The following is a 113,782-nucleotide window of genomic DNA, read 5'->3' as shown; positions in this document are numbered from 1 at the left end:
GCGCATCGCCGCGAGCCCGGGCCCGTCGCCGGCCAGGACGAGATGCGCATTCGCCGCCCTCCTGTGCGCGAGGTCCCAGGCCGTGAGCAGGGTGTCATGGTCCTTTTCGGCGGTGAAGGCGGCGACGCAGAGGATGAGCGTGGTGTCTTCGCCAAAGCCCAGACGCTCGGGCAGGGCGGCGGCAAGCGCTGCCTCGTCCACCGCATCGTGAATGATCTCGATCCGGTTGCCGGCGACGCCACCGTCGCGAAGGGCCTGGTAACCGGCCTTCGAGATGGTGATGAACTGATCCGCCGCGCGGTAGACCAGGCCGCCCCGGCATCTGAACGCGTTGCGCCGCGAGACGATCAGGCGCTGCCGTCCGCCAAGCGTTGCCGCAACGGCCGTCTTGTGCGCCCGGTTGGAGTGGGCGTGCACGAGATCGATGTTCTCCGCGCCCAGCAGGTTCCTGATCCGCATGATCGAAGCCACATCAAGCATCCCGCGGCACTTGACCGGCAGTTTCTTCGCCTCCGCGGGGAGGCTCCTGAACAACCCGGATTTGCCCGGCACGCCATACCATTCGGCGATCCCCGGTTTTGTCTGTCCTGCCAGCAGCATCAGCTGCTGCTCACCGCCGCGAAGTCCCTTTTCGCTCGACAGGTGCAGCAGGTTCATCGGCGGTCACTGCCCAGAAGGTCTTTCAGCCGGTCGCCAAAGCCGGATCGTATCGCGTCGAAGCCGGCGCGTGCGCGGGCGCCGATTTGTGCCTTCTGGTCCGCCGGCATTGCCATCGTCTTGACGATGGCGGCCTCGAATGCCGACTGGTCCACCTGGAAACAGGTACCGAGATGGCGCGGGGTGCTTGACGCGGCCTCGACCAGCAGGCCCGACTGTGCATCCACCAGTTCGTTCATCGGCGGGGCGTCGGTGGTGATCACCACGGCGCCGGTCGACATCGCCTCGACGATGTAATGGCCCCAACCTTCCGCCTGCGAGGGACAGAGATGGATGCCGCAGGCATTTTGCAGGGCGCGCATCTCCTCGTCGCCGAGATATTCGCTGATCAGCCTGACATTGGACGGCACCGAGGACGGTGCCAGCTTGGCGTTCATCACCAGCGTCAACTCCGGCCACTCCGGGTGAGCCCGCCATGCCGCCAGCACGGCTTCCGTGCCCTTGAGCGTGCTGGCGCCGGCAATGTGGACAAACCTGTCTCGGTCCTTGGGTGTCGTGGCAGACGCCCTGTCTTCCGAGGTGAAGCCGAGGAAAAACGTTTCAGCGCCTTCTTTGGAAAACACATCGGCGGCGTGCCGGCTCTTGCACAGCACCAGGTCGATATGCCGGAGGCGGCCGAGGTGGCGGCGCGGAAAGCGCTCCTGGTTGGGCAGCAGGTAATGGATGTCGGCGGCGGAGTACCAGGCCGGGTAAACCCGCTCGATATGGATGGCGATGCGCGCGCGCCGGGTTCTGAGCAGACGCTCCCTGAACGGCCGGCCCTTGTGGTCGGCGTGGCCGATCGAATGGGGCAGGCCGGCGGCGCGGATCGCCTCCTCGAGCAGCAGGCTGTCCTTGGTCAGGCCGTACTTCGAGTCCTTGCCGATGATCAGGATGTCAAGCATGGGCCTTGCGCCAAACCTCTTCATAGGTTTTGGAAAGCCGCTCGGCCTCGCCCTCAATGGTGAAATTGGCCAGCACATGCGGCCGGGCCCTGCGCGTGGCGGCATCGCGCCGGGCATCGTCATCCATGAAAGCGGCGGCCGCTGCGGCGAGCGCGTCGAGATCGTCCTTGGCAACCACCACCCCGGTTTCATCAGTTCCTTGCGCGATGATTTCCTCGAAGGCGCCGACATCGGTGGCGACCACCGGCACGCCGCTCGCCTGCGCCTCAAGCGGGGTCAGGCCAAAGCCCTCCCAGCGCTGTGGTGCGACGAACAGGTCGAGCGCGCGGTACCAGTCGTTGATATTCGTGTGCTCGCCGACGAACAGGATGCGGTCCTTGAGGCCGGCCGCTGCAACACGTTCCTTGAGCTCCGTGAGAAAGGATGCGTGGCTGGCGGTGGCGCGGCCGGCGACGATGGCGCTCCAGCCCGGCCGCGACGGCAGCAGCCGGATCATCGAATCGACGAAGAGATCGGTGCCTTTCTGGCGGCGGATGCGGCCGAAGCAGCCGGCCAGCTTCTGGCCCTCGGGCAATGACAGCGCGCGCCGCACCCCGGCCCGGTCAGACGGCGGCGAAAACCGTTCGGCATTGATGCCGTGCAGGCTGACCCGGTTCGGAACCTTCAGGTAGGAGGCGGTCTTGTGGCTGGTGGCGATGACGCTGTCCATGCGCGAGATCAGGAACCGGGTCCAGTTCGAATGCACCCGCTGCGAAGCGGAGGTGAACACCAGCCTCAGCGGCATGCGCAGGATGTCGCGCATGACCACGCCCATCAGCATCTCGACATTGCGCCGCGCGTGCCAGATCCGAAAGGGCCGGCCTTGCGGCGCGCGCCACAGCCGCGGCAGGTCGCGGTAGCGCAGCCGCGGCAGATGGTCGGGCAGGCCGGGGCCGAAAACGGCAATCTGCTGCCCAAGCCGGTTCTGCACCGGGATCAGCTGGATGATCGACGTCGTCACCCCGGACAGGCGCCGCTTCAGATTGGGGGCGATGACAAGGGTCCGCGATGGATCGGAAAGCATGGGATCTCACCCTGACCCTGGTTTGGACGTGACGGGCTCAGCCCCACTTCACCTCAAGGATTTCGTAGGCCTTGGAGCCGCCCGGAGCGACAACCTCGATGGAATCGCCCACCGACTTGCCGATCAGCGCGCGCGAGATCGGCGAGGAAATCGAAATCCGGCCCGCCTTCACGTCGGCCTCCTGGTCGCCGACGATCTGGTAGGTGCGCTCTTCCTCGGTGTCCTCGTCAACCAGCCTGACGGTGGCGCCGAACTTGATGGTGTCGCCGGACATCTTCGATACATCGATGATCTCGGCGCGCGAGGTGAAGTCCTCAAGCTCGCCGATGCGGCCTTCATTGTGGCTCTGTGCTTCCTTGGCGGCGTGATATTCGGCATTTTCCGAAAGGTCGCCATGGGCGCGGGCTTCGGAGATCGCCTCGATGATCCGCGGCCGTTCGGATTGCTGACGCCAGCGCAGTTCTTCCTGCAGCTTGGCATAGCCTCCTTGCGTCATCGGAACCTTCTCAACCATCAGTCTATTCCTTGTTCATATCGTCCTGGCGCTATGATCATCGGCGGCAGGACACAAAAAGAAAACGCGCCCCGAAGCAGATACTTCGGAGCCGTCCCAGAGTCTCTTTTTCAGGCTTATCAAATTCGATCAAAAAATTCACCTGAAAAAAGAGATGGCAAATCGCCGTTCGTGACGGCTGGCGAAAAGCGGCAATTGGTCTGGCATTACTTCGGTGTCATGATGCCGCGTTACAAGTGCTAAGCAAGCGGGGATGCGCCATGGCGGTTGTGAAGGTCGCAACATTCAATCTCTATCACTTCGCGGCGCCGGGGATTTTCTGGCACGAGCGCAAGCTTTCGGCGACCTATTCGGAAAACCAGTGGGCGGAGAAGAAAGCCTGGATCGCCAGCCTCGTGGCGCGCATGGATGCCGATGTGATCGGCTTTCAGGAGGTGGTTTCGCACGAGGAGCTGGCAGCGCTGATGGCGGCCTGCGGCTATCCCCATTTCTTCTCAACCGGGCACCCGATGTTCGACCCGGACGATCCGGCGATCTATGTCAACGCCACGGTGGCGATCGCCTCGCGCCACCCCTTTGTCAGCGCCCATCCGCTGTCGGGTGTCGCCGGCCTGCCCGACGACACCGTGATCGACGCCGATTTCAATTTCTCCCGCACCCCGGTTGACGCGGTGATCGATCTGCCGGGGATCGGCCGGACGCGGATCTTCGTCTGCCATTTCAAGTCGCAGGGCGCCTTCGTCGATGACGACGAGATCGACGCGATTGCCGGCTGGGACGCCAAGATCCGCACCACCTACATGGAGCGCGCCATGGCCGGGGTGAACCAGGTGGCCAAGCGCGCCGCCGAAGCCGGCGCCATCTACCGGCTGTTCCGGCAGGTGATCGATACCGATCCGGATGCGCCGGTGATCCTGCTGGGCGATCTCAACGAGGCGCCGGGCTCGCACACGATCTCGATCCTGACCCAGGCCGACCGGGTCTGGTCCTGGGGCAGCGTTGCTGCAGACGCGGTTCCCGAGGAATTCGCCTATCTCAAGCATGTCTACAAGCTCTACGACGCGTTCAACCTGGTGGTGATGCAGGGGCTGACGCGGCCCAACACCCATGGCGGCATCGTCTCTGGATCGGTGCTCGATTACTGCGTTGTCTCCAACGGGCTCAATCCGAAGAACCCCCGGCGGCGCGGCGCGGTGATCAAGACCGAGGTGTTCGACGAGCATTTCGAGATCGGCCCGCCGAAAGACCGTGCGTCGGATCATGCCCCGGTGGTGATGACGATCGAGGCCATGGACGAGGGCTGAGATGCGACATGGGGTTGCGCCTGGCCGGCCTTGATTTTGGGCGGGAGCGGCCGCAAGATCGCCGTCAGATAACAGCCTTTCTCGCCCTGACCTTCCCGGAGCCCTTATGTCCGCACGTCCTGCCGCCCCGATCACCGCGGCGTCTCCCGTAACATTTTCCGACCCGCTGCCCGCTGAGGTCGATGTCGTCATCGTCGGCGGTGGCGTCATCGGCATCATGAGCGCGCTCTATCTCAACCGGATGGGCTTGAGTGCCTTCGTGGTCGAGAAGGGCAGGGTGGCGGGCGAGCAGTCCTCGCGCAACTGGGGCTGGATCCGCCAGCTTGGCCGCGACGAGGCGGAACTGCCGGTGATGATGGAAGCGTCCCGGCTGTGGGAAGAGATCGACAATCAGACCGGCAACCGCACCGGCTTCCGCCGCTCGGGCATCATGTATCTGGCCAGCACCGACAGCGAGATGGAGGCGCAGGCCCGCTGGCTCGATGTGGCGCGGCGGCATCAGCTCGATGTGCGCGCGATCGATGGCGACGCGGTCGCCGGGCTGATCGATACCGGACCCGGTGGCAAGCGCTGGGCCGGCGCCGTCTGGTCGCCCACCGATGCGCGGGCCGAGCCCTGGGCCGCAGTGCCGGCGGTGGCGGAACTGGCGCGCAGCGAAGGTGTGGGCATTCGCGAGAATTGCGCCGCGCGTACCTTCGAGCGGGCGGCCGGAAAGATCGCGGGTGTGCACACCGAGCACGGGTACATCAAGGCGGCGCAGGTGGTGGTCGCGGGCGGGGCGTGGACGTCGCTGCTGCTCAGGCGGCACGGCGTGTCGATCCCGCAACTGATCGTGCGCTCGTCGGTGGCACGCACGGCTGAAATGCCGGAGGTGTTCGCGGGCAACGCGCTCGACGAGGAGCTCGCCTTCCGCCGCCGCGAGGATGGCGGTTACAGCGTCTCGGCGCTTGGCAGCCATGACCTGATGATCGGGCCGGACGCGTTCCGGCATTTCTTCACCTGGCTGCCGGTCGCGGTGAAGTCGCTGGGTCACACCCGCTTCCTGCCGTTTTCGCCGCGGCACTATCCAGACGCCTGGGGGACGCCGCGGAACTGGAGCAAGGACGAGGAAACGCCGTTCGAACGTTGCCGCGTTCTCGATCCGGAGCCCGAGCACCGCCGGACGGAACCGACGCGCAAGCGTTTTGCCGCCCGCTTTCCCTCGCTGGGCGAGCCGGAGCTTCTCAATGTCTGGGCGGGGATGATCGACGCGATGCCGGACGTGGTGCCGGTGGTCGACCGGGTGCCGGGCCACGACGGACTGATCGTCGCCACAGGCATGAGCGGCCACGGCTTCGGCATCGGCCCTGGCTTCGGCAAGGCCATCGCCAACATCGCCGCCGGCCGGCCCACCGGGCATGACCTCACGCGTTTCCGCTTCTCGCGCTTTACCGACGGCAGCCGGCTGGTTCCGGGTCCGTCGCTGTAGGTGGCAGCTCGGTAGCTGTCAGCGAGGCTCAGTCGCCCGCTGGTCGTAGGCCTGCCTTGCCTTGAGAACACGGGCGTGGTTGGCGACCGCCCATTGGCCGAGTGCCGCGACCGGCTCCAGCAGTTCCGCGCCGAGTGCGGTAAGCTCGTAGTCGACGCGCGGCGGAACGGTGGGGTAGACGGTGCGGGTGACGTATCCGTCGCGCTCGAGCCCGCGCAGGGTAATGGTGAGCATTTTCTGCGAAATCCCCTCGACCGCGCGCTTGATCTCGGAAAAGCGCATCCGGCCGTGCCCGAGCTTGCTGACGACCAGCACGCTCCACTTGTCGCCGACCAGTGAAATCACGTCATTTGCGACCTGGCACTGGCCGGGTTCGTGAAGGTCAGGTGGTTTCATCGAGGTGCCTCAGGTTCAAAAAAGTGCCGTCTTGTGGCCGGTGATACGGTTTCATAAGTAGCGTCAGTCACTTTTTTATACAAGGAAATCCCGATGACAAAAGTTGCTGTCCTGGTTGGCTCGCTGCGCAAGGATTCGATCAATCGCAAGTTCGCCCAGGGCCTGGAAAAACTGGCCGCCGGCAAGCTGGAGTTCGTCTATGCCGATCTTGCCAGCCTGCCGCACTACAATGACGACCTGTGGGAGAACCCGCCGGAAGCGGTCACGGAGCTCAAGGCCACCATCGACGCGGCTGATGCTGTGCTGATCGTCACGCCCGAATATTCCCGCACCTATCCCGGCGTGCTCAAGGACGCCATCGACTGGGCGGCGCGCCCCTGGGGCAAGAACTCCTGGGGCGGAAAGCCGCTGGCGATCACCGGTGCCTCGCCCGGCGCCATCGGCACTGCCATCGCCCAGCATCAGCTGCGCACCACCATGGTCGCCGTCGGCACCGCGGTGATGGGGCAGCCGGAACTCTACTACGCCTTCAAGCCCGAGCATTACGATGCCGGTGGTGCGATTACCGACGAGGCGACGAAGAGCTTCCTCGAAGGCTGGCTCGGCAGCTTTGCCGACTGGATCGCCAAGACCGGGAAGTAGACTTTCCAGACGGCAGGGTTCGTGGTGGGGCAGTTCCTGCCGGGTCCCAATCTCCCCCCTTGCGGGGGAGATGTCACGAAGTGACAGAGGGGGGGTGATCTCACTCCGGTCGCTGGCTCAATGGTAACTCGAAATGCCCACCCCCCTCTGTCTGCTACGCAGACATCTCCCCCGCAAGGGGGGAGATAGGTGGGCTCAGTGACTGTCTTCTCAATGCTCACGCCCCCGGCGCCGGCCGCGTTTTCACCACTTCATATTTCACGGGCAGGTTCGGCGGCTTGTAATCGGCGCGTTTCTCAAGCCGCTCGATCACCGCTTCGTGCAGCTTGGGGCCCCCTCGGGCACGCGGCGGCAATCGAACACCGGTCAGTAGACCCTGCCGATCTGCAGTTGCCGGTAGAACGAGGTCTTCGGCAGCTTGCGCGGCAGGAACTCGACGAAGCCCCAGGCGAAGTTCATCGAATTTTTGATGTCGGCCAGCGGATCAGGCGCGCCAGGCATAGTGCACCAGCTGCAACTGCTCTTCCCTGACCAGCCGAAATTGCGGATGAAGCGGGCGTGCAGCCGGGCGGTGCAGGCGCCGCGGGAGAAGCCGAAAATATAGATCCGGCCACCATATCCATGGTGCCTGACCAGGAATTCGTAGGCCTGCATCACGTTGTCGGCAATGCCGGCGCCGGTGGCAAGCCCGAGCACGATGCGGGTCTTCGATTTCAGCTGCTGCCACCAGCCGCTGAGCACGAAGGTGCCGACGCCGGGCTGGTAGAACACCAGCTGGCTCCTCGACCGCTTGAGCGAGCCATAGAGTCTCAACACATTGGTGCGGTCGCCGGAAATCTGGTTCGACGTGCCGTCCAGCAGTATGACGATGTTTTTGGCCATGGGACGGCCCTCCACCGCCGGAAGGATACGCGAAGGCGGGGAGGCGGCAATCTGAGGTGGCATGCCGGATAATCTCGTGGTGGGCCTGCCGTGTGATCCGGGACCTTCAATCTGGCGCCGAGCACGAAAAAATGGTTCCATGCGGGCAGCGGAACGAGGTGGCGCCGGCTCATGCAAGGCCAGTTTTGATCAGTGTGCCGACCGTTCACCGCCGTGGAAATGCAACAGCAGTTTGAGGGATGGTTTCGTGGATGCGCTCGACAAATTCCTGCCAAAGGCACTGCTTGCAGTTTCGACCGGTCTGCTCTGCTGGCGAGTCCTGGGGATGATCGAGTATGTGTTCCCGAATCTGAACCTGGGACTGCAAAACAGCGGTTTTCCCGCGGGCCTGCAGTTTCAGCATTTCTTCGCCCTCGTGCTCACCGGGGCCATTTTCGTTTTCGGCTACCTTGGCCGATGGCCGCACACGCCTCATGCGAGCATCACGATGTATGCCGTGCTCGCTACGCTCTGTTTCGTCGAAACCATCGACTTCGGAGCCTTTGGCGGCGGGGTGACGGGCGTGACGATCATGCTCGCGGAATTTGCCCTCTATGTCGGGCTTGCGACCTACCTGATCCGCTCGCCTGCGATCCACCGCCGTTTCCGCCAGCCTCTGCCTGCGGGCAAGGCGTGAAATGCCGGCGAATGCAGTTCGGGCATGCCGCGGCAAAGTTCCGGAAAAAAGTGCTTTACCTCAAGTGGACTTGAGGGAGTATCACTCGATCTCCTTGTGTGGAGACGCTGTGCATGACCGAACTTGAGAGCGACCTGAAAGAGGTCTCGGACCGACGCGATCCGGATCTGCCCGGCGGCTGGGGGGAATTGTTGCAGCCCCGGAACCTGGCGGCGACCACGACCCTGTGCCTGGGGGTGGGACTGTTCGCCTTCAACGAGTTCTTCATTTCAACCGCGCTGCCCACGGCCGTGAGCGAACTTGGCGGTGCGACGCTTTTGTCCTGGGCTTTGACCCTCTACCTGGTGTTTGCGATCGTCGGCGGGATGATGGCGGCAGACATGAAGCGGCGGTTTGGCGCCCGCGCTACGCTTCTCGCTTCTGCCGCCGTGTTCGTGGCCGGAACCCTGCTCGCCACCACCGCCGGCAGCATGACGGAGGTGCTGGCCGGGAGGCTCTTGCAGGGGGCGGGCGAGGGGGTCGTCGCGGCTTTGTGCTATGCGCTCATTCCCGAACTGTTCCCGTCGCGCCTGGTGCCCAAGGTGTTCGGCGCGGAAGCCATCGTCTGGGCGGTCGCCGCCTTCGCCGGTCCGGTTCTTGCCGGAGCGCTCACCGAATACTGGTCGTGGCGTGCGGCCTTCTTCATCAGCGTACCGGCGGCGGCGATCTTTGCCGTGCTTGTCGTCATGATCGTTCCCCGGCGTGGTCCGGTGATCCACACGCGCAGCGCCATCCCGTTTGCGCGGCTCGTGGCGGCGGGAACGGCGATCCTCATGATTTCCGTGTCCGGCACGATCGACCGGCTGTCGTACATGTCAGCGCTGCTTCTGGCCGCGGGTGTGACCCTGGTGCTGGCCGTGCGCAGCGATCTCCGGTCGCGCAACCCGGTGCTGCCGCGGCAGGCCTTCGGGTTCGACACTCCGCTCGGTACGGGGTTCTGGGTCGTGATTCTGATGCCGCTTGCGCATGCGGCGGGCTCTGTGTTCCTTGTCTATGCGCTGCAACACCTGTGGGATCTTCGCCCGACCGCTGCCGGTGCGCTCAGCGCGGTGCTGGCTATCAGCTGGAGCTTCACCGCGATCGCCGTGGCGAGCCTTCGGTCCCGGTCCGCGCGCCATCGTCTGCTGCTTGGCGGACCTGTGCTGTTAGCCGTAGGGCTTGCAGGGCTGACGGTTGCGAGTGCGAGCGGGGCGCTCTGGCTGGTGCTTCCGGCCCAAATCGTCTCCGGTGCCGGTTTCGGCGTCAGTTGGGGAACCTTGAGCCAGCTGATGATGGAGCTGTCGGACGACGCCGAGCGCGACCGCACGTCGGCGATGCTGCCGACGCTGCAATCGGCCGGCTATGCCATCGGAGCGGCGTTCTTCGGTCTCGTCGCCAATAGCATGGGCTTTGCCGAAAGCGTGCCTGACGCAGTGTTGCGGGCGGCGATGCTGGCGGTGTTCGGCGGAGCAAGTCTGATTGCGGTCGTGTCCATCTTCTTCGGCTTGCGCATGGCTTCACTCGCCCGGGCGCAGGGCCGGTTCTGAACCGGCCCTCATTTCATCCTCAAGCCGCCGAAAAATAGCTCTGCAGCGGGTGCACTTCGAGGTTTCCGGCCTTCAGTGCGGCGATAGCCTGGGCGGCGGACAGGCTGCCGGCCATGGTGGTGAAGTAGGGGACCTTCTGCATCAGTGCTGCGCGGCGGAGCGATTTCGAATCCGAGATGGTCTTGGCGCCTTCGGTGGTGTTGATCACCAGCTGCACTTGCCTGTTCCTGATCGCGTCCTCGATGTGCGGGCGGCCCTCGAGCACCTTGTTGACGTGCTCGACCTCGAAACCCTCGGAACGCAGATAATCGGCGGTGCCCGAAGTCGCCATCACCCTGAAGCCATTGTCGACCAGAATGCGGATGGCCTGGATCACGCGCGGCTTGTCCTCGTCGCGGACCGAGACGAACACCGCGCCCGAGCGCGGCAGGTCGACGCCGGCGCCGAGCTGCGCCTTGGCGAAGGCCAGCGCATAATCGCGATCGAGGCCCATGACCTCACCGGTCGAGCGCATTTCCGGTCCGAGCAACGTGTCGACGCCGGGGAACTTGGCAAACGGGAAGACGGCTTCCTTGACCGCGATATGGGTGAGCTTGCGGTGGTCGGGGACCGCGCCGTAGGCGGCGAAGGCGTCGGCGAGTTTCTCGCCGGTCATCACCCGGGCCGCGACCTTGGCGATCGGGGAGCCGACGGTCTTGGCGACGAAGGGCACCGTGCGCGAGGCGCGCGGGTTGACTTCGAGCACGTAGATCACGTCGTCCTTGATCGCGTATTGCACGTTCATCAGGCCGCCGACATTGAGCGCTTTCGCCAGCGCGATGGTCTGGGTCTCGAGCCGGTCGACCATCTCGGGCGACAGCGTGTGAACCGGCAGCGAGCAGGCCGAGTCGCCCGAGTGGATGCCGGCTTCCTCGATGTGCTCCATAATGCCGGTGACGTTCACCGACGTGCCGTCGCACAGACAGTCGACATCGACTTCGATGGCGTTGGTCAGGTAGCTGTCGAACAGCAGCGGGTTGGTGCCGAGCAAGGTGTTGATCTGGCCGGTCTTGTCGTTCGGGTAGCGCGCCTTGATGTCCTCGGGCACCAGTTCGGGCACGGTGCCGAGCAGGTAGTTCGACAGGTTGGCCTCGTCGCGGATGATCTGCATGGCGCGGCCGCCAAGCACGTAGGACGGGCGGACGACCAGCGGGAAGCCGATGTCGGTGGCGACCAGCCGGGCCTGCTCGACCGAATAGGCGATGCCGTTGTTGGGCTGGACCAGGTCGAGCTTGTGCAGCAGCTTCTGGAAGCGGTCGCGGTCCTCGGCAAGGTCGATCATGTCGGGTGCGGTGCCGAGGATCGGGATGCCGGCCTTTTCCAGCGCGTCGGCGAGCTTGAGCGGGGTCTGGCCGCCGAACTGGACGATGACGCCGAGCAGCGTGCCCGCTTCCTGTTCCTTGGTCAGGATCTCGAGCACGTCCTCGTCGGTCAGCGGATCGAAATAGAGCCGGTCGGAGGTGTCGTAGTCGGTCGACACGGTTTCCGGGTTGCAGTTGACCATGATCGCCTCGTAGCCGGCATCCTTCAGTGCGAAGGCGGCGTGGCAGCAGCAATAGTCGAACTCGATGCCCTGGCCGATGCGGTTGGGGCCGCCGCCGAGGATGACCACCTTGGTGCGGTCGGAGACGCGCGCCTCGCAGGCGAGGTTACCGGCAAACGGCACTTCATAGGTCGAGTACATGTAGGCGGTGGGCGAGGCGAATTCGGCGGCGCAGGTGTCGATGCGCTTGTAGACCGGCCGCACGCCCAGGGCGCGGCGGGCCTTGGCCACTTCATGGCCGCGCTTGCCGGTGAGCGAGCCGAGCCGCGCATCGGAAAAGCCCATCGACTTGATCAGCCGCAGGTTTTCGGCGTCGGTCGGCAGGCCGTGCTCGCGGATGCGGGCCTCCATGGCGAGGATCTCCTCGATCTGGGCCAGGAACCACGGATCGATCTTGCAGATCGCATGCACTTCCTCGGCGCTCATGCCGAGCCTGAGCGCCTGCGCCACCATCCTGAGCCGGTCCGGCGTCGGCGTGCCGATGGCGGCCTTGATGGCGTTGTCGTCGTCGCCTTCGCCCAGGCCGGGGATCTCGATCTCGTCGAGGCCGGTGAGGCCGGTCTCGAGCCCGCGCAGCGCTTTCTGCAGGCTCTCGGCAAAGGTGCGGCCGATGGCCATGACTTCGCCCACCGACTTCATCGCGGTGGTCAGAAGCGGCTCTGCGCCGGGGAACTTCTCGAAGGCAAAGCGCGGGATCTTGGTGACGACATAGTCGATCGAGGGTTCGAACGAGGCCGGCGTCGCGCCCTGCGTGATGTCGTTTTCCAGTTCATCCAGCGTATAGCCGACGGCGAGCTTGGCCGCGACCTTGGCGATGGGGAAGCCGGTGGCCTTCGAGGCGAGCGCCGAGGAGCGCGAGACGCGGGGGTTCATCTCGATCACCACCAGGCGGCCGTCGGCCGGGTTGACGGCGAACTGCACGTTGGAGCCACCGGTCTCGACCCCGATCTCGCGCAGCACCGCGATCGAGGCGTTGCGCATGATCTGGTATTCCTTGTCCGTCAGCGTCAGCGCCGGCGCCACGGTGATCGAATCGCCGGTGTGCACGCCCATCGGGTCGAGATTCTCGATCGAGCAGATGATGATGCAGTTGTCGGCGGTGTCGCGCACCACCTCCATCTCGTATTCCTTCCAGCCGAGCACCGATTCCTCGATCAGCACCTCGGTGGTCGGCGAGGCATCAAGCCCGCGCTCGATGATGTCGAAGAATTCCGAGCGGTTGTAGGCAATGCCGCCGCCGGTGCCGCCCATGGTGAAGGAGGGGCGGATGATGGCCGGCAGGCCGATCAGGTCGAGCGCCTGGGCGGCCTGGGCCATGGCGTGGCTCATGTAGCGCTGCTTGCGATCGGATTCGCCCAAGTTCCAGGTGTTTTCCAGCGCGTCGAGCGCGGTGTCGAGCTCGTCGCCGCTGAGCCTGGCGCGAAGTGCTGCCCGCTCGGCCTCGTGCAGCTTGCGGTCGGTGTCCTTGATCTCGGTGGCGTTGGCGAGGAACGAGCGCGGGGTCTCGAGTCCGATGCGGGCCATCGCCTCGCGGAACAGGGCCCGGTCCTCGGCCATGTCGATGGCCGCGGGCTTGGCGCCGATCATCTCGACATTGTAGCGCTCGAGCACGCCCATGCGCTTCAAGGACAGCGCGGTGTTGAGCGCGGTCTGGCCGCCCATGGTCGGCAGCAGCGCGTCGGGGCGTTCCCGCGCGATGATCTTGGCGACCACTTCAGGCGTGATCGGCTCGATATAGGTGGCGTCGGCGAGGCCCGGATCGGTCATGATCGTCGCCGGGTTCGAGTTGACCAGGATGACCCGGTAGCCCTCTTCCTTCAGCGCCTTGACGGCCTGGGTGCCCGAATAGTCGAACTCGCAGGCCTGACCGATGACAATCGGCCCTGCACCGATGATGAGGATCGACTTGATATCGGTACGTTTTGGCATGGTCCGGGTCCCTGTTGAGCAGGCTTCGCGCAAAAAGCCCCCGTCGGAGATCGATCATCCGGGAGACGCCATGCGCAATATCTGAGGCTAGACGCGGCTTATAGGGAAATGCCGGGACGGATGGAACCCCAAAACGGTGTTGTTCAAGGGAAAGTGGGTGGGCGCGGTGGAGCTTCGTGAACCGGCGTAACGCAGTGGCCAATGAAGCGAGGCTCGAACGCGGGCCGTTTGGCAGATTTCAAGTTGCTGATCGGTGCGGACCGGGAGATCCTGTCCGATTTAGTGGGCAAGTTCTCGTCCCGGCGGGCTTTTGCCTTGCTCTCCGGGTGGCTAGGCTTGTGTGTAGGTGCGGGATGATTCGAGGATGAGGCGACATTGGGCAGGGATCCGGTCAAACCAGCGCGTGGGCGCGGCTCTCCGCTGCTGCTGGCCGGGGCAGGTGGCGTCCTGGTCCTGCTTGCCGCGCTGCTGTTTGATTGGCTCGGCTCGTTTGAGCCCGGCTGGATCATCTCGACGGACCGGGACTTTGCCAATTACTGGCTGGCTTCCCGGCTGGTCTTCAGCGGCGATGCGCTCGAGATGTTCCGTGGGCACGAGGTGTATTTTGCCCAGATGCAGGCCGTCTTCGGCCCGGATGCTCCCTGGCGCAGCTGGAGTTATCCGCCGAGCTATCTGCTGCTGACATGGCCGCTCGGCCTGATGTCCTACAGTGTTTCGCTGGTCGTTTTTCTGTCTGTCACGCTCGTGCTCTACCTGCACGCGGTCTCGATCACCGCCCGGCGGGTCGAGGCAAGTGCGGCGCTGCTTCTGGTGCCCTTCATCGCGGCCAACATCATCTACGCCCAGAACGGGTTCCTGATCGGTGCGCTGATGCTCTACGGGCTCGGCCTCAGGGACACCCGGCCCTGGCTGGCGGGGCTGGCGATCGGGCTCTTGACGGTCAAGCCGCAGCTTGGGCTTCTGTTGCCGCTGCTGCTTCTTTACGAGCGGCGCTGGACCGTTATCCTCAGCGCGAGCGTGGCGACCGTGGCGCTGGTGCTGCTCTCGTCGCTCTTGTTCGGGATCGAGAGCTGGACGGGATACATTACCGAAACCGTGCCGCACCAGGCCTTTGTCATGCGCGAACTTGGCGGCAGCTTCCTGCATCTGCTGGTTTCGGTCTACGGATTGCTGCGGCTTGAAGGGATGGATGCGGCCACGGCGCTGCCGCTACATCTCGGTTTTGCAGTGGTGGCGCTCGGGGCCTATGGCCTCAGTCTGTGGCTGACGCCGGACAAGGACGCCCGGTCGCTCTGCCTTGTCATCGCCAGCCTGCTGATCACGCCCTATGCGCTGTCGTATGATCTCGGGGCGCTGTCGGCGCTGGCCGCCCTGTGGGCCTTCAGGCAGCGCTCGCCGGATTCGGCCATGGGGCCGCGGCAACTGCTGTTCTACCTGATCGCCATGCTGCCGCTGCTGCAATGGTCGGTGGCCGCGAACCTGGGCCTGTCGCTGGCGCCCATTCTGCTGAGCGCGGGCCTCGGCCTGCTGCTGTATCAGTTCCGGAACAAGCGCCCGGAAGCCGGTCCGGTCTGAGCCGGACGGCGATGGGCCAGGCTTGAGACACGATGCTGTCGCCGCAAAACCGGCCGACTGTCGTCGGGCCTACTTGCCCTGCTGCCGTTTCTGCAGATCCAGCAGCCACTCCACCACGTCGGCCTTCTCGTTGTCGAACAGGCGGAACGTGGTCATCGGGAAGTGGTCGGCCTCGAGGAACGCCTCGAACCAGGCGCGGTCGCGGCTTGGAATTGCGACCAGATCCGAATAGGGCGGGGCCATGTCGGGGGTGAGTTTTTCGCCCTCGCGGACGTGGCAGTCGCGGCACCATTCGTCGACCACCTTCTGCCCGCGCTTGACGGCGGCCTTGTCGGCCATGGCCGGGGCCGTGGCCAGCGGCAGGACCAGCGCCGCTAGCATGAGCGCGCGCATGGCGGAAACCGCCGTTGCAGCCGGGCTGCGTGATGTGTGGCTAATGCTCATCGGTCCTGTCCGTTGGTCTCGTCTTTTGCTCAGGATGGGCCAGACCGCTCGCTGCCGCAATGATCGGGATCAAGCCCCGCTGATCCGGTCGCCCCAGCGGGCGCGGACGTCCGGCATCTGGCTGCGGCTCACCGGCAGGACCTGACCGTCGGTGGTTTGCACCGTCAGCCGCGGGTTCCTGCCGCCGTCCCGGATCACCGATTTGACGCTCGTATCGGATACCCAGTGCGAGCGGTGGATCTGCTGGCCGGTGTTGCCGCCGGTCTCGGCGATGGCGTCGCCAAGCCGCATCAGCAGGAGTTCCGTGCCCCTGGTCGTCACCACCAGCACGTAGTGGTCCTGCACCTCGAGCCGGATCAGCGGGCCGCGCTTGTCCGCGGGCAGACGGTCCAGAAGTGGAGGGCGGTCCGGCAAGCCGCCAGAGACATCAGTGACAGAAGGTCGATCTGTGTTCGGTGCGGATGTTGGGGTGGAAGCGGGCTCCTGGTTCCGGTTGTCGCCGCCTTGCTTTTCCGCGGCCAGTTCGCCGGTGCTGAGGCTGAGCCAGGAAAGCAGGCAGAATCCGATGGCAATCGGCAGCGCCACCAGCACGTTCTCGGCAATCTGATCGAGGTTGAGCGGCGACTTGATCACTGCGGTGTTGATCACCGTGATCACCAGCCCAACCGGCAGGGCCGAAACAGCCCCGCCAATGAACAGGCGGGTGATCTGGTGCGGTACGCGGGCGATCAGCGCGGCCTTGACAAAAGAAATGCAGATCAGGGCTGTGGCCCAGGTAGCCGTGTTCATGGTCAGCCAGTAGCCGAGCCGTGAAACGAACGGCAGCCGTTCATAGCTGCCGAAGGGCCCGGTTACGGAGAACAGCCCGGTCACCAGCGCGAACACCAGCCAGAGCCGCGGCCGGATCAGCAGTGCGCGCAGTTCACGAAGCGTGGATTGCAGCAACGTGTCGCTCACGAAGTTCTCCGGGTCACAGGCGCATCAGGCGTTGAGGATCGGGCGGGACCATGGCCGATGGGGGCAGATTTGGCAATCGGACCGCAGGCCTTTCGGACTTTCAGCGCCTGCGGTCCACAACAACGGACCCTTGAAATGACCCTCGACCCTCTTCTCAACGCCAGCCCCGCCATCCAGTTGCATGTCGCAGCCGTCGTTCCGGCGGCGCTGATCGGCGGTGCCATTCTGATCATGCGCAAAGGCACCTACCTGCACCGGATGGCCGGACGGCTCTGGATCGCGCTGATGGTGCTGACCGCGCTGTCGAGCTTCTTCATCCACGAGATCAACCTGTTTTTCGGCTTCTCGCCGATCCACATCCTGTCGGTCGTCGTGCTGGTCAGCGCCGTCGAAGTGGTTCGCTCGGCGCGGCGGCGCAATTTCGTCCGTCACCAGCGGTTGGTCAAATCGCTCTATTTCGGCGCCATCGGCATTGCCGGGCTGTTCACGCTTCTGCCCGGACGGATCATGCACGAGGTGGTGTTCGGCACTGCGCTGGCCGAACCGGCTCAAGCCTCCGCTCCGATCGTGGCTCAGGCCGCTACCGGCGCGCCGGTCTGGGTGTGGCCGCTGCTCATGGCGCTGATCGCGCTCGGGGTCAGCCGCCTGCGCGACCGGGAGATGCCGGTCTGGCGGTTGCTGCTGCTGCCGGCGATTCTGATCGGCATTTCGATGATCACCGTGCTTATCGGCGGCTTGAACGCAGCCAGTCTCGTTGCGATGGCAACTGGCCTCGGGTTGGGAGCGATCGCCGGCTGGGCAACGATGCGCAATGTGGCGGCGATCTGCGCCGGAGACGGTCGTGTTCTGGTTAAGGGCGAATTCGTCTCGCTGATCGCCATCCTGGGAATCTTCGCCAGCCGTTTTGCCGCCGGGATCCTTTCGGCCACCGCGCCGCACATCCTGGAAACGACCGGCGTGCCGGAACTTTTCACCCTGCTGCCGGTTTTCTTCGCGGCGCTGATGGCTGCCCGTGCGCTGGCGCAGGCGGGCTACAATCCTCTCGGCGCAGTGCGTGAGCAGTCGATCCGGCAAGCAGAGTGTTGAAACTGCCGCTGGCGGCGCTTACAAGCAAGATCTAAACCCGCCGGGAGAGTTGAGATCATGGACTGGAAAGGCCGTCGCCAGAGCGACAATATCGAGGACCGGCGCGGAACGTCGTCGCGTGGCGGCAACCCCTTCGGCCGGGGTGGAATGCGGCTGCCGTCCGGCGGCATGCGCCGCTCGGGACTGAGCTTCAAGACCATCCTGATCATCGGCGTCATCTATCTTGTGCTCAAGTTCATGGGCATCGATCCGCTGCAGATGCTTGGGGGCGATCCAGGCACGGTGCTGACCGGGCAGCCATCCGGGGCGGGTAGCCAGATATCCGAGACCCGCAAGGACGAGATGACGCAATTCGTCGCCACCGTTCTGGCCGAGACGGAGGACGTGTGGAACGGGGTGATGAAATCGCAGGGCTTCGACTATCCCGAGCCCAAGCTGGTGCTGTTTTCCGGCGCGGTGGCGTCGGCCTGCGGCAACGCCAGTTCCGCGTCCGGCCCGTTCTACTGCCCCGGCGACCAGAAGGTCTATATCGACCTTACGTTCTTTGACGAACTGGCACAGCGCTTCAAGGCGTCCGGCGATTTCGCCCAGGCCTATGTGCTCGCCCACGAGGTCGGCCATCACGTGCAGAACCTGATCGGCGTGCTGCCGGAGTTCAACCGGATGCGCCAGTCCATGAGCCAGACCGAGCAGAACCAGATGTCGGTCCGGGTCGAGCTGCAGGCCGACTGCTTCGCCGGCATCTGGGGCCATTACACGGCGCAGAAGGGCATATTGGAGCGCGGCGATCTGGAAGAGGCGCTCAACGCCGCCAAACAGATCGGCGACGACACGCTGCAGCGCCGGACGCAAGGCTATGTGGTGCCCGAAAGCTTCAACCACGGCACTTCGGCGCAGCGCAAGGAGTGGTTCGCCCGCGGCTTCGAGTCGGGCCGGCTTGAAGCTTGCGACACTTTCAACAACCCGGTGTGAAATCACGAGTGCGAATTATAATCGATAATTGTTTTAGGTCCTGCTTAACTAAACGTTGGGAAGCCCCGTGAGATTCGATTGAATGATCGGCGGGTTCCAGACCTGCCCACGTCCGGCAATGGCATGAAGCCTGTTTTCGGGGTCGATGAACGGTCCCCAAACTCCAGATCCCAGGCAGGGTGCTCATGACACTTCGAACCCGCATTTTCCTTCTGGCCCCGCTTGCCATTCTCGGCATGCTGCTGGTTGGCTCGATTTTCTATTTTGGCGACAAGGTCGAGCAGGACTACCGCACTGACCTCGAGAAGATCCAGGAACTGTATATCCTCGATCAGGATCTCGAGATGTCGCTGCTGCAGGCGCGGCGGGCCGAGAAGGATTTCCTTCTGCGCAAGCGCGAGACCGATGTCAGCCGGCATGGCGAAGTCTCCTCGGCGGCCAAGGCGCAGATCCAGCGGTTGCAAAGCCTCGCTTCCCAGGGATTTTCCTCCGAGCTCGACCAGAAGGTGGCGGCGCTGGATACCGGTTTCAAGCGTTACGCCGTCACGTTCAACGAATTGGCCGAGAAGGTCCGGATCCTCGGTCTTGACGAGGAAAGCGGACTGCAGGGATCGCTGCGCGATGCCGTCAAGGAAGCCGAAACCGTGCTGGAGACGCTGGAACAGCCGGACCTCAATGTGAAAATGCTGATGATGCGGCGTCATGAAAAAGATTTCATCATGCGCGTCGAGGAGAAGTATGTCGAACGCCTCAACGATCGGGTGGCAGAATTCAAGCAGTTTCCGGCGTCGATGTTCGGTTCCGCCGGCAAACGCGATGAGGTGTTTTCGCTGATCGACAGCTACCGGGCCGATTTCCTGCAATTTGCATCCTCGACGATTGAAGAGCGCGAATTGCGGTCGCAGCTTTCTGCGGACTATGCGGAAATCGAGCCGGTGCTCTCCGAAATCCGTTCCTTCCTCTCCGAGCGTCGCGATGCCACCGCCGCGGAACTCGCTACCGCCAAGGCCAGTATCGGCAAGCTGGTGGTTCTTGTGACCGGCATCGCCATGCTGATCATCGGCGTCGTCGCCATCCTGGTTGCCCGGTCCGTCGGCAAGCCGCTGGCAGCAACCGTCTCGGCGCTGCAGGCGCTGGCGCGCGGCGAAACCGGTGTCGTCATCGAAGGCCGTGAGCGTAAGGACGAGATCGGCGGTATCGCCGTCGCCTTCGATGCCTGCCAGGCGCTTGCGGTCGAGAAGGCCCGCCGGGAACAGGAAGAAGCCAATGCACGTGACGCCGCAGAGCGCCAGCGCCACGAAGAGCAGGCGCGCCAGGACGCGGAGCGCAAGCGCAATCTGGAAACCGCCATCGGCGCGCTCGACGATGCGCTCGGCAAGCTGGCCGACGGCGACCTGACGGCGCATATCTCGCAGCCTTTCGTCGGCGAGCTCGACAGCCTTCGAACATCGTTCAACAGTTCCGTCGAAAAGCTCAGCGAGACGCTCAGCGAAATCAAAAGCAACACCGACAGCATCCTGGCCCATTCGCAGGAAATGCGCAGCGCGGTCGACGACCTGTCAAAGCGGACCGAACGGCAGGCTGCCTCGCTCGAGGAAAGTTCGGCGGCGCTCGAGGAAATCAACTCCACGGTTGCCAGTTCCGCGAGCCGTTCGCAGGACGCAAATCAGAAGGTGGTGGAAGCCAAAAGCGCGAGCGACACGTCCACCCGTGTTGTCGCGGACGCGGTGATAGCGATGGGCAACATCAAGGGCGCGTCGGAAGAAATCTCCAAGATCATCGGCGTGATCGACGAGATCGCCTTCCAGACAAACCTGCTGGCGCTCAACGCCGGGGTGGAAGCGGCCCGTGCCGGTGAAGCCGGAAAGGGCTTTGCCGTCGTCGCCCAGGAAGTCAGGGAACTGGCACAGCGCTCCGCCACCGCGGCCAAGGAGATCAAGACGCTGATCGGCAAATCCTCGGAGGCTGTCGACAGCGGTGTCGATCTGGTCAAGGCGACCGGCACTTCGCTGGCTACCATCGCGGGTCTCGTCACCGAGATCAACGAGCACATCCATTCGATCGCGACGGCGGCGAAGGAACAGTCAAGCGGTCTGCAGGAAGTCAGCACGGCGGTTAGCCAGATGGATCAGGTGACGCAGCAGAATGCCGCCATGGTGGAGGAAACCACTGCCGTCACACACCGGCTTTCCGATGAATCCGACAGGTTGACATCGCTGGTCGAGAGGTTCCGGCTTGCCGGCACAGGAGCCGCGTATGCGCGCGCGCCAGCCTCTGCTGACCGTAGGGCCACCGGTCCGGTGGCTGCGGCCAATGCTTCGGTCGCCCGGCCTTCCCCTGCGCACAAGATGGTCGCCAGGGTCAGGCAGGCGTTCTCATCCGGCGGCTCAGTGGCAGCCGAACAGGAATGGTCGGAATTCTGACCTTCCGCGCATCATCGTGTTTTCACCGCCTTGCCGGGGACCTCTGTGTCCCCGGCTTTTTTGTGCCGGAGACAATGGACGGTCGGTTGCCATGTTGCCCGTTTTCGGGGCGGCGCGGAACCGCTGTCGCCTTCACTCCGCCGCGGGCGCATCGCGGCGCACCACTTCCACCGGCGTTCGCATGATGATCTCGCGGTGCGGGAAGGGAATGTTGCACATCTGCGTCATTCCCGCCCGGCCATGGCGGGTCGCAGGGTTCGCGTGTCATCGCTTCGATGCTTGCCAAAACAGCATCCGCCGACCATAAGCGGTTCTTTGATTTTGGAGTTTTTCATGACCGAATCATCGGTGGACATTGGCAAGGATCAGCGTTGGGGTGCCCATGTCTGGGCGACGCTGGCGCTCGGCCTGCCGCTGGTCGGCACCCAGATCGCCCAGATCGCGATCGCCACCACCGATGTGGTCATGCTCGGCTGGTACGGCACCGAGGAACTGGCGGCCACGGTGCTCGGCTCGCAGGCCTTCTTCATCGTCTATATCTTCGGCGTGGGCTTTGCGAGCGCGATCCTGCCGCTGGCGGCGCAGGCCGAGGGCCGCAACGACCCCACCCATGTGCGCCGCTCGGTCAGGATGGGGATGTGGATCCTGCTGATCTACGCGGTGGTGGTGATGCCGTTGCTGTGGCTGCTGGAACCGGCGCTCATCGCGCTCGGGCAGAAGCCCGAGCTTGCGGCGCTGGCCAGCGACTACATCCGCATCGCGCAATGGGGCATGTTCCCGGCGCTGATGATGATGGCGCTGCGCTCATTCTTTGCCGCCCGCTCGCGGGCAAGCATCGTGCTGTGGTCGGCGCTGATCGGCACCCTGGTCAACGGCGTTCTCAACTACGCGCTGATCTTCGGCCATTTCGGCGCGCCGGAGATGGGCGTGCGCGGCGCGGCGGTGGCCTCGGTGATCAGTTCCACGGTGATCTTCCTGATCATGGCCGGCTGGGCGCTGCTGCATCCGGCGCACCGCGATTACCGGCTGTTCCAGCGGTTCTGGCGGCCGGAATGGCCGGCCTTCTTCGAGGTCTTCCGGCTCGGACTGCCGATCGGCTTCACCATCCTGGCCGAAGTCGGCCTGTTCATGGCCGCGTCGGTGATGATGGGCTGGCTCGGCACGGTGGAGCTCGCCGCCCACGGCATCGCCATCCAGCTCGCCTCGATCAGCTTCATGGTGCCGCTCGGCCTGTCGCACGCCGCAACCGTGCGCGTGGGCCAGGCCTATGGCCGTGGCGACATGGAGGGACTGGCGCGCGCGGCGCACACGGTGATGGGGCTCTCGGTGCTGATCGCGCTCGGCTCGGCAGCCCTGTTCTGGATCCTGCCGGAGCAGCTTATCAGCCTGTTCCTCGACGAAGCCAATGTCGATGCGGCGGACCTTCTGAAAGTGGCGGTGCCGCTGGTGCTGGTGGCTGCAGCCTTCCAGCTGGTCGATGCGGTGCAGGCGATTGCCGCGGGCCTGCTGCGCGGCATCAAGGACACCCGGGTTCCGATGATCATGGCGGTGATCAGCTACTGGCCGGTCGGCCTGTCGGCGGCCTACGGGCTGGGCTTCGGCCTGGGCTTCGGCGGCCCCGGCATCTGGGCCGGCCTCGCCATCGGGCTCGGCGTGGCGGCGGTGCTGCTCAATTTGAGGTTCGCCAACCGGCATCTGTTTCTGGATGTGAAGGGCTGAAAACCTGCACGGTGGCTGCGGGCCGGGCAGGCTGGCCTCTATTGCGTTTGCCACATCAGCTAGTTTCGCGCTTCCAGTCCGCTCTGCAAGCATGCCTTTGTCCTTGGCAAACCCGCATTTTGATGCAGTGGCGCCTGCTAGACCAGGCCATATGCGTTAAACATTAATTAGCCAAAAATAAATAAATTGTGTCGAAACTGAAGGGATAACCAAATGCCCATTTCGTTCTTGAAGTCCGGCGACCGCAAAAACATTCTCGACGCAATTGATCGCTCCCAGGCGGTGATCGAATTCAGCCTTGACGGCACAATCTTGTCCGCCAATGAGAACTTCTGCAGAGCTCTTGGCTACAGTGCCAAGGAGATCGTAGGCAAGCATCACAGAATTTTTGTGGATCCCAGAGAAGCAAACTCACCCGAATATGCAGACTTCTGGAAGAGCCTTGCTTCAGGTAAATTTGATCGTCGCCAGTACAAGCGCTTTACAAAGTCGGGTGAGGCAATCTGGATCGAGGCTTCCTACAATCCGGTGATGCGTGGTGGCAAGCCCTACAAGGTGATCAAATTCGCCACCGATATATCAGCCACGAAGCGCCGAGAGCTTGACAGCAATGGCAAACTTGAAGCGCTTTCACGGGTCCAGGCGATTATCGAGTTTACACCGGACGGCAAGATCCTGACCGCAAATGACAACTTTCTGAATACCCTTGGCTACAAACTGGAAGAAATCGTCGGCAAGCACCATTCGATCTTCTGCGATCCGTCCTACTCCGGAACGGCGGACTATGTGGATTTCTGGAAAAGCCTTTCCAGTGGCAAGTTCTTCAGCGACGAGTTCAAACGTATTGGCAAAGGCGGCAATGCGGTTCACATCCAGGCGACCTATAACCCCATTCTCGATGACACCGGGGCGGTGATGAAAGTCGTGAAATTCGCCACCAATGTGACGGGACGCGTGACAGCGATTGATGAACTGGGAAGCGGATTGGGACGGCTCGCCGACTGCAACATCCGCATGACCATTGATAAGCCATTCACGCCGGAATTCGAACATCTTCGTGACGATTTCAACATGGCGATCGGCAAATTTCAGGAAACCCTGGTCGAGGTTCTCAGGGAAACCAGCGAGCTGTCTTCCAAGAGTACGGAAATGAAGGAAAGCGCCAACAACCTCGCGCACCGGTCAGAGCAGCAGGCAGCGTCACTTGAAGAGACCTCGGCGGCGCTCGAGGAAATCACGCTTACCGTGACGGAATCGAACACGCGCACGAAAGACACGCGCAGCCTGGTTCAGGAAACGCGTACAGCAGCGTCGGAATCGGTCGAGGTGGTCAAGGCGACCGTTTCGGCGATGGGGCGCATCGAAGGGGCATCAAGCGAAATTGGCAACATCATCAGCGTCATCGATGAAATTGCCTTCCAGACCAACCTGCTTGCCTTGAATGCCGGTGTCGAGGCCGCCCGGGCCGGCGAAAGCGGAAAGGGATTTGCAGTCGTTGCGCAAGAGGTGCGCGAACTTGCCCAGCGTTCGGCGACCGCTGCAAAGGAGATTTCCGAGCTGATCGCCAAGTCCACGGTCGAGGTCAAGGAAGGCGTTCGGCTGGTCGGGGAAACGGGAACCGCGCTACATCGTATCGAGAGCTTTGTGGAATCCATCAACGGCAATGTGGAAGCTATCGCCACCACTGCCGCGAAACAGGCGACAAGCCTGACGGAGATCAATTCGGCTGTAAACTTGCTGGATCAGATGACACAGCAAAACTCTTCAATGGTCTCAGGTGTGAGTTCGGTCAGTGATGCGCTGGCGCGCGGTGCAGACCGCCTCGAGGAGTTGGTCAGCAGGTTCCAGCTGAACCGCCGTGCCGCCATTCGTGAACCGGGTTCTGCCGCATCCCGCCTGGGTGCGGAAAATCGCAATCGCTCTGCCGCAACCACATCGGGTGCCTCCGAAAGCGCAAACCCGGGGCGCGGCGCTCTACGGGCGGTCTCTCAGCCCAGGGCCATCTCAAACGGTAATACCGCTCTCAAGGACGATGCCTGGGAAGAATTCTGAGATTATCCGGTCTGTCGGGATGGCGTGATTGATCTTGTTCCCACGCCTGCGGCGGATGGAATGGCCAGACCTCTTTGAAGTGAACCGGCTCGGCCTGCCTTGGGCCGGTCCGTTGCCGTTGCCTGGGGCAGGGTCTTCGGTTTACTCGGTCTTTGCCTCGTAAACCGGCTTCCTGTAGGCGTAATTCGAGAGATAGGTGTCGGGTGGCGCCCATCCTTCGCCCATGAAGGTGGCGGCTGTTCCAGCATCGGTTGCCGGGCCGGCGATCACCGGAAAAAACGGATTTCCCGGCCTGCGGCAGCCGACATAGATTTCAGTATCTCCTGACCTGCGCGCATAAGCGTCGGCCAGAGCCTTCGCGCGGTCGAAATCCTGCTCCGAGCCAACGACCACCGAATAGTCGGTGTTCTGGGTTTGATTGGAAAAATAGTCGCACGCTGCCTTGCTGAATTGTTCGGTGAAACTGCCTTCGTCGCAGACAAGTTGACTGTCAGTTGTCTGGGCTTGTGCAGCGGATACGATTCCAAGACCAAGCGAGGCCGCGTTTACGGGGGCGGACCCAACCGCGGGCGCGGTCGCTGGATTTGCACCGGAGGGGATTCGCTCAGGCGCTGTGTAGGTAGAAACAAGGGCGGGAAATGCCGCAGCAAAAGCCAAAATGCGCAATGGCTCGGTTTCCTTGCTGAACAATCCCGAAATGCCGTCGAGAAAAACCGTGATGGCGGAAATCAGTACGTAGTAAGCAATCTCCGCTCCATTGCTCAAAAAGAATAGAGATTTAACAACTGAAATGTCATGTCTGATTTTCTTTACGCAGATGGCAGAAATTACGCCAAGTAAACCTTAAAGAAAGAGATCACGATTTTTCATATATTACTCCATTTCTCTCAGGAAGCAATAGTACACATTTTACCTTGTTTATTGATGCGATGGGGCGGCCCGTGGATCAGAACAAATGACTAGATATCGTCAAGGGCCGAGCAGTTCATGCCCTAATTGAGCGGTCTCAGCTCGCGTCGGCGGCCAGCCGAACCAGCAACTGCCGCGTCTGTTCATCCGCCGGGAACAGGTGTTCGATCCTCCAGTCGGCTAGCGCGATGTCCTCGGCGGTGGAGAACTGGCTCATCGTTGAGAAGAAGGACAGGGTCATGTCGCCAAGGCGGTAGCGTGTCGGGATCACGGCCTCGCTGCCGGCGCCCGGCGCATTCGCGGAACCATCAACGCGTCCGGCAAGCTTCGTTGCCTTCTCCTCGAGCCATTCATCGCCGCCGAGATGGGCGGATTCGGCGCGCAGGCGGTGGATCAGGTGCTGCGCCACCTCCTGCCAGTTTTCGATCAGCGCCGGCAGCCCGGTCTCGTCGAGCAGCGCTTCCACCAGGTTCGCGTCGGCTGACAGTCCGAGGTGGCCGAGCATCAGCCTGGCCATGGGATTGGTCCGGACGATGGTCCAGCGGCGGTCGAGAACCATGGCCGGGTAGGGCATGTGCCTTTCCAGCATCCAGTCGAGCGCCGAGGCGATCGGGCCCATCTCGGCCTCGTCCATCGCCCGTGTGCGGTAGCTCGGTGCGAAGCCCGCCGCGTGGAGCATCGTGTTGCGCGAGCCGCGCGGCACGTCGAGAACGCCGCCGAGATTGAGCACCATGGCGCGGCTGGGGCGGGCGCGGCCGGTTTCGAGAAACGAGATGTGCCGCGCCGAGACATTGGCGCTGAGCCCAAGGTCGAGTTGGCTGAGCTTGCGCGCCTCGCGCCAGTGCCTGAGCAGGTCTCCGAATTGCGTGGTCATCGCCGCCTCCTTTGCCGCCGGTTGCAGTGCTCGTTGCAGCAGCCCGCTGTGGCCCATCATAGAGCGGCGGCAAGGCCTGTCACTTACCTTCAAGGTAATTGCGCAGCGTCGGGCAGGGCGCTCTCATGGCACGGTCAACAAGGGAGTTTTCGACATGGACATCGCACATACCCAAACCTGGCTCAAGGCCGCCGCGGCCGTCGTCATCGGCTTCGGGCTGCTTCTGGTCGCCGGCGCCTGGCCGCCGCTCTCCGCGCCGGTGGCGATGCTCGCGGATCTGTTGATCTGGCCGCTGGATGGGCTGCAAACGCTGGCAGCGCCCGAAACCCGCGTCTTCATGGCGATTTCCGGCGGCGTCATGGTCGGCTGGGGCGTGACGCTGTGGAAACTGGCGGAGCATCTGCTGCCCGCGCACCTGGCGAGCGTCCGCTCGATCACCATGACCGGGCTCTACAGCTGGTTTGCGGTGGATTCGATCGGGTCGATCGCAGCCGGCGTGCCGCTCAACGCTCTCGCCAATGTCAGCTTCGTGGTGCTGTTCGTGCTGGTGTTCCGGCAGCCGCGCCAGGCCCACGCCTGAGCGTTCCCCCGGTCTTGCCAACAGCCGCGGCGGGCATCCCCTGCCGCGGTCAGTCCGGCCGCGCGCGCCCGGGCGGTGTCGATGCGGCCACAGTCTGGCCGAATTCGCGTGGTTAGTGACGGTCTCGCAGGAAGGGGTTCGACAGCCATTCCTTAACCATACGCAGCTATTCTGGTCAGTGACCTGGATCAAGGCCTGCATGGCCCGAATCTGCGAAGGTTGGTGGCAGATGGCTGGTTGGCGCGGGCCACCCGAAGGCGCGGTCGCCGGCGTGGATGGAGCGCTTTTCTCGCGCCGTGGCCGGTCGCTGACAACGGCGCGCTGACAACGGCATAGACACGTGGGGACGATATTCTTGACCGATGGCGTTTGTGGTTCGCGAATCCGCTTGACCGGACTTCCCTTTGTCGCGCCTGCCGCGGCGATGCTCGGCATCGTGGCGTGGCTTGCGGCGACATCGCTGCTGGCCGAGGGATCTTCCCAATTGACCGCCGCCTTCGTCGCCTTGCCCGCCTCGCTGCACACCTCGACGCCGGCGACCGTCCATACCGGCGCGTTTGATCCGGGCCGTGCCCACAAGCAACCGCGTGTCGCGCTGGCTTCGCGCTCCCTGGCAGATCGCGACGCCTTAAAGCCGGGTGCCATGCCGCTTCTCGCCGACATTGATCCGCAGCGTCTTTCCGGAACCGGACTGCTGGAGCAGGCCTCGACCGTCTTTCACGACACCTGGACTTCCGGCGTTCCCGTCAAGGGCGAGCCAATGCGCGCGGCCGGCGCGATTGCGCCGCAGGTCTCGCACTGGGATCAACGGACAGGGCCGGCGCCCATGCCCGACACACGGGATCCGTTCTCCTCGGCGATCCTGATCGCCCTGGCGCTGGCCGAAATCGACGATGAGACCGATGGGTCCGGCAGGGCCGGGGCGCGCGGCGGCGACGCGGCGGCCGCCGCCGATGGCGATAACGATGCCGATGGCGACATGGCGCTGGCCATGGCCATTCCCGTGCCGGAACCCCGTCCGCGGATCGCGGAACGCGCCGGCGCAGATGCGGCGACGCCGCAGCCCGAAATCGCTCCGGCGCCGCGCCCGGCGCGGTCCACCGCGAAGAAAGAGACGTCCGGCGTCCTGGCCTATGCGAACCCGGATGTGGCCAATGAGGAGGCGACACCGGGCGGGATTTTCGGCCGGCTGTTCGGCGGGCAGGGCGGCAAACGGCTTCCCGGCCCCGGGTCCAAGGTGGCCGTCTACGATATCGGCTCGGCAACGGTCCACATGCCCAATGGCGAAAAGCTCGAGGCGCATTCCGGCCTGGCGCACATGCAGGACGATCCGCGCTATGTCACCGCCAAGAACCGCGGTCCCACGCCGCCCAATCTCTACAATCTGCGGATGCGCGAGAGCCGCTTCCACGGCGTCGAGGCCATCCGTCTCCTGCCCGCCGACGGCCGCAAGAAATACGACCGCGACGGCCTGCTGGCGCACACCTACATGTATGTGGGCGGTGGCGACCGCTCGCAGTCCAACGGCTGTGTGGTCTTCAAGAAATACGAGCGCTTCCTGACCGCCTTCAAGAACGGCGAGGTCGAGCGGCTGATTGTCGTGCCAAATATGGAAGAACTGCCGACCTACCTGGCAGCACTATAGGCCCGGCAGCGGTCAGTCCGGACGGCCGGACTCGTTGCGGTCGTTGCAGTAGAGCGCGATCTTGTTGCCCTGCGGATCGCGCAGATAGCCTACGTAGAATTGCGCGCTGTAGGCGGCGCGGAAGCCGGGCGCGCCCTCGTCCCGCCCTCCCGCCGCAAGCGCTGCGGCGTGAAGCTCGCGGACCATGGCCTGGGTCGGGACCTGGAACGCCACCATGACGCCGTTGCCGGTGGAGGCCGGCTGCCCGTCAAAGGGCGGCTTGACGTAGAAATCGGGTGGTTCGTGCCCCTGGCCGGTGGCGGGTATCGAGTAGCTCAAGCCTTCATGCGAGATTTCGAGGCCGTAGCCGAGGCGCGGCAGGAAGGCCGAGTAGAAGTTCTCGGCAAGTGCCAGATCATCGGCGCCGACCGTGACGTAGCCAATCATCGTGCCTCTCCATTCGTCGAAACAGGCCGGCCCGGCCCGGTCAAGCTCAGCCCGCGCGGGCAATCGATGCTGACCCTGATCAGCCCAAGAGCCTGCTTCCAGGCTCAGCGCTCGGCCAGCGCCGGCAGGCCCTTGCGGTCCGCCACCATGTTCATGAAGCGGCGGAACAGGTAGTGGCTGTCCTGCGGGCCGGGCGAGGCTTCCGGGTGATGCTGGACCGAGAAGACCGGCTTGCCGACCAGCCGCAATCCACAGTTGGAGCCGTCGAACAGCGAGACGTGGGTTTCCTCCACGCCCTCGGGCAGGCTCTTGGCGTCGACCGCGAAGCCGTGGTTCATCGACACGATCTCCACCTTGCCGGTGGTGTAGTCCTTGACCGGGTGATTGGCGCCGTGGTGGCCCTGGTGCATCTTCACGGTGGTGCCGCCCAGCGCCAGCGCCAGGATCTGGTGGCCAAGGCAGATGCCGAAGATCGGAAGGCCGCTGTCGATCAGCTTGCGGATCACCGGCACGGCGTATTCGCCGGTCGCTGCCGGGTCGCCGGGGCCGTTCGACAGGAACACGCCATCGGGCGACATGGCGAGAATGTCCTCGGCGCTCATGGTGGCGGGCACCACGGTGACCTTGCAGCCAAGACCCGAGAACAGCCGCAGGATGTTGCGCTTGACGCCGTAATCGATGGCGACGATGTGGGCGATGGGTTCGCCGGCTTCGGCAAAGCCTTCGTCCCAGACCCAGGGGCCTTGCGTCCAGCTTGACGACTGGCCCGATGTTGCCTCCTTGGCGAGGTCGAGGCCTTCCAGTCCGCTCCATTCCGCCGCCTGGGCGGTCAGCGCATCGATGTCGAAATTGCCCGACGGATCATGTGCGATGACGGCATTGGGCGCGCCGTTCTCGCGGATCCAGGCGGTCAGCGCGCGGGTGTCGACGCCCGAGAGCCCGATGATGCCGCGAGCCTTGAGCCAGGCGTCGAAGTGCCCGGCGGAGCGGTAGTTGGAGGGATCGGTGATGTTGGCCTTGAAGACCGCGCCGACCGCGCCGATGTGGGCGGCAGGGGTGAGATCCTCGATGTCCTCGTCATTGGCGCCGATGTTGCCGATATGCGGAAAGGTGAAGGTGACGATCTGCCCGAGATAGGACGGGTCGGTGAGGATTTCCTGGTATCCGGTCAGCGCGGTGTTGAAGCAGACCTCGGCGCGGGCCTGGCCGGTGGCGCCGACGCCATGGCCCCGGATAACGGTGCCGTCGGAGAAAACCAGGACAGCGGTCGGTTTCGTCTCGGTCCAGGGGTTCGTGGTCATGTCAACTCCGTTCACAGCTGGGAAGCCGGTCTATTGCCGGGCCGAGGCCCCTTGATGTATTATCGGGGCATCGCCATTTAAGATGTCCGGAAACCACCCGCGGTCAGCAGTTCCCGCGATGGATGGATCTTGGCCCGGTCTTTCAAATGCCGGTAAATAGAGAAGGTGCAAGCCGCGGTCAATCAGGACCGTGGCGTGACGCCTTCAATAAATCGCTTGAACAGGATGCAGCCAAAGGGGTAATCCTCTGCTCCTGCATATGCAGGCCCGAGAGGGCCGACAAGGAACTGCCGGAGATAGTTACATGATGCGTGAACGTTTTAGCGAAACGCTCAAGGATGCGATTCGCGCCAAGGATACGCGACGTATGTCGACGCTGCGGCTGATCCAGGCGGCGATCAAGGATCGTGATATCGCCAATCGCGGCACTGGCAAGGATCCCGTCAGCGACGAGGACATTCTCCAGATCCTGACCAAGATGATCAAGCAGCGCGAGGAATCGGCCGCGATCTACGAAGAAAATGCCCGGCTCGAGCTTGCCCAGCAGGAGCGGGATGAAATTGCCATCATCCGGCAGTTCCTGCCACAGCAGCTGCCGGAAGAGAAAGTGCGTGAATTGTGCAAGTCGGTGGTGACTGAAACCGGGGCTTCGGGTCTGCGCGACATGGGCAAGTGCATGAATGTGCTCAAGGAGCGTTATCCGGGGCAGATGGATTTCTCCAAGGCCTGCGGCATGGTCAAGGGCCTGTTGCAGTAGGCTGCGTCCTTGTGCCGGGAGCAAGAGCATCCTGCGGTCGGGCGGAATCGCCCGACGGTAGAAAAGATGCTCTTGGTCCAGGCGACAGGGCGTCCCCTGTAGGTCCAGGGGAAGGCGGAGGTACGGGGATGTTTGCGGTAATTGGGTGAGGGGCAGATCACCGTCTGCTGATGGCGGGCATACCCTTAATTTCTGGGAGTATCCCCGATCAACACTCGCCTATAACCGGTGACCTTCTGCATGCGGTTGATTCGCTCGTCAAAGTCGACCCAAACCGCGGATAGGACAAGACATGATGCTCAATACGGCTTCGCACATCCATTTTGATCACGTTGATCGTCGTTTTCCCGAACAGAGCTGGGATCACGTCGGTGTCTCCAGTGACGAAGTTGTGGATCTGCTTGGTTCCATCGTGCCGTTGGGGATCTGGCGGCTGGATATCGCGACGGGACTGGTGTTCTGGTCCGAGGATGCGGCGCGGATTCACGGCATGGAGACTGCTTCGCCGTCGGTCAGCCTGGTCCAGATGCTGGCCTGCTACCATCCCGAAGATGCTGCCGTGGTCGAGGCATTGCTGGAATCAGCGACAACCCGGCGCAACGGCTTCCGTTTTGTCATGAGGGTGAAGGGGAGCTCCGGATCTCATCGGCTGATTGCCGTGGCCGGACGTTTCCGGGCTGACCAGGGCGGTGAACTGATCGGATATTGCCATGAGTACCAAGACATGGTGCGCGCGGTGGTTCTGGAAGGGGAGGGGCCGTGACCTTTTTCCAAAACCCGGCCTATTCCACCCAGCCATTCGATGTGATCCGGGACATCCGGACCATCTTCGATGCCATGCAGGTGCTGCGCAAGGTTTGCCTGAGCTACGGGTTTCGCTATTTTTCCGTGATCACCCTGCCCTCGGCTGCCTCGGGTGACGACAGCTCGATAGCCAGCATGGCGACGATCTCAAGCTGGCCACCCGAACTGATCGCAGATTACGACCGGTTGGGCCTTGCCAGGAACAGCCCGATCCTGGACCAGTTGCGCAAGCAGATCACGCCGCTTGTGTTCGAGGTCGGGGATGTCAACAGCAAACGTCCAGGCGAAGAGCCGGAAAACGCCAACCAGCTGTTTGGCCGCTTCGACCTGACAATGGGCGTGTATTTTCCGGTCCATGACACCCATGGCCTGCGTCACGCGGTTTCCTTCATGGGCGACCGTGATCCGCTGTCGACAGAGGAGTTGTCGACGCTTTCGCTGTTCGCCACCATGCTGATCGAACAGATCTCGAGGATCAGCATGGCTGATCATGCGGCGAAATCGGTTCTCAACGACCGCGAGGTCGAAATTCTCAAATGGACCGCCGAAGGCAAGACCAGTCCGGAGATCGCGCGGATCACCGGATTGTCGGAACATACCGTCAACCACTACGCCACGATCGCCACCAAGAAGCTTGGCTGCTCCAACCGGACCCAGGCCGTGGTCTACGCGATCCGTCTGGGTCTGTTCAAATAGGACAGGCTGGCCGCTGACTAGCTTGCAGCCAGCCTGTCCTGCGCCGCCGGTACCTGCATGAGGCCGCCGCCGGCAGCTGCCCGGTGAAATGCGTCCTGCACCGGATTTCGGGTTCTGAGGTCTTTCCACGCGTCGAAGTCGCTGCGCTTCATCGGTTTCGAGAAGAAGAAGCCCTGGATTTCATCGCATCCGAGCTGTGCGGCCGCGGCTACTTGCCCCGGAGTTTCGGTCCCCTCGACCACGATCCCGCATCCGAGATTCTTGCCAAGCTGGATGATGGCCCTGGACACTTCCCGTGCCTTGCCCTCGCTATCGATGCCGGAAACGAATGAGCGATCGACTTTCAGAATGTCGAACTTCAGGCCGCTGAGCTGCGCCAGGTTCGAGTAGCCCGTGCCAAAATCGTCAATGGCGATACGGACCCCGACAGCCCTGAGCGCCTTGATATGGTCGGCGACGCCGGCGATGTTGGTGTGAGCGATTGTTTCGGTGATCTCGATGGTGACGAGATCGGCCGGGCATCGATGTTCCCCCAGTATGGCGATGACCAGATTCGAGAAATCCGCACTCTTGAATTGCTCGATGGAGACATTGATCGAGACTTCGGTCGGCTGGCCGGCGCGGTGCCATTCGGCGCACTGGGATACGGCTTCCTCCAGCACGATCAGGCCGATGTCACCGATAAGCCCGGTCATTTCGGCAATCTCTATGAACTCGCCGGGTCCCACGACGCCGCGCTCCGGGTGGTTGAGCCGGACCAGCGCCTCGACGCCGGTCACGGTCCAGTCACGGGCACTGACCTTGGGCTGGTAATAGACCTCGAACTGGCCATCGGCGATTGCGGTGCGAAGGTCGCGCTCCATGGTTTCGCGGGACTTTATGACTTCGAGCATCCAGGGTTGAAACAGGGCGGTCTTCTGCGCTTCCGACAGGGTCAGGGAATTGTTGCAGGCTAGGGCCGCGTATTGCGTGACCTTGGTGGCCGACGCCGAATGTTGCGGGTACTGGGCGATGCCGATGGCGATGGCGGGATGAAACTGGCGTCCGGAAGCCTTGACGCCGCCTGCCAGCGCGGTGTGCAGCCGGTTTGCCACCGCCGCGATCCCGTCCGGGTCGGTCAGGCCTGGCACCGACAGCACCAGTTCCGTTCCCCCGAACCGCGCCAGGACCGGTTCGCGGACGGCCTCTTCGCTGCCTGAGTTGCGAAGGTTTGCGCCATGGCCGTCGCAGGGCGAGGCCTCGACCAGCAGGCTCGCGATCGTCTTGAGAAGCTGGTCGGATGTTTCATGGCCGAACCGGTCGTTGATCTTGCGCAGGTCAATCACGTCGATAAAGAACACCGATCCGCTTGCCGGTGCTCCGTCGGCGTCGATGAAGCCCGTCTGTCGCTCAAGCAGGGTCTGGAACCGGTGCCGGTTGGGAAGGCCGGTGATCAGGTCGTGATTGGCCAGTTGACGGATTTCGGTCGTCGAGGCCTGCAAGCGACTGACCATCGAGCGCATGCTGGCACCAAGTTCGCCGATCTCGCAGGAACAGTCGACCGGCACGTTCACGTCCAGTCGTCCCTCTGCGACCTTCCTGGCGACGTCGGTCAGATTGCGGATCGGACCGGTCAGCCTGCGGCTCATCAAGGCCATCAGGATCGCGGTCACGATGAGAGCGGCAATCGCCATTCCCATGTGGAGTGCCGTGTCCGATACGCTGTGCTCGGAAAGAAAAGGTATGGTCGCCAAGCTCAGGCAAACGGCTGCCAGGGCGACGTAGATCGTTGTCAGTCTGAATCCGAGGGAGTTGGTGCCGATGCCGTACTGTACCGTTTTTTTGGCCATGGACGCCGCCCCGAGGCGTGAACTCGGCATATCGCCGGCCCGCACTCATTTGAGATTACCCTGAACATGCCGGTTCTCGCGGCTTGGCGATGGCCGGCGGCATCATGACCGCGGTTTGCTTTTCCATTGCTCCGGGCAATTTGTAAGGGCAAATGATTTATTTGCATTTTCTAATATGCGTAAAGTTTTAGATATCGGTGCGTTTTTAGCCGACAAAGTGCGATAACGGATCGCAGGCGGCCCGACCGGTGTGCATAACGGGGAGTGAGGCGCCAAGATCTTTGCCAGCGCCGATGGCCATGCCTATATAGACGCGATCTTCAACCCGTTCCTGCCCAGCGCCCGGAGGCTTGCCGATATTGCGGTTCTCACCGTCCTTTCTTGACGACATTCGCGAACGCGTTCCGATTTCGGACGTGATCGGCCGGCATGTGACCTGGGACCGGAAGAAAACCAACACTTCGCGTGGCGACTGGTGGGCTTGCTGCCCGTTCCATGGCGAGAAATCACCGAGCTTTCACTGCGAAGACCGCAAGGGCCGCTATCATTGTTTCGGTTGCGGCGTGTCGGGGGATCATTTCAAGTTTCTCACCGAGCTCGAAAGCCTGAATTTTCCCGAGGCGGTGCAACGCGTGGCCGATATGGCCGGCATTCCGATGCCGGTGCAGGACCCGCAGGAAGCGCGGCGCGAACGCCAGCGCGCCAGTCTCGAGGATGTCATGGAAATGGCGGCTTCGTTCTTCGAAAACCAGCTGCAGGGCCCGCAGGGCGCCAAGGCGCGGGCCTATCTGCGCGACCGCGGGCTGTCGGGACGCACGATCGCCGCCTTCCGCCTTGGCTACAGCGCCGACAGCCGCAGCGCGCTCAAGGAACACCTTGCCTCGCGCGGCGTCGACAAGGACCAGATCGAGGCCTGCGGGCTGGTGGTGCACGGGCCCGAGATCGCGGTCTCCTATGACCGCTTCCGTGACCGGATCATGTTCCCGATCCTGTCGGCGCGCGAGCGGGTGATCGCGTTCGGAGGCCGGGCGCTGTCGCCCGGTGCGCCGGCCAAGTATCTCAATTCCAACGAGACTGAGCTCTTCCACAAGGGCAACGTGCTCTACAATTACGCCCGCGCCAGGCGCGCCTGCGGCCAGGACGGCACGCTGATCGTGGTCGAGGGCTACATGGATGTGATCGCGCTGGCGCAGGCGGGCATCGACAATGTGGTGGCGCCGCTCGGCACGGCGCTGGGCGAAAACCAGCTCAAGCTGCTCTGGCGGGTGACGCCGCAGCCGGTGCTGTGCTTTGACGGCGACGAGGCCGGCCAGCGCGCCGCCCACCGCACCGTCGACCTGGCCCTGCCGCATATCGCGCCGGGCAGGTCGCTGAGGATCGCGGTGCTGCCGCCGGGCAAGGATCCCGACGATCTGGTCCGCCATGACGGACGCACGCCGTTCGACCAGGTGATCACCTCGGCGCGGCCGCTGGCCGATGTGGTGTGGTCGCGTGAGGCCGGCGGCGGCGTGTTCGAGACGCCCGAAAGCCGCGCCGAGCTCGAGGCGAAACTCAGGCAGACCACGTCGCTGATCGCGGATGAAAGCCTCCGGCGGCATTACCAGCAGGACATGCGCGACCGCATGCAGGCGTTTTTCGGCGGCGGGCCCCGCTACGGCAACCGCGACCAGGGCAAGCCCGGCGGCGGTTCCTACGGGCGTGGCGGCTTTGACCGGGGAGGCGGGCGCGGCGGCCGTCCGGGCGAGGGACGCGGCGGCGGGCCGCAGTCGGCGCGCATCATGGCCGTTTCCGAGCGGCTGACCCAGTCGGGGCTGGTGCGGGGTCACGGCGCCATGCCGTCGCTCAGGGAGACCGTGCTGGTGATGACGGTGGCCAACCACCCGCAGATGCTTCACGACGAGTTTGACGAGCTGGCCGCACTCGAGTTCGACGACAAGGGCCTGATGCGGGTCTGGCAGGTGATGCTCGACGCGGCCTCGGTTGGCGGCCGGTTTGACCGCGAGCGGCTCTATGCGGCGCTCGAGGCAGACGGGCAGGGCGACTTCATCGCCCGGCTCGAGGCGCAGATCCGCAACGCGCGGATCTGGACGGCCACCGTGGAAGCGGCGGCGGAAGACGCGCGCGAGGGCTACCAGCAGGCGCTGTCGCTGCACAAGCGCACCCGCGCGCTCAAATGGCAGAAGGCCGAACTGGAGCGCGATATCGCCGAGGCCACGGAAGCCGGCGACGGCGAAGCGATCCCGGGACTGATGCTGGCGTTGCAGGAAGTCCAGCTCGAAGTGGCGCGGCTTGAAAACCAGGAAGCCATCATCGACGGGTTCGGCGTCATGTCCGGCCGCATCAAGGGCGGCCGCGGTAGCTGAGCCTGACGCCGTCTGGCGCAATTCGGACCTGCCGCACTTGTGGAATCACACCGGGCTCCTAAATAGGGTGATCTGGCAATGAAACCAAAAAAGCAGGCAAATTCGCGCTTATTGCCGGATCCGAGCGCTTTTTGCCCGTAAAGCCTTGACGGATAGGTTTTTTGTGGGAATCACCTGTTGGATCAAAATCGTGCGGGATCATGCAGCTCTTCGAGCTTGCGGTGATGTCGTGTTTTCCGGGGTTCGAATGACCGCAGAGCCAACGACCGCAAAGTTGAATGATCGGCATGGTTAATAGGGAATTAAGCATGCGTACGCCACAACAATCCGGATGATTCGCACATGCCGTCTGCCCGACGGGGCGGAAGGCACGCGCCTGACGGCAGGCGCAGACGATATCAACCGAATGAAATCCGGGGAAAGTGACTGCCCATGGCAACCAAGGTAAAAGAAGCAGCAGACGACACGGACAACGAACGCGAGGCCGGTGGACCTGACGGGCCATTGCTCGACCTGTCGGATGACGCCGTCAAGAAGATGATCAAGACCTCGAAAAAACGGGGTTACGTGACCATGGACGAGCTCAATGCCGTGCTGCCTTCGGAGGAAGTGACCTCCGAACAGATCGAGGACATCCTGTCGATGCTCTCCGATATGGGCATCAATGTGGTCGAGGAAGACGAGGCCGGCGAGGACAAGGAGCCGGATGACGATTCCGATACCGAGAGCGAAGGCGGGGAAATCACCACCGCGTCCGGTTCGGCCGTTGCCGCCACCAAGAAGAAAGAGCCGACCGACCGGACCGACGATCCGGTCCGCATGTATCTGCGTGAGATGGGCTCGGTGGAGCTTCTGTCGCGCGAGGGCGAAATTGCCATCGCCAAGCGCATCGAGGCCGGCCGCGAGACCATGATCGCGGGCCTGTGCGAAAGCCCGCTGACCTTCCAGGCGATCATCATCTGGCGCGAGGAACTCAACGAGGGCGCGACGCTGCTGCGCGAGATCATCGACCTGGAGACCACCTATTCCGGTCCCGAGGCCAAGGCCGCGCCGCAGTTCCAGAGCCCCGAGAAGATCGAGGCCGACCGCAAGGTCGCCGAGGAAAAGGAAAAGGTCCGCGCCGAGAAGGCGGCCTCCGACGACGTCACCAATGTCGGCGGCGAAGGCCAGAGCTTCGAGGAGGACGACGAGGACGACGACGAGAACAACCTCTCGCTCGCCGCCATGGAGGCCGAGCTCCGTCCGCAGGTGATGGAAACGCTCGACACCATCGCCGACACCTACAAGAAGCTCAGGAAGCTGCAGGACCAGCAGGTGGAAGCCCGGCTTGCCGCCACCGGCACGCTGTCGCCGGCGCAGGAGCGCCGCTACAAGGAGCTGAAGGACGCGCTGATCACCGCGGTGAAATCGCTGTCGCTCAACCAGAACCGCATCGATTCGCTGGTCGAGCAGCTCTACGACATCAACAAGCGCCTGGTGCAGAACGAGGGCCGCCTGCTGCGTCTGGCCGAGAGCTATGGCGTCAAGCGCGACGACTTCCTGACGCAGTATTCCGGCGCCGAACTCGATCCGAACTGGATGAAGTCGATCGCCAACCTGTCGGCCAAGGGCTGGAAGGAATTCGCCAAGTCGGAATCCAACAACATCCGCGAGATCCGCGCCGAGATCCAGTTCCTGGCCACCGAAACCGGCATCTCGATCTCCGAGTTCCGCCGCATCGTGCAGATGGTGCAGAAGGGCGAGCGCGAGGCGCGCATCGCCAAGAAGGAAATGGTCGAGGCCAACCTTCGCCTGGTGATCTCGATTGCCAAGAAATACACCAACCGCGGCCTGCAGTTCCTCGACCTCATTCAGGAAGGCAATATCGGCCTGATGAAGGCGGTCGACAAGTTCGAATACCGCCGCGGCTACAAGTTCTCGACCTACGCCACCTGGTGGATCCGGCAGGCGATCACCCGTTCGATCGCCGACCAGGCCCGTACCATCCGTATCCCGGTGCACATGATCGAGACGATCAACAAGATCGTCCGCACCTCGCGCCAGATGCTGCACGAAATCGGCCGCGAGCCGACGCCGGAAGAACTGGCCGAAAAGCTCGCCATGCCGCTGGAAAAGGTGCGCAAGGTTCTCAAGATCGCCAAGGAACCGATCAGTCTCGAAACGCCCGTCGGCGACGAGGAAGATTCGCATCTGGGTGATTTCATCGAGGACAAGAACGCCATCCTGCCGATCGACGCCGCGATCCAGGCGAACCTGCGCGAAACCACCACCCGCGTGTTGGCTTCGCTGACACCGCGCGAGGAACGCGTGCTGCGCATGCGCTTCGGCATCGGCATGAACACCGACCACACGCTCGAGGAAGTCGGCCAGCAGTTCTCGGTCACCCGCGAACGCATCCGCCAGATCGAGGCCAAGGCGCTGAGGAAGCTGAAGCACCCGAGCCGGTCGAGGAAGCTCAGGAGCTTCCTGGATAGCTAGGACCTTTGAGAATTTCGAAATTGAGAAACCCGACCTTCGCGTCGGGTTTTTTGTTGCGTTGGTTTTGACTTCTTGCGCGAGGCCGACTCACCCTGTCATCACGGCCACCAAGCCGGAATCCAGCCACGACGCGTCCGTGTCGTGAAAGACTCTTTGGCTCGCGGACGCTCGCGTGCTGGATGCCGGATCAAGTCCGGCATGACGGAGGGAAGCATTCCGCTCCAGTTTAACCGCCTGTTCCCGTTGCGCACGGCTGACTTGCTGGATAACTGGGAGCGTGGCAGACTTCACATGGCGTTCAATCAGGTGCCCGGAGCCGACGTCGAATGATTGAGATCGTGAAGATTGTCGAGGTGAAACCCTTGGCCGGTCATACCGCTTTCGTCCGCTTTTCGAACGGCGAGGAAGGCGAGGCGGATTTTTCCTGGGTGTGCGATGCCTCCGGCGCGATGGTCAGGCCGCTTGCCGATGAGGCGTTCTTCAGCCGCGTCTTCCTCTCGAATGGCGTCCTGACATGGCCCAACGGTTTCGATGTCGACTCGATCAATCTGCATCGGGAAATGGCGGAGCAGGGCCGCCTGCGCAGAACGGCGGCTTGATCGCCTGCGCCACGCCCACCCGCGACATATTCGCGCAATTGAATATATAGATCTGGAATTTCCCGGCGATCCGCATGACATGCGGGTGAAAGCCGCCCGCGTCCCGCGCGCTGTCCTCTCATGCTGGAGCCTGTCCCGATGGAATTGCTTGCCCAGATCCTCAACCAGTTTTCCTGGCCGATCGTCATCATCCTGTGCCTGACGCTCGGTCTGGCACCGTTCTTTCCCGAGCCGCATATCTGGGAGAAGCTGAAGATGCTGGCGTCGGGCACGCTGGTGAAACCGATCGATATCTTCGACCTGTTGATGCACGCCACGCCGTTCCTGATCGCCGGGTTGAAGCTGGCGGTGACGCTTTATCCGGCGAAATAGTCGGGGGCCGTCAAGCTACGCGCCGAACCCATGATTGCGCCAGGCCTCGGCGACCGCCGGGTTTTCGAGCACGCGGCTGACCAGTGCGGCGATTTCCGGCTTTTGTTTCGCCGGATCGTACCAGTCGGCCAGCATCGCCGCGTAGACATCGGTGATGGTCATGGTCTGGCCGGTGAGGAACGGGCCCTGAAGCGCGGCGGCGAGCTGGGCGAAATCGCGGTCCATGTCGCGCGCCGCCTGCTGCCTTACTGCCTCGGCAGCCTCGGGCGCCGGGTCGGCGGTGTGGCGCTCGGGGTAATAATAGCGCAGGCAGGCGGGGTAGATGTTGGTGGCCATGAAGATCAGCCACTGCACCGCCTTGACGTGACCTGACCTGCCGCGCGGCGGCAGGAGCCGCGCCTCGGGGAACATGTCGTCGAGCGACAGCAGGATGGCGGCGCTCTCGGCGATCAGAGGCCCGCAGGCCATCTTCAGCACCGGCACCTTGCCGGCCGGGTTGAGGGCGAGAAAGGCGGGATCGGACGTGTCGTCGATCCTGACCCCGTCGAAGGACACGCCGACCAGCCGCAGCGCCGCCTCGACCACCATCGAACCCGATCCCGGTTTCCAGTACAGCGTGTATCCGCTCATGTGGGTCTCTCCCGTGTTGCCGCACGCCAGTTCTGGCAGCAAGTGCGGCGCCGGGCAAGGGAGCCCGGATGCCGCGGTTCGTCGCAGCATCGGACCCGGCGGAGAATTTCGCCGTCTCACGCTGTCGTGTCCTTGTTCTGCCTGATTTTCTGCTATGCATCGCCTCATGGTGCGTTGGTCGAGTTTCAGCCTGAATACCCTGAGCGGAGCTCTGCTCGTGTCGCTTTTGCTGCACGGGCTGATCGTGGCGCTGCTGCTGTTCGACCTGCCCAGGCCGATGGCGGAAACCGAGCCACCGGAAGAGGTTGTGGCGGTGACAATCGTGCCGCCGCCCGAGCCGGAACCTGCACCGGAAGAGCCCGCACCCGAGCCCGCGGCCGAAGCGCCGCCCGAGCCTGCGCCGGAACCCGCCGAGGCCGCCGAAGCCGAATCGCCGCCGCCGCCGGCCCTGCCGGAAGGCGAGGCCGTGCCGATCCCGGTGCTGCGCCCGGTGTTTGAGTTCGGCGAGGAGGACAGGGGCCCGGAGGTCGCGCCCGACGGCGGGACCGCACAGGCGCCGGCCGCGGAGCCGGCGGAGACACCGCCTGAGGAGCCTCAGACCGCAACCGGACCAGAGGCCGAGGTCGAGCCTGAAGCCGTCGCGCAGCCAGAGCCTGCGCCCGAAGCGGAAACCGAACCCGCACCCGAGCCGGAGACTGCCGCCGAGGCCCCGCCCGAGGCCGCCGCGGATGTTCCGGTGGAGGTTGAAGCCCCCGCCGCAGATCCGGCTGAAACCTTGGCCGAAACCCAGGCCGAAGCTCCGGTAGAGCAACCGGCACGGGCGGCGCCGGCCGAGATCGTCGTGCCCGACGCGGAACTGGCCGGCGACCAGCCCGCCGACGCGCCGGAAGCGGCCGAACAGACCGAAACCGCGGCGCTGCCGGAAAAGCCAGCCGATCCGGCGCCATCGCCGCCGAAGCCGGTTACGCCCGATCCGGTTGAAACCCGGCGGCCCGACTCCTCCTCCGGCACACCGCCCGCGGCGCCGGCAGAGCCTGCGCCTGCCGGCGACAACGGCCTGCCCGGCGTGCGGGCGCTGTCGTCCAGCGTCAACACCGGTCATGCCGTTGCGACCACGGCCATGGGCGCGCTGCCGCGCGACGCTCGCGGCAGCCAGCTCTGCACGACCGAGTTGCGCGAGCAGCTGCGGCGCGCGCCGGAATCCTACCGCGTTGAATTGCTGCCCGCCTACCGGCTGCCCGGCGGCAATGTGCTCGCGGTCCCCAACGCCGCGTTCCGCGCCGGAGGCGCCTGGTACAACCTCAACTTCCGCTGCACCGTCGACGCCGACGCGCTCCGCGTCACCGCCTTCACCTTCAAGGTCGGCGCGCCAATCCCGCGCGCCCAGTGGAAGCAAAGGGGCTTTCCGGAGCTTTGAGGGGGCAGGGATGTAAGGTCAGGTGCTTGGGCCGTTCTTTCGGAGGCGCGAGTGCCAATGTCGGAATGTAAACGCCCTATCCGGTCTATTCTGTTAGCAACCTAACCGGTCTGGAAAGTTCCTCCAATCTCCCCCCTTGCGGGGGAGATGTCACCGTAGGTGACAGAGGGGGGTGAAGCCTCCCCAAAATACGTGCGCTTGAGACAAGCGGAAACATACCCCCCTCTGTCTGCTTTGCAGACATCTCCCCCGCAAGGGGGGAGATCGGGTTCCGCGGAAAACGCCGTCTTCGCGTGCACAGAACCTGGCCCCCGTCCTAGCGATTCCAATTGTATACCCGAAATACCCGGCAATCTTTTCCCCGCATCCCACCCCGGGTGTCACACTCATGCCGCTCCCGTCACCGGATGGACCCGGAAACGTATCGGTCCAGGCGGGAGGAAGGCCTCCGGGTGTTTGCCGTAACGTGCGGCGGGACGATGGAGGAGGCGGTGCACCGGCGGGTTCCGCTGGCAGCAGGATCAGCCTGAACGGGATCCCCTTGCGGGACGCCCCGACGGGAGGATCGGCCAAGCCAGCCACCGGAGAGATCCCTGCCCCCTGTGCCGGCCTGCGCCGGCCGGCAGCCAGGGCGGGGATGGAAACGGGCCTGTGGCGGGCCGCCTTGCGGATGCGGGGAGGGTGTCTGATCCCGGATCAGGTGCCCGGCGCTCCCGGATCGTCAACGCAAGGCATAGCCCGTGCCGGATGAAGCCGGATGCCGTTTTGAGCCGCCCGTGTCCGGGCAGCGAGAAACGCAAGCGACTGCCTGTCGGATGCGGACACTATCCGGCGATATTCGGGCCCGCGCGCACACTGCGCCACCCCGCATGTCCCCCGCGAAAGCGGGGCATGCACGCCACAACCCATTTCCGAACGGCACAGCCTGCGCGCGGCCCTCCGGACTTTCCTATCCAAAACTCCTGCGTTCAGGCGCGCGGAGGGTTTTCGCGCGTCGTCCTCCAGCGGAACCGAACCACCCATCCCGACGTTGACACCCGGAGTGGACGGCGGCATTGCGCCAGCCCATTGCCGCTTACCCTTGCCTCGGGCCGCCCGTCTGTGGCACCTGTGGGCAACCCGCATTCATTCCCGGAGACCGTCATGAGCCGAGACACGACAACCGCCCTGATCCGCCGCTATCTCGAAGCGTTCAACGCCAAGAGTTCCGAAGCCATGCTCGACTGCCTCAGCGACGACGTGGCGCACGACATCAACCAGGGCGGCCGCGAGATCGGCAAGGAGAAATTCCGCTGGTTCAACGCCAAGATGAGCCGGCATTATGACGAGCAGCTCGGCGATATCGTCATAATGGTTGATGAGAGCGGAGGGCATGCGGCGGCCGAGTTCACCGTGCGCGGCACCTATCTTGCCACCGACGAGGGCCTGCCCGAGGCAAACGGCCAGCGCTACACGCTGCCCGCCGGCATCTTCTTCGAGATCGACGACGGCCTGATCAGCCGGGTGACGATGAGCTACAACCTGACCGACTGGATCGCTCAGGTCAAAGCCGGTTGAGGCAGCGGCGGTGGCTTCGAAATCGGGCCTGAGTTTTTCGGTTCTCGCGGCGGCCGAGATCAGCGCGGCGCTCGAGGATCTGGCCCGGCTGAGGATCGCGGTGTTTGCCGACTGGCCCTATCTCTATGACGGCGACGCCGCCTACGAGAAACGCTATCTCGAGCATTTCGCCGCCTCGCCGGGCGCGGTGGTGGTTGCGGCACGCGATGCCGGCGGCCGCATGGTGGGGGCGGCGACAGCCGCTCCATTGACCGACCACGCCAAGGAATTCGCGGCGCCGTTTGCCCGCATCGGGCTTGATCCGGCGGGCTTCTTCTACATGGCGGAGTCGGTGCTGCTGCCCGAGTACCGCGGCCAGGGCGCGGGCCGGCAGTTCTTTGCCATGCGCGAGGCGGCCGCGCGGGCGCAGGGCTACGAGCACGCCGTCTTCGCCTCGGTGCTCAGGCCCGACGAGCATCCTTCCCGGCCCGCCGACTACGTTCCGTTGCACGGCTTCTGGCGCAGTCTCGGCTACGAGCCCTATCCCGGCCTGCTGGCAGCGTTTTCCTGGCGCGACATCGGCGAGACGGCGGAAAGCGTCAAGGAGCTGCAGGTCTGGGGCCGCGAACTCTGAGGCGGGATTGCACTCGCTCGACAAGCCGGCGCCATGAATTCTGTTGCGGAATCGCGTTGCGGCTGATTACCTCGTGGCAGCCCAATCCGGAGGATTTTTCATGATGCCGATCAAGCGCGCTGCCCTTGCGATCGTGATGCTGCTTTCGGTGCCGGCGGCGGCAACGGCCAACGATTCCATGGCCGAATTGAAAACCGGCGGTCTGGTCTTCGTGCAGACCGACGCGATCACCATGGCGGATGAAAAGCTCTATGTTTCGCCCCGGCAGGTGCGGGTGGAATACCGGTTTCACAACAACACCGACAAGGACGTCGAGGCGCTGGTGGCCTTTCCGCTGCCCGACATCGAAAGCGGATTTGACGAGCCCATCGCCTTTGATCCCGATGCGGGGGACAATTTTCTCGGCTTCGAGGTGAGCCAGGACGGCCAGCCGATCAAGCCCCGGCTGCAGCAACAGGCCACCGTCAGCAATGTCGATCTGACAGGCGAACTGAAAGCGGAAGACATCCCGCTGATGCCGGTAGCGGATGCGACCAGCGCGGCGCTGTCGAGGCTCAGCCCGCAAGCGCTTGAGCGTTTCAAGGGGCTTGGCCTGATCCGCGTCGAGCAGTGGGACGACGGCAGCGGAATGAAGCATCACGTCGTCCCGCAATGGACGCTGAAATCGGTCTACTGGTGGAAAACCATCTACCCGGCAAACAGCGATGTGATCGTCAGGCACAGCTACACCACCAGTGTCGGCGGCACCGTCGATGTGACCTATCTCGACGAGAATGGCCAGCCGAGCGGCGAGCGCTTTAACGAGTATGAAAAGCGATACTGCCTTGATGATTCCATGGTGCGGATCGCGCAAAAGAGCCGCAAGGCGACGATGGCCACCGGCACTCCGCTCTATTTCGAGAACTGGATTTCCTACATCCTGATGACCGGCAACAATTGGGCCGGTCCGATAGGCTCGTTCTCGCTGACTGTCGACAAGGGCGATACCAGAAACATCGTCAGCTTTTGCGGCGAAGGCGTCACCAAGACCGGACCGACGACATTCGAGATGAAAAAGACCGATTTCTATCCCGAGCGCGATCTGGATATCCTGCTTCTGGTGCCGGCCGGTCTGTAGCCCTGACGGTCAGGCAGGTTCAATCGCGCTGCGGCTGCGTATTTCGGCTGCTGTGCTGCCGGGGCCGGCGCGTCCAGATTTTCATGAACGCAGGATGAATGGCCGGTTCCGGTTCGGTTCAGGCGGGCGGATCTAGTGTGGGGTCAATCGAACGGGACATCCGGTCGAGACAGGATCGAAATCAGGGACACCCACTCAAGGCGCCGAAGCGCCGCCCCAACTGGAGAACAGTCATGAACAAGATTATCCGCAACGCAATCGCCGCCATCGCCGTCGCCGCTGCCGGCTTCGCCGCTTCCGCACCCGCCGCCAATGCCGGCGGCATCGGCTTCGAATTTTCGATCGGTGGTCCCGGCGGCGGCATCGTCGTCCGCGATCACGGCCGCCGGGGCGGCTGGGACCGGTTTGAAGGCCATCGCGGCGGCCGCGATGTCTGCCGCCCGCACCGCGCCGTGCAGAAGGCCCGCCACATGGGCGTCCGCCGCGCCGATGTGGTCCGCGCCGGCCACCGCCGCGTCGTCGTCGAGGGCTTCCGCCATCACCGCCCGGTCCGGGTGATCTTCGCCAACGAGCGCAACTGCCCGGTCATCGGCTTCCGCCGCTGAACCGGCCGGAAAGCCCGGCACACAAAACCCCGGGGGCGACCGCCTCCCGGGGTTTTTTGATGTCCGCAGGTTGCGCCGTTCCCCACCTTCCTGCCGGCGCGGCCATCGCGGCCTGGCAGCCGGCCCGGAACCGGCGGTGGAAAAGGCGCCAGCGTGAACCGCGCATGAACGGGTGGTTCCGGTTCGGTTCAGGTGGACAGGACTAGTGTCATATCAATCGAACGGAACAGCCGGTCGAGACAGACACCACCAGCCCAGGCGCCATGTCGCCACCCCAGGAGATACCGTCATGAACCGCTTCCTTCGCACCACATTTGCCGCCCTCGTCGTCGCAACCGCCGGCGTCGCCGCATCCGCCCCTGCCGCCAATGCGGGCGGCATCGGCTTCGAGCTTTCCATCGGCGGTCCCGGCGGCAACCTCATCATCCGCGACAATGACCGCCGGGGCGGCCGCGACCACGACCGTCGCGGCGGACGGGGCGGTTTTGAAGATCGCCGCGATGTCTGCCGGCCCAATCTTGCCGTCGACAAGGCCCGCGGCATGGGCGTCCGCCGCGCCTCGGTCGCTTTTGCCAATCACCGCCAGGTCGTCGTCGAGGGCCTGCGCCACCACCGCCCGGTGCGGGTCGCCTTCGCCAACGAGCGCAACTGCCCGGTGATCGGCTTCCGCCGCTGAACCGCACCGACTGCCTCACAAACAAAACCCCGGGATGTGTCCATCCCGGGGTTTTGCGGTGTCTTCCGGTGCGGGATTTTCCCCGCCGCGCAAAAAGCGCAGTAAGCTTTTCTTACTGGGCGATTTCCCAGGTGACGTTGACGGTGACCCGGTACTCGTTCTCGCCGGAGGCGACGGGAACCGAATCCGCCGCCTTGGCCATCATCGCCATTTCGGCGCGGGCCATCGGCATCGGCGGGGCGGCGTAGGAGTTTTCCGAAACTTGCGTGATGCGGCCGAGCGAAACGCCGAGTGCGGCGGTCATCGCCTCGGCCTTGGCCTTCGCTTTAGTGACGGCGTCGAGACGGGCCGCCTCGCGGACCTTGTCCTGGTCGTCATTGGTGAAGACGATGTTGCCGCCCTGGTTGACGCCCAAGCTGACGGAGCTGTCGAGAATGGCGCCCAGCCGGCTCAGATCGCGGATGCGCACGGTCAGCGTGTTGTTGACGGTGTAGCCGACGATCCGCGGCTCGCGGGTCTCGCCGTCCTTGTTTTCGGGGTAGACCCAGCGCGGCTGCACCGAAAACGCGCCGGTCTGCAGGTCGCGCTCGGCAATGCCCTCGGCCTTCATCGCGGCAAGAACATCGCTCATCGCCGCGTTGTTGGCGTCGAGCGCCTCGCGCGCGGTTTCGGCCTCGCGCAGCACGGTGAGCGAGATCACCGCCATGTCGGGCGCGACTGCCGCCACGCCTTCGCCGGACACGGAAATCACGCCGGGCTCGGGCGTCTTGGCCTCGTCGGCAAAGGCCGGGGCGGATGCTGAGAGCATCAGGGCGGACAGCGCGCCGGCAACAAGCATGCGGCTGCGGGCGGTAAGCGATGAGGTCATGAAAAATCTCCGATCTGGTTTCAGATGCCTGTCGCCGTCAAATCTACCCGTTTGCGCGGCAAGGTACATGCATCAATTCAAGTGTCCCGACACCCGATCTAATGGCGAGCGAATGTGGACGCATTGCGGCGGCGGGCAGCCTGTGTGCAGATGCACGGGCGCGCCGGCCGGCCGCTAGCCGGTTGCCATATGCGGGCAGCTGTGGGCGCGCGCCTGCAACGGCTTGTGAAGGCATCTGTTTTGGGCTAAACCGGCGAGCATCCGGACGGCGCGTCCGGCCTTGCGACCGGCGGCATGTCCGCCCGCCACAAGGCCGGTACGAAGCGCCGCACCCGCTAGGAAGGCCTGTAGCTCAACGGTTAGAGCCGGCGGCTCATAACCGCTTGGTTGGGGGTTCGAATCCCTCCAGGCCTACCAGATTTCTCATTTTTCAATAGGTTGCATGGCGGTTAACCATTGATTGGTCCACCATCGGCTAACATTGCGTCGACGGCGAGACGGATGAAATCGGCGTCGCGGGAATAGAGCTCGGTGTGTGCGCTCGTCCCGTGGCCGAGGAAACCTATGAATATTCCTTGGGCCGCTCTAATTTTCAGGCGTCAAAACTAACTGGTTTCGATGGGTTCTCTCGGTAGAGCAACTACTTCGAAATCTCGGCCTAAGAGTTTATTAAGAGTCTCTAAGACATCACGAGGGAATCGCACCCTAGGGATACTCAGAGTAGTGCCGCGCTTTGTGTGGCTGAGCGTTGCACCCTGAAAATTACTAAATATTGGCATCAACGCAGCGTCCAAATCAGCCTCTGAGGCATCATTTCGCGGGGTCACTGACACAACAAAATTCGATTCAGTCTGTCTGTGTCGAGCCTCGCCTCCTGAATGCAATACTTGACGTCTTTCCAAGATTTCCAGGCGGGAGTTAATGCGGTCAAGTTGATCAATTTGTATTCTCTCTGCAGGTGTGGCGTTTTCGGAGACTTGAATTCTGCCGCGCGAGAAGGTCACTGGATTGTCGATCTCGTGGCTCGGATCTATTGCAACTGCGATGGCATCCTTTAGCTGCACGCGCGCAGTTCTCAGATCACTAGGGCGCTTCGTCTCGAACTTGATTGATCGGAACGATGCGATATCGAAGGGTATCCGCTGGCCGTCCAGATGCATGTGAATAATGGGCTTTTGAACAGTGTGCCGGATGCCGATCTCGTAGAAGGCGTTGGGGTTAAGTGTCGTGAGATCGGCGATGACCAGCTCAGACTCCAAAAGATGTGTGATCACCTGAGCGTCAATTCGGCCAGGAACGGAGATCTTGTCAGCCCTCGTCACGTCGAAATCTTGAAAGTGCTCCAAGAATACGGGCTCGATGATCTCTTCTAGAAGCCAATCGGCATGGATCCGATCTTCACTATCGTCCGCACCGATGGGTCCAACAACGAAACAGGTCTTGCGCTCTGGTTTCTTGGCCAACGTACCCTCCCGTGCAACCTAAGCGCTTTTAGAGCCTAGATTGCGCTTTTGCTAGACCAAAGGGCCTTTGTACCGTGGTGATTGATGGAGCGCCTGATTTTAAGTTAGCCATCTGAACCGGATAACATCGAAAACGGCATGACTAATCCGCCTACTTAAGGTGTTGATATTGCATATTTATGCTTGTCCCTCCAGACTTACCAGTCATCTTACAGATCAATAAGTTGCAGGGCGGCTGGTTGGCAAACTCAGTCCCCTCCTATCGCGGCCCGCTCGCCGCCGCCAGCCTTCAACCCTCAAGCGTGCTTTACTGCGTCGAGCGACAGCACCTCGCCCTCTTCCCAGCCCGTTCCACGGTAGACGCAGACGCGGTTGCGGCCGCTTTTCTTGGCTTCGTAGAGCGCTTCGTCGGCGGCGGCGAGCATGGCTTCGCGGGTGGTGGCCGTGCCGGAGCGGCAGGAGACCAGGCCGATGCTGATGGTCTGGCGCGGCGGGGCATTGGGAAGGGTTTCGAGCGAGGTGAGACGGGCAGCCAGGCAGATCCGCTCGGCGATGGCGATTGCCGCCGCCGGGTCCTCGCCGCGCAGGACGACGACAAATTCCTCGCCGCCGTAGCGGGCGACGAGGCTGTCCCTGCCCGACAGGGTGTCGCTGATGGCGCCGGAAATGAGCTGCAGGCAGCCGTCGCCGGACTGGTGCCCGTAAGTGTCGTTGAAGGCCTTGAAGTGATCGACGTCGATCATCATCAACGTGACGGTGAAGCCGTTGTGTCCTGCCGCGGCCAGGCTTTCGGCCAGCGCCAGATCGAACTTGCGGCGGTTGGCAAGGCCGGTCAGCGGATCCTTGTAGGCCTTGGTCGCCAGCGTCTCGTTGGCGACGCGCAGCAGCTCGTTCTTCTCGGTGAGTTCCTGCAGAAGCCGCTCGGCCATCTGCTCGGCGCGAAGCTGGCTCATGCGGTTGTTGACCATCTGGACGATGAAGGACGCGAGGAAGGTGAAGTAGAGCAGGAAGGCCGGAACATAGATGACGTTGCCGTTGGCATAGGCGCCGATGCTCATCAGGCCGATCATCAGGGCTATGTTGTAGAACGCCGTACCGGGCATCATGTAGGCCCTGCCGGCAGCGCCGTGGGCAATGGCGCAGGCCACGCCCATGGTGATGGCCTGGGTGTCCGCAGACGTGCCGTAAAGCAGCATCGCGCCCGAAAGCCCCCAGCCGAAACCGGATGTGAGCGATCCGGCAACGAACAGCCGGATCCATTTCGGGTCCATCTCTCCGGGGCTGCGAGCGACGAAGCGGCGTTCGAGCACCAGGCGGACGATCAGGCATGCCAGAACGATCAGCGTGGCGGCGATGCCGGTCCACACGGCTCCGCCCAGGGCCGCGCTCAGACCGGCGAGGCCGACCCCGAGAGTGGCTGCGACATGCGGCCGGCTGTTGTAGAGTTCGCGGACCGTTTGCTCGATCTGCGTCTTCGAGGCGATCTCGTATCCGACGAAGGACAGCGGGTTCCACATGGCTGAAAAACGCATAAAACTTTCCGTTCGATGTCCTGAGGACGAGGTCACTCTGTTCAAGCCAGTTCACAGATGGCCGGAGCCTGTAGTCGAATATTCGAGGCTTGAAGCTCTCTTATATAAACGGCGAGTAAAGAATAGGTTTCCCAGAGGACAGCCCTGTCCGGTGGAAGATGTAGCCGCGCATGGCGAGGGCCGCCGGATGCATGCCCGAAAGCTTCAAGCGCCGGGCGCGCGGAAAAAGCCGGCGGAGACGGTCCGGACGGCCTTGCGGCGTGATGGCGCCTCAGGCGCCGGGCTTCACTTTATCCCGTTTGCCCGGGCAATATAATCGGCGAGATGCGGCACGTAGTCCTCGGGTCCGTCGCCGCCGGTGTTGACCGCGGTGGCGAAGGAATTCTTGATGGCGCTCGCCAGCGGGGTGGCGACGGTTGCAGCATTGGCCATGGATTCGACGTAGCGGATGTCCTTGTAGGCGTTGGCGAGCGTGAACTTGTGGGCTTCCCGGTTGCCCTCCAGCGCGTAGCCCATGAAGGTCTGGTAGAAGCCGCAATCCATGCGGCCGCCGCGGATCACCTTGTCGAATTCGGCAATTGGAATGCCGACCTTCTGCGACATGGCGAGCGCCTCGGAATAGATCGCCGCATAGCCGAGCGAGATGAAATTGTTGAGCAGCTTCATGCGGTGGCCGTCGCCGACGCCGCCGATATGGACGATCTTGCCGGCCCAGGTGGCGATCACCGGCTCGACGCGGGCGAAGGTCGCCTTGTCCGTGCCGACCATGCAATCGAGCGTGCCCTCCCAGGCTTCCTTCGGCGTACGGCTGAGCGGCGCGTCGACGAAGGCGACGCCGATTTCGGCAAGTTCGGCCGCCAGGCGCTCGGTCACCGTCGGGTCGCTGGTCGAGCAATCGACTATGACCGTGCCCTTGGCGAGGCCCGGCTTCAGCGCTGCGACGGTTTCCGCGACCTGCGGCGATCCTGTCAGGCAGAGGAAGATCATCGTGCAGGCGCTGGCCAGTTCCTCCATCGATTTTGCTTCGGTCGCGCCGCGCGACACCAGATCGTCGACCGGGGCGCGGTTGCGGTGGGCGATCACGGTCAGCGGATAGCCCTTCTCGACGATGTTCTTCGCCATGCCGTGCCCCATCAGGCCGACACCGATAAAGCCTGTTTTCTCGTTTGTCCGCGTCATGTCCGGTCTCCGGTGGGGATGGTTGAGATAAGTAAGTCAAGCCTTACGCAAGGATTGCCGTTCGGATTTTTGCAGCTTGGCGGCGCGGATGCAAGCGCTGGCGGGTCTGCAGTGCACGGTGCAGACGCCCTCGTCTTTGCAGGGGACGCTTGCTCGTGGCGGGTCGCCATAAGGACCGCTCCATGCTTGTATGGGGTCCCGTCCGGATTTGCGCGCGCATCGAGGCTTAAGCCGATGCGCCGCCTTGTGAAAGGATATGCCGTGAGACGACAGTTTGGAGAAACGCGCTCGGTGATCGCGCGGCGACATGCGCTGATCTCGACCGACAGCCACGAGGTGACGCCGATGCCCGGCTGGCCGGGTGCGCGGATCGTGGTGGTGATCTCGCCGCAGATGGGCGCGCGGTTCGTGCAGTTCTTCGCCGACATGCCGGAAGGTGCTGCAGCGCTCGCGCCGGCGGAAGGGATCGAACGGTTCGTGTTCGTGCTCAAGGGGGCGGTGACGCTCACCCTGGACGGCGAGGCGCACCGGCTGGAGGCGGAGGGCTACGCGCTCATTCCCGCCGGGATGGATCACGAGATCAGGGCCGTGAGTGCCGCGCGGCTGGTGGTGCTGGAGAAGATGTTCGCGCCGCTTGAGGGTGCGCCGCATCCCGAACCTGTTATCGGCGCGGTGGAGGCGCAGCCTGAGCGGCCAATGTCGGATGACGGTTTGCTTTCTGTGCGCAAGCTGTTGCCGGTGGCGGAGCGGTTTGACTGCGAGGTCAATGTGATGGAGTTCCAGCCGGGCGGCAGCCTTGCCTACGTGGAAACGCATTTCGTCGAGCATGGCCTGCTGATGCTCGATGGCGGCGGGGTCTACCGGCTCGATGACGACTGGTTTTCGGTGGCCGCCGGCGACGTGATCTGGATGGGCCCCTATTGCCCGCAATGGTTCGGGGCGCTGGGCGCCAGGCCTGCGCGCTACCTGATCTACAAGAACTGGAACCGCGATCCGCTGGCCGGGTGAGATCAAGGCCCGCATGGCGATCGCGGATTGAAAAGTGAGCAGGCGAGGGTGGACGCGCAATGAAATACAAGCAGCTTGGCCGGACCGGCGTTCAGGTGTCGCGACTGTGCTTCGGCACCATGTCGTTCGGCGGCGATGCCGACGCTGAGGAATCGGGGCGGATGTTTGCCGCCTGCCGCGACGCGGGGATCAATTTCTTTGACTGCGCCAATGTTTATTCCGACGGGGCGGCCGAGACCATTCTCGGCGGTCTGATCAAGGGCACCCGGGATGAGCTGGTGATCACGTCGAAATGCTTTGGCGCGATGGGCGGTGACATCAATGCGCGCGGCGCCAGCCGCCGCAACATCCTGCGCTCGGTCGAGGACAGCCTGAAGCGGCTCGGCACCGACCGGCTCGACGTGCTGTTCATGCACCACTGGGACCCGGTGGTGCCGCTCGAGGAAACATTGAGGGCGCTCGAGCGGCTGGTGGCGAACGGCAAGGTGCTCTATCTCGGCGCCAGCAACTACGCCGCCTGGCAGATCGCCAAAGGGCTCGGGATCTCGGAGAGGAACGGCTGGCCGCGGTTCGATGTGCTGCAGCCGATGTATTCGCTGGTCAAGCGGCAGGCCGAGGTCGAGATCTTTCCGCTGGCGCTGGCCGAGGAACTCGGGGTGATCAGCTATTCGGCGGTGGGCGCCGGCCTGTTGAGCGGCAAGTACGGCAAGGGACGGCGGCCCGACGCGGGGCGTGTCGTCAGCAACGACAAATACGCAACCCGCTATTCCGAGGAGTGGTTTGTCGACACGGCCGAAGCGTTCACCGGCCTGGCGGAAGAGCTCGGTGTGCATCCTGTCTCGCTGGCGGTTGCCTGGGCGGGCGCGCATCCGGCGGTGACCAGCCCGATTTTCGGGGCACGCAATGTCGAGCAGCTGCAGCCGTCGCTGGCTTCGGTCAAGGTCGAGATGACGCGCGAGCTCCATGCCCGGATCGCAGCGCTGTCGCGGACCCCGCCGCCGGCGACGGACCGGCTGGAGGAGCAGGTCAGGCTGTAACGCTCGAAGTAGAGGCCCGCACCGGCGAGGGCCGGTGCGGGCGGTTTCATCATCGAGCCAGATCAGGGGCGGATCAGGATCTTGCCCGGTTTGCCCGGGGTCAGCGAGGCCTTGACTGCGTCTTTGACGTTGTCGAGGCTGAATTCGCCGCCCGAGGGCAGTTTCATCTTGCCCTGGGCCGCGAGCGTGACCAGCTCGGTGATCAGCCGGACCTTCTGGTCGGCGGCCATTTCGCTGGAGACGCGCGAGCCCCAGAAGCCCTTGACGGTGAGGTGGTTGGTGATCATCGATCCCGCGTGCAGTTCCAGCGGCACGCCGGTGGCGGTGCCAAAGACCACCAGCAGGCCGTTGAGGCCGAGCAGGTTGGCGATATCGGCGACGATCGGGCCGCCGACCGAATCGATTGCCGCCTGCGCGCCGTCCTTGCCGACGATCTCGCGGGCGCGCTTCTGCCAGCCGTCCTGGTCGGTCGACAGCACGTTTTCCATGCCCAGCGCCTCGAGTTCGGCGACTGCCTCGGCGCGGCGGACCAGGTTGACGGTGCGGACGCCGCGGGCGCGGGCGAGATCGGCGAAGATCTTGCCGACGGCGCCATTGGCGGCGGTCTGGATGACGGTGTCGCCTTCCTTGACCTCAAGGAATTCGAGCAGCGAGATGGCGCTGAACGGCATGGCGACCAGCTGCGCGCCGGCCTCGTCGGAAATGGCGTCGGGGAGCGGCAGCACGCCGGCGGCGGAGGCGGTGAAATACTCGGCCCAGGTGCCGATCCTGCCGGCATTGACGACACGCTTGCCGATCATGGCGGCATCGACGCCTTCACCGACGGCCTCGACGATACCGACCGCCTCGGAGCCGCCCAGCGCCGGCAGCTCGGGCTTGTAGCCATAGCTGCCGCGGATGGTCCAGAGATCGTGGTTGTGGATCGGCGACAGGATGGTGCGGATCAGCACCTCGCCGGGCTTGGGCTCGGGGCGGGGGACGTCGGTGACGGTAAGGACATCGGCGGGTTCGCCGAATTGTGTGTAGCTTGCGGCTTTCATGGTCGTTTCCTTGGGTTGCCTGCATTCTGCAGGATTTCGGAATGGGAAGAGGGTGGGTGTCAGGCGAAGAAGCGGCGCTTCGTGTCGGCAAATGCCTGTTCGAGCGGTCCGGGCCGGCGCGACAGCTTGGCGATGATCGCGGCCCCCAGCCACTGGCTGTAGAGCAGGGCGGCCGCACTTTCGGGATCGGGTTGCGGGATGACCGAGCCGTCCTCGGCGCCCTGGCGCAGCAGGATCGCGAGCCGGTCGCAGACGGCGGCGACACCGTCATCGAGGATCCGGCGCATGTCCTCGGACAGGTCGGCGATTTCGGCGGCGAGCTTGACCACCAGGCAGCGGTCGGCCATCGAGCCGGCATCGCCCTCAAGTGCTGAGCTGAAGAAGCTGCCAAGCCGTTCGGCAGCGGGCTGCGGGCGGGCGATGATGGCGTCGAGGGCCGCCAGGTATTCAGTGACATAGGCGTCGAGCATGGCGCAGCCGAAGGCCTGCTTGGAGGCGAAATAGTAATAGAACGAGCCCTTCGGCACGCCCGAGGCGGTGAGCAGCTCGGTCAGCCCGAGGCCGCCAAACCCCTGGGCGAGCACCAGGGTGCGGCCTTGATCGAGGATGCGCGAACGGGTCAGGTCTGATTTCTTCGGTGTGGTCATGATGGCGGTCTAGAAGAAAATAGACCGGTCGTCTAGTCACGAAGTCGTGAGATCCGGCGGGGCGGGTCCGGCTCGAGCGGCGGCCTCAACCGCGCCAGCTATCCTCGTGCGATCCGGCTCGACCGCGCCAGCGACCCATGTGCGGTCCGGGCAGTGCCGGCGGCACAGGTGCGGCCCGTGCCATTGCGCTGCAGCCCCTGCGGAACCGGTTGCAAGGAGAAGCGCGGCGGGCGGGCGCACGCGAGACGCCGATCCGTGTGCGTGGTGCGCGGACGGGCGCCGCCATCGGGAGAAAAAGTTTTCCCGGACACTCCACTTATTGGCTGCCGCTCGGTTGACAGGAAAACGGGGCCTGAATAAACATGATCGCAACTGTCATGTTTACGTCAGAACCCCAGGGAGACTTCCAATGGCCATTTCGGCACCGCGCATGATCGCGCTTCTCGCTTCCGTTGCAGCCTTTGCGGCGATCGCCGCACCTGCCCATGCGGATGGCGAGGTCAACATCTATTCGTCGCGTCACTATGACACCGACGAGCGGCTCTACAGCGATTTCACCGAAGCCACCGGCATCAAGATCAACCTGATCGAAGGCAAGGAAGACGAGCTGATCGAGCGGATGAAGGCCGAGGGCGCCAACAGCCCGGCCGACGTGTTCATCACCGCCGATGCGGGCCGTTTGTGGCGCGCCGATCAGGCCGGGCTGTTCCAGGCGGTCGATTCCGAAGTGCTCAAGGAGCGGATCCCGGAAAGCCTGCGCCATCCCGACGGCCACTGGTTCGGCGTCTCCAAGCGCGCCCGCGTCATCTTCTATGACAAGGACAAGGTGAGCGAGCCGCCGCAGACCTACGCGGCGCTGGCCGATCCGAAGTACAAGGGCCTGCTGTGTGCCCGCTCGAGCTCGAACATCTACATGCTGTCGCTGCTCGGCGCCTATATCGCGCATAATGGCGATGAGGCCGCCAAGACCTGGGCGCAGGGGCTGAAGGACAATCTGGCGCGCGACCCGCAGGGCGGCGATACCGATCAGCTCAAGGGCCTGGTCTCGGGCGAGTGCGGCATCGCGATCTCCAACACTTACTACTTCGCCCGCGGCGTCGCCGGCCAGGTCGACGGCCTGACCGAGGGCATCGACAAGATCGGCATTGTCTTCCCCGACCAGGGCGGCAACGGCACCCATGTCAACATTTCCGGCGCCGGCGTCACCGCGCATGCGCCCAACCGCGACAACGCGGTCAAGCTGCTCGAGTATTTCACCTCGGATTCGGCGCAGTCCTACTTCGCCAACGGCAACAACGAGTACCCGGTGGTGCCATCGGTGGCGGCCTCCTCGGTGGTCGAGGGCCTGGGCGAATTCACCGCCGACACGCTCAATCTGAACGAGCTCGGCAAGAACCAGGCCCGCGCCCAGGAAATCTACAACGAGGTCGGCTACAAGTAAGCCCGCCGCGTGACCAATACTGCCGGGGGATACATGACCTCTCCCCCGGCATCAGGAAAGGCCCGGACATTTGGCGTCCGGGCCTTTTTGTTTGGGTGGAGCGGGGTCGATGCTGTTCGGCGGCTTTGCGCCTTCTCCGGGAACGAAAAGGGTCGGGATGGACAAATCCCGCATCTCCAGATGTTGGCATGCGGGCGTGCCGCCGATGAACTCGTGCGGCGCTAAGCCGGGCGGCAGAGAATAATTGCCGGGGCAAAATCAACGGCACTTTGGCATTCACTATCCGGCCGCTGCAGCGATGCTGTTCGCGTCCAGACTTATGACAATCGTGATCAGAACAGCGATGATGGTCGCGACAAGCAGCGCTGCGACAAATGCCAGAACTGCCAGTCCTTTCCCGATCCTGAGATCAAGAACAAACCAGCGAATCTGGGCCTGTGCATACCACACCAGGGCGATAACGAGTCCGATGAGACCTGCGGTGCCACCGGAGCCTCCCGGCATGGACAGCAGATCAAAGCCGAGTACCAGCAAGAATGCAAAAGGTGCTGTGACATAGCACTGGCTGAAGAAGGGGGGGCGGAGCGAATCCCGTGTGATCCGGACGGCTTTCCATCGCAACAATGTAACGGCCATGCAGAGTGGATAGATGCCGAAGATTACGCCTCTTGCCAACAGAAGGTTCGAGGCTGAACCGAGTTGCTTCGCAACGATAGACGGATCAAATTGAGATGGCAGGACACTGGAAAAACCTTGCGAGAGCAAAAGAGTGATGAGCAGAAACAATGGTGGGCTCAGCGTGTCCTCGTACTGATCTTCCGGCCTGTCCGCGAGTTCGGTATCTGCATAGCGCATCATGCGCAGCGGGTTTACGACCGTGCGCCACATCGTCAGAGGGTAGAATACAAGCCACGAAACCAGCTCATAGAGCAGTTCGTCGAGCGACTTCAGCAGCTTCATGAAGTCCAAGTGTCACTCCTGTCCGGCTCTTGGGCTGCAAGTGCCTGTCCATACCAGCGCCCGCTGACCTTGTCACTTTGGTTGAAACTTCCCCGCGACACAATAAGGGGTCTCCTGGCGATTTGCGCTGGCCGGTTGACCGCCGCAAGTGTTGCATGAGATTTTGATAATGGAAATGTTGGCGCCGCAATGTCTGACACAGAGCCGACAACACACGGTTCCATGATCGTGCGCATGCGTTCGGGGCCAGGACCAGCTCGACCGAAAGGTGGCAGTCCGATATCGTGCCCCATTTCAGCCATTCCAGCGGAGTCCATCGAACCTGCTATGCGGGCCCAAATCCGAAATCAAAAAACCATTCGTCAGGATCGCGGATTTTTTTGAGCACCGAAGTCGCGGGCCCATGCGCCGCTATACGCGTGGTCGAGGGCCTGGGCGAATTCACCGCCGACATGCTCAATCTGAACGAACTCGGCAAGAACCAGGCCCGCGCCCAGGAAATCTACAACGAGGTCGGCTACAAGTAAGCCCGTCGCGTGACCAATACTGCCGGGGGATATATGACCTCTCCCCCGGGATCAGAAAGGCCCGGACATTTGGCGTCCGGGCCTTTTTCGGTTTCGGGGAGGGGGGGTTAGCCTGCTGTGCTTGGCTGAAACGCATCCAGGATGCATTGGACGAACAGCCAGCATTGTCAACAAATCCAGTCAGCCGGCGGCAGTCGAATTCTGCCGGTGATGTTGCGCTCTGATGCGCTGCTATGGCTTTTGTTCCCTGGGTTGCGGCCGGATCCTTTTTTCAAGTTCACTTCGTGTGATGACCTTCGAGTGTCCCGGAGACCCCGCAGGCATAGGAACACCGTCTTCCAGCAGGAAGCGCACCGAATGGGCGCCGTTAAGTCCAGCGGGGAAGCGGGCGATGGGTTTGTTTATGACATAGTAACCGCGTTCCAGCGTGACGGCACCGTCCTGCATCAATTGCACCAGCCCTGCTTCCTGCGGCAGGACCTGATAGTCTTCCGCCGTTCCGGACGCGATGACAGAGGTGGCATCCAGGAAAGCCACACCGCCAGGGGAGAATCTTCGAAAGGACTCCATGGTGCTGCGAGCGACTGCTTTTAGATTGCCGGTTTGAAACTCGGTCTTGCGCCTCGCCACACTCTTGCGAGAGGGGGGCCAGTCCTTCGGCGCTACCGCCTGCGAGGGAATAACCAGTCCGGGAAGTGTGTAGCTGTCGAATATGCCGTCGACCGGTTTGCCGATCGCGGCCGCCAGCGAATCGAAAGTGGCTTTACTGGTGTTATTCTTGTCAAAGCGGATCGTGCAGCGACCCAAGCCAGTAAGGGTGGCCTTGTCCTTGTCGATACCGGTGACGCCAACGCCTCGGTAGGCGTTCGAGACGAAATGCGAGATGCGCTCGGTATGCCCGGTCAAACGCCAAATCATGGGGGTATAGGACGTCGCGACCAGATAGATTGGCTCCTTGCCGTCCTCTATATGGATTTCGCTGGTTTCTGTTTCCGTGTCCTGACCTGCGACGCTGACGCTCGACAGGCGGCCAGCTTCGTATGAGCCGATCACGAAGACCCTGTCGTCAGCTCCCGGTCGCGGGAAGTTGCACCCCGCCGAAAGCCTCCTGATCCCAGGGGTAATCCTGCGGTCCCGCTTCAAGTTTTTCAATTCTTTGGGCGAGATCAAGCCATCGCCGTCGGCGTCATAGGCCGCAAAGGCGCGGCGCCCGCCGCTTTCCAGCTCGTGGGCGGTCAATCTTCCGTCTTGATTCAAATCGAACTTCATCAATTCGTTGATGAAGTGGTTCGACTCACGAGATTGGGCGACCAACTTGGCCGATGCGCTTTGTGCATAGGCATAAGCCTCCAGCAGCGTGATTACTCCGTTCTTATCGGTGTCCCAGCTGTCAAAACCATCGGCGATATGCCTTTTCGATTTGAGGTTGGTGTTCCATTCTGATGGGGTCACCTGACCGTCGCCGTCCAGGTCAGCGTTGATTACCGGTGTGAGCATGTAGTTGCGACGCTGGGCGATGGCGCGCATTTCATTGGATCTGACGTCATCATCCGTCAAAACCTGATCTTCTCCGGCGTATTTGCGGAAGGACAGAAGCAACAGCTTCAGATAATTCTCGCGCGAATTCATCGACGGGAATGGAAGCGGCGGCATTTCAGAGGAAGCGAATGTGCTCGCGTTCGGGATGCCAGACAGAAGGGTGGACATGACCAGGATTTGTATAGCTTTGCTCATCATGGGCTGCAATCTCCGGATGCAAACATAAGTAGCTTTGCTATTATGGGAATGTAAATTCTTTACCCCTCGGCTATCTGCAATTTTAACAAACCGGCTCCGTGCCAAGTGGTGATCAGCTTGGTGCCGAACCATGACAACGCGGTGAAGTTGTTGAAAGACTTCACCTCGGATTCGGCGCAGTCCTGTTTCGCCAACAGCAACAACGAGTATCGGGTGGTGCCGACGGTGGCGGCCTCCTCGGTGGTCGAGGGCCCGGGCGAATTCACCGCCGCTACGCTCAATCTGAACGAGCTCGGCAAGCGCCAGGCCCGCGCCCAGGAAATCTACAACGAGGTCGGCTACAAGTAAGCCCGCCCGAGATCACATATCGCCGGGGAGTATATGACCTCTCCCCCGGCACCAGAAAGGCCCGGACATTTGGCGTCCGGGCCTTTTTGCGTGGGTGGGGGTGGGGGAAAACCCTATATCGGGCGCTGTTCGAACGGGTGATTGCTTTGCGCGCCCATGCCGAACATAGCCGCAAACCAAGCCCATTCCCCGGGTCGGTCACTCACTGTACTGCTTCACGGTGGCAAGAAACCTTGTCCATCAGGAAGGCCGCATGAACCGCCTAATGATGTTCAGGATCGCTTGGCGCCTTCATTCGGTCCGTTTGAATGGCGTTTGAGACATGGCGGAAACGATGTTGCCATCCCGGCTTTTTTGGGGAAACATCTCAAGTGCATTTCTTCAGGATCCCCATTGCCGTGCTTCGTTTTCTTTCCTTCACCTTCCTTTTTTTCATTTCCGCCAGCGTGACAGTTCAAGCCCAAAGCTTCCAGACCGCGTCCGGGCGCCAGGAGCGGGTTCGTGACCGAAACGACGGCACGCTGGTGTTTGACTGGGACTCGAAGATCGCCGTGGGAACACTGCTCGGCGAGCCGGTGGTCAGCGTGCAGTTCCTTTACAAGACGCATCCGGAAAGCTCCGGTTCGGTGCCCGCTTTCCTCAATCCGACGACGGCAAGCCAGTCCATTTCCCTGGCCGATCTGCCGGAGGAAGCCTTGCTCGGTCCCCGGCTTTACGACGTCAAGATGCAGTTCGACTTCCAGGTCGGCGGCAACTCCAACAACGTGGTTTCGTTGCACGCCGATGTCGGTGCGCCGGGCAAGGGCGACGGACAGACGTGGTCCTACAACACGCCTGGGTCGCCGGCCTGGGGCGCGCTTTTCAGCAATGGAGGCGGTCCGTTGTGGCCGGCGGAAGCCAAGGAGGCGCTGAAGGCCGGGCTCAAGCTGGTTTCGGCGCGGATCCTCAGTACGAAGATCTCCTGGCTGGACCTGCAGAAGTGGTACACGGGCCCGTCAAGGCAGGACGAGAAGGAGCGCCTGCTGGAAGCGGAGAAGCTGCTGGAGGCGGGGATCAGCCGCAGCTACGGCTACGATATCAGGAAAACCGACCCGAAGAGCGTGACTCCGAAGTCCATCGACAAGCTGGCGCAGCGGATCGAGAAGATGGCGGCCCTGCCTGAAGAGACGAAGATCGGCGACAATCATGCCCCCTATCAGGTTGCGGTGGAGACGGTGGAGACCTACCGCCAGCGCTTCAACCAGCGCAAGGCACGCTTCAAGTCAACGGAACCGGACGTCGACGCCATGCCACGGGGCCATCTGCCGAATTTCGATGCTCCGGAACGCAGTCACCGTCCGCTTCGCATGGAACTTCTTTCTTGGGACAAGCAGGGCAAGAAACTCCCCGATGCCGGCTACTATGTCATGGATGGCGATCAAAAAGTCGCCGGCCCTTTCGAAAGCGGAAGGCTTGTTCTGAACACCTATGTGGTGCAGGTGAAAAACAACAACGGCAATTGCAGTTACCACATCTTCCCCTACGAGCGGCCATCCGAAGTTTCCGTCATCGATTCTGCGGTTAAAGTACCAAAGCGGCGTTTGGATACCTCAGATTGTGTCGTTTCAGAAGCAGGCGCGAACTCAATCGCTCTTGCCGTCGGGACGTGGAGCTCCGTCCCAAACAATTGCAGTCCCGGCCTGAATTTTGGCCGATGCGGTACTGTTCCGCTCCTGACCTGCGCCGTCTATGATCGAAATCTGACGTTGCTGGAAAAACGGAATGCGGGAGAGTCCTCCGAACCGCGGCGAAACGGCTGTTAAGGGTGCTGGCAGACACTAGCCATCTATCCAGGCGGTGAAGTTGGCTTGCTGCTGCGGGTTCGGCGAGGTCTGGCCCGGACCGCTCGCGGCCAGGACCCGGTCCAGATCGTTCTTCGCGCGGTCGAGATCGGCTTTCTCGGCGATGTCCGCAGCAGAGCGGCTTTCCGGCTTCGTGATGGCTTGCCCGCCGGAGGAAAAGCTCATCGGGTTCGTCAACGCGCGGAAACTGTCGGTCAGCCGGTTGTAGCCGGTTTCGCCGAGGATCGCGGCACCGCAGATGAGCACGGTAGCGAAGGCAAGGCCTGCGACGAAGCGCTTCTGGTGGCGTACAACGAAGACGTACCTGCCGTCCGGCATCTTGTCGAAGGCGCCGAGATCGGTCGACATGGCGGGTCGCCTGGGCGTTGCCGGAGAGGCGGGCCGGGACGGCGCCTTTGCAGTTGCCGGTCGAGAGGCTGCGACCGGCTCCATCCGAATGTAATCGATGCCGGGCATTCCCGGTTCGGTAAAGATATCGCCGGGCGAAACACGCACCGCAGCCGCTCTACCCGCTGAAGGCGCCTCGCCCCAAACGAGCCTCCCCGTCCGGTTTTCCATCTGCCAGAGCCGGTCGCCGGCGGCGAAATCGGCTCCTGGCTTCACGAACACGTCCCTGATTCGGATTGGATAGTGATCCGCCTGCCTCGACAGACAGAGGGTCCTGATCTGCCAGTCGGGGGCGCCTGCGGGCGCTGTCGGTCTGTCTGCCGCCGGAGGCGTGGCGTCTGCTGCGGGCACATCAAGGGGAACGTAGTTCACTCCAGCATGTCCCGGTTCGGTGAAAATGTCGCCCGGCGCGACACGAAGGCCGAAGATCTTGCCCTGCTGCGGCGCATAGGCCGTCAACGCGGTTCCGTTCCGGTCTTCATAGTCCCATAACGGCATGCCCTTGGCGATGTCGTCGCCGGCCTTCACGCGGATGCCGCCGATCCGTATCGGATAAGCTCCTGCGCGCCGATCAAGCGCGATCCCGAATATCTGCAGTCTTGTTTCGGGAACCCGGCCGGCAGGCTCGGTTAGCGCGTATTCAACAACGCGATGTCCCGGCTCAGAGATCGTCTCACCAGTGCGGAAGAGGATGCGGAGCAATCTGCCGCGGTTCTGGGCGCGAATGGTGAAGCTGTTGCCTGATGAATCGACGAGATCAAAGACCGGCTGACCCGCTTTGATCCCGTCACCTTCGGCGGCATGCAGCGCAGCGATGGATAGCGGATAGAATCGCGGATCTTCCGGCAGGTCGATATTCTGATGCGTCACGTGAACTTCCCCTGAAATGCGATAGGGTTATTGAAAGAGTTGGAGGGCAAACTCTCAAGAGGCTCAAGGCAGATTTTTTGTCTCCCGGCTGCAGATGTGATCGGGCAGATCTGGAAAAATCGTCCCATTCCAGCCATTCGTTTCCGATGCAATAGGCCGATACTTCCCGTCTATCGTGGGAGCCCCCGGATGAGCCTTTCCGGGAGGTCTCTCTCACCTACCCCTCGCGACGGAGGGATGCCATCCGCGCACCCGAAAAACCCTGTTCCTCCAGGCCGCTGGCTTGTGCGGCGAGCTTCCGGCCCCACCCGCCGCTGTGTGAAACGACCCGCGTACACAAAAACTTCGCAAATCTGTCATCCGGCGTTCACGGGACAATGGTTCCTGCACGGCCATGCAGACCAGTCCTTCGCAGATCCAGATCGAGAATGTTTCGCGGCTTTTTGGCCAGACGGCAGCGCTTGATAATGTTTCCGTCTCGCTTGATGCGGGCGATTTTTCCGTGTTGCTCGGACCGTCGGGCTGCGGGAAATCGACGCTTCTGAGGCTGATTGCCGGGCTCGACCGGCAGACGAGCGGTGCGATCCGGATCGGCGGCACTGATGTCGGCGATTTGCCGCCGAGCGCGCGCGACCTGTCGATGGTGTTCCAGTCCTACGCGCTGTTTCCGCATCTCTCGGTCGCCGAGAACATCCTGTTCGGGCTCAAGGTGCGCAGGGTTTCGAAGGCCGAGCGGCTGCAGCGCCTCAACCAGGTCGCGGCGATGATGGGGCTTTCGGCGCTGCTGGCGCGAAAGCCCTCGGAACTGTCTGGCGGGCAGCAGCAGCGCGTCGCACTCGCCCGCGCGGTGATCAGCGAGCGGCCGATCTGCCTGATGGACGAACCGCTTTCCAATCTCGATGCGAAACTGCGCGCCGACATGCGCGTCGAACTGAGGGCGATCCAGCAGAAGCTGGGGCTGACGGTGGTCTATGTCACGCATGACCAGATCGAGGCGATGACGATGGCCGACCGGATCATCGTCATGAGTGCCGGCCGGATCGAGCAGGTCGGCACGCCGGAAGAGGTCTATGCGCGGCCCGCCACGGTGTTCACCGCGGGCTTCATCGGCACGCCGCCGATGAACCTGTTCCCGGGCCGGTTGTTCGCTGGGCAGGAAGGCCTCAAGGGCGGGGCCGGCGAGGGCCACCTGATCGGTCTCAGGCCCGAAGATTTGAGCGTTGCCGCGCGCGGCCCGGAGGCCGAGTTGCGCGGGGTCGAGTATCTGGGCGCGGACCGGCTCGTTTCCGCCCGGCTTGGCGACACCGATTTCATCATGCGCATGCCTGCAAGTGCGGCGCCGCCGCCGGCGCGGTTCGCGCTCGGCTGGGCAGAGGGCCACGAAAGCATCTTCGATGCGGCAACCGGCACCCGGCTGACGCAGTTTGACCACCCCACAGCCTCCCAACCCAAGAAGGATCTTACCCATGAAACTGCTTAACGTATTTCTGGCGACCTCGGCGCTGACGCTGTTTGCCAGCCAGGCAAACGCCGTCGATCTCGAATTCTATTTCCCGGTCGCCGTCGGCGGCGCCGCGGCGGACACGATCCAGTCGCTGACCGAGGAATACATGGCCAACAATGAAGGCGTGAAGATCGACGCGATCTACACCGGCTCCTATGCCGACACCACGACCAAGGCGATCACCGCCGTGCGCGGCGGCAATGCCCCGCAGCTGATCATCTCGCTGTCGACCGACATGTACACCTTCATCGACGAGGACATGATCGTCGCCTGGGACAACTACCTCACCGAGGACGAGCAGAAGAACTGGATCGGCGGCTTCTACCCGGCGTTCATGGCCAACAGCCAGACCGAGGGCAAGACCTGGGGCATCCCGTTCCAGCGCTCGACGCCGGTTCTCTACTGGAACAAGGAAGCGTTCAAGGCTGCCGGCCTCGACCCGGAAAAGGGTCCGGCAAACTGGGCCGAAATGGTCGAGATGGGCAAGAAGCTGACCGTCAAGGACGCGAGCGGCAACGTCACCCAGTGGGGCGTGCATATCCCGTCCTCGGGCTTCCCGTCCTGGCTCTGGACCGGCATCGTCGCCGGCAATGGCGGCCTGCTGGCCGATGACACCGGCAAGAACGTCAACTTCAATTCGGACGCCGCTGTCGGCGCGCTCGAAGCGCTGGTGTCGCTGTCTTCCAAGGACGGCGTGATGGCGCCGGGCATCCTCGACTGGGGCGGCACGCCGAAGGCCTTCTTCGAAGGTCAGGCAGCGATGATCTGGACCACCACCGGCAACCTCACCAACGTGCGCACCAACGCACCGTTCGACTTCGGCGTCGGCTTCCTGCCGGGCCTGAAGCAGAACGGCGCGCCCACGGGCGGCGGCAACTTCTACCTGCTGAAGGGCTCGACCGACGAGGAACTGCAGGCCGCTGCCGACTTCGTGAAATGGGCGACCGCTCCGGAACAGGCCGCCAAGTGGACGATCGCGACCGGCTACGTCGCGCCGCGTCCGGACGTCTGGGAAACCGAGACGATGAAGGACTATGTCAAGGGCTTCCCGCAGGCGCTGGTTGCCCGCGACCAGCTCGACTACGCGGTGGCGGAACTGTCGACCTTCGAAGGTCCGAAGGTGACGCAGCTCCTGAACTCGGCGCTGGAATCGGCAATCACCGGCCAGAAATCGCCCAAGGAAGCGCTCGATGGCGCCCAGGCCGAGGCCGACGCGATCCTGAAGGCCTACCACTGATCCCATCATCCGGCGGGGCGCTCTTCAGGCGCGCCCCGCCATTCCTGCCCGGGATACGCACATGAACAGCCGCAACTGGATATATGCCTGGCTGATGCTGCTGCCTGCGTTCGTGTTCCTGATCGCATTCACGCATCTGCCCGCCGTCACCACCCTGATCGACAGCTTCTTCACCACCGCCAAGGGACGCCGCGCCGCGGCATTTACCGGGTTGGGCAACTACCAGAAGATGCTCGGGGATCCGATCTTCGTGAAGGCGATGGTCAATTCGGCAATCTATGCGGCGATCACCATTCCGGCCTCGATCGCGCTGTCGCTGGCCATGGCGCTTCTGGTGCACCGCTCGTTCCGCGGCGTCAGCCTGATGCGGATGGCGTTCTTCACGCCGACCGTGCTGCCGCTGATCGCGGTCGCCAATATCTGGCTGTTCTTCTATGCGCCGGGCTTCGGGCTGATCGACCAGATCCGGCTCTATTTCGGACTGCCATCTGCCAATTATGTCGGCCAGCCCGACACCGCGCTCTATGCGGTCGCCGCGGTGACGATCTGGAAGGAGGCCGGGTTCTTCATGATCTTCTTCCTCGCCGCGCTGCAGACGATCCCGCAGTCGCTGCGCGAGGCGGCGGCGATCGAGGGGTGCGGCCGCTGGACCTTCTTCCGCCGGGTGACGCTGCCGCTGATCATGCCGACGACGCTGTTCGTCTCGGTCAACGCGGTGATCAACGCCTTCCGGCTGGTCGACCATGTCTTCGTCATGACCAAGGGCGGGCCCGACAGCGCGACCATGCTCTTGCTCTACTACATCTTCGAGACCGGGTTCAGGTTCTGGGACACGGCTTACGCCGCGGCGCTGACGGTGGTGCTGATCGCCATCCTGTCGGTGGTGGGCATCGGCCAGTTCTTCCTCGCCGACAGACGGGTGCACTACAAATGATCGGCGAGACCACATTCGACCGGGTCCTGATCCGCGGCGGCGGCGCGCTGCTGGCGCTGATCTGGATCGCGCCGCTTGCCTATGCGGTCTGGGCGGCGTTTCATCCTCCCGCCTTCGAGGCTCGTTTCGAACTGATGGCGCCGTTGACCCTGGACAATTTTGCTTCGGCATGGTCGCAGGCGCCGTTCGCGCGCTACTTTCTCAACACCATCCTGCTGGTGACGATGATCCTGAGCGCGCAGCTGGTGCTGTGCACGCTGGCGGCCTTCGCCTTTGCGCGGCTGGAATTTCCTGGCAAGACGTTCCTGTTCACGCTGATCCTGATGCAGCTCCTGGTGATGCCCGACATCCTGCTGGTCGAGAACTACAAGACCATGCGGGCATTGGGACTGGTTGACACCATCATCGCCATCGGCTTGCCCTATTTTGCCTCGGGGTTTGCGATTTTCCTGTTGCGGCAGACCTTCATGACCATCCCGAAGGAACTCGACGAGGCGGCAAGGGTGGAGGGCTGTTCGCTTCTCGGGCTGTTGTGGCGGGTCTATGTGCCGCTCGGCAAGCCGGCGATGCTCGCCTTCGGGCTGGTGTCGGTGAGCCACCACTGGAACAATTTCCTCTGGCCGCTGATCATCACCAATTCGGTCGAAACCCGGCCGCTGACCGTGGGTCTGTCGATCTTCGCCACCACCGACAGCGGCACCGAATGGGCGGTTATCAATGCCGCGACCCTCATGACCTCCGCGCCCCTTCTCCTGGGGTTCCTGCTTTTCCAGCGCCAGTTCGTGCAAAGCTTCATGCGCGCCGGCATCAAATAAGGATATTTTCGATGACCCTTTCGACCTTTGGCGCCGCCGTCAAATTCGACAGCTATCAATCCCTCAAGGGCTGGATCTGCGATGCCGACCGGCCGATCGAGATCCAGGACTTCGTCTTCCCCGACGTGATCGCCGGTGACTGCTCGGAGCTTATCGGCAAGTACAAAGAGGCGCTTGAGCCGCACCGGGGGCCGCGCGGCATCCACGGCCCGTTCTTCGGGCTCGATCTGTCCAACCCCGACCGGGCGATCCGTGCGGTCATCCAGGAGCGTTTCCTCAAGGGGCTGGAGATCGCCGAAAGCCTGTCGGCGACGCACATGGTGATCCACAGCCCGTTTACCTACTGGCACCTGCTCAACCACCGGAATTACCCCGATGTGCTGGGGCTGATGTTTTCGGCAGCAGCCGACTGCCTCGAGCCGGTGCTGAAGCGCGCCGCGGATACTGGCTGTACGCTGATGCTGGAAAACATCGACGATACCGATCCTGCGACACGCGTCGAGCTGGTGCGCCAGATCGATCACCCCAACCTGAAGATCTCGATCGATACCGGCCATGCGGATCTCGCGCATGGGCGCTACCAGGCGCCGCCGGTCAACGACTTCATTGCGGCTGCCGCCGGTCACCTCGGCCATGTTCACCTGCAGGATGTCGACGGTTATGCCGACCGCCACTGGCATCCGGGCGAGGGGCGGATCAGCTGGACGCCGCTGCTCGACGCGCTCGCCGGGCTTGAGGAAACGCCGCGGCTGATCCTGGAAGTGCGCAATCACGTCGAACGGCTTCCCGCCACCGTGCGCTGGCTCGAAGGCCTTCTTGCGGCAGAATAAACCGACTCTGGAAAAACCCGGCTGCCTCGCCATAGGTGTCCGGCTGCGATGACGGTCACCGCGTGGGGGCCTGTCGGCTGGGGCTTGACTTATCGTTTAGTGCTAAACTATATAGTTTATCGCTAAATGATATGGAGCCCAACATGACCAGCAGACGGAAATTCATGACGATCCTCGGCGGCGGGGTGATCCTGGCGGCGGGTGGCATCGGCGGCTGGGCCACGAGCCGCGATCCGGCTGGTGCGCGCAAGCCGTGGGAGACAGCGAAAGCGCTGGATGCGGGCGCGAGCGGCGATCTGCGCATCTTTGCGCTGTCGCATGCGATCCTGGCGCCCAATCCGCACAACCGTCAGCCCTGGCTGGCCGATCTCTCGACGCCCGGCGAGATCACGCTTCATTTCGACACCACGCGGCGGCTGCCCGAAACCGATCCTTATGACCGGCAACTGACGATCGGGCTTGGCTGTTTCGTCGAATTGCTGACGATGGCGGCGGCGGAAACCGGCTACCGCGCCGAGGTGAGGCTGTTTCCCGAGGGCGAGCCGCAGCCACTGCTTAACGAGCGCCCGGTGGCGCACATCCGCCTCATTGCCGACAGCACTGTCGAGCGCGATCCGCTGTTTGCGCAGGTGTTCGCGCGCCACACCAACCGCGAAGCCTATGACACCGCCCGGCCGGTGGCTGCCGCGACACTCGACCCGATCGCTGCTGCGGCGCGGACTGCGCGCATCGACCATGCGACCGGCACCGAAGAGGTGGCGGCACTTCGGGCGCTTTCCTGGGAGGCGATGGAGATCGAGTTGCGCACCTACCGGACGATGAAGGAGAGCGTCGACCTGATGCGCATCGGCAAGGCCGAGATCGAGGCCAATCCGGACGGGATCAGCCTTGTCGGGCCGCTGAACGAGGGGCTCGACCTGCTCGGGCTCATGGACAGGCAGGCGATGCTCGACCCGGGTTCGATGGTGTTTACCGAAGGAATGAAGGCGCAGAAGGTCCAGTTCGACACGGCGATGGGTTTTCTCTGGCTGACCACGCCGGCCAACAGCCGCGCCGACCAGATTGCCGCCGGGCGCGACTATGTGCGCATGCATCTCGCCGTCACCGAAGCCGGGCTGGCGCTGCAGCCGTTCAGCCAGGCGCTGCAGGAGTATGAGGAGATGGCCGGCAAATACGCGGACATGCGCACGGCCTTGCGGATCAGCGACAATGAGACGCTGCAAATGTTCGTGCGGCTGGGCTATGGTCCCGGGATCAGGCCGGCGCCGCGCTGGCCGCTCACGACCCGGATCAGGAGTGCATGAGCGTAAATCCGAAAGACATGGAAGCCGTTTTCGGTTTCTTCAACGAGATCGGCATCATCGCCCAGCTTTCCGGCCACGCCTTTGAAAAGGCGATGCCGGAGGGCATGACGCTGGCGCAGTTTTCGGTGCTGAACCATCTCTGCCGGCTCGGCGACGGCTGGACGCCGCACCGGATCGCGCGCGCCATGCAGGTGACGAAGGGCGCCATGACCGGCACGCTGAAGCATCTTGAGGGAAAGGGGCTGGTGGTGATCACTCCCGACGCGACAGATGGCCGCGCCAAGCGTGTCAACATCACCGACAAGGGGCGGGCGATGCGCGGTGACTGTTTAGGAGCGATGGCGCCAATGCTGCAGGAGCTGCTCCAGGACTTTACGCCGGCGGAGATTGCCGGCGTGGCGCCGGTGCTTTCAGCGGTGCGCGCCTGGCTCGACAACAGGCGGAACTGACAGGGCCTCTCCTCCGGCCGTCGTGTCAGACCTTGCCGCTGGCCGAAAGCAGTATGGCGACTGGGCGGGTGGTGCCGAATTCCGCGAGGACGAGAACCAGGCTGGCGGTCATCGGAACGGCGAGCAGCGCGCCCGGCAGGCCCCAGAGCGTGCTCCAGAAGGCCAGCGCCAGAAGCACGACGAGCGGGCTCAGGTTGAAGGCGCGGCCCATCATCCGCGGCTCCAGAACCGCGCCGACGAAGATCTGCGCCGCCGACAGGCACAAAAGCACCACGCCGGCCATCCAGAGCGTACCGAACTGGGCGAGGCTGAGCAGCACCGGAAACAGCACGCCGACCAGCGAGCCGATATAGGGGATGTAGTTGAGGAACGCGATCAGCACCGCCCAGAACAGCGCGAACTCGATCCCCAGAACCAGCATGATGGCGTAAGAGACCGCCCCGAGAATAAGGTTCACGGTTGTCTTGACGAACAGATACTGCCCGATCCGTTCGTTGATCCGTGCGAGAAGCGAAAGCGCGCGGCCGCCCGCCTCCTCGCCGCCCAGCGCGATCACCACCTTGCGTGTCATCAGGCCGCGTTCGGCCATGAAGAAGCTGGCATAAAGGACGACGAGGAAAAGCGTGGCGCCGAAGCCGCGCAACGACAGCAGCGCCGGGGCGATCCACGAGCGAAAGTCCATCTGATCGAGCGTGACGCGGCGCAGGTTCGCCCATGTCGGCTGGTCCTGGATGCCCCAGAGGCTGGCGGCGCGCGTTGCCAGGAGCTGCAGATTGTCTTCGTATCGCGGCAGGATCGCCGCCACCTGTGCGATGTTGTTGATGACCAGGATGAACAGCAGCACCACCGCGCAGACAAAGGCGATCAGGATGATGATCCGCCTTGCCCAGGCAGGCAGGCGCCCGACGACCGGCAGGCTCTGCATGCTCTCAGCCGCGGTCGAAAGCACGTAGACGGAAATCGCGGCGGAGAGCACCGGAATCAGCACGGGCTTTCCGATCCAGATCAGCCAGCCGATCATCAGGGTGAGCGCAAGTGCGTAGGTCGTGTTCCGCATTCCGCTTTTTCTTCTCCCGGTTTCGAGTGATCGGCTTCCCTTTACCTATCCTTCTGCCACGATGTGTCAATTCGTGCGTGACCCTTCGCCAACCCTCGTCGCGATGGACCTCGTCCCCGCAAGGCGCTAACACTTCCACCAGGCCGGCGCGCTGCGGCCCGGCATGTCATGGCCAGTGTTGGAAGGGGCGGGACGATGAGCAAATACGAGATCAATCCGGCGTTCGCGATCACCGACGAACAGTCGCTTCGGGGCCTGTTCCACGCCACCCACGACCTGGCCGTCCAGAAGATGCTGGGCTCGCTCGACAGGCATGCGCGTGATTTTATCAGCCGCTCGCCGTTCCTGTGCCTGGGCACGCAGGATCTCGACGGGCGCGCCGATGTCAGCCCGCGCGGCGACCATGTGGGCTTCGTGAAAATTCTTGACGAGCACACGCTGGCGATCCCGGACCGTCCCGGCAACAACCGTCTCGACAGCCTGAGCAACATCGTCGCCAACCCGAGCGTCGGGCTGCTGTTCATCGTTCCGGGCTATGACGACACGCTGCGGGTCAACGGCCGGGCGACGCTGGTCAACGATCCGGAGCTGCTTGAGAGCATGAGCGTGGAGGGGCGCGCGCCCAAACTCGCCATCGTGGTCAGGGTGACGGAGGCCTTCATGCACTGCGCCAAGGCGTTCCGCCGTTCGCATCTCTGGGACCCGGAGCATCTCCAGGATCGCGCCGACATGCCGTCGCTGGTCAAGATCATCCTCGACCAGACCACCGGCGCGCCCGACGATGCCGAGGAAATGCGCAAGCTCGACGAGGGGCTGGAGGAAGACTACCGGAAGTCGCTGTACTAGGGGGCCAGACCGCTCTTTGTTTCAGGCGCCTGGGGTGAGCACGTCTGGTTTCGGGGGCTGGAACCATGAAGAGGCCGTTTGCCGACCGTGCGACAATCCCGCACCTTTGCAATGGAAAACTGATCTGCGAGGTTGAGCGCGGAGGGTTTATGTCCAGGTCCAGATTTCCCGCATGGCAGCTGACAGTCGGCATGATTGGCCTATTCGCGCTGATCATGGCCGGGTTTGCTCACAAGCCGGTGGACCTTGCAGCTTCCCAGGATGCCGATCTTGCCGGGTATGTGTTGCCGGACGGCACGCTTCCGGTTCTTTGCCTGACTGGCGACAATGACGGCGATGGTGGCCAAAGGGCCCACCAGGACGCCTGTGATTTCTGCCGTCTTGCCAGTTCGGTGGTGCTTCCCGCGCCGGATCATTTCGACCGGGCTGCCCCCATCGGCATTTCGCAACCGCTGCTTCCGGAGCAAGCCGACCCGCTGCTTGCCAGGAAGGCAGATCTGTTGCCGCCGACGCGCGCTCCGCCTTCGATTGCTGCATGACCCGTGAGTGCGCGGCTTATGGCCGGGCATCTCATCAGACATAAGCCGTGGGTGCCGGGAAAGGCGCCTGCGCGATTTCACGACAATTCCAGCAATTCGGAAAGACTGATCCATGAATTTCTTCAAAAACACCCTCGCCACCATTGCTCTGGTGCTGGCAATCCTCGTCCCCGCGGCGGCTGCCCAGGCTCAGGACGCCAAGCCAGGCCTGTTCGTCAATCTCACCACGGATGACACGTGGGCCGCCGGCAAGGCAATCATGTTTGCCCATCAGAAGGCGCTGAAGAACGGCCACAAGCCGGTCGTCATCTGGTTGAATGTCCGTGGCGTGTACCTGGCCGACAAGAAGCGCCCGTCGCATGTGCACGGACTGATGCGCGAGCAGAACATGTCGATCCAGGACATGCTGACGGCCTTCATGAAGGATGGCGGCACCGTGCTCATGTGCCAGGCCTGCTCGGCTGCAGCCGGATTGACCGTCGATGACTATATCGATGGCGTTGAAATGGGCAGCTGGCCGGTCGTCGAAGGATATCTCTTCGATCCGGCGATGAAGACGTTGTCCTGGTAAGGACTGACCGGAACGGGCGGGCCAGCGTCCCTGCACAAAGGCCTGCCCGACGATCTTCCTGCGGCTTGTCACAAGAGGCGAGACAATGGTGATCTTGCGAACGGGGAGCCAGCCAAAGCCCCTCAGGCGTTTGGCAGCAGCGCATCCACTTTCGGGCGGATGACCCTGTTTTGCTGACGGCCTGACTTGCCGATGGTGTGGCAGAGCAGCACCACCGGAAGCAGGCCGAAGCCGACGATCATCAGCGAGGGCAGGGCCGCCTGCTGCAGCCGCTCGTCGGAGGCCAGCCGGTAGGCCTGGACGGCGAGCGTGTCGAAATTGAACGGCCGCATGATCAGCGTCGCCGGCAGCTCCTTCATCACATCGACGAAGACGATCAGCAGCGCGGTCAGAAGGCTCGGGCGCAGCAGCGGCAGGTGGATCTCGATCAGCATGCGGCCCGATGTCCGGCCAAGGGTGCGGGCGGCGGCGTCGATGTTGGGCTTGATCGCCGAGATGCCGGTGTCAAACGCGCCAAGGGCGGCTGCGATGAAGCGGACCATGTAGGCCACCACCAGAAGCCCGATCGAGCCGGTGAAGAACAGGCCGGTGGAGATGCCGAAATTGGCCCGGGCCCAGGCGTCAACGGCGTTGTCCAACGCCGCGAACGGAACCAGCAGCCCGACCGCGATGACGCCGCCCGGCACGGCATAGCCGATGCCCGCGGCGGCGGCAGAAAAGCGCGCGGCAAGGCTCGGCGCGATGCGGGCGCAGAAGCCGATGACGATGGCGGCTGTGACGGTGACCAAAGCTGTGATCGAGGCCAGCGTCAGCGAGTTCTGCACATAGCCGAGATAGCGCGGCGAGAATGGCGACTTGCCGGCACCGATCGCCATGTCGGTGAGGACAACGAGCGGAATGGCAAATCCGATGGCGACCGGCAGCATGCAGGCGGCGAAGGCGGCCACGGCCTTCCAACCCGTCAGGTGATGCCGCTCCATGGTTTCAATCCGCGAGCCGGCGGGAAAGCGCTTTGCCGCGCCGCGCTGGGCGCGCTCGAGCAGGGCGAAGGTCAGCGCCACGACCAGCAGACAGAGCGCCAGCTGCGAGGCGGCCATGCGGTCGCCCATCGAGAACCAGGCCGAGTAGATGCCGGTGGCGAAGGTCTGCACGCCGAAATGCGCCACCGTGCCGAAATCGGCGATGGTCTCCATCAGCGCCAGGATGACGCCGCCGGCAATGGCGGGACGGGCCATCGGCAGGCTGACGCGCCAGAAGGCGGACCAGGGCGTGTGCCCGAGCGTGCGGGCGGCGAAATAGGCGGTCGGTGACTGCTTGAGGAAGGCGGCGCGGGCGAGCAGGTAGACGTAAGGGTAGAGCACGAAGATCAGCATCGCGGCGGCGCCGCCGAGCGAACGGACCTCGGGGAACCAGTAGTCCTGCGGTCCCCATCCGGTGATGGCGCGCAACGCCGTCTGCACCGCGCCGGGATGATCGAGCAGGTCGGTATAGGCATAGGCCAGCACATAGGCCGGGAAGGCGAGCGGCAGCGCCAGCACGATCTCGAAGGTGCGGCGGAAGGGGAACGAGCAGGTGGTGACCAGCCAGGCGGTGGCGGTGCCGACGATCGCGGTACCGAGACCCACCAGCACCACCAGCTCGACCGTGGTCCAGGCATAGCGCGGCAGCACCGTCGCCATCAGGCTGTTCCAGGTATCAAGCGTGCCGGAGACCGCCGCAAACGCCACCGCGACAATCGGCGCGAGGCAAAGCAGGGAGACGATCCAGGCTGCGGTCTTGAGTGCGCGTTCGCCCACGGGCGGGGTCTTCCTTTGCATCTGGTCTCGCGCCGGGCATGGCGCAAGTCAAAGCGGTTTGCCATGTCGCCGCCCCGACCATCCGGTGTTTGACAGCGGACGGCGGCTCGGTCAAAGATTGTGGAGTAATTCATACAGGTTTTAGCGTCAACTGACAGCCCCGGCTGGCGGCGGCGCGCGAGTGTCGAGAACGTCGATGATTGTCTGCCAGTGCAACCTTGTGTCGAAAGGCGAGATCGAGGCTGCGGTCGAAAAGCTGCTCGCCGAAGAGCCCTGGCAACTGATTGTGCCGTCGAAAGTCTACCATTCGATGCGGATCCGCGGCCGCTGCTGCGGCTGCTTTCCTGACGTGGTGGAGATCATCGGCGAGGTCACCGCAAGGGTGAGAAACGGTGCCGAACAGGCGTGGTGAGAAGAGGCTGCGGCATCGGCGCCGCATTGACGCGTCGGCGGCCATTGCTTAAGTCAATCGAACCAACCGAACTCTGGCGTGGCAGCAGGCGCCCGCCGCACTTCAAAGGCAGTTGACGTCATGGATCTTCGCCCAGTTACCCCAACCTATTCCGTTTCAGGTCAGATTTCCGTCGAGGACCTGGCCGCCATCAAGGCCGCCGGCTTCAAGTCGATCGTCTGCCACCGTCCCGATGGCGAAGCGCCGGACCAGCCGGCGTTTGCCATCATCAAGCAGGCGGCCGAACAGATGGGGATGGAAGTCCGCCAGATCCCGGTCGGGCCGATGGGCGTGACCGCGGAGGCGGTGCGGGCGATGGTCGACGCTATCGAGGAAATGCCGCAGCCAATGCTCGGCTACTGCCGCTCCGGCGCGCGTTCGACGGCGATCTTCCAGCACACGGCGCATCTGCGCAACTGAGCGCAGCCGCTGTCGCGGGGCCTGGCTCCGGTGGACAAGGATCCGGGCTTGCTGCATCAAAGCTGTCCAGGTTTCACTTTCCGGCGAGGATGACCGATCCGTGCCAGCCAGCAGAAACAGAGCCGGCCGGGTCCGGCGCACGGTCATCGTCCTGACCATCGTTACCCTGGCTTATGCGGGGTTTGCCTATGTCGCTGCGCCGCTGGTCTGGGATGTCATGTTTGACCGGAAAACGTTGGTCACCGACAGCGAACCGCGGCTGACCGAGACCTCGGACCATCGTCCCGGCGACCCGCTCAATGTGGCGCTGATTGGCGACGAGGCGGCGGTGAAGGCCGCCATGACGGCGGCAGGCTGGCTTGCGGCGGATCCCCTGGGGGTGAAAAGCCGCCTGGAAATCGCTGCCGACATCGTTCTGGAACGTCCCTATACGACGGCTCCGGTGAGCCGGCTGTTCCTGTTCGGGCGCAGCGAGGACCTGGCGTTCGAGAAGCCCGAGGGTCCGGATCCGGACAAGCGGCACCATGTGCGGTTCTGGCGGCTTGCGGCGACACCCGGACAAGCGGCGCCGGGATGGATTGGCGCGGCCTCGTTTGACCGGGGAATCGGGTTCAGCCACGAGACCGGGCAGCTGACGCACCACATCGCGGCTGAGGTGGATCTCGAACGCGACAATCTGCGCGCCGACCTGACCGGGGCCGGGCGCCTGACGGACAGCTACATGATGCCGGGATTTCACAAGGTGCTCAGCGGCCGCAACGGCGGCGACGACGCCTGGGTGACCGATGGCGACCTTTGGGTCGGGGTGCTGGGCAACGTGTCGTGACCGTTCTTCAGCCGCAGGCGTGACGGCGGGCGAGGGGGCCGCGGCCTCGACCGGAGCGCCGTCCTTGGTTCATATTGCCGGGCAACCGCTGCACCAGCAAGAAACCGCCATGTCCCCCGATGATCTGACCAAACCGCCCTTTCATCCCGATCCGGCCACCCTGACGCGGGTGAAGCAGACCTTCGAGGGCCCCGGCCCGGGCCGCCACCGTCGCGCCGGACCGAAAGCGGGATTGTGGGCTTCGAGGCCGGGTTGTCCGGTCAGGTTTCGTCCCTGGCCGCGAGGAGCGCTTCGAGTTCGGCAATGCGGGCATCGCGCTGGGCCAGCACGCGGGCGACATCGTCGGCTTCGAAGCGTTGCGGAATGTGCTGCGGGCAATTAACATCCCAGGCCTCGACCTTAAACAGCGCGATCTGTTCGGGCCGCGCCCGGTAGCCTTCAGGCATCAGGCGGGACAGGAGCTCCGGTGTTGCCCCGACCATTTTCGCCGTGCCCCAGATCTTGATGCGCCGTTGCAGCGCATAGTCGATGAGGAAGATGAAGGCTTTCGGGTTGTCCTCGAGATTGCCCTCGGTGATGAACTGCCGGTTGCCCTTGAAATCGGCGAAGCCCAGCGTGTGACGGTCGAGCACGCGGAGAAATCCCGGAGGGCCGCCGCGATGCTGGACGTAGGGCTGGCCCTCCGAATTGGCGGTGGCGAGGAAGAAGCTCCGTGTGTGCTCGACGAAGGCTGCGAGCTCCGGATCGATCACCGTGCGCCAGCCGCCACGCTGTTCCATCCCGGCATAGGTGGAGCGCGAGCCCTTCCTGTCCTGGATGGCCTTGACGGTCGGAGTGAAGGCGATGTCGCTGGAAGAGGTCTGGCCGGGCTTCATGGTGTCCTCACATTTTCCTTACAGGCCGAGCTCGCTCAGGCCGGGATGTTCATCCGGGCGGCGTCCCATGGGCCAGTCGAACAGGCGCTCGTCCTCGCTGATCGGAAGATCGTTGATCGAGGCGATGCGCAGCCGCATCAGGCCCCGGGCATCGAACTCCCAGTTCTCGTTGCCGAAGCTCCGGTACCACTGGCCGCTGTCATCGCACCATTCATAGGCAAAGCGGACGGCGATGCGGATCTCGTGGAAGGCCCAGACTTCCTTGATCAGCCGGTATTCGAGTTCGCGCGCCCATTTCCGGGTCAGGAATTCGACGATTGCGGGGCGTCCGGTCAGGAATTCGGCGCGGTTGCGCCACTGGCTGTCAGGCGTGTAGGCGAGCGAGACGCGCTCCGGATCTCGGCTGTTCCAGGCGTCCTCGGCGAGACGGGCCTTCTCGGCGGCGGTTTGAGTCGTGAATGGCGGCAAAGGCGGGCGGGCAGTTTCCGGTGTCGACATGATCGTGTCCTTCAAGGTGAAGGGGGCGCCATCGCTGACGCCCCGGGTTTCAGGTTTCAGGCGGCCTGGCTGACCGGCACTGCCGGGAAATCGACTTCCGTCCCGAACACCTCGTTGATGTAGTTGGTGAGCGTGTTGAGCGCGACGTGGGCGACGATCTCGACTATCTCGGCATCGGAATAGCCGGCGCTGCGCACTTGGGCGAAATCGGCATCGGTGATCGCGCCACGGTCGAGCGTAACCTTCCGTGCGAAGCTTACAGCGGCATCCGCCTTGGGGTCGCCCGAATGGCCATTGCGGTTTGCGGCAATCTCGGCATCGGCGAGCTTGGCGATGTTCTTGCCCAGATAGGTGTGGGCGGCGAGGCAGTAGCGGCAGCCGTTGACCTGGGCCACGGCAAGGGCGATCCGCTCGCGGGTGGCTGCGTCAAGCGCGCCCTTGGCGAGGGCGCCGTTGAGGCTGAGATAGCCCTCGAGCGCGGCGGGGCTGTTGGCGGTGATGCGGAAGAGGTTCGGGGCTGAGCCGAGCTGCTTCTTGACGGCCTCGAGCAGCGGCTGTGCGGCTGCGGGGGCGGCGGCGATCGTTGCGGGCGTGGGGATACGGGACATTGGTTTGATCTCCTGTCTGGTGCACGGCACGTGCCGCGCTTCACAGGAGGCAATATGATTGTTTCTAAGAATTATAGAATGTACTATATTTTCCATATACAATTGCGTTTATCGGGATAATAGCAATGGATCGATTTGACGCCATCGGCGCCTTCATCGCAGTCTCCGAGCTGAAAGGCTTCGCGCCCGCCGCCCGGAAGCTGGGCATGTCGACCTCGGCGATCACGCGCCACGTGGCGGCGCTCGAGGAGCGGCTGGGCGTGCGGCTTTTGAACCGGACCACCCGCGCAGTCAGTCTCACCGACGCGGGGATGAGGTTCCTCGAGCGCGGCCGCCGCATCATGGCCGATCTCGAGGATGCCGAGCAGATGGCCGAAAGCGAGCGCGGCGAACCGATGGGCCGGCTGGTGGTCACCGCGCCGCAGGTCTTCGGGCGACTGCATGTCGCGCCATTGGTCTGCGAATTCATGACACGTCATCCGAAGGTGAGCGCCGAGCTGATGCTCTCCGACCGCAATGTCAATCTTGTCGAGGACGGGATCGACATTGCCATCCGCATCGGCAACCTCGCCGATTCAAGCGACATCGCCCGCAAGGTCGGGGCCGTGCGCCGGGTGCTGGTGGCGTCGCCGGACTATCTTGCCAAACAGGGCGTGCCGCGGACCATCGGCGATCTCAGACAGCACCGCCTGATCTCGTTCACGGCGCTTGGTGCCGCCGATCACTGGCGGTTCTGGGTTGACGGAACGCCCCAAGGGATCTCGGTGAATCCGAGCTATGCGACCAACAGCGCCGATGCCGCGATCTGGCACGCGGCGCAGGGCGGTGGCCTGACCATGGCGCTGAGCTACCAGGTCGCCGATCATCTCAATGACGGCCGGCTCTCGCTGGTCATGGCCGACCACGAGCCCGAACCCTACCCGGTGCAGCTCGTCTATCCGAGTTCGCGCCTGCTTTCGCTCAAGGTGCGCGCCTTCATCGAGCAGGCGCACGCCACGCAGAACTGGGACTTCCGGACCCTTGCTGGGGAGCGGGCAGGATAGGTCCTATTTCTTCACACCGGTGCCCGAGATCTGGGCCAGCGTCCGTGTCGGGGTGATCGCCTGCTGGTCGAGCTTGATCTCGATGATCGAAGCCTTGCCGGAGGCCCGCGCGCGCTTGAAGGCATGGGCGAAGTCGGCGGTCTTCTCCACCGTCTCGCCGTGGCCGCCATAGGCGCGGGCAAGGGCCGCGAAGTCCGGGTTGGTGAGCTCCGTGGCGCTGACGCGGCCGGGATAGTCGCGCTCCTGGTGCATGCGGATGGTGCCGTACATCGAGTTGTTGACGACGATGACGATGATCGGGAGCTTGTGCTGGATCGCGGTGGCGAATTCCTGGCCGTGCATCATGAAGCAGCCGTCGCCGGCAAAGGCCACGACGAGGCGGTCGGGGAAGGCCTGCTGGGCGCCAACTGCTGCGGGCACGCCGTAGCCCATCGAACCCGAGGCGGGCGCGGCCTGGGTCGCGAATTTCCTGAAGCGGACATAGCGGTGGACCCAGGTGGCGTAGTTGCCGGCGCCGTTGGTCAGGATCGCGTCCTCGGGCAGCTCGTCCCGGAGCCAGTCGATGATCGGGCCCATCTGGACGTCGCCGGGGCCGGTTTCGGGCGGCGTCGACCAGTCGAGATAGGCCGCATGCATCTGCGCCACCATGCCGGCGCGGCCGGGCATGGGGTCGACGTCCAGTGACGACAGGGCATCTGCGAAGGAGGCCGGATCGGCGTTGATCGCCAGCGTCGGACGGTAGACCCGGCCGAGTTCGCCGGCATCGGCATGGACGTGGACCAGCGGCTGCTTCGGGCAGGGGATGTCGAGCAGCGTGTAGCCGGAGGAGGGCATTTCCGAGAAGCGGCCGCCAACCAGCATGACCAGGTCGGACGCCTTGATTGCCTCGGCGAGTGCCGGATTGATGCCGATGCCAACATCGCCGGCGTAGCAGGGGTGGGTGTGGTCGAACAGCATCTGGCGGCGGAACGAGCAGCCGACGGGGATCTGCGCGCGCTCGGCGAAGCGCTCGACCTGACGGACGGTGGTTTCGGTCCAGCGGGTGCCGCCGAGGATCATCACCGGACGCTCGGCACGCGAGAGGCGTTCGGCAAGCTCCTTCATCTCAATGTCGCCCGGACGGGTGGCAGGCACCGGATTGGGAAGGATCTCGGCCGGCGGGTTTTCCACCACCTCGCGCAGCACGTCCTCGGGCAGCGCCAGCACCACCGGGCCGGGGCGGCCGGACATGGCGACGGAAAAGGCGCGGTTGACGAATTCGGGGATGCGGGCGGGATCATCGATCTCGGCCACCCATTTGGCGAATTCGGTGAAGGCGCGGCGGTACTCGACTTCCTGGAAGGCCTCGCGTTCGCGGGCGTCGCGCTGGACTTGGCCGATGAACAGGATCATCGGGATCGAATCCTGCCGCGCGATGTGCAGGCCGGCGGTGGCGTTGGTGGCGCCGGGGCCGCGGGTGACGAAGCAGATGCCGGGCTTGCCGGTGAGCCGTCCCCAGGCATCGGCCATCATCGCCGCTCCGCCTTCCTGGCGGCAGACGGTGACGCCGACGCCGGAATCGACCAGCGCGTCGAGAACGGCGAGATAGCTTTCGCCCGGCACGCAGAACAGGCGCTCGACGCCATTGGCCTTGAGTGAATCGACAATCAGCTGGCCGCCGGTTTTCATGTGCGTGGTCCTTTGGATTTGATGGTCTTGAGTTCGGCCAGCACCTCATCGGTGTGCTCGCCCAGGCGTGGGCTTGGCCGGTCGTAATGCAGCGGCGAGGCGGGCAGAAGGATCGGCGCGCGCACCGAGGGGATGTCGGTTCCGGCCTGGTCTTGCAGGTCCATCCTCAGGCCCCGGGCGATCGCCTGCGGATCGTCGAACATCTCGGCAATATTGTTGATCGGTCCGGCAGGTACGGCATTGGCCTCGCAGGCAGCGAGGATGTCGGCCTTGGTCCACATGCTCATCTCGGCGATGATCTCGGCGCGCAGACGCACGCGGTTCGCGACGCGCGACGGGTTGGTCTGGAACTCGGGATCGGCGCCGAGTTTCGCCGCTCCCAGGAGCTTGCAGAAGCGCTGGAACTGGCCGTCATTGCCGACGGCGATGATGACGTGGCCGTCCGAAACCGGGAACACCTCGTAGGGCGCGATGTTCATATGGGCGTTGCCCATCTGCACCGGGGCGACGCCGGACACCAGGTAGTTGAGGTTCTGGTTGCCGAGGATGCCGGCCTGGGTGTCGAACAGCGCCATGTCGATCATCTGCCCCTGGCCGGTCCTTTCGGCGTGGCGCAGCGCCGCCTGGATGGCGATGACCGAATAGAGCCCGGTGAATATGTCGGAGATGGCGACGCCGGCCTTCTGCGGCTCGCGGCCGGGTTCGCCGGTGATCGACATCATGCCGGTCATGGCCTGGATGATAAAATCATAGCCGGCGCGCGGCGCGTAGGGCCCGGTCTGGCCGAAGCCGGTGATCGAGCAATAGACGAGCTTCGGATTGGCGGCTTTCAGACTTTCGTAGTCGAGGCCGTATTTCTTCAGGCCGCCAACCTTGAAGTTCTCGAGCACCACGTCTGCGGTGGCGATCAGATCGCGGGCGGTTTGAGCCCCTTCCGGACTGGCGATGTCGAGCGTGATCGAGCGCTTGCCTCGGTTGGTCGAGTGATAATAGGCGGCCGACAGATTCTCGCCGTCAGCGCCCTCGACAAAGGGCGGGCCCCAGCGCCGGGTGTCGTCGCCGCCCTCGGGATGCTCGATCTTGATGACGTCGGCGCCGAGATCGGCAAGCAGCTGCCCGGCCCAGGGACCGGCCAGGATGCGCGCAAGCTCTATGACGCGGATTCCGGCAAGCGGTCCGGTGTTTGCCTCGGATGGCCTGGTTTCCGGGGTCTCAGACATGGGATTTCCTCGCGGCTGCCGGTGCGGTCAGGGGCGGAAACAGGGTGAGAGCGGCGCGTTTGAAAAGAGCGGAATGAATGATCGGTCCTCCGGTTCGCGACTGTCTGTTAGCAGGTTTGTGCAGAGCCTGTCACGTCCGCGAATGTGCCTGTGCCGGCGGAAATGCTATGGCCGGTTACGGGTGGTCAAGCGGTGGCGGGCAGCACCTTCTCGAGCCAGGTCGCGAAGGCCAGCATCGACTGGTCGCGATTGACCTCGTTGAGCGTCTCGTGCCGGGTGCGCGGCAGGATCTCAGTGGTCACATTGGCCAGTCCGGCCTTCTGTATTTGCTCAGCCAGCCAGGCGACGGCCTTGCCGTTGTCGGTGGCGGGATCCTCGGCGCCGCCGATCAGGTGGACCGGCAGGGTTTTCGGCAGCTTCGCCAGGTTTTGTGCGTCCGCGCCGGCGTAGATCAGCCTGAACACATCCTGCCACATGCTCACCGTCGCGTCCCAGCCGCTGAGCGGATCGATGACATAGAGATCGACCTCGACTGGATCGTGCGACAGCCAGTCGAAAGCGGTGCGGCGGTCGGACATGGCATTGGCCCAGGCCTGGAAGGTGAGCTTGGGCAGGATGGCGCTGGGCGTGTCCGAGCCCTTGAAGAAGGCTTCCAGCCTGAGCATGAACTGACCTGCGCGGCCGGCGAGGCCGGCGTTGAAATTGGAATTCCAGACCGCGAGCGCGGCGCTGGCCGCGGGGTGCGCCTCTGCAAAATTGAGTGCGATCAGCCCGCCCATCGAGTGACCGAAGGTGACGACCGGCAGGCCCGGATGGCGCTCGGCAATCAGCGCATGGATGGCGGCGACATCGGCGATCACCTTCGACGCGCCGTCCCTGGAGGCAAAGGCGCCGGGGATCGAATCGGGGGCGCGGGTGGCGCCGTGGCCGCGATGGTCGTGGGCGTAGACGTGATAGCCGCGTCCGGCCAAAAACCGGGCGAAGCGCTGGTAGCGGGCGGCGTGTTCGGCGAGGCCATGGTTGATCTGCACCACGGCGCGGGGCGTTCCGGTTGCCGGCATGTGGCGGACGGCAAGCGTGGCGCCGGTGGGGCTCTGGTGGGGAAAGGCAGAAAAATCGCTCATTGCCCATTGGTCATGGCCGGGGCGGGAAAATCAAGAGGGGATGATGACCGGACGTGCAAGGCACAGGGAGGCTGCGGCTTGCTCTTGCCGCAAAAATCGCTAGTTGAGGGGCAACGAGCCAAGGAGTGCCGACACGTGAGCGATCTGACCCTCAATCAAGCCATCGACAACATTTATGCGTCGATCAACAACGACAACGAAGAGATCGACGTCCACATCGCTGCGTTGAAGGCCGCCATGGCGCGCGAGGGCGTCAAGGAAGCCGTGTTCGAGCCTTCCCGGCTGGCGCAGCCCAACCGGCAGGGCCGCAAGATCATGCAGTCCTATTTCCGCAAGAAGGGCGTGACCGTCAGTTTTGCGTCCTGAGGGCCAGACCCGGCGTTGACGCCCTTGATGTCTCCTCCGCATTGGCTAATGTTCCCGGATTAGGGGTGTGGAACCGGCGGCCCGGAACGGGAACCGGGGCGAAACCGGGGGGGTGGTGTGTCCAACGAAGATCCCATGGATGCCGGCGATCTTGACATGGCCCTCGGCGACGATGAAAGCCTTTCGGCGGCGGAAGCCCCCCGTCCGGCGGCGCAACGCGGCGTGCGGACCGGCTGGGGCGCGCTGGTTTTTCTGCTCGGTGTCGCCTCCGGAGTTCCGGTTGCGATCTTCATGCCGGGCTTCCTTTCCGATCACGGCTCCGTGGTGCTGGGCATCGTGCTTGGCGCATTGCTTTTCGTTCTCGTGGTGCTCTCGCTGATCTTCGTCTTCCGGCAGCCGCTCTGGCGCTGGTTCTTCCGGCGCGGCGAGATCGAGGTGACCCGGTTTGCCGGACCGCTGGCAGACGTCGCCCGTCACGCGGCGGGCCAGCGGGTCGATGAAGCCACGGAAGCGGCAAGAAACTTCGCCGAGATCGCGCTCGCGCGTTATGCCTGGATCACCACGCGGCGCTGGCTGGTGGCCTCGATCACCGGGCTGATCGCGGCGATGGCGGCGCTTGCCGGTTCAGCGCTCCTGTTCGAGCAGAACAAGCTGCTCCGCGCCCAGTCGGTGCTGCTGGTCGAGCAGAACCAGCGGATCGATTTCCAGAACAGCCTGATCGATACCCAGATCCAGCTGGCGGAAGCCGAACGCAGCGCCCAGATCGGGCCGGAAGTGGTGGAGATCGGCGCTCTGATCGGCGCCGAGCGGCAGGCGTTTCTGGACAATGGCGGCGATATCGACGATTTCGGCCTGGCGGAACTGACAAGTTCCACCCGAGGGCGCATCGTCGCGGCGAGCCTGGTGGCCCGTCCCTACCGCTACCTGGCGCCCGCCAATGCCAATCCACGTGATGCCAACGGCCTGATCCGCACCGCGCTTGCCCGGCGTTCGGACGCGGTGGCCGACAGGAGCGTGCTGGAGACGGAGCCCCGGCCCGAGACCGAGCGGCTGGTCGACCGCTCCGTGAGCCCGGAACGCGGCGATCTGCTGACCATGCTGACCGCCAACTCCATTCTCGACACCGAGGCGCTGACGGCACTTGGCGCCGACTTCTCCTTCGCCGAATTCCGGCGTGAACTTGCCGGCGGCCTGTCGATGCGGCATGCGCGGCTCGCATTCGCCGATTTTTCCTGGACCCGGATGGTGGATTGCCGCTTCGGTGCAGCACAACTCGATCACGCGCGGATCGAGAATGCGGTGGTGCGCGGAACCGAATTCTCGTCGCTGCCGGCAAGCGAGGTGACCGGGCAGTTCTCGGCCGGGGATTTCGACTACCTGCCCACAAGCATGGCCGGCATTTCCTTCCGCAACAGCGTCATCCACCGCACCGGCTTTGCCCGCGTCAACGCCATTGCGCCGGTATTCGACAATGCCGTGGTTGCGATGGCGGACTTCACCGGGGCTTCGATCGGCGGGGCGAGCTTCCGCAACGCCATGATCATCGACAGCATATTTGACGACGCGAGCCTTTTGTCGATGGATCTGGAGGATGCGATCGTCTTCGACCAGACGTTTCTCGAAAGGCTCAAGGCCACCGCCGCCGTGGGCACATTCGTCGCAGAGCGCTGGAAACTCACGCCGATTGCCGCGGGGGAAATGGCCGATCATCCGGGCTATATCGAGATGACCAACCACGTGCCCGAGGCTGCCTATGCCGGCGTACAGACCTGGCGCATCAACCGGGTGGCCGCAGCGTCCGAGTGACATTTCGGGTATTCCTGCTCCGATAGACCTCCCTGCGAAGTCCTGTCAGGGAAGTCATGCGGGGCATCATTGCCCTTCTCGCCCAATTCGACTAGACAGCGGGCAATCATCCAAATCATGTCTGGAGCGCATCGTGGCACGGCAGTTCATCTATCACATGGCAGGGCTCAACAAGTCCTATGGCGCCAAGAAGATCCTCGAAAACATTCACCTGTCGTTCTACCCGGACGCCAAGATCGGTATTCTCGGTCCCAATGGCGCGGGTAAGTCGACGGTTCTGAAAATCATGGCCGGGCTCGACAGCGAGTTCACCGGCGAGGCGTGGCTCGCCGAGGGCGCGACGCTGGGCTACCTGCCGCAGGAGCCGCAGCTCGACGAGAGCCTGAACGTGCTCGGCAATGTCATGCAGGGCGTGGCCGACAAGCAGGCGATCCTCGACCGCTATAACGAACTGATGATGAACTATTCCGACGAGACCGCCGACGAAGGCGCGAAGCTCCAGGACATCATCGACGCGCAGAACCTGTGGGACCTCGACAGCCAGGTGGAAATGGCGATGGAAGCGCTGCGCTGCCCGCCGGGCGAGGCCGCCGTCGATTCGCTGTCGGGCGGTGAAAAGCGCCGCGTGGCGCTCTGCGCGCTGCTGCTCAGGCAGCCGGACCTGATCCTGCTCGACGAGCCGACCAACCATCTTGACGCGGAAAGCATCGCCTGGCTCGAGAAGCACTTGCGCGAATATCCCGGCGCCGTGATCATGATCACCCATGACCGCTACTTCCTCGACAATGTCACGGGCTGGATCCTCGAGCTCGACCGCGGCCGCGGCATTCCCTACGAGGGCAACTACACCGCCTATCTCGACGCCAAGGCCAAGCGGATGAAGCAGGAGGGCCGCGAGGAAGCCGCCCGGCAGAAATCGCTTTCCCGCGAACAGGAATGGATCGCCTCGTCGCCGAAAGCCCGGCAGGCCAAGTCGAAGGCGCGTATCCGCGCCTATGACGAACTGGTCAAGGCGGCAAACGACCGGCGTCCGGGCGAGGCGCAGATCATCATCCCGACCGGCGAGCGGCTCGGCAACCAGGTGATCGACGCCGAAGGCATCTCGAAGGCCTATGGCGACCGGCTGCTGATCGACGACCTGACCTTCAAGCTGCCGCCCGGCGGCATCGTCGGCGTGATCGGCCCGAACGGCGCCGGCAAGACCACGCTGTTCAGGATGATCACCGGGCAGGAGAAGCCCGATTCCGGCTCGATTACCATCGGCGAGACGGTGCAGCTGTCCTATGTCGACCAGAGCCGCGATTCGCTCGACCCGAACAAGAGCGTCTGGGAAGAGATTTCCGGCGGCAACGATATCATCAAGCTCGGCAAGCATGAGATGAATTCCCGCGCCTATTGCTCGACCTTCAACTTCAAGGGCGGCGACCAGCAGCAGAAGGTGGGCACGCTTTCGGGCGGCCAGCGCAACCGGGTGCATTTGGCCAAGCTGCTGAAATCCGGCGGCAACGTGCTGCTGCTCGACGAACCGACCAACGATCTGGACACCGAGACGCTGGGCGCGCTGGAAGAGGCGCTGGAAAACTTCGCCGGCTGCGCCGTCATCATTTCGCATGACCGCATGTTCCTCGACCGGCTCGCCACCCACATCCTGGCATTCGAGGGCGACAGCCACGTCGAATGGTTCGAAGGCAACTTCGAGGATTACGAGCAGGACAAGATCCGCCGGCTTGGTGCTGACTCGGTCAATCCGAAGCGGGTGACGTACAAGCCGCTGAAGCGGTAAAGAGGGGGAGAGTTCGGGGACAGTTTACTTTTCCACTTCTGGTGGTTCATTCTGCTCCGAAGTCCCAAGAAAAGTGAACTGTCCCCTACCTGCGAGTCTCCTCCCATGACCACCATCCTCATCACCGGCACTAACCGCGGCATCGGGCTGGAGATGGCCAATCAGGCGCTGGCGAAGGGCTGGACCGTCTATGGCTCGGCGCGGGCGCCGGTGACCGATCCGGACGCGCATATCTGCCATCATCCGAATTTCCATGACCTCCAGTTCGATGTCACCGACCATGCAGCTGTGCGGACGGCGGCGGAGGCAATCGACGCGCCGATCGACATCCTGATCAACAATGCCGGCATCATCGGGCCGGCGCGGCAATCGACGCTGGACATGGATTTCGACGGGTTTGCTGAGACGCTTGCCGTCAACACGCTGGCGCCGCTGGCGGTGGCGCAGGCCTTCCTGCCGCATCTCAAGCTGAGCTCCCGTCCGCGTATCCTGACGGTTTCCTCCTGGATGGGCAGCCTTTCGCATGCCAAGTCCGACCGGATCGCCTACCGGGCATCGAAGGCGGCGGTCAACAAGGTGATGCAGGGGCTTGCCACCGATCTCGCGCCGATGGGCATTGCCGTGGCGAACCTGCATCCGGGCTGGGTCCAGACCGACATGGGCGGGGCTGCGGCCGATATCGACCCGGCGACCAGCGCCGGCGGCATTCTCAAGATTGCCGAGGGGCTGACGCTCGAAGGCACCGGAAAGTTCTACAACTGGGACGGCTCGGCGCTCGAGTGGTGACAGCGCTATTTGATCCGGCAGCAGAACGGGTAGAACGGCTCTGACAGGCCGGGTGCGGCGGTCGGCGTGAAAGTGAAATCGCGTACGGCGTCGCTTTCGTCGGTGCAGCCGCCCGGCGTGTAGGCGATGGTGCCCCTGACCGGATGACTGGTTTCAAGCTGCCAGGGGTTTTCCGAGGCGAAGCTGACGCTGCCCGGCGTGGTCTGGATGCTGTCGCCGGAAAAGGCGTCGATGAAATTCGCGCTCATGCCGCCGTCGCAGGAAAGTTCCAGCGCCCAATTGGGCTCGAAGCCGGAACAGATCAGGGTCTGGCCGGTTTCCAGCAGGCCGTTGCAGGACAGGTCGGCGGCAAGCGCGGCTGCCGGTAGCGGCATGGCAAGCGCAAGGGCCAGGCACAGCGGTCTTGAAAGGTGGTGGGCAAGCATCATCGATGATCTCCGTGATATCGTGACTGTCAGCTCCCCGCCGCTTCATCCTAGCACGTTCTTGCTGCAAGGTGAATTGGGCTCGCGTGCCAGGGTTGTTCGCCCTTGCGCCCCGAGGGCCGATGCCGCCCGCGGCGCGCGGTCACAAGTGTTCACGCTTTTTGATTGGTTCATCAGAGCTGCATTCGCTATGGCTCGGTGACTGTTCAGCCATTTCCGGAGCGAGCGATGACCCTGCCGATGTTTCCCGACGTTGCCCCCGAGCTGCCCGAAATCCTCCCGGCGCGGCGGATCAAGGGCAGGGTGTCCCAGTTGCTGGCAGCACTTGGCGGGGATTTCCCGACCGAGGAGGTTGCCTCGCTGGCACTGGGTTTCGACGGGGTGGAGGGGGATTACCATGCCGGGCCGACCCGCAAGTCGGGCGGCCGCGAACCGTGGTATCCGCGCGGCACCGAAATCCGCAACGAGCGGCAGATATCGGTCGTGGCCGCCGACGAACTGGCCGTGGCGGCGGCGCAGATGGGCATCGACCGGATCGAGCCCGGCTGGATCGGTGCCAATCTGGTGATTGCGGGCATTCCGCTGCTGTCGATGCTGCCGCCGCGCACGCAATTGTTCTTCGAGGGCGGGGTGACGCTCAGGGTCGACGGCGACAACGGGCCGTGCCGCATCGCCGGGGCGTCGATCGCGAAGAACTTTCCCGAGATGGACGAGACCTCGCTGGCGCTGAGCTTCGTCAAGGCCGCCAAGCGCCGCCGCGGCGTTGTCGCCTGGGTGGAAAAGCCCGGGGTGATTGCAAGCGGCGAAGCCGTGACGGCGCATGTCTGGGAACAGTGGATCTATCCCGCGGGCTGATTGACGCCCGTTGCCGAAACCCGGGGCTCTGACCGCGCATTCCTTCGGATGACTTGCGAAACCGCTGCGACATAAAGTTTGGCGGGCGCGACATAGCGCTTGTCAAGACTTCGAAAATGACATAAACATATCTTTATATCGTTTTCGAGGTTTTCAATGCTGTCTCTGTCCCCGCTCACTCTCGAGGAATGCGTCGAGGTTCTCAAGGCCGCAGGCGAACCGACGCGGCTGCGCCTGATCGCGCTCTTGAGCCATGGCGACCTGACGGTCAGCGAGATGACGGACGTGCTGAGCCAGTCGCAACCGCGGATCTCGCGGCACCTCAAGCTTCTGGGCGAGGCCGGTCTGGTCGAGCGCTACCAGGAAGGGGCCTGGGCCTATTTCCGGCTGACCCGCGACGGGGTGCGCGCCAAGCTGATGCAGCAGGCGCTCAATGCGACGTCGTCGTCGGATGCGCACCTGGCGCGCGACGCCGAGCGCCTGGCGACGGTCAAGCAGGCGCGGGCGAGCCGCGCCGAGGCCTATTTCTCCGCCAACGCGGAAAGCTGGAACGATTTGCGAAGCCTGCATGTGTCGGATGAAAAGGTCGAGGCGGAAATCCTCAAGCTGATCGGGCGGACCCCGTTTGACGGGCTGCTGGATCTGGGCACCGGCACCGGGCGGATGCTGGAACTGCTGGCCGACCGTTATCGCCGTGCCATTGGCATCGATTCGAGCCGCAGCATGCTGGCGATTGCCCGCGCGCAGCTCGACGAGGCGGGCATCACCCATGCCTCGGTGCGGCAGGGCGACATCTTCAACCTGCCGCTCGAACGCGAGAGTTTCGATGTGGTGACCATTCACCAGGTCCTGCATTTCCTGCACGATCCGCTGCCGGCGATCACCGAGGCTGCGCGCATGCTCAGGCCGGGCGGGCGCATCGTGGTGATCGATTTCGCCAGCCACGACCATGAGGAACTGCGTCTCGAGCATGCGCATGCCCGGCTTGGCTTCAGCCAGAGCCAGGTGGCCGACTGGCTCGAGCAGTCGGGCCTGAGCGTCGAGAAGATCGTCGATCTCCCGCCTGACAGCAGCGATACCCGCGCACTGACAGTCACCATCTGGCTTGCCCGTGACCCGCGGCTGCTGATTGCCACCGATACACCTCCTTCCAGCACAGGGACCGCCTGACATGACAAGCTCCTTCCGCTCCAGCGCAGAAGATCTTTCCGAACGGATCAAGGTGTCGTTCGAATTCTTCCCGCCGAAGAACGGCGACATGGAGAGCCAGCTCTGGGAAAGCATCTCGCGGCTGGCGCCGTTCAAGCCGGATTTCGTGTCGGTCACCTATGGCGCTGGCGGCTCGACCAAGCAGCCGACGCTGAACACCGTGACCCGGATCTGCAACGAGACCGCGCTGGCGCCCGCCGCTCACCTGACCTGCGTCGGCTCGGACAAGGCTGCCGTCGACGCGGTAGCGCGCGAATTTCAGGCTGTTGGCGTAAACCATTTCGTTGCGCTCAGGGGCGATCCGCCGGAAGGCGTCGGAGCAGCCTACAAGCCGCATCCGGAAGGCTATGCCAACGGCGCGGAACTGGTGGCGGGCCTGCGCGCCATTGCCGATTTCGAGATCTCGGTGTCGGCCTATCCGGAACGGCATCCCGAAAGCCCGGACTTCGCCACCGATATCGACATGCTCAAGCGCAAGGTCGATGCCGGTGCGACGCGGGCGATCACCCAGTTCTTTTTCGACAACGACATCTATGAACATTACGTCGAGCGGGTGCGGCGGGCCGGCATCTATATCCCGATCGTGCCGGGAATCCTGCCGATCCACAATTTCGGCCAGGTGGCGCGGTTTTCCAAGCTCTGCGGTGCCTCGGTGCCGGAATGGCTGGCGCGGCGGTTCGACGGCCTGGAAAAGGACCCGGAAACCCGCGCGCTGGTGGCCGCCGCGATTGCCGCCGAACAGGTCAACGACCTGGTCGAGCGCGGCATCGACGATTTCCATTTCTACACGATGAATCGTGCCCAGCTGGTCTATGCGATCTGCCACATGTTGGGGCTGCGCGGCGATGAGGCGGGCTCGGTGGGGGCGGCCGCCTGAACCGAAAGGCCGACTTATGGTGCCAAAAGGACCGGATCGGCCCCGGATCGGCAAGGCCGAAAGATAAAGGGACGGGAGCGCAAAAACGATCCCGTCCCTGAATTTTGTCGTTTATTCAACGCGCCTCATGGTCAGATGAAGAGCATTGCTCCAATAAAAATGAACGCTGCACAGATCACAAGGGCATTGAGCGACTGCGTAAATCCCATGGTGGTCCTCCATCGCGTTTACGGTCAAATGATAGTCATGGCTGCGGCTTCGTGGGAAGCAAAATCGTTGCTGCGGTGCAACCAAAAGCGGGAAAATTCCTCCTTGAAGGCGTTTCATCCACTTGAAAGAAATGAATTATTAGCAATTTAATAAACTGTTAAGAATCTGTTAAATACCTCCTATCGGCGAAAATTTCCGGCAGGCAACCGCGGCCTGTCCGCCGCAATTCCGCCTTACTTGTAAACGGCTGTCTGGCCGGAAACGGAGCTGAGAGGCTGCGGGAAGCGGGGCTGCAACGGGCGAAAAACCGGGTTTCCGGCAGCCCCGGACGCTGGTCGAGACCGGCTCAAGCGCGGAAGGCGCGTTCGAGCAGTGCTGCGACCTCGAGCAGGCGGCGGTCCTGACCGAAACGGGCGACGGCCTGGATGCCGAGCGGCATGCCGGCGGCGTCCCGGAAGCCCGGAATGTTGATGGCCGGGGTTCCCATCAGGGTCCAGAGCTTGTTGAAGCGCGGATCGCCGGTCGTCTCCAGACCCGCCGGCGCGGCCCCCGGAGCCGATGGGGTGAGCAGGATGTCGACCTCACCGAACAGTGCGCGGGTTGCGCCGCGGCCGCGCTTGGCCAGCCTGCGTGCGGCGTCATATTGCGAGGGTAGAATCGCCTGGCCGCGGTCGATCGTCTCGACGAGGATCGGGCTCAGCCGGTCGCGGTAGCGGGCCAGGTCCGGACCGCAGGCGAGGCCCGCCTCGTAATCCTGGACGGTCTTGTGGGCGTCGCGGGCGTGCCCCAGGGCATCGGGTTCGCCGATTTCTCCGACGTCGAAGCCTGCGTTCGCCGCCAGGTCCGCGGCCCGGGAGAGCGCATCGCGCATCGCCGGATCGGCGTCTTCGAGCTGGGCGCAGCGATAAAGCCCGACCCTGACGCTTGCCGGGTCGACGGCCTGTCCGGCGGCCGGCAGAGCAAGATCGCGACCGGTCAGAAGGGCGGCCAGCATGGCAACATCCTCGACCCCGGCCGCAAACAGGCCGATGGTGTCGAGCGAGGGGGCGAAATGCTTCATGCCGGTGGCCGGCAGCAACCGGTAGCTCGGCTTGTAGCCGGTGACGCCGCAGAATGCCGCCGGTCGGACCACCGATCCGCCGGTCTGGGTGCCGATGGCCGCCGGGATCATGCCCGCAGCCACCGCGGCGGCAGATCCTGACGACGAGCCGCCGGGGGTGTGGGCGGGATTGTGCGGATTGACGGTTGGCGCGGGGCTGAGGAAGGCGAACTCGGTTGTAGCGGTCTTGCCGATGATGGTGGCGCCCTGCCTGCGGGCGAGGTCGACGATCGCGGCGTCGACGCGCGGCTGGTAGCCTTCATAGACCGCCGATCCGTAAGCGGTGGGCTGGTCGAAGGTGTCGAGGATGTCCTTGATCCCGATGGCAATTCCAGCAAGCGGACCAACGGCCTGAATGGCGGGATCCGCGGCGACATGGGCGAAGGCCCTGATGCGGCCATCCTTTCGGGCGATGGCATCGCGGCTGAGCGCCACCATCAGCTCTGGCCTGGCCTTGCCCGCGTCACGCGCCTTGACCAGCGCCGCGAGGCTCATCATGCGATTGGTGTCCATCTTGCCCCTCTCAAGCCGGAAAGGCCGTCAGACCTGTCCAACCCGTTTTATGCCGAGACGGTTGTCCAGTGACAAGAGGCCCAGCGCAATCAGGCCGAGACCAAGTGCCTCGGTGAGCGACAGGGTTTCGCCCAGAAACACGATGCCGAGCAGGATGGCCGCGGGCGGCACCAGCAGGGTGACGAGCGAGGCGGACGTTGCGCCGGCAACGCTGAGGATCTTGAAGAAGACGACATAGGCGAAGGCGGTGGAGACCAGCGCCAGAGCCAGGATTGCCACGATCACGTCTGTCGGCGGCACGGGCAAGGTCCAGGGCTGGTCGAAGATCAACGCCAGCGGCAGCATGATCAGGGTCGAGGATGTCAGCTGTCCGGTGGCGGTGACACGCGGCGAGATGCCCTTGAAGCGCTTGGCGAAGGAGGCGGCGAAACCGTAGGAGACCGCAGCACCTACCACGGCAAGCTTGGCCCAGAGCGGACTGTCGGCAATGCCGAGCGCCGCCGGGCCGATGAGCAGCACCATGCCCGCAAGCCCCAGCGCGCAGCCGATCAGCTTGGCCGGCGTGATCTTCTCGTCGGTGGTGAAGACCTGCGCCACCAACACCGCCCAGAGCGGCGTGGTGGCGTTGAGGATGGAGGCAAGGCCGGAACCGATCTTGGTCTGGCCGAGAAAGATCAGGGTGAAGGGAATGGCGTTGTTGATCAGCCCGAGGACGAGCAGTTCGCGCCAGCGGCTGATCAGGGTCCGGTAGAAACCCGGCATGCGGCCGAAAGCCAGATGCAGCGCGAATGCGGCGAGGCTGACGCGAAACAGCACCAGCGTCATCGGCGGCACATGCTGCACGGCGATGCGGCCGAAGAAGAACGAGCCGCCCCAGATGAAGCCAAGCAGGAGAAGCAGACCCCAGGTGGCGGGGTCCATGGAACGATTGGCGGTCTGGGGCATTTCTATCACCTTGATGCGGATGCCGCTGATTGCCACAGACCCCTTGTGCGCACCACCCGAAATCAGCTTTCGTCACTGTCATTTGCCGGTCGTCCGGCCTGTTGATAGTGTCCCCCCAACCTGGAGACGCCCCATGCAACGATTCGCCACCGGAACCGACGCTGCTCTCGCGCTCAGGCCGGATCATCCGCTCTACTGCTTCCGGCCGGAGGTTCTCAGGCAGGACGCGGCGCGGTTCATGAAGCTTTTTCCGGGCGAGACGGCCTATGCGGTGAAGACCAATGGCGAGCCAATGGTGCTCAGGACACTGGTTGAGGCAGGGGTGAAGATCTTCGACGTCGCCTCGCCCGGAGAATTCGAAGCGGTGCGCGCGGCTTCGCCGGACGCCGAGATGCTCTACATGCATCCGGTCAAGGCGCAATCGGACATCCGCCTGGCGCTCGAGACCTACGGCATCAGGGTGATGTCGCTCGACCATGAGGACGAGATCGCCAAGGTGCTCCGGATCGTGCGCGCACTCGATCTCGATCCCGGCTCGATCAGCATCTATGTCCGGCTGCAGACCAAGGGTCACGCCATGTACGAGCTGTCGAAGAAATTCGGCGCAGCACCCGGCCATGCGGTGGAACTGGTGCAGCGGCTGCACAGGATCGGCTTCAAGGTCGGGCTTTGCTTTCATGTCGGCAGCCAGGTGGAGGAAGCCGAATCCTACGAGCTGGCGCTGAAATCCGCCGACTGGGTGCGCAACCGCGCCGGCGTCCCTCTCGTCGGGCTCGATGTCGGCGGCGGCTTCCCCGCCGTCTACGGCCATGACCCGAACCGCAAGGCCAAGCCTATGCCGCCGCTTGAGGAGCTGATGGCTGAGCTCCGCTCCAACATCACCGAGTGGGCCTTCGACGACATGCCGCTGGTCGCCGAGCCGGGCCGGGTGGTGGTGGCCCGCGCCTTCTCGCTGATCGTCCGGGTGCTCCTGAGAAAGGGGCGCAGGCTCTACATCAATGATGGCATCTGGGCCTCGCTGTCGGACAGCTGGACCGGCAAGATTACGCTGCCGGCGCGGTTCATTCCGGATCCGGCGCGGCGCATCCGCAAGGGCAAGGCCGACACCGTGGTGCCGTTCAAGGTGTGCGGCGCGACCTGCGATTCGGTCGACATCCTGTCGCGGCCGTTCTGGCTGCCGGAAACCGTGGATACCGGCGACTGGATCGAGATCGGCCATATCGGCGCCTATTCGCTGTCGCTCAGGACCCGGTTCAACGGGTTTTATCCCGACGATTTCGTCGAGGTGACGTCGCCGTTCGACGGCGAAGGCGCAGACGGGTTTGCGAGCCTCGAGACGATGGCGGATTGATCCGTCAGATCAGGATCATCGCCACCGATCCGGCCAGCGCCGCGCCCATGGCGACGTTGAAGATGCGGGCGGCGCGGGGATTGGTGAGCAGCCGCTGCATCATCGAGCCCAGGCCGAGCCAGACCAGGCCCGCGGGCAGGGCGGCGCAGAAGAACAGGCCGCCGAACTGCAAGGCTTGCAGCACCTGGCTGGCAGCGCCGGCCTGCAGATAGGTTCCCACTGCGCCGACCGCCACCAACCAGGCCTTGGGATTGATCCACTGGAACAGGAGCGCTGCGGTGAAGCCGACCGGTTTCGCCGCCTCAGCGGGCGCGCCGGGATCGGCGCTGGCGATCTTCCAGGCGAGCCAGAGCAGGAAGGCGGCGCCGCCCCAGTTCATCGCCTTGAGAAGGACCGCATGGTAGGTGACCATTTCGCCGAGCCCGAGGGCGGTGGCGAACAGGAGCAGCGCCATACCGCAGGAGCAGCCCAGCGCGCAGGGCAGGCCGCGCCACATGCCGACGCTGGAGCCGGTGGCGGCGATGATGACGTTGCTCGGCCCCGGCGTGATGGCGGCGACCAGGGAAAAGATGTAGAATGCGGCGATCTGTTCGAGCGTCATTGCCGGCGATGGCTCCCGTTCCTGTTGGCGAATGCGGGGCGAGGCTAGGGGCCGCGCCGACGCCAGTCTTGAAGGTTTGTGCATGGATCGGGTGAATCGCGTCAGCCGCATGCAGGAGACTGGGCAGGCCCCCGGGCTCGAGCGCATGGCGGCGTTCTTCCGCGGCCATGCGTTTTCGCCGCACCGGCACGACACCTACGCCGTCGGCATCACGCTTGCCGGGGTGCAGTGCTTCAGCTACCGCGGCGCGCGGCATCGCAGCGGCGCCGGGCAGGCCTTCGTGCTGCATCCCGACGAACTGCATGACGGCCGGCAGGGCGACGACCGCGGCTTCGGCTACCGCATCGCCTATCTGGATCCGATGCTGATCGCCCGCGCCGGCGGCCTGACGACGCTGCCATTCGTCCGCGATCCGGTCGGCGGGACGCCGGAGCTCAAACGGGCGATCGCGGCACTTCTGACGGCCGACGATCCCGCCTCGGAAACCTGCGTCAATGACGGGCTCGTGGCGCTCGCCGACGCGCTGGCGCGCGCAGCCGGCCTAACATTCGCCGGGTCCGTCGCCGTGGATGGATGCGCGGTCGGGATGATCCGCGAGCTGCTGATGTCACGGCTTGACGGGCGGGTGCGGCTTGCCGAGCTGGAGGCCTGCTCCGGGCTCAGCCGCTGGCAGATCGCGCGGCAGTTTCGGGCGGCCTATGGGGTCGGCCCGCACCGGTTCCATCTGCTCAGGCGGCTCGACCGGGTCCGCGCGCTGATCGTCGGCGGCCAGGACCTTGCCGAGGCGGCGCTCGCCACCGGATTTGCCGATCAGGCGCACATGTCGCGGCAGTTCCGCGCCGTGTTCGGGCTGTCACCGGGTGAGTGGCGCGGATTGACCCGGGCCGGCGGCCTGACGCAGGACTGAAGATTGTCCGCCGCGCGCATCTGTCACGCCGCCGGCGGCGGGATTTGCCGGTATACTGAAACTGGAGCTGGAGAAGCTCCAAAGGAGTGCACCATATGCCAAAACTGATCCGTTTCGTGCTCATCAACTCTGCCCTCGGCGTCCTGATCGGCTGGATGGTGGCGGGGGCCGTGGTCTATTTCAACATCAACGGCTTCGGCGACCTGGTGCTTGGCTCATCGAGCCGGATCGCAGCGGTGTTCATCCTGCTGATGTCGTTTGGCAGCACGTTCGGCTTTGCGGTGATGGCGACGGCGGTTATGCTGATGCCGGTTGACAAGGACGAGTTCGACAAGCTTTGACAGGCGCGCGCCCGGCGTCCCTTTGTCCTAGCGGTAGATCAGCGTCGGCAGCCACATGGTGAAGACCGGGAAGAAGGTCACCAGCAACAGCACCGCAAACAGCGGCACAAGGAACGGCGCCGTGGCGGACACGCAGCGCTCGAACGGCACCTTGGCCACGCGCGAGAGCACGTAGAGCACCATGCCCACGGGCGGGGTCAGCAGCCCGATCATCAGGTTGAGCACCAGGATGACGCCGAAATGGACGGGATCGACGCCGACATGGACGGCGATCGGCAGCAAGACTGGCACCAGGATGGTGATCGCAGCGACCGTTTCCATGAAGCAGCCGACCACCAGCAGTATCAGGTTGATCAAGAGCAAGATGATGATCGGGTTTTCCGACACGCTCAGCAGGATGGCGGCAAAGTGTTCCGGCACCCGGTTCGAGGTCAGGATCCAGGCGAAGATCGAGGCGGCGGCGACGATGAACAGCACCACCGCGGTGGTTTCGATCGTGTCCATCGACACCTTGAGGAAACGGCGCAGCGTCAGCGTCCGGTAGACGAACAGGCCGAGGAACAGCGCCCATACGCAGGCGGCGATGGCGGCTTCGGTGGGCGTGAAAGCGCCGGTCAGGATGCCGCCGACGATGATCACCGGCGTCAAAAGCGACAGGAAGGCGCGGATGAAGGCATGGCCCAGAACGCCGAACCGGAACGCCTGGTCGCGCGGATAGCGGTAGCGGTGGGCATAGAAGGCGACCATGATCATCAGCGCCACCGCCATCAGCAGGCCCGGTATGAGGCCGGCGGCAAACAGCTGGCCGATCGATGCGCCGGCGACCACGCCGTAGATGACGATCGGCAGCGAGGGCGGGATGATCGGGCCGATGGTCGAGGATGCGGCGGTGATGCCGACGGCGAAGCCCGGATCGTATTTGGCGTCGCGCATGGCCTTGATCTCGATGGCGCCGAGCCCGCCGGCGTCGGCCACGGCCGCGCCCGACATGCCGGCGAAGATCACCGAGGCACCGATATTGACGTGCCCCAACCCGCCCGGAAGCCAGCCGATCAGCGCCTTGGCAAAATCGAATATCCGCTCGGTGATGCCCGACGTGTTCATCAGGTTTCCGGCCAGGATGAAGAAAGGGACGGCGAGCAGCGGAAAGGAATCGACGCCGTTGATCATCCGGTGGGCGACGACGAGACCGGGGACATGGCCGTCGATCAGGATGAAGACCAGCGACGAGCCGGCGAGCGCGATGGCAACGGGGATGCCGAGCGCGATCAGCGCAAAGACCAGCACAAAAAGAAGGGTCAGGAGCATGGCATGCTTTCGGTCACAGTGACGGGCCCATGGCCTTGGCGGTTTCGGGATCGATCAGGCGGGAACTGCCGGTGCGCAGATGGCGCCAGAACACCAGAGCCGCATAGAGGGACATGGCTGCGAAACAGGCGCAGATGAACCAGTAGACCGAGGATTTCGGGAAATCGATGGACACCATTTTCTGCTGTGTCCGGGCCGCCACCTGGGCGCACAGATAGCCCATGAAGCCGTAAAAGACGATCGAGACCAGATCGATGAAATATTGCAGCGCCTTGCGTACCGGCCGCGAGAGCCAGCGGAAGGCGAGCTCGACGGCGATCTGGCTTTCGCGCCGCACCGCCATGACGGCGCCGAGAAAGGTCACGGTCACCAGCAGGAAGCGTGCGATCTCCTCGGTCCAGCCAAGCGAATCATTGAGCACGTAGCGGGTGAAGAACTGCAGGAAAACCACGAAGGCCAGGGCCCAGAAGACGATAAGCACCAGTCCGTCGTCCCACTGGAACCCGGTCAGATCTTCGTCTTCCTCGTGGATCAGATCGGCTATCGAGGCACGATCCTCGGTCTTGTCATCGGGCGACATCGGGCAACCTCCGAAGCAATTGAGACGCGACGGCCCGAAAGCCGCCGCGCAACGCATTTCTGCGGCTGAGGTTACTGGATCGCCTGCAGCTTGTCGTAGGTGGCCTGATCCCAGGTGGCGTCGGGCCCGTTGTGCAGCTTCATCGTGGCTTCGCGGAACGGCGTGCGGTCAACCTCGTTGACGGTGACGCCGTTGTCCTTGAACCACTGCACCAGCTCATTTTCCTTTTCGATGATCTGCGAGCTCGCGCATTCGGCGGTCTTGTCGAGCACGCCGTCAAGCGCCTGCTGGTCCTCCGCGCTCATCGATCCCCAGGTCGGGCCACCGACAATGGTCATCAGCGCATCGGAGATGTGACCGGTGAGCGTGATGTACTTCTGGACTTCGTAGAACTTCTTGGCCTGGATCGTCGGCAGCGGGTTTTCCTGGGCGTCGACCGTGCCCTGCTGCAGCGCCAGATAGACCTCGGCAAAGGCAATCGGCGTGGGGTTTGCGTCCACCGCCAGCGGGAACATCATGTAAAGCGGCGCGTTCGGCACGCGGATCTTCAGCCCCTTCATGTCTTCCGGCGTCTTGATCTCGATATTGGAGGTGACGTGGCGCTGGCCGTAATAAGTCATCGAGGTGATGTGGTTGCCCGAGGCATCCTGGTAGCCCTTCGCCAGTTCGCCGAACAGCTCGGAGCCACGATACTTGTCCCAGTGATCGTAGTCGCGGAACATGAAGGGCGCGCCGCCGATGGCGATCGGGCCGTAGGACCGGCCGGCGAAAAGCTGGCCGGTGTAGATGATGTCGACGGTGCCGAGCCCCAGGCCCTCGTTGATGTCGACTTCCTTGCCCAGCGACGAGGCCGGGAACACTTCGATGTTGTAGCGCCCGCCGGTTGCCTCGGAGAGCAGGTCGGAGGCCGCAACGGCACAGGTGTGATAGGGCTCGCTGACTTCGTAGACATGCGCCCATTTCAGTGTCTGCGGTGCGGAAAAAGCCGGCCCGGACATGGCGACCAGCGCGGTCGAGGCCAGCGCCGTCAGTGCAATATCTTTAATTCTCATGGATTGGTTCCTCCCAAAACTACGGTAACCCCACACAAGGCCGGGTACAGTATCCTCCTCGGTACCATGCGGTAACTCCTCCGTGCATGATCTGATTTTCATACTGATATTCTAGAATAATGACAAGGCGTTCCTGCGCTGTTGTGTGTGGCGACAGGGAGGCCGGAAGGCCAGGCATCGGTCAAACGCGGCACGATGAACCTAGGCTTACAGATGCACTGCCCCGCCCGAGCCCCGCGTGTCGTGGAGGTTTCCGAGATGAGAGGCCTGCGCAAAATACCTGCTGCAAGGCGATTTCCATTTTGCTGCAAAGCACACTAGGCTTGGCTGACAGGGAGTAACGGATGGAAGAGCAGATCTCGGGCGCGGTGGAAGCGGTTGGCGGCGTGGTGGAACAGGCCGTGGCCCAGGTGGTCGAGCAGGCTGCCGGTCAGGGCGGGCATCACGGTGATGCGATGCTGGCAATTGCCATCGCTGTCGCCATCGCGGCACTGCTGGGGCTGGGCTTCATGCGTCTGCGGCAGCCGCCGCTGGTGGGCTTCATCCTGGCTGGGCTGGCGCTCGGTCCCACCGGCATGGGGGTGATCTCGACATCGGAAAATGTTTCGCTGCTTGCCGAACTCGGCGTTGTGGTGCTCTTGTTCTTCATCGGCATGGAATTGTCGATCAAGGCATTCGTGCTGAGCCTCAAGCAGGCGGTGATCGTGGCGAGTGGGCAGCTTGTTGCCTCGATGGCGCTGGCGGCGCTGCTGGCCTTCCTACTGGGCGCCAGCCCGTCTGAAACGCTGATCCTCGGCTTCATCATTGCGCTGTCCAGCACGGTGGTGGCGATGAAGATGCTCGACGAGATGGGCGAGTTGCGCAGCGCGCCGGGCAGGATCGCGGTCGGCGTACTGATCGCCCAGGACCTGGCCGTGGTGCCGATGCTGATCCTGGTCTCAAGCCTGGGCGGCGAGGCGTTCGACCTTGCGGATGTCGCCTTCAAGGTGGTGGTCGCCGTGGTGCTTCTGGGCGGGCTTCTTTGGTGGTTCGGCCGGAACCCGAAGCTCAAGCTGCCGTTTGCCGAAGCCATCGAGAACAACGTCGATCTGCTGGCGATCGGATCGCTGGCGCTGTGCTTTTCGGCCGCGGCGCTGTCCGGTCTCGCCGGGCTGTCGCCGGTCTATGGCGCGTTCCTGGCCGGCATCATCGTCGGCAATTCAACGCTCCGAAGCCGGGTCATTCCGGTGATCGAGCCGATCCAGAGCATCCTCCTGGTGGTGTTCTTTCTTTCGATCGGGCTGTTGATCGACCTCGATTTCATTCTCGCCAACATCGCGCTGGTGCTTGCCGCGGCATTGCTGGTGGTGGGGCTGAAGACGGCGCTCAATATCTTCCTGCTCAGGATCACCGGGTCGGATCCGAAGACGGCGCTGCTGGCCGGGCTGTCGATGGCACAGATAGGCGAATTTTCCTTCGTGCTGGCGGCTGCCGGTTTCGCGTCCGGCGCCTTCGGCTCCGATATCTACCGCCTTGCGATCGCGGTGACGGCGATCTCGCTTCTGGTGTCGCCGATCTGGTTCAACCTGATGGAACGCATCGAGGATCTCGCCAACGAGGGACTGGGTTCCTACAAGGAGGCGCTGGCGCAGGCCTATGAGGGTGAGCTTGACGGCGTGGAGAATGTGATGTGGGCGATGCGCGCGCGCTACCGTGCCGCCCGCTTCGCGCTCTACCAGCGCCGGGCGCGGAAGTCCGCGGCCAAAACAGAAGCCGGGGACAGCGCCGTTCCGGCGGCAGATCCGCAACCGGCGGCGGAAACTGCCGGTGCTGATGTCGACGGCGACCCCGGCACCACCCCGACATCGCCTTCGATCAACGAAGCGGTCCCCGATCCCGCCGACGACAACGGCTCGTCAGCCGGGGAGCCACCCGAAAAAGAAAAGACCTAGAGTCTGCCGAGCAGCGCCTGGTCCGGCCAGCCGTCGGCGGGGAGACCGAGGCGCATCTGTTCGGCGCGGACGGCGGCGCGGGTGCCGCCACCGAGGATGCCGTCGATCTTGCCGACGTCGTGGCCGCGGGCGGCCAGCTTCTGCTGCAGCTGCTTCATAGCCCCGTCATCGAGCCCGTCGCCCGGATTGCCGGCATCATAGGGCTTGGCGCCCGCGAGGCGGGTGGCGAAATAGGCGGCCGAGGTGGTGTAGATGAAGCTCTGGTTCCACTCGAGATAGATCGAAAAATTCGGGAACGCCAGGAAGGCCGGACCGTTACGGCCCTGCGGAAACAGCAGGTCAGCGGGCAGGTTCTGCGAGGTCGGCTGGCCGTTGCGGAAACCGACGCCGAGCGCGGTCCAGTCACCCAGCGTCATGCCGCTGTCGAGGCCGGATTTCTCGTAGGGGAAATTGCCCGAAGGCACCGAGACTTCGGCAAGCCAGGGTTCACCTGCGCGCCAGCCCAGCGCCTTGATGAACTTTGCCGCGGTCATGATCGCGTCTTCGGAGGATTTCTTCAGGTTGACGTGGCCGTCGCCGTCGCCATCGACACCGTATTCGATGATGTCCCTGGGCAGCATCTGCACCTGGCCGATCTCGCCGGCCCAGGCACCGGTGGTGCCCGCGGGATCGAGGTCGCCGTGGCCGACCATCTCGACGGCCGCGAGCAGCTGCGGGCGGAACAGTTCGGGCCGGCGGCAGTCATGCGCCAGCGTCGCGAGCGCGTTCATGGTGTTGAAATCGCCCTGAACCGCGCCGAAATCGGTCTCCAGTCCCCAGAAGGCGGTGATGACGGCGGCGGGCACGCCGTATTCGGCTTCGGCGCGGGCAAAGGTGTTGGCGTATTGCTTGATCTTCTTTGCGCCGACCTGCATGCGGTTCGAACTGACCGAGCGCTTGGAGAACTGCAGGAAGGTCTGTCGAAACACGCCCTGGGCGCGGTCGCGCGACAGCACCTTCTTGTCAATCGAGGCATTGCGGAGCGCGCGGGTGGCGATCTCTCCGCTGACGCCGCGGGCCATCGCCTCGGCTTTGACGCCTTCGAGGAACTGGGCGAAATTGCCGCCGCAGGCGGGCGCCTGGGCCATGGCCGGGGTGGCCGCGAGGCCTGCGAGAAGAAGGGCGAGGGAAAACTTCGATGTCATGATGGCATGGGCTCCTGATGGGGCGGTGAATGGACCCCGGATTTGTGGCGATGATGAGGTGATTCCCCGGATGCGCCAACAGTGGCGCAATGTTCAGGCCAGACGAGTGACGGTGGTCGCGCGATTGGCGCCGGAGGGTGGTTGTTGTGATTGCGACGCGCCAGGGCGCCCAAGCCGGGCTATCCGGATTGCACGCGCTTTAAGGCGGCGAGGCAGAGCATGGACCGTTCAGGCCCCGTCCCGGACCGGTAAAGGTGAGCAGTTGATCGGCCGCCACTGTCACAGCCATGGAACCTGAGCCTTTTGTATGACTGTGGGGCCGAGTATTCGAGGCACCTGATCATAGCGGAGTTCCTTGAGCTGGACCTTGGCAAGTTCCACCAGTTCCTCGAATGTAAGTTTCCTGCCTTTATGATTCTCTCGTTTCAGTATCGACGTGAAGGCGTACGTGAACGCTCCGTAACTGGTAACGCCGTGCCTGTATTCATAGGCGAATTCATCCTCGTCGCAGGCTTCGATGATGAGTGGCAGATAGGGGCCGATGATATCCCGGTTCAGCTTCTTCTTGGCGTCGCGGTATTCGCTCACGGACAATTTGCGCAGCATGGTCGCACGGCCGAGCCTTTCGGTCGCGCCGTTCTCGCCGAAAAAGTCAGCCTTGTCCCGCGAACTCAATGAAAACCCGGTATCCAGGCGCTTGAACTCGCGGGCCACCCACATTTGGGCCGCACGGTCCCATTTCAACTCCCGATGCCGGATGTCGTCGGGCGGTGTAAGGCCCTTGGCCTTGGCGGAACCGCTGCGGTGCATGCCGCCCGAATTGCAGCAGTCAAAGATAAGCGCCAGGCGCATGTCGTAGGGAAGCTGGCTGTAGAGGTGGAAGATCTGATCGTCGGTTATGGCATGTTCGCGCGACCAGTCAAAATCCCAGGGCACCAGCGTTTCAAGGTGCCGGTCGGGCTCATATTCTTCGCCATATTCCGGAATCCGGGCGCCGTGACCGCTATAGTAGAACACGCGCTCTGCTCCCGGTGCCGGTTCATCGACCAGCCATTCAAGCCGTTCCATGATCCCTTGCGCGGTTGCGCGGCTGTCGAGGCAAATTCGGATTTCCTCGGGCTTGAAGCCGCACTCCTGCAGAACCGCGCTCATCTCATAGACATCGTTGACGCAGCCTTCCAGCCGGTCGCTTTCATTGGGGTAGGCATTGATGCCGACCAGCAGGGCGCGCCGGGAGGGACCGGTGAGCCCGGGTGGACTTGCACGCACCTTGCGGAGATCGGTGAAGGCCTTCTCGGTCTTCTTCTCCTGGCAGAGTGGCAGCCAGATGTTGTCTATCGCTGCCGGGTGAGAGATGTAGCAATCAGCTGCATGATCTGCAGCACCCTCGATATCGAAAGGCGTGTCGGTCTGCAGGAAGTTATCGGCATTGGCGAGTGATATCGGCTTGGTAAACACGCTGTCATGCTTGTTGAAGCAATGATGCCAGAAAGCGATGGGCAGCGCTTCCAACCGCCCCATCGTCAGGTTCCCGATCACGTAGGGGTTTCCGATCTGTGATCCGATCGTCACGAGGGTCGTCTTCTTGACGGCAGATTTCAAGGCGGCGCTGTCCAGTGCATCGGGATGCGAAAGGGCATTGTAGGCAATGAGGGAACCCAGGCTGTGGGCGATGATGACATCGGGCTTGTGTTCGGCGATGGCATCGAGCAGCCGCTTGCGGGTTTTTTCCTGGAATCCGTCGTCTTCCACCCAGGCCACAACGTAACCCGCCGACCAGCGTACCCACTTCGTGGCCTTGTCGAAAACGCCTCGATCTCGCCGGCCGAGGCTGCCGATCCCGCTTTTCGTCAGTTTCCACAAAGCCCCGGCAATCTCGAAACCCGAAAGTTGGGTATCTTCGAAAATATCGTCATAGCTTACGTATTGGCATTCGACGACATCGTTGCCGACAACCGGGAACGAGGCATTAATCGCGTCCGTCCAGCGGGGTATCCATGTGCCGTCGCGATGATCGCCCAGGCCGTGAATTCCAAGTACCTTGATAGTGCGTCCGGACATGATCGTGTCTAGCCTCCCGGTTGAACGAATGTACGGTATCGGGCAGATGTGAAATAGTATTCCTTTATTGTATCGTTGCAGCCTTCTGAAGTAGTCTCGCCCGTACCTGGTGCCTGATTGAATATCATTTCGTAAAAATGTTCTTGGTATAATGATATGAATTGCCGAATTCTTCAAGAGAAGTTCTGCGGTCGCGCGAACATGTGACCGCGTGCAGATGAACGGCAATCAGTAATGTGGTCGCCCGATCAGGACGTCAGGATGCGAAGGGGAGTGGTTAGGCCGCCAGTCACGGCCCCCACAATGCCGGTTGCATCCATACCTTCGGCAGAACGAGGGTTCCGTGATCCGGCGGCAGCACCGATCCCAGGCTGAGCGATTGCCAGGCATCGCGGTACTCTTCCGGGAGAGGGTAGGGCGGGGTGACGCCGGTTTCCGTCCTGAAGCCGCTCCGCCCGTAATAGGCGGGATCGCCGAGCACATAGACATAGGCCACGCCGTCCCGCTTGAGCCGGTTCAGCCCTTCACGGATCAGGGACGAGCCGATTCCCTTGCGCTGCCACTGGGGCGCAACGCCGAGCGGAGCGAGCAGGGCGGCCCTGGCGTCACTGCCGGTGATTGCGCAGAGGGTGAAAAGGATGTGGCCGGCCATCGCATCGCCGGCTTCTGCGACCAGCGAGAGGATGCCGGGTTCTTCCGCGAGCAATTGCCGGACCAGCGGCAGCAGATCCTCCTCCGGGAAGGCCGCCGGATACAGCTTCTCGATAGAGGCTATGTCATCTGGCTGGCCCTGACGGATGTCGATGGTGTGCATTCCGGTCTCTGTCTCCTGCGATATCGGTAGGCTTACAGCTTAGGCCGGAACAGCGCGCGGCGAAACACGCTCCGGTTCACCGCGCGTATTTCCTCAGCCAGGCTTCCCACTGGCTCTTGCTGCCGGCGAAGGCGTTGATGTCGGTATCGCCCTTGATGCCGTCCATCATGCCGGTGCCGGTGTATTGCCAGAAGGTCCAGGGATGGTCGGGGTAGATCTCCTGCGGATGGGCGGCGACCGAGCGGAGCCAGAACTGGTAGTTCTGGAAATGGCCGTCGAGGTTTTCGCGGTGGAAATCGACCGGCGTGTAGATGATCGGGCGCTTGCCGTAATGGCGGCCGACGATGTCCATCCAGACCTTCATCTCGATGCGCACGGTTTCGGGATCCGGCCTCGTTGTGCAGGTCTTGGAGGCGTGGTTCCACTCGACATCGAGGACGGGCGGCATCTGAACCGATTCACGCGGCACGTTGGCGATGAACCATTCGGCCTGCTCGCGTGCCGGGCGGCAGAAATAATAGAAATGGTAGGGCGCATGCGGAATGCCGGCGGCGCGGGCGCCACGCCAGTATTCCGGAAAGCGGCTGTCATTGTGGTCGCCGCCTTCGGTCGCCTTGATGAAGACGAAGGCTGTACCAGCGCGGCGGACCTCGTTCCAGTTGATGTCGCCCTGCCATTTGGAGACATCGATGCCGTGGACCGGATAACGGTCGGGGTGATACTTGCCGAAATCGACCGGCTTGCGGTCGCCGTAGCGGCCGTTGCCTGGCGGGTCGAGCTTCTTGACGTCCGGTCTGGCCGATTGCGCCGCCTGCTTGCTGGCGCCTCCTATCGGTTGCAGTCCGTCCTCGAGGCTGGTCGAACTGCAACCGGACAGGCCGGTGACTGCCGCCAGCAACAGAGCCGACAGAACAGGCAGCGCACCCGATCCGGATCTTGCCCGCCGCGCCAGCTTGTGCCGCAACGGAAAACTAAGCGTTGGTAGCGTTAATACTGTCTTACGGCTGTGCATAAAGGGGCCTTCTGGAAGATAATTGTTTTATATCAGCTATTTAGCTGATTCTGGTCGGCGGTCGCATTCCGTCCGGGACGCCGCCGCGGCGGTGCTCTCCCCTTGTTTACTGACAAAAGCTTAAATTTTGAAAAATGCCGTCAATCCGGTGTTTACCACAGCAATCCCGTGGTGACTTTTTATTAAGTTCTGGGGGCGCATCTGGTCTTCGGAACAGGAGATTTTGGCATGATGCTGAATTCGTATGTACCAAACGCTTTCAGGCGATATGCAATCGCTGGTTTGGTTATGGCCATAGTTGCGCCGCTGGCGGCTATTGCCAGTGAAGTCCTTGCGGGTGCCAGTATGGCGCATGCGGGCTATGTATTTCTCACCAGTCCGTTCGGCCTGGCAGCCGTCGCGGCTCCGCTGTGCTTTGCCGCGCTCGTTGCCGGCCTGGGCTATCGCCATGACCGGCTGGCACGGCAGATCCAGAGCGAGCGGGCGGCCACCGAGCAGTTGCGTCAGGCAGCCTATCACGACAGCCTGACAGGGTTGCGCAATCGCCATGCGTTGAGCGAGGACGTGGAGCGGATCATCGCCCGCAGGAGGAACCAGTCGGTTCCGGTGGCGCTGTTGCTGTTTGATCTCGACCGGTTCAAGTACATCAACGACACGATGGGCCACGCGGCCGGCGACCTGGTGCTCAAGGTGCTGGCCGAGCGTCTGCAGGCCTATTGCAAGGCCGGCCAGCGGGTCTACCGCCTGGGCGGCGACGAATTCGTTCTTCTCTGGGAAGACGCGCCCGGCGCGAAAACCATTTCAAGCTTCTGCGACGGCCTGGCGTCGTTCGTGTTCCGTCCGGTGGAAAGCCCATTTGGCTTGATCGACACCGCCGGCAGCATCGGCTTCGCGATGTCTGAGGGCGGCGCGGTGACACTCTCGGAACTGCTCAAGCGCGCAGATCTTGCGCTTTATCACGCCAAGGAGAAACCGGGTACGAGCCACAGCTTCTTTACCCATGACATGGAAAGCGAGCAGCGCAAGCGCCAGCGGATGGAAGCGGACATGCGCAATGGGATCGCCAGGGGCGAGTTCCATCTCGACTACCGGCCGGTGGTGAAGGCCGGCACCCTGTCTGTCTGCGGGTTTACGGTGGAGGTGCGCTGGACCCATCCCGAGGAGGGTGACCTGGCCCAGAAACAGTTCATGGCGATGGCCGAAACCAGCGGGCTGATCCTGCCGCTTGGCAAATGGATGCTTGAACGGGCGCTCAAGGATGCGAGCGGCTGGACCGAAAAGGCCGACATCACCCTTCCGGTCTCCGCCGTGCAGCTTCGCGATCCCGGGTATGCGGCTTCGGTGATTGCCTTAATCGACGCTGCCGGCTTCGATGCGGGCCGCCTGGTTCTGGACGTGGAATCCAATGCGACCAGCACCGAGGGCGCCATCGTGCTCGGCAACCTCGAGCTCCTGCGCGAGAAGGGCGTCAAGATTTCGGTGAGCGAGCTTGCGGCAAGCATTGCGGGACTGTCGATGGTCCGCGCCTTCCCGGTCGACCGCGTTCGTCTCGATCTCGCCAGCATCCGGTCGCTTGCCGGCGAAAAGCGGCTGGTGCAGATGCTGACGCTGTTCCTGCAGCTTGCCTCGACCGTCGAAACGCCGGTGACGCTCAGCGGCGTCGACAGCCTGGAAGATCTAAAATGCGCCTGCGATGCCGGAGCCGACCACGTGCAGGGCGCCTTTGCCGGTACGCGGTTCTGCGCGCTGCAGGCAGCACGCTTCCCGATGTCGATCGACGACCCGGCGCCGATTTCTCCGTCGACACTGGAGTTGCTTAAGACAGCGTGACAGGCGCCGGTTGGCGCTTTACATCCTCGGGGACATTTGCGATTTTCGGCGCCTCTGCCCTCGCTCCAAAAGATGGACCATGACACGAGACCTGGACGGTTTGCCCCGGCCCTGCATCTTCTGCAAGATCGGACGCGGAGAAATTGATGCGCATGTGGTGCATCAGGACGAAGACCTGATGGCATTCCTCGATATCGGGCCGATCCGTCCCGGCCATGTGGAGATCATCCCGCGCGCCCATTACCCCTATTTCGATGACCTGCCGGATCCTCTGGCGGCGAAGATCATGGCGCTTGGCCAGAAGATCGCGCGCGTGCAGAAGCAGATCTACGGCGTCTCCCGCGTGGCTTTGATGTTCACCGGCGGCGACGTGGCGCATGCCCACGCCCATCTGGTGCCGATGGTCAAGGGCGACGACGTCACCTCGCGGCGCTACATCGTCGAGGAGACGGTGACCTATCGGGCGATCCCGATGCCGCCACCCGAGGATCTGGCGGCCACGGCCGCCGACCTCCGGGCAGGGCTGATGCAGGTGGGCTGAAGGCTCAGGCCTTCCCCGCGCCGCCCGCGGTCGGCGTGGTCAGGATCACGGCCTCGCCGGCTTCTAGCACGGTCTGGTCGCAGGCTTTCAGCGTTTCGATGTGGCCGTTGCGGCGGCGCACCTGGGTCATGCCGACCTGGCCTTCGCCACCGCCGTCGATGCCGAGCGGCGGGCGGTTGCGGTGCGAGGACAGGATCGCCAGATCCATCTTTTCGAGAAAGCGGATGGTTCGCTTCGTGCCGTCGCCGGCGTTGAACCGGCCCTTGCCGCCCGAGCCTTCGCGGATGTGGAAATCCTCGAGTTCGACGGGAAAGCGCATTTCCAGGATTTCCGGGTCGGTGAGCCGCGAGTTGGTCATGTGGGTGTGAACGCCCGACGTGCCGTCAAAACCGCGGCCGGAATTCTCAAAGCCGGCTGGCGAACCCGAGCAGATGGTTTCATAATACTGATACTTGTCGTTGCCGAAGGTCAGGTTGTTCATCGTGCCCTGGCTGTTGGCAAGCGCGCCCAGCGCACCGAAGATGGCGTTGGTGACGTGCTGCGAGGTCTCGACATTGCCGGCGACCACGGCGCGCGGATAGGCGGGCTTGAGCATCGAGCCTTCGGGGATGACGATGCGGATCGGCCTGAGGCAGCCGGCATTCATCGGGATCGGCTTTTCCACCATGACGCGGAAGCAATAGAGCACGGCGGCGCGGGCCACTGGCTCGGGCGCGTTGAAGTTGTTTTCCATCGCGTCCGACGTGCCGGTGAAATCGACGGTGGCCTCGCGCTTCTTGCGGTCGACCGAGATCTTCACCTTTATCACCTGGCCGGTGTCGGTCGGGTATTCGTACTCGCAGTCGGACAGGCTCTCGATCACGCGGGCGACGCTTTCCGCCGCGTTGTCCTGGACGTGGCCCATATAGGCCTCGACCACGTCGAGCCCGAAATCCGTGACCATCTTTCTCAGATCCGCCACGCCCTTCTCGTTGGCGGCGATCTGGGCCTTCAGGTCGGCGACGTTCTGGGTAACGTTGCGCACCGGGTAGGGGTGATCGGTCAGAAGCTCGATCAGTTCCTTCTCGCGGAAGCGGCCGCGCTCGACGATGCGGAAATTGTCGATCAGCACGCCTTCCTCGTCGACGGTGGTGGCGAGCGGCGTCATCGAGCCGGGTGCCGAGCCGCCGACATCGGCATGGTGACCGCGCGAGGCCGCCCAGAACAGGATCTCGGATCCGTCGTCGGAGAACACCGGCGTGACCACGGTGATGTCGGGAAGGTGGGTGCCGCCATTGTAGGGGGCGTTCAAGGCAAAGACGTCGCCGGGCTGGATGTCGCCTTCGTTCAAGCGGATGATGGTTTCCACCGAGCGGTCCATCGAGCCCAGGTGTACCGGCATATGCGGGGCGTTGGCGACCAGCGCGCCGTTGCGGTCGAAGACGGCACAGGAGAAGTCGAGCCGCTCCTTGATGTTGACCGAATAGGCGGTGTTCTGCAGCGTCACGCCCATCTGCTCGGCGATCGACATGAACAGGTTGTTGAACACCTCGAGCATGATCGGGTCGGCCTTGTCGGCGCCGATCGCCAGCGCCCGGTCGAGTTTCTCGTAGCGGGTCAGCACGACATGGTCGCGGGCGTTGACGGTTGCCTCCCAGCCGGGTTCGATGACGATGGTCTGGTTGGGTTCGATGATCAGCGCCGGGCCCTTGAGGCGGTTGCCGGGGCTGAGCCGGTCGCGGCGGATGATCCGGGCCTCGTGCCATTCGCCGCTGGCGTAGACGGGACGGGTTTCCCCGTCAGCGATCTCGGCCGGATCGAGCGCGTGTTCGGGTTCGATCCGGTGATCTTCGCGATCATCGATGCCTTCCACCGAGATCGCCTCGATGATGACGGTCTTGTTGTCGTAGACGAAGCCGAACTGGGCCTTGTGAGCCTTTTCGAACTCGCCGCGGGCGGCGGCAAAATCAAAATCGGAAAACGCCACCGGAATGGTGGTGTCGGTGCCGTCATAGCGCAATTGCAGCAGCGGCCGCCAGCTGATCGCGCCCTCGGGCACGCCCTGCATCGCCAGTTCCTCGAAGACCCCCTTGCAGAGCTGGTCGATCAGCATCTTGACGTCGGTGCGGCTGTCTTCGTCAAGCGGCTTGATCAGCGCCTGCTGGCGGCTGGCGAACACGCTGGCAAGGCCGATGCCGTAGGCCGACAACAGGCCCGAGAAGGGGTGGATCAGGATCGACTCCATGCCCAGCGCATCGGCCACGAGGCAGGCGTGCTGGCCGCCGGCGCCGCCGAAGCAATTGAGCAGGTAGCGGGTGACGTCATAACCGCGCTGCACCGAGATCTTCTTGATGGCGTTGGCCATGTTCTCGACCGCGATGGTGACGAAGCCTTCGGCGATTTCCTCGGCGCTCTTGCCCGGCTGGTCCCTGGCCAGGTTTTCGAACTCCTTGCGCACGGCATCGACATCGAGCGGCTGGTCCTGGGCCGGGCCGAAGATGGCGGGGAAGAAATCGGGCTGCAGCTTGCCGAGCATGACATTGGCGTCGGTCACCGTCAGCGGGCCCCCGCGGCGGTAGCAGGCCGGGCCGGGATTGGCGCCCGCGCTGTCGGGGCCTGCACGGAAGCGGCCTTCGCCCGAATGCAGGATCGAACCGCCGCCGGCAGCCACGGTGTGAATGCGCATCATCGGTGCGCGGATACGCACGCCTGCCACTTCGGTGTCGAAAGCGCGTTCATAGTCGCCGTCATAATGGGCGACATCGGTGGATGTGCCACCCATGTCAAAGCCGATGACCTTGTCGAAGCCGGCGAGCTT

Annotated in this window: 103 protein-coding genes, 1 tRNA gene and 1 pseudogene (2 of these 105 only partly in view); 60 read left to right on the top strand and 45 right to left on the bottom strand. The window is 63.6% G+C overall.

Annotated elements, in window-relative coordinates; translation table 11 throughout:
- The 4 genes in view from O4H62_RS14635 to greA are tightly spaced (at most 37 nt apart) and all read right to left on the bottom strand, a layout consistent with a single transcriptional unit that may run on beyond the window.
- Positions 1-657, bottom strand: partial view of a glycosyltransferase family 4 protein gene (locus O4H62_RS14635; RefSeq protein WP_269388908.1) — the 5' portion only. 387 nt of this gene lie to the left of the window's left edge; the window shows 657 of its 1,044 coding nt (coding positions 1-657); the start codon lies at positions 655-657; its stop codon lies beyond the left edge, outside the window.
- On the bottom strand, positions 654-1,601 hold the full coding sequence (locus O4H62_RS14630; RefSeq protein WP_269388905.1) for a glycosyltransferase: 948 nt from the start codon (positions 1,599-1,601) through the stop codon (positions 654-656). Before O4H62_RS14630 ends, O4H62_RS14635 begins: the two co-directional genes overlap by 4 nt.
- Positions 1,594-2,664 (bottom strand): glycosyltransferase family 4 protein, encoded by a 1,071-nt coding sequence (locus tag O4H62_RS14625; RefSeq protein WP_269388903.1) that lies wholly within the window; start codon positions 2,662-2,664, stop codon positions 1,594-1,596. Before O4H62_RS14625 ends, O4H62_RS14630 begins: the two co-directional genes overlap by 8 nt.
- A 37-nt stretch (positions 2,665-2,701) precedes the next feature.
- Complete coding sequence (gene greA / locus O4H62_RS14620) at positions 2,702-3,178, bottom strand: transcription elongation factor GreA (protein WP_269388901.1); 477 nt, start codon at positions 3,176-3,178, stop codon at positions 2,702-2,704.
- Between the two features lie 260 nt (positions 3,179-3,438).
- Here greA and O4H62_RS14615 point away from each other — a divergent pair, with 260 nt between their 5' ends.
- Positions 3,439-4,482 carry an endonuclease/exonuclease/phosphatase family protein gene (locus O4H62_RS14615; RefSeq protein ID WP_269388899.1) on the top strand — a complete coding sequence of 348 codons (1,044 nt, stop codon included), beginning with the start codon at positions 3,439-3,441 and terminating at the stop codon, positions 4,480-4,482.
- 106 nt (positions 4,483-4,588) lie between these two features.
- A complete protein-coding gene (locus O4H62_RS14610) occupies positions 4,589-5,950 on the top strand; it encodes an NAD(P)/FAD-dependent oxidoreductase (protein ID WP_269388897.1) in 1,362 nt (453 codons plus the stop codon).
- A gap of 18 nt (positions 5,951-5,968) precedes the next feature.
- Here the strand turns inward: O4H62_RS14610 and O4H62_RS14605 are convergent, their stop codons facing one another.
- Positions 5,969-6,346 (bottom strand): winged helix-turn-helix transcriptional regulator, encoded by a 378-nt coding sequence (locus tag O4H62_RS14605; RefSeq protein ID WP_269388895.1) that lies wholly within the window; start codon positions 6,344-6,346, stop codon positions 5,969-5,971.
- Between the two features lie 93 nt (positions 6,347-6,439).
- On the opposite strand from O4H62_RS14605, the gene O4H62_RS14600 reads away from it, so the two are divergent.
- Positions 6,440-6,988 (top strand): NADPH-dependent FMN reductase, encoded by a 549-nt coding sequence (locus tag O4H62_RS14600; RefSeq protein WP_269388893.1) that lies wholly within the window; start codon positions 6,440-6,442, stop codon positions 6,986-6,988.
- Between the two features lie 366 nt (positions 6,989-7,354).
- On the opposite strand, the gene O4H62_RS14595 is transcribed toward O4H62_RS14600, so the two are convergent.
- Complete coding sequence (locus tag O4H62_RS14595; protein WP_269388891.1) at positions 7,355-7,870, bottom strand: T6SS phospholipase effector Tle1-like catalytic domain-containing protein; 516 nt, start codon at positions 7,868-7,870, stop codon at positions 7,355-7,357.
- Positions 7,871-8,117: 247 nt separating this feature from the next.
- Here O4H62_RS14595 and O4H62_RS14590 point away from each other — a divergent pair, with 247 nt between their 5' ends.
- The gene (locus tag O4H62_RS14590; protein ID WP_269388889.1) at positions 8,118-8,546 is read left to right on the top strand and encodes a hypothetical protein; all 429 of its coding nucleotides are present in this window, start codon (positions 8,118-8,120) and stop codon (positions 8,544-8,546) included.
- A 134-nt stretch (positions 8,547-8,680) separates the two neighbouring features.
- The gene (locus O4H62_RS14585) at positions 8,681-10,111 is read left to right on the top strand and encodes an MFS transporter (protein WP_430538448.1); all 1,431 of its coding nucleotides are present in this window, start codon (positions 8,681-8,683) and stop codon (positions 10,109-10,111) included.
- 19 nt (positions 10,112-10,130) lie between these two features.
- On the opposite strand, the gene carB is transcribed toward O4H62_RS14585, so the two are convergent.
- Positions 10,131-13,622: a carbamoyl-phosphate synthase large subunit gene (gene carB / locus O4H62_RS14580; protein WP_269388886.1), complete on the bottom strand. Its 3,492-nt coding sequence runs from the start codon at positions 13,620-13,622 to the stop codon at positions 10,131-10,133.
- A gap of 375 nt (positions 13,623-13,997) precedes the next feature.
- On the opposite strand from carB, the gene O4H62_RS14575 reads away from it, so the two are divergent.
- Positions 13,998-15,197: a glycosyltransferase family 87 protein gene (locus O4H62_RS14575; protein WP_269388884.1), complete on the top strand. Its 1,200-nt coding sequence runs from the start codon at positions 13,998-14,000 to the stop codon at positions 15,195-15,197.
- A gap of 69 nt (positions 15,198-15,266) precedes the next feature.
- Here the strand turns inward: O4H62_RS14575 and O4H62_RS14570 are convergent, their stop codons facing one another.
- Positions 15,267-15,641 carry a c-type cytochrome gene (locus O4H62_RS14570; RefSeq protein WP_269388882.1) on the bottom strand — a complete coding sequence of 125 codons (375 nt, stop codon included), beginning with the start codon at positions 15,639-15,641 and terminating at the stop codon, positions 15,267-15,269.
- A gap of 69 nt (positions 15,642-15,710) precedes the next feature.
- A complete protein-coding gene (locus O4H62_RS14565; RefSeq protein WP_269388880.1) occupies positions 15,711-16,598 on the bottom strand; it encodes a LytTR family DNA-binding domain-containing protein in 888 nt (295 codons plus the stop codon).
- 135 nt (positions 16,599-16,733) lie between these two features.
- On the opposite strand from O4H62_RS14565, the pseudogene O4H62_RS26525 reads away from it, so the two are divergent.
- From O4H62_RS26525 to O4H62_RS14540, 5 genes and pseudogenes are all read left to right on the top strand, one after another.
- Positions 16,734-17,168, top strand: a pseudogene (locus tag O4H62_RS26525) (DUF2306 domain-containing protein); the annotation flags it as partial.
- Positions 17,169-17,741: 573 nt separating this feature from the next.
- On the top strand, positions 17,742-18,656 hold the full coding sequence (ypfJ, locus tag O4H62_RS14555) for a KPN_02809 family neutral zinc metallopeptidase (RefSeq protein WP_269388878.1): 915 nt from the start codon (positions 17,742-17,744) through the stop codon (positions 18,654-18,656).
- Positions 18,657-18,841: 185 nt separating this feature from the next.
- Positions 18,842-21,079, top strand: a complete 2,238-nt coding sequence (locus O4H62_RS14550) for a methyl-accepting chemotaxis protein (RefSeq protein WP_269388876.1) — start codon at positions 18,842-18,844, stop codon at positions 21,077-21,079.
- Between the two features lie 333 nt (positions 21,080-21,412).
- Positions 21,413-22,798, top strand: a complete 1,386-nt coding sequence (locus tag O4H62_RS14545; RefSeq protein ID WP_269388874.1) for an MATE family efflux transporter — start codon at positions 21,413-21,415, stop codon at positions 22,796-22,798.
- Between the two features lie 213 nt (positions 22,799-23,011).
- Entirely contained in the window at positions 23,012-24,850 is a 1,839-nt protein-coding gene (locus O4H62_RS14540; RefSeq protein WP_269388873.1) for a methyl-accepting chemotaxis protein, read from the top strand.
- Positions 24,851-24,991: 141 nt separating this feature from the next.
- Here O4H62_RS14540 and O4H62_RS14535 read toward each other — a convergent pair whose 3' ends face one another.
- Positions 24,992-25,615 carry a hypothetical protein gene (locus O4H62_RS14535; protein WP_269388872.1) on the bottom strand — a complete coding sequence of 208 codons (624 nt, stop codon included), beginning with the start codon at positions 25,613-25,615 and terminating at the stop codon, positions 24,992-24,994.
- A gap of 241 nt (positions 25,616-25,856) precedes the next feature.
- The gene (locus O4H62_RS14530; protein ID WP_269388871.1) at positions 25,857-26,633 is read right to left on the bottom strand and encodes a helix-turn-helix domain-containing protein; all 777 of its coding nucleotides are present in this window, start codon (positions 26,631-26,633) and stop codon (positions 25,857-25,859) included.
- 154 nt (positions 26,634-26,787) lie between these two features.
- Between O4H62_RS14530 and O4H62_RS14525 the strand changes: the two genes are divergently transcribed.
- Together O4H62_RS14525 and O4H62_RS14520 are read left to right on the top strand one after the other, a co-directional pair.
- Positions 26,788-27,213 (top strand): hypothetical protein, encoded by a 426-nt coding sequence (locus O4H62_RS14525; RefSeq protein WP_269388870.1) that lies wholly within the window; start codon positions 26,788-26,790, stop codon positions 27,211-27,213.
- A 388-nt stretch (positions 27,214-27,601) separates the two neighbouring features.
- Positions 27,602-28,858: a DUF2778 domain-containing protein gene (locus tag O4H62_RS14520; protein WP_269388869.1), complete on the top strand. Its 1,257-nt coding sequence runs from the start codon at positions 27,602-27,604 to the stop codon at positions 28,856-28,858.
- 12 nt (positions 28,859-28,870) lie between these two features.
- Here O4H62_RS14520 and O4H62_RS14515 read toward each other — a convergent pair whose 3' ends face one another.
- Both O4H62_RS14515 and carA read right to left on the bottom strand, forming a co-directional pair.
- Positions 28,871-29,284 carry a VOC family protein gene (locus O4H62_RS14515; RefSeq protein WP_269388868.1) on the bottom strand — a complete coding sequence of 138 codons (414 nt, stop codon included), beginning with the start codon at positions 29,282-29,284 and terminating at the stop codon, positions 28,871-28,873.
- 104 nt (positions 29,285-29,388) lie between these two features.
- The gene (gene carA / locus O4H62_RS14510) at positions 29,389-30,585 is read right to left on the bottom strand and encodes a glutamine-hydrolyzing carbamoyl-phosphate synthase small subunit (protein WP_269388867.1); all 1,197 of its coding nucleotides are present in this window, start codon (positions 30,583-30,585) and stop codon (positions 29,389-29,391) included.
- Between the two features lie 307 nt (positions 30,586-30,892).
- On the opposite strand from carA, the gene O4H62_RS14505 reads away from it, so the two are divergent.
- The 3 genes from O4H62_RS14505 to O4H62_RS14495 all read left to right on the top strand — a co-directional run bounded on the left by O4H62_RS14505 (position 30,893) and on the right by O4H62_RS14495 (position 32,842).
- Positions 30,893-31,342, top strand: coding sequence for a GatB/YqeY domain-containing protein (locus O4H62_RS14505; protein WP_269389470.1), 450 nt, complete (start codon positions 30,893-30,895; stop codon positions 31,340-31,342).
- Between the two features lie 292 nt (positions 31,343-31,634).
- Positions 31,635-32,105 carry a PAS domain-containing protein gene (locus O4H62_RS14500; protein WP_269388866.1) on the top strand — a complete coding sequence of 157 codons (471 nt, stop codon included), beginning with the start codon at positions 31,635-31,637 and terminating at the stop codon, positions 32,103-32,105.
- Positions 32,102-32,842, top strand: coding sequence for a helix-turn-helix transcriptional regulator (locus O4H62_RS14495; RefSeq protein WP_269388865.1), 741 nt, complete (start codon positions 32,102-32,104; stop codon positions 32,840-32,842). The genes O4H62_RS14500 and O4H62_RS14495 overlap by 4 nt, the downstream gene beginning before the upstream one ends.
- A 17-nt stretch (positions 32,843-32,859) precedes the next feature.
- On the opposite strand, the gene O4H62_RS14490 is transcribed toward O4H62_RS14495, so the two are convergent.
- The gene (locus tag O4H62_RS14490) at positions 32,860-34,671 is read right to left on the bottom strand and encodes a putative bifunctional diguanylate cyclase/phosphodiesterase (protein ID WP_269388864.1); all 1,812 of its coding nucleotides are present in this window, start codon (positions 34,669-34,671) and stop codon (positions 32,860-32,862) included.
- A gap of 359 nt (positions 34,672-35,030) precedes the next feature.
- On the opposite strand from O4H62_RS14490, the gene dnaG reads away from it, so the two are divergent.
- A complete protein-coding gene (dnaG, locus tag O4H62_RS14485; protein WP_269388863.1) occupies positions 35,031-37,034 on the top strand; it encodes a DNA primase in 2,004 nt (667 codons plus the stop codon).
- A gap of 58 nt (positions 37,035-37,092) precedes the next feature.
- Here the strand turns inward: dnaG and O4H62_RS14480 are convergent, their stop codons facing one another.
- Positions 37,093-37,344, bottom strand: coding sequence for a hypothetical protein (locus O4H62_RS14480; protein ID WP_269388862.1), 252 nt, complete (start codon positions 37,342-37,344; stop codon positions 37,093-37,095).
- A gap of 122 nt (positions 37,345-37,466) precedes the next feature.
- On the opposite strand from O4H62_RS14480, the gene rpoD reads away from it, so the two are divergent.
- The 3 genes from rpoD (at position 37,467) to O4H62_RS14465 (ending at position 40,483) form a co-directional block, all read left to right on the top strand.
- The gene (rpoD, locus tag O4H62_RS14475) at positions 37,467-39,512 is read left to right on the top strand and encodes an RNA polymerase sigma factor RpoD (protein ID WP_269388861.1); all 2,046 of its coding nucleotides are present in this window, start codon (positions 37,467-37,469) and stop codon (positions 39,510-39,512) included.
- A 326-nt stretch (positions 39,513-39,838) separates the two neighbouring features.
- Positions 39,839-40,111 (top strand): DUF2442 domain-containing protein, encoded by a 273-nt coding sequence (locus O4H62_RS14470; protein WP_269388860.1) that lies wholly within the window; start codon positions 39,839-39,841, stop codon positions 40,109-40,111.
- Between the two features lie 138 nt (positions 40,112-40,249).
- Positions 40,250-40,483 carry a hypothetical protein gene (locus O4H62_RS14465; protein WP_269388859.1) on the top strand — a complete coding sequence of 78 codons (234 nt, stop codon included), beginning with the start codon at positions 40,250-40,252 and terminating at the stop codon, positions 40,481-40,483.
- A 15-nt stretch (positions 40,484-40,498) separates the two neighbouring features.
- On the opposite strand, the gene O4H62_RS14460 is transcribed toward O4H62_RS14465, so the two are convergent.
- Complete coding sequence (locus O4H62_RS14460) at positions 40,499-41,113, bottom strand: glutathione S-transferase family protein (protein ID WP_269388858.1); 615 nt, start codon at positions 41,111-41,113, stop codon at positions 40,499-40,501.
- 217 nt (positions 41,114-41,330) lie between these two features.
- Here O4H62_RS14460 and O4H62_RS14455 point away from each other — a divergent pair, with 217 nt between their 5' ends.
- The 6 genes from O4H62_RS14455 to O4H62_RS14430 all read left to right on the top strand — a co-directional run bounded on the left by O4H62_RS14455 (position 41,331) and on the right by O4H62_RS14430 (position 47,098).
- On the top strand, positions 41,331-42,530 hold the full coding sequence (locus O4H62_RS14455; protein ID WP_269388857.1) for a DUF930 domain-containing protein: 1,200 nt from the start codon (positions 41,331-41,333) through the stop codon (positions 42,528-42,530).
- A 1,143-nt stretch (positions 42,531-43,673) separates the two neighbouring features.
- The gene (locus O4H62_RS14450; RefSeq protein ID WP_269388856.1) at positions 43,674-44,087 is read left to right on the top strand and encodes a ketosteroid isomerase-related protein; all 414 of its coding nucleotides are present in this window, start codon (positions 43,674-43,676) and stop codon (positions 44,085-44,087) included.
- 10 nt (positions 44,088-44,097) lie between these two features.
- Complete coding sequence (locus tag O4H62_RS14445) at positions 44,098-44,700, top strand: GNAT family N-acetyltransferase (protein ID WP_269388855.1); 603 nt, start codon at positions 44,098-44,100, stop codon at positions 44,698-44,700.
- A gap of 100 nt (positions 44,701-44,800) precedes the next feature.
- Positions 44,801-45,817 (top strand): DUF4424 domain-containing protein, encoded by a 1,017-nt coding sequence (locus O4H62_RS14440; RefSeq protein ID WP_269388854.1) that lies wholly within the window; start codon positions 44,801-44,803, stop codon positions 45,815-45,817.
- A gap of 233 nt (positions 45,818-46,050) precedes the next feature.
- Positions 46,051-46,422, top strand: a complete 372-nt coding sequence (locus tag O4H62_RS14435; protein ID WP_269388853.1) for a hypothetical protein — start codon at positions 46,051-46,053, stop codon at positions 46,420-46,422.
- Positions 46,423-46,711: 289 nt separating this feature from the next.
- Entirely contained in the window at positions 46,712-47,098 is a 387-nt protein-coding gene (locus O4H62_RS14430; RefSeq protein ID WP_269388852.1) for a hypothetical protein, read from the top strand.
- 112 nt (positions 47,099-47,210) lie between these two features.
- On the opposite strand, the gene O4H62_RS14425 is transcribed toward O4H62_RS14430, so the two are convergent.
- Positions 47,211-47,966, bottom strand: coding sequence for an SIMPL domain-containing protein (locus tag O4H62_RS14425; RefSeq protein ID WP_269388851.1), 756 nt, complete (start codon positions 47,964-47,966; stop codon positions 47,211-47,213).
- 341 nt (positions 47,967-48,307) lie between these two features.
- Between O4H62_RS14425 and O4H62_RS14420 the strand changes: the two genes are divergently transcribed.
- Positions 48,308-48,383, top strand: a tRNA-Ile gene (locus O4H62_RS14420).
- Between the two features lie 188 nt (positions 48,384-48,571).
- Here O4H62_RS14420 and O4H62_RS14415 read toward each other — a convergent pair.
- The 3 genes from O4H62_RS14415 to O4H62_RS14405 all read right to left on the bottom strand — a co-directional run bounded on the left by O4H62_RS14415 (position 48,572) and on the right by O4H62_RS14405 (position 52,140).
- Positions 48,572-49,429, bottom strand: a complete 858-nt coding sequence (locus O4H62_RS14415; RefSeq protein WP_269388850.1) for a hypothetical protein — start codon at positions 49,427-49,429, stop codon at positions 48,572-48,574.
- Positions 49,430-49,725: 296 nt separating this feature from the next.
- Entirely contained in the window at positions 49,726-50,961 is a 1,236-nt protein-coding gene (locus O4H62_RS14410; protein WP_269388849.1) for a GGDEF domain-containing protein, read from the bottom strand.
- Between the two features lie 285 nt (positions 50,962-51,246).
- Positions 51,247-52,140, bottom strand: coding sequence for an NAD(P)-dependent oxidoreductase (locus O4H62_RS14405; protein WP_269388848.1), 894 nt, complete (start codon positions 52,138-52,140; stop codon positions 51,247-51,249).
- Positions 52,141-52,401: 261 nt separating this feature from the next.
- Between O4H62_RS14405 and allE the strand changes: the two genes are divergently transcribed.
- Positions 52,402-53,148 (top strand): (S)-ureidoglycine aminohydrolase, encoded by a 747-nt coding sequence (gene allE / locus O4H62_RS14400; RefSeq protein WP_269388847.1) that lies wholly within the window; start codon positions 52,402-52,404, stop codon positions 53,146-53,148.
- Positions 53,149-53,207: 59 nt separating this feature from the next.
- The gene (locus tag O4H62_RS14395) at positions 53,208-54,185 is read left to right on the top strand and encodes an aldo/keto reductase (RefSeq protein WP_269388846.1); all 978 of its coding nucleotides are present in this window, start codon (positions 53,208-53,210) and stop codon (positions 54,183-54,185) included.
- A 62-nt stretch (positions 54,186-54,247) separates the two neighbouring features.
- Here O4H62_RS14395 and O4H62_RS14390 read toward each other — a convergent pair whose 3' ends face one another.
- Entirely contained in the window at positions 54,248-55,225 is a 978-nt protein-coding gene (locus O4H62_RS14390) for a zinc-binding dehydrogenase (protein WP_269388845.1), read from the bottom strand.
- A 59-nt stretch (positions 55,226-55,284) separates the two neighbouring features.
- Positions 55,285-55,872: a TetR/AcrR family transcriptional regulator gene (locus O4H62_RS14385; protein ID WP_269388844.1), complete on the bottom strand. Its 588-nt coding sequence runs from the start codon at positions 55,870-55,872 to the stop codon at positions 55,285-55,287.
- A 409-nt stretch (positions 55,873-56,281) separates the two neighbouring features.
- Between O4H62_RS14385 and O4H62_RS14380 the strand changes: the two genes are divergently transcribed.
- Positions 56,282-57,313: a Fe(3+) ABC transporter substrate-binding protein gene (locus tag O4H62_RS14380; RefSeq protein ID WP_269388843.1), complete on the top strand. Its 1,032-nt coding sequence runs from the start codon at positions 56,282-56,284 to the stop codon at positions 57,311-57,313.
- Between the two features lie 279 nt (positions 57,314-57,592).
- On the opposite strand, the gene O4H62_RS14375 is transcribed toward O4H62_RS14380, so the two are convergent.
- A complete protein-coding gene (locus O4H62_RS14375; RefSeq protein WP_269389468.1) occupies positions 57,593-58,273 on the bottom strand; it encodes a permease in 681 nt (226 codons plus the stop codon).
- Between the two features lie 380 nt (positions 58,274-58,653).
- Here O4H62_RS14375 and O4H62_RS14370 point away from each other — a divergent pair, with 380 nt between their 5' ends.
- Positions 58,654-58,800 carry a hypothetical protein gene (locus tag O4H62_RS14370; protein ID WP_269388842.1) on the top strand — a complete coding sequence of 49 codons (147 nt, stop codon included), beginning with the start codon at positions 58,654-58,656 and terminating at the stop codon, positions 58,798-58,800.
- Positions 58,801-59,031: 231 nt separating this feature from the next.
- On the opposite strand, the gene O4H62_RS14365 is transcribed toward O4H62_RS14370, so the two are convergent.
- A complete protein-coding gene (locus O4H62_RS14365; RefSeq protein WP_269388841.1) occupies positions 59,032-60,537 on the bottom strand; it encodes an EF-hand domain-containing protein in 1,506 nt (501 codons plus the stop codon).
- A gap of 141 nt (positions 60,538-60,678) precedes the next feature.
- On the opposite strand from O4H62_RS14365, the gene O4H62_RS14360 reads away from it, so the two are divergent.
- Together O4H62_RS14360 and O4H62_RS14355 are read left to right on the top strand one after the other, a co-directional pair.
- The gene (locus O4H62_RS14360) at positions 60,679-60,885 is read left to right on the top strand and encodes a hypothetical protein (RefSeq protein WP_269388840.1); all 207 of its coding nucleotides are present in this window, start codon (positions 60,679-60,681) and stop codon (positions 60,883-60,885) included.
- A gap of 398 nt (positions 60,886-61,283) precedes the next feature.
- Positions 61,284-62,687 carry a hypothetical protein gene (locus O4H62_RS14355; RefSeq protein WP_269388839.1) on the top strand — a complete coding sequence of 468 codons (1,404 nt, stop codon included), beginning with the start codon at positions 61,284-61,286 and terminating at the stop codon, positions 62,685-62,687.
- 15 nt (positions 62,688-62,702) lie between these two features.
- Here O4H62_RS14355 and O4H62_RS14350 read toward each other — a convergent pair whose 3' ends face one another.
- The gene (locus O4H62_RS14350) at positions 62,703-63,983 is read right to left on the bottom strand and encodes a hypothetical protein (protein ID WP_269388838.1); all 1,281 of its coding nucleotides are present in this window, start codon (positions 63,981-63,983) and stop codon (positions 62,703-62,705) included.
- A 394-nt stretch (positions 63,984-64,377) separates the two neighbouring features.
- Here O4H62_RS14350 and O4H62_RS14345 point away from each other — a divergent pair, with 394 nt between their 5' ends.
- From O4H62_RS14345 to O4H62_RS14315, 7 genes are all read left to right on the top strand, one after another.
- Entirely contained in the window at positions 64,378-65,463 is a 1,086-nt protein-coding gene (locus O4H62_RS14345) for an ABC transporter ATP-binding protein (protein WP_269388837.1), read from the top strand.
- Complete coding sequence (locus O4H62_RS14340; RefSeq protein ID WP_269388836.1) at positions 65,450-66,724, top strand: ABC transporter substrate-binding protein; 1,275 nt, start codon at positions 65,450-65,452, stop codon at positions 66,722-66,724. Before O4H62_RS14345 ends, O4H62_RS14340 begins: the two co-directional genes overlap by 14 nt.
- A gap of 61 nt (positions 66,725-66,785) precedes the next feature.
- Entirely contained in the window at positions 66,786-67,658 is an 873-nt protein-coding gene (locus tag O4H62_RS14335) for a carbohydrate ABC transporter permease (protein WP_269388835.1), read from the top strand.
- The gene (locus O4H62_RS14330) at positions 67,655-68,473 is read left to right on the top strand and encodes a carbohydrate ABC transporter permease (RefSeq protein ID WP_269388834.1); all 819 of its coding nucleotides are present in this window, start codon (positions 67,655-67,657) and stop codon (positions 68,471-68,473) included. Before O4H62_RS14335 ends, O4H62_RS14330 begins: the two co-directional genes overlap by 4 nt.
- Before the next feature lie 11 nt (positions 68,474-68,484).
- Positions 68,485-69,303: a sugar phosphate isomerase/epimerase family protein gene (locus O4H62_RS14325; RefSeq protein ID WP_269388833.1), complete on the top strand. Its 819-nt coding sequence runs from the start codon at positions 68,485-68,487 to the stop codon at positions 69,301-69,303.
- A 143-nt stretch (positions 69,304-69,446) separates the two neighbouring features.
- The gene (locus O4H62_RS14320) at positions 69,447-70,607 is read left to right on the top strand and encodes an Acg family FMN-binding oxidoreductase (RefSeq protein ID WP_269388832.1); all 1,161 of its coding nucleotides are present in this window, start codon (positions 69,447-69,449) and stop codon (positions 70,605-70,607) included.
- Positions 70,604-71,056: a MarR family winged helix-turn-helix transcriptional regulator gene (locus O4H62_RS14315; RefSeq protein WP_269388831.1), complete on the top strand. Its 453-nt coding sequence runs from the start codon at positions 70,604-70,606 to the stop codon at positions 71,054-71,056. Before O4H62_RS14320 ends, O4H62_RS14315 begins: the two co-directional genes overlap by 4 nt.
- A 25-nt stretch (positions 71,057-71,081) precedes the next feature.
- Here O4H62_RS14315 and O4H62_RS14310 read toward each other — a convergent pair whose 3' ends face one another.
- A complete protein-coding gene (locus O4H62_RS14310; protein WP_269388830.1) occupies positions 71,082-72,113 on the bottom strand; it encodes an AI-2E family transporter in 1,032 nt (343 codons plus the stop codon).
- A gap of 195 nt (positions 72,114-72,308) precedes the next feature.
- Here O4H62_RS14310 and O4H62_RS14305 point away from each other — a divergent pair, with 195 nt between their 5' ends.
- The 3 genes from O4H62_RS14305 (at position 72,309) to O4H62_RS14295 (ending at position 74,069) form a co-directional block, all read left to right on the top strand.
- A complete protein-coding gene (locus O4H62_RS14305; protein ID WP_269388829.1) occupies positions 72,309-72,959 on the top strand; it encodes a pyridoxamine 5'-phosphate oxidase family protein in 651 nt (216 codons plus the stop codon).
- Positions 72,960-73,150: 191 nt separating this feature from the next.
- Positions 73,151-73,498, top strand: a complete 348-nt coding sequence (locus O4H62_RS14300; RefSeq protein ID WP_269388828.1) for a hypothetical protein — start codon at positions 73,151-73,153, stop codon at positions 73,496-73,498.
- 112 nt (positions 73,499-73,610) lie between these two features.
- Entirely contained in the window at positions 73,611-74,069 is a 459-nt protein-coding gene (locus O4H62_RS14295) for a DsrE family protein (protein ID WP_269388827.1), read from the top strand.
- Positions 74,070-74,191: 122 nt separating this feature from the next.
- Here O4H62_RS14295 and O4H62_RS14290 read toward each other — a convergent pair whose 3' ends face one another.
- A complete protein-coding gene (locus O4H62_RS14290) occupies positions 74,192-75,865 on the bottom strand; it encodes an ABC transporter permease (protein ID WP_269388826.1) in 1,674 nt (557 codons plus the stop codon).
- 181 nt (positions 75,866-76,046) lie between these two features.
- Between O4H62_RS14290 and O4H62_RS14285 the strand changes: the two genes are divergently transcribed.
- From O4H62_RS14285 to O4H62_RS14275, 3 genes are all read left to right on the top strand, one after another.
- A complete protein-coding gene (locus tag O4H62_RS14285) occupies positions 76,047-76,277 on the top strand; it encodes a (2Fe-2S)-binding protein (protein WP_269388825.1) in 231 nt (76 codons plus the stop codon).
- 120 nt (positions 76,278-76,397) lie between these two features.
- The gene (locus O4H62_RS14280) at positions 76,398-76,736 is read left to right on the top strand and encodes a TIGR01244 family sulfur transferase (RefSeq protein WP_269388824.1); all 339 of its coding nucleotides are present in this window, start codon (positions 76,398-76,400) and stop codon (positions 76,734-76,736) included.
- A 100-nt stretch (positions 76,737-76,836) separates the two neighbouring features.
- Positions 76,837-77,562 (top strand): LssY C-terminal domain-containing protein, encoded by a 726-nt coding sequence (locus O4H62_RS14275; RefSeq protein WP_269388823.1) that lies wholly within the window; start codon positions 76,837-76,839, stop codon positions 77,560-77,562.
- Positions 77,563-77,822: 260 nt separating this feature from the next.
- On the opposite strand, the gene O4H62_RS14270 is transcribed toward O4H62_RS14275, so the two are convergent.
- The 3 genes from O4H62_RS14270 to O4H62_RS14260 are packed head-to-tail and all read right to left on the bottom strand — an operon-like array spanning position 77,823 to position 79,543.
- Positions 77,823-78,437 (bottom strand): pyridoxamine 5'-phosphate oxidase family protein, encoded by a 615-nt coding sequence (locus O4H62_RS14270; RefSeq protein WP_269388822.1) that lies wholly within the window; start codon positions 78,435-78,437, stop codon positions 77,823-77,825.
- Between the two features lie 18 nt (positions 78,438-78,455).
- Positions 78,456-78,935, bottom strand: a complete 480-nt coding sequence (locus tag O4H62_RS14265) for a nuclear transport factor 2 family protein (RefSeq protein WP_269388821.1) — start codon at positions 78,933-78,935, stop codon at positions 78,456-78,458.
- Between the two features lie 56 nt (positions 78,936-78,991).
- A complete protein-coding gene (locus tag O4H62_RS14260) occupies positions 78,992-79,543 on the bottom strand; it encodes a carboxymuconolactone decarboxylase family protein (RefSeq protein WP_269388820.1) in 552 nt (183 codons plus the stop codon).
- 125 nt (positions 79,544-79,668) lie between these two features.
- Between O4H62_RS14260 and O4H62_RS14255 the strand changes: the two genes are divergently transcribed.
- Positions 79,669-80,586 carry a LysR family transcriptional regulator gene (locus O4H62_RS14255; protein WP_269388819.1) on the top strand — a complete coding sequence of 306 codons (918 nt, stop codon included), beginning with the start codon at positions 79,669-79,671 and terminating at the stop codon, positions 80,584-80,586.
- A 3-nt stretch (positions 80,587-80,589) separates the two neighbouring features.
- Here O4H62_RS14255 and O4H62_RS14250 read toward each other — a convergent pair whose 3' ends face one another.
- The 3 genes from O4H62_RS14250 to O4H62_RS14240 form a co-directional block, all read right to left on the bottom strand.
- Positions 80,590-82,254: a thiamine pyrophosphate-binding protein gene (locus O4H62_RS14250; protein WP_269388818.1), complete on the bottom strand. Its 1,665-nt coding sequence runs from the start codon at positions 82,252-82,254 to the stop codon at positions 80,590-80,592.
- Positions 82,251-83,474, bottom strand: a complete 1,224-nt coding sequence (locus tag O4H62_RS14245) for a CaiB/BaiF CoA transferase family protein (protein WP_269388817.1) — start codon at positions 83,472-83,474, stop codon at positions 82,251-82,253. Before O4H62_RS14245 ends, O4H62_RS14250 begins: the two co-directional genes overlap by 4 nt.
- Positions 83,475-83,659: 185 nt before the next feature.
- The gene (locus O4H62_RS14240; RefSeq protein ID WP_269388816.1) at positions 83,660-84,598 is read right to left on the bottom strand and encodes an alpha/beta fold hydrolase; all 939 of its coding nucleotides are present in this window, start codon (positions 84,596-84,598) and stop codon (positions 83,660-83,662) included.
- A 135-nt stretch (positions 84,599-84,733) separates the two neighbouring features.
- Between O4H62_RS14240 and O4H62_RS14235 the strand changes: the two genes are divergently transcribed.
- From O4H62_RS14235 to O4H62_RS14220, 4 genes are all read left to right on the top strand, one after another.
- Positions 84,734-84,964, top strand: a complete 231-nt coding sequence (locus tag O4H62_RS14235; RefSeq protein ID WP_269388815.1) for a hypothetical protein — start codon at positions 84,734-84,736, stop codon at positions 84,962-84,964.
- Between the two features lie 117 nt (positions 84,965-85,081).
- Entirely contained in the window at positions 85,082-86,770 is a 1,689-nt protein-coding gene (locus tag O4H62_RS14230; RefSeq protein ID WP_269388813.1) for a pentapeptide repeat-containing protein, read from the top strand.
- 133 nt (positions 86,771-86,903) lie between these two features.
- On the top strand, positions 86,904-88,553 hold the full coding sequence (gene ettA, locus O4H62_RS14225; protein WP_269388811.1) for an energy-dependent translational throttle protein EttA: 1,650 nt from the start codon (positions 86,904-86,906) through the stop codon (positions 88,551-88,553).
- A 105-nt stretch (positions 88,554-88,658) separates the two neighbouring features.
- Positions 88,659-89,339 (top strand): SDR family oxidoreductase, encoded by a 681-nt coding sequence (locus O4H62_RS14220; protein WP_269388809.1) that lies wholly within the window; start codon positions 88,659-88,661, stop codon positions 89,337-89,339.
- 5 nt (positions 89,340-89,344) lie between these two features.
- Here the strand turns inward: O4H62_RS14220 and O4H62_RS14215 are convergent, their stop codons facing one another.
- Positions 89,345-89,767, bottom strand: coding sequence for a hypothetical protein (locus tag O4H62_RS14215; RefSeq protein ID WP_269388807.1), 423 nt, complete (start codon positions 89,765-89,767; stop codon positions 89,345-89,347).
- A 225-nt stretch (positions 89,768-89,992) separates the two neighbouring features.
- Between O4H62_RS14215 and O4H62_RS14210 the strand changes: the two genes are divergently transcribed.
- The 3 genes from O4H62_RS14210 (at position 89,993) to metF (ending at position 92,705) form a co-directional block, all read left to right on the top strand.
- Complete coding sequence (locus tag O4H62_RS14210; protein ID WP_269388806.1) at positions 89,993-90,619, top strand: MOSC domain-containing protein; 627 nt, start codon at positions 89,993-89,995, stop codon at positions 90,617-90,619.
- Between the two features lie 156 nt (positions 90,620-90,775).
- A complete protein-coding gene (locus tag O4H62_RS14205; RefSeq protein WP_269388805.1) occupies positions 90,776-91,789 on the top strand; it encodes an ArsR/SmtB family transcription factor in 1,014 nt (337 codons plus the stop codon).
- A 1-nt stretch (position 91,790) separates the two neighbouring features.
- Positions 91,791-92,705: a methylenetetrahydrofolate reductase [NAD(P)H] gene (gene metF / locus O4H62_RS14200; protein ID WP_269388803.1), complete on the top strand. Its 915-nt coding sequence runs from the start codon at positions 91,791-91,793 to the stop codon at positions 92,703-92,705.
- Positions 92,706-93,261: 556 nt separating this feature from the next.
- Here the strand turns inward: metF and O4H62_RS14195 are convergent.
- Both O4H62_RS14195 and O4H62_RS14190 read right to left on the bottom strand, forming a co-directional pair.
- The gene (locus O4H62_RS14195) at positions 93,262-94,527 is read right to left on the bottom strand and encodes an amidase (RefSeq protein WP_269388801.1); all 1,266 of its coding nucleotides are present in this window, start codon (positions 94,525-94,527) and stop codon (positions 93,262-93,264) included.
- 27 nt (positions 94,528-94,554) lie between these two features.
- The gene (locus O4H62_RS14190; protein ID WP_269388799.1) at positions 94,555-95,472 is read right to left on the bottom strand and encodes a DMT family transporter; all 918 of its coding nucleotides are present in this window, start codon (positions 95,470-95,472) and stop codon (positions 94,555-94,557) included.
- Positions 95,473-95,605: 133 nt separating this feature from the next.
- On the opposite strand from O4H62_RS14190, the gene O4H62_RS14185 reads away from it, so the two are divergent.
- Positions 95,606-96,823, top strand: coding sequence for an alanine racemase (locus O4H62_RS14185; protein WP_269388797.1), 1,218 nt, complete (start codon positions 95,606-95,608; stop codon positions 96,821-96,823).
- Between the two features lie 4 nt (positions 96,824-96,827).
- On the opposite strand, the gene O4H62_RS14180 is transcribed toward O4H62_RS14185, so the two are convergent.
- The gene (locus O4H62_RS14180) at positions 96,828-97,424 is read right to left on the bottom strand and encodes a LysE family translocator (protein WP_269388795.1); all 597 of its coding nucleotides are present in this window, start codon (positions 97,422-97,424) and stop codon (positions 96,828-96,830) included.
- Between the two features lie 82 nt (positions 97,425-97,506).
- On the opposite strand from O4H62_RS14180, the gene O4H62_RS14175 reads away from it, so the two are divergent.
- Both O4H62_RS14175 and O4H62_RS14170 read left to right on the top strand, forming a co-directional pair.
- A complete protein-coding gene (locus O4H62_RS14175) occupies positions 97,507-98,331 on the top strand; it encodes an AraC family transcriptional regulator (RefSeq protein ID WP_269388792.1) in 825 nt (274 codons plus the stop codon).
- Between the two features lie 95 nt (positions 98,332-98,426).
- Positions 98,427-98,672 carry a hypothetical protein gene (locus tag O4H62_RS14170; protein WP_269388791.1) on the top strand — a complete coding sequence of 82 codons (246 nt, stop codon included), beginning with the start codon at positions 98,427-98,429 and terminating at the stop codon, positions 98,670-98,672.
- Between the two features lie 27 nt (positions 98,673-98,699).
- On the opposite strand, the gene O4H62_RS14165 is transcribed toward O4H62_RS14170, so the two are convergent.
- The 3 genes from O4H62_RS14165 to O4H62_RS14155 all read right to left on the bottom strand — a co-directional run bounded on the left by O4H62_RS14165 (position 98,700) and on the right by O4H62_RS14155 (position 101,612).
- The gene (locus tag O4H62_RS14165) at positions 98,700-99,980 is read right to left on the bottom strand and encodes a TRAP transporter large permease (protein WP_269388790.1); all 1,281 of its coding nucleotides are present in this window, start codon (positions 99,978-99,980) and stop codon (positions 98,700-98,702) included.
- Positions 99,981-99,993: 13 nt separating this feature from the next.
- Positions 99,994-100,560, bottom strand: coding sequence for a TRAP transporter small permease (locus tag O4H62_RS14160; RefSeq protein WP_269388789.1), 567 nt, complete (start codon positions 100,558-100,560; stop codon positions 99,994-99,996).
- 71 nt (positions 100,561-100,631) lie between these two features.
- Positions 100,632-101,612 carry a sialic acid TRAP transporter substrate-binding protein SiaP gene (locus O4H62_RS14155; protein WP_269388787.1) on the bottom strand — a complete coding sequence of 327 codons (981 nt, stop codon included), beginning with the start codon at positions 101,610-101,612 and terminating at the stop codon, positions 100,632-100,634.
- Between the two features lie 344 nt (positions 101,613-101,956).
- Here O4H62_RS14155 and O4H62_RS14150 point away from each other — a divergent pair, with 344 nt between their 5' ends.
- A complete protein-coding gene (locus O4H62_RS14150; RefSeq protein WP_269388786.1) occupies positions 101,957-103,543 on the top strand; it encodes a cation:proton antiporter in 1,587 nt (528 codons plus the stop codon).
- On the opposite strand, the gene O4H62_RS14145 is transcribed toward O4H62_RS14150, so the two are convergent.
- From O4H62_RS14145 to O4H62_RS14130, 4 genes are all read right to left on the bottom strand, one after another.
- Positions 103,540-104,727 carry a lytic murein transglycosylase gene (locus O4H62_RS14145; RefSeq protein WP_269388784.1) on the bottom strand — a complete coding sequence of 396 codons (1,188 nt, stop codon included), beginning with the start codon at positions 104,725-104,727 and terminating at the stop codon, positions 103,540-103,542. The genes O4H62_RS14150 and O4H62_RS14145 overlap by 4 nt on opposite strands.
- 279 nt (positions 104,728-105,006) lie before the next feature.
- The gene (locus O4H62_RS14140; RefSeq protein WP_269388782.1) at positions 105,007-106,965 is read right to left on the bottom strand and encodes a caspase family protein; all 1,959 of its coding nucleotides are present in this window, start codon (positions 106,963-106,965) and stop codon (positions 105,007-105,009) included.
- 112 nt (positions 106,966-107,077) lie between these two features.
- Positions 107,078-107,602: a GNAT family N-acetyltransferase gene (locus O4H62_RS14135; RefSeq protein ID WP_269388781.1), complete on the bottom strand. Its 525-nt coding sequence runs from the start codon at positions 107,600-107,602 to the stop codon at positions 107,078-107,080.
- Positions 107,603-107,678: 76 nt separating this feature from the next.
- Positions 107,679-108,521, bottom strand: coding sequence for a glycoside hydrolase family 25 protein (locus O4H62_RS14130; protein ID WP_430538447.1), 843 nt, complete (start codon positions 108,519-108,521; stop codon positions 107,679-107,681).
- 381 nt (positions 108,522-108,902) lie between these two features.
- Here O4H62_RS14130 and O4H62_RS14125 point away from each other — a divergent pair, with 381 nt between their 5' ends.
- Both O4H62_RS14125 and O4H62_RS14120 read left to right on the top strand, forming a co-directional pair.
- Positions 108,903-110,444, top strand: coding sequence for a putative bifunctional diguanylate cyclase/phosphodiesterase (locus tag O4H62_RS14125; RefSeq protein ID WP_269388777.1), 1,542 nt, complete (start codon positions 108,903-108,905; stop codon positions 110,442-110,444).
- Positions 110,445-110,523: 79 nt separating this feature from the next.
- A complete protein-coding gene (locus O4H62_RS14120) occupies positions 110,524-110,985 on the top strand; it encodes an HIT family protein (protein WP_269388775.1) in 462 nt (153 codons plus the stop codon).
- 4 nt (positions 110,986-110,989) lie between these two features.
- On the opposite strand, the gene O4H62_RS14115 is transcribed toward O4H62_RS14120, so the two are convergent.
- Positions 110,990-113,782, bottom strand: partial view of a hydantoinase B/oxoprolinase family protein gene (locus O4H62_RS14115; RefSeq protein ID WP_269388773.1) — the 3' portion only. It continues 834 nt past the right edge of the window; 2,793 of the gene's 3,627 nt are visible here — the last part of the coding sequence; its start codon lies beyond the right edge, outside the window; the stop codon is at positions 110,990-110,992.

The sequence above is a fragment of the Parahoeflea alexandrii genome (assembly GCF_027214025.1).
In the GTDB taxonomy this organism is placed as follows: Bacteria; Pseudomonadota; Alphaproteobacteria; order Rhizobiales; family Rhizobiaceae; genus Hoeflea; species Hoeflea alexandrii_A.
Note: the sequence above shows the minus strand (reverse complement) of the source record. Positions and strands in the feature narration are given on the sequence as shown.

Bases quoted from the DNA above. Each gene is read 5' to 3' on its own strand.
- O4H62_RS14630 (WP_269388905.1), bottom strand. From the start codon at position 1,601: ATGCTTGACATCCTGATCATCGGCAAGGACTCGAAGTACGGCCTGACC.
- O4H62_RS14625 (WP_269388903.1), bottom strand. From the start codon at position 2,664: ATGCTTTCCGATCCATCGCGGACCCTTGTCATCGCCCCCAATCTGAAG.
- greA (WP_269388901.1), bottom strand. From the start codon at position 3,178: ATGGTTGAGAAGGTTCCGATGACGCAAGGAGGCTATGCCAAGCTGCAG.
- O4H62_RS14615 (WP_269388899.1), top strand. From the start codon at position 3,439: ATGGCGGTTGTGAAGGTCGCAACATTCAATCTCTATCACTTCGCGGCG.
- O4H62_RS14610 (WP_269388897.1), top strand. From the start codon at position 4,589: ATGTCCGCACGTCCTGCCGCCCCGATCACCGCGGCGTCTCCCGTAACA.
- O4H62_RS14605 (WP_269388895.1), bottom strand. From the start codon at position 6,346: ATGAAACCACCTGACCTTCACGAACCCGGCCAGTGCCAGGTCGCAAAT.
- O4H62_RS14600 (WP_269388893.1), top strand. From the start codon at position 6,440: ATGACAAAAGTTGCTGTCCTGGTTGGCTCGCTGCGCAAGGATTCGATC.
- O4H62_RS14595 (WP_269388891.1), bottom strand. From the start codon at position 7,870: ATGGCCAAAAACATCGTCATACTGCTGGACGGCACGTCGAACCAGATT.
- carB (WP_269388886.1), bottom strand. From the start codon at position 13,622: ATGCCAAAACGTACCGATATCAAGTCGATCCTCATCATCGGTGCAGGG.
- O4H62_RS14570 (WP_269388882.1), bottom strand. From the start codon at position 15,641: ATGAGCATTAGCCACACATCACGCAGCCCGGCTGCAACGGCGGTTTCC.
- ypfJ (WP_269388878.1), top strand. From the start codon at position 17,742: ATGGACTGGAAAGGCCGTCGCCAGAGCGACAATATCGAGGACCGGCGC.
- O4H62_RS14550 (WP_269388876.1), top strand. From the start codon at position 18,842: ATGACACTTCGAACCCGCATTTTCCTTCTGGCCCCGCTTGCCATTCTC.
- O4H62_RS14545 (WP_269388874.1), top strand. From the start codon at position 21,413: ATGACCGAATCATCGGTGGACATTGGCAAGGATCAGCGTTGGGGTGCC.
- O4H62_RS14540 (WP_269388873.1), top strand. From the start codon at position 23,012: ATGCCCATTTCGTTCTTGAAGTCCGGCGACCGCAAAAACATTCTCGAC.
- O4H62_RS14530 (WP_269388871.1), bottom strand. From the start codon at position 26,633: ATGACCACGCAATTCGGAGACCTGCTCAGGCACTGGCGCGAGGCGCGC.
- O4H62_RS14525 (WP_269388870.1), top strand. From the start codon at position 26,788: ATGGACATCGCACATACCCAAACCTGGCTCAAGGCCGCCGCGGCCGTC.
- O4H62_RS14515 (WP_269388868.1), bottom strand. From the start codon at position 29,284: ATGATTGGCTACGTCACGGTCGGCGCCGATGATCTGGCACTTGCCGAG.
- carA (WP_269388867.1), bottom strand. From the start codon at position 30,585: ATGACCACGAACCCCTGGACCGAGACGAAACCGACCGCTGTCCTGGTT.
- O4H62_RS14505 (WP_269389470.1), top strand. From the start codon at position 30,893: ATGCGTGAACGTTTTAGCGAAACGCTCAAGGATGCGATTCGCGCCAAG.
- O4H62_RS14500 (WP_269388866.1), top strand. From the start codon at position 31,635: ATGATGCTCAATACGGCTTCGCACATCCATTTTGATCACGTTGATCGT.
- O4H62_RS14490 (WP_269388864.1), bottom strand. From the start codon at position 34,671: ATGGCCAAAAAAACGGTACAGTACGGCATCGGCACCAACTCCCTCGGA.
- O4H62_RS14480 (WP_269388862.1), bottom strand. From the start codon at position 37,344: ATGCTTAATTCCCTATTAACCATGCCGATCATTCAACTTTGCGGTCGT.
- rpoD (WP_269388861.1), top strand. From the start codon at position 37,467: ATGGCAACCAAGGTAAAAGAAGCAGCAGACGACACGGACAACGAACGC.
- O4H62_RS14470 (WP_269388860.1), top strand. From the start codon at position 39,839: ATGATTGAGATCGTGAAGATTGTCGAGGTGAAACCCTTGGCCGGTCAT.
- O4H62_RS14465 (WP_269388859.1), top strand. From the start codon at position 40,250: ATGGAATTGCTTGCCCAGATCCTCAACCAGTTTTCCTGGCCGATCGTC.
- O4H62_RS14460 (WP_269388858.1), bottom strand. From the start codon at position 41,113: ATGAGCGGATACACGCTGTACTGGAAACCGGGATCGGGTTCGATGGTG.
- O4H62_RS14450 (WP_269388856.1), top strand. From the start codon at position 43,674: ATGAGCCGAGACACGACAACCGCCCTGATCCGCCGCTATCTCGAAGCG.
- O4H62_RS14440 (WP_269388854.1), top strand. From the start codon at position 44,801: ATGATGCCGATCAAGCGCGCTGCCCTTGCGATCGTGATGCTGCTTTCG.
- O4H62_RS14435 (WP_269388853.1), top strand. From the start codon at position 46,051: ATGAACAAGATTATCCGCAACGCAATCGCCGCCATCGCCGTCGCCGCT.
- O4H62_RS14430 (WP_269388852.1), top strand. From the start codon at position 46,712: ATGAACCGCTTCCTTCGCACCACATTTGCCGCCCTCGTCGTCGCAACC.
- O4H62_RS14425 (WP_269388851.1), bottom strand. From the start codon at position 47,966: ATGACCTCATCGCTTACCGCCCGCAGCCGCATGCTTGTTGCCGGCGCG.
- O4H62_RS14410 (WP_269388849.1), bottom strand. From the start codon at position 50,961: ATGCGTTTTTCAGCCATGTGGAACCCGCTGTCCTTCGTCGGATACGAG.
- O4H62_RS14405 (WP_269388848.1), bottom strand. From the start codon at position 52,140: ATGACGCGGACAAACGAGAAAACAGGCTTTATCGGTGTCGGCCTGATG.
- O4H62_RS14395 (WP_269388846.1), top strand. From the start codon at position 53,208: ATGAAATACAAGCAGCTTGGCCGGACCGGCGTTCAGGTGTCGCGACTG.
- O4H62_RS14390 (WP_269388845.1), bottom strand. From the start codon at position 55,225: ATGAAAGCCGCAAGCTACACACAATTCGGCGAACCCGCCGATGTCCTT.
- O4H62_RS14385 (WP_269388844.1), bottom strand. From the start codon at position 55,872: ATGACCACACCGAAGAAATCAGACCTGACCCGTTCGCGCATCCTCGAT.
- O4H62_RS14380 (WP_269388843.1), top strand. From the start codon at position 56,282: ATGGCCATTTCGGCACCGCGCATGATCGCGCTTCTCGCTTCCGTTGCA.
- O4H62_RS14375 (WP_269389468.1), bottom strand. From the start codon at position 58,273: ATGAAGCTGCTGAAGTCGCTCGACGAACTGCTCTATGAGCTGGTTTCG.
- O4H62_RS14365 (WP_269388841.1), bottom strand. From the start codon at position 60,537: ATGATGAGCAAAGCTATACAAATCCTGGTCATGTCCACCCTTCTGTCT.
- O4H62_RS14345 (WP_269388837.1), top strand. From the start codon at position 64,378: ATGCAGACCAGTCCTTCGCAGATCCAGATCGAGAATGTTTCGCGGCTT.
- O4H62_RS14340 (WP_269388836.1), top strand. From the start codon at position 65,450: ATGAAACTGCTTAACGTATTTCTGGCGACCTCGGCGCTGACGCTGTTT.
- O4H62_RS14335 (WP_269388835.1), top strand. From the start codon at position 66,786: ATGAACAGCCGCAACTGGATATATGCCTGGCTGATGCTGCTGCCTGCG.
- O4H62_RS14330 (WP_269388834.1), top strand. From the start codon at position 67,655: ATGATCGGCGAGACCACATTCGACCGGGTCCTGATCCGCGGCGGCGGC.
- O4H62_RS14325 (WP_269388833.1), top strand. From the start codon at position 68,485: ATGACCCTTTCGACCTTTGGCGCCGCCGTCAAATTCGACAGCTATCAA.
- O4H62_RS14320 (WP_269388832.1), top strand. From the start codon at position 69,447: ATGACCAGCAGACGGAAATTCATGACGATCCTCGGCGGCGGGGTGATC.
- O4H62_RS14315 (WP_269388831.1), top strand. From the start codon at position 70,604: ATGAGCGTAAATCCGAAAGACATGGAAGCCGTTTTCGGTTTCTTCAAC.
- O4H62_RS14310 (WP_269388830.1), bottom strand. From the start codon at position 72,113: ATGCGGAACACGACCTACGCACTTGCGCTCACCCTGATGATCGGCTGG.
- O4H62_RS14305 (WP_269388829.1), top strand. From the start codon at position 72,309: ATGAGCAAATACGAGATCAATCCGGCGTTCGCGATCACCGACGAACAG.
- O4H62_RS14300 (WP_269388828.1), top strand. From the start codon at position 73,151: ATGATTGGCCTATTCGCGCTGATCATGGCCGGGTTTGCTCACAAGCCG.
- O4H62_RS14295 (WP_269388827.1), top strand. From the start codon at position 73,611: ATGAATTTCTTCAAAAACACCCTCGCCACCATTGCTCTGGTGCTGGCA.
- O4H62_RS14280 (WP_269388824.1), top strand. From the start codon at position 76,398: ATGGATCTTCGCCCAGTTACCCCAACCTATTCCGTTTCAGGTCAGATT.
- O4H62_RS14270 (WP_269388822.1), bottom strand. From the start codon at position 78,437: ATGAAGCCCGGCCAGACCTCTTCCAGCGACATCGCCTTCACTCCGACC.
- O4H62_RS14265 (WP_269388821.1), bottom strand. From the start codon at position 78,935: ATGTCGACACCGGAAACTGCCCGCCCGCCTTTGCCGCCATTCACGACT.
- O4H62_RS14260 (WP_269388820.1), bottom strand. From the start codon at position 79,543: ATGTCCCGTATCCCCACGCCCGCAACGATCGCCGCCGCCCCCGCAGCC.
- O4H62_RS14255 (WP_269388819.1), top strand. From the start codon at position 79,669: ATGGATCGATTTGACGCCATCGGCGCCTTCATCGCAGTCTCCGAGCTG.
- O4H62_RS14250 (WP_269388818.1), bottom strand. From the start codon at position 82,254: ATGAAAACCGGCGGCCAGCTGATTGTCGATTCACTCAAGGCCAATGGC.
- O4H62_RS14245 (WP_269388817.1), bottom strand. From the start codon at position 83,474: ATGTCTGAGACCCCGGAAACCAGGCCATCCGAGGCAAACACCGGACCG.
- O4H62_RS14240 (WP_269388816.1), bottom strand. From the start codon at position 84,598: ATGAGCGATTTTTCTGCCTTTCCCCACCAGAGCCCCACCGGCGCCACG.
- O4H62_RS14220 (WP_269388809.1), top strand. From the start codon at position 88,659: ATGACCACCATCCTCATCACCGGCACTAACCGCGGCATCGGGCTGGAG.
- O4H62_RS14215 (WP_269388807.1), bottom strand. From the start codon at position 89,767: ATGATGCTTGCCCACCACCTTTCAAGACCGCTGTGCCTGGCCCTTGCG.
- O4H62_RS14210 (WP_269388806.1), top strand. From the start codon at position 89,993: ATGACCCTGCCGATGTTTCCCGACGTTGCCCCCGAGCTGCCCGAAATC.
- O4H62_RS14205 (WP_269388805.1), top strand. From the start codon at position 90,776: ATGCTGTCTCTGTCCCCGCTCACTCTCGAGGAATGCGTCGAGGTTCTC.
- metF (WP_269388803.1), top strand. From the start codon at position 91,791: ATGACAAGCTCCTTCCGCTCCAGCGCAGAAGATCTTTCCGAACGGATC.
- O4H62_RS14195 (WP_269388801.1), bottom strand. From the start codon at position 94,527: ATGGACACCAATCGCATGATGAGCCTCGCGGCGCTGGTCAAGGCGCGT.
- O4H62_RS14190 (WP_269388799.1), bottom strand. From the start codon at position 95,472: ATGCCCCAGACCGCCAATCGTTCCATGGACCCCGCCACCTGGGGTCTG.
- O4H62_RS14185 (WP_269388797.1), top strand. From the start codon at position 95,606: ATGCAACGATTCGCCACCGGAACCGACGCTGCTCTCGCGCTCAGGCCG.
- O4H62_RS14180 (WP_269388795.1), bottom strand. From the start codon at position 97,424: ATGACGCTCGAACAGATCGCCGCATTCTACATCTTTTCCCTGGTCGCC.
- O4H62_RS14175 (WP_269388792.1), top strand. From the start codon at position 97,507: ATGGATCGGGTGAATCGCGTCAGCCGCATGCAGGAGACTGGGCAGGCC.
- O4H62_RS14170 (WP_269388791.1), top strand. From the start codon at position 98,427: ATGCCAAAACTGATCCGTTTCGTGCTCATCAACTCTGCCCTCGGCGTC.
- O4H62_RS14165 (WP_269388790.1), bottom strand. From the start codon at position 99,980: ATGCTCCTGACCCTTCTTTTTGTGCTGGTCTTTGCGCTGATCGCGCTC.
- O4H62_RS14160 (WP_269388789.1), bottom strand. From the start codon at position 100,560: ATGTCGCCCGATGACAAGACCGAGGATCGTGCCTCGATAGCCGATCTG.
- O4H62_RS14155 (WP_269388787.1), bottom strand. From the start codon at position 101,612: ATGAGAATTAAAGATATTGCACTGACGGCGCTGGCCTCGACCGCGCTG.
- O4H62_RS14150 (WP_269388786.1), top strand. From the start codon at position 101,957: ATGGAAGAGCAGATCTCGGGCGCGGTGGAAGCGGTTGGCGGCGTGGTG.
- O4H62_RS14145 (WP_269388784.1), bottom strand. From the start codon at position 104,727: ATGACATCGAAGTTTTCCCTCGCCCTTCTTCTCGCAGGCCTCGCGGCC.
- O4H62_RS14135 (WP_269388781.1), bottom strand. From the start codon at position 107,602: ATGCACACCATCGACATCCGTCAGGGCCAGCCAGATGACATAGCCTCT.
- O4H62_RS14125 (WP_269388777.1), top strand. From the start codon at position 108,903: ATGGCCATAGTTGCGCCGCTGGCGGCTATTGCCAGTGAAGTCCTTGCG.
- O4H62_RS14120 (WP_269388775.1), top strand. From the start codon at position 110,524: ATGACACGAGACCTGGACGGTTTGCCCCGGCCCTGCATCTTCTGCAAG.